At 44.5% G+C, this 90958-nt stretch carries 75 protein-coding genes, 1 rRNA gene and 5 pseudogenes; 52 read left to right on the top strand and 29 right to left on the bottom strand.

Annotation, left to right across the window (positions count from 1 at the left end):
* Positions 1-442 precede the first annotated feature (442 nt).
* Positions 443-1381 (bottom strand): hypothetical protein, encoded by a 939-nt coding sequence (locus F458_RS0117375; protein ID WP_018984716.1) that lies wholly within the window; start codon positions 1379-1381, stop codon positions 443-445.
* A 548-nt stretch (positions 1382-1929) separates the two neighbouring features.
* Positions 1930-2073: pseudogene (locus tag F458_RS21100) on the bottom strand (IS3 family transposase); the annotation flags it as partial.
* 64 nt (positions 2074-2137) lie between these two features.
* Between F458_RS21100 and F458_RS20565 the strand changes: the two are divergent.
* Positions 2138-3287, top strand: a pseudogene (locus tag F458_RS20565) (IS30 family transposase).
* Positions 3288-3296: 9 nt separating this feature from the next.
* Here F458_RS20565 and F458_RS0117360 read toward each other — a convergent pair.
* The 11 genes and pseudogenes from F458_RS0117360 to gorA form a co-directional block, all read right to left on the bottom strand.
* A pseudogene (locus tag F458_RS0117360) lies at positions 3297-3545 on the bottom strand (transposase); the annotation flags it as partial.
* 63 nt (positions 3546-3608) lie between these two features.
* Complete coding sequence (locus F458_RS20260; RefSeq protein ID WP_018984713.1) at positions 3609-4268, bottom strand: response regulator; 660 nt, start codon at positions 4266-4268, stop codon at positions 3609-3611.
* Positions 4265-4723, bottom strand: a complete 459-nt coding sequence (locus F458_RS20255) for a response regulator (RefSeq protein ID WP_018984712.1) — start codon at positions 4721-4723, stop codon at positions 4265-4267. The genes F458_RS20260 and F458_RS20255 overlap by 4 nt, the downstream gene beginning before the upstream one ends.
* Before the next feature lie 2 nt (positions 4724-4725).
* The gene (locus tag F458_RS0117345; RefSeq protein WP_156824291.1) at positions 4726-8169 is read right to left on the bottom strand and encodes a hypothetical protein; all 3444 of its coding nucleotides are present in this window, start codon (positions 8167-8169) and stop codon (positions 4726-4728) included.
* A gap of 1132 nt (positions 8170-9301) precedes the next feature.
* Positions 9302-9481: a hypothetical protein gene (locus F458_RS0117335; protein WP_018984709.1), complete on the bottom strand. Its 180-nt coding sequence runs from the start codon at positions 9479-9481 to the stop codon at positions 9302-9304.
* A 156-nt stretch (positions 9482-9637) separates the two neighbouring features.
* On the bottom strand, positions 9638-9790 hold the full coding sequence (locus F458_RS20560; RefSeq protein ID WP_018984708.1) for a LuxR C-terminal-related transcriptional regulator: 153 nt from the start codon (positions 9788-9790) through the stop codon (positions 9638-9640).
* On the bottom strand, positions 9783-11939 hold the full coding sequence (locus tag F458_RS19825) for a peptidase domain-containing ABC transporter (RefSeq protein ID WP_018984707.1): 2157 nt from the start codon (positions 11937-11939) through the stop codon (positions 9783-9785). The genes F458_RS20560 and F458_RS19825 overlap by 8 nt, the downstream gene beginning before the upstream one ends.
* The gene (locus F458_RS0117320) at positions 11939-13192 is read right to left on the bottom strand and encodes an HlyD family secretion protein (protein WP_018984706.1); all 1254 of its coding nucleotides are present in this window, start codon (positions 13190-13192) and stop codon (positions 11939-11941) included. Before F458_RS0117320 ends, F458_RS19825 begins: the two co-directional genes overlap by 1 nt.
* Positions 13193-13227: 35 nt before the next feature.
* Complete coding sequence (locus F458_RS0117315; protein ID WP_018984705.1) at positions 13228-13518, bottom strand: hypothetical protein; 291 nt, start codon at positions 13516-13518, stop codon at positions 13228-13230.
* A 179-nt stretch (positions 13519-13697) separates the two neighbouring features.
* A complete protein-coding gene (locus F458_RS0117310) occupies positions 13698-17003 on the bottom strand; it encodes an amidohydrolase family protein (protein ID WP_018984704.1) in 3306 nt (1101 codons plus the stop codon).
* Between the two features lie 167 nt (positions 17004-17170).
* Positions 17171-18520 carry a glutathione-disulfide reductase gene (gene gorA, locus F458_RS0117305; RefSeq protein WP_018984703.1) on the bottom strand — a complete coding sequence of 450 codons (1350 nt, stop codon included), beginning with the start codon at positions 18518-18520 and terminating at the stop codon, positions 17171-17173.
* Positions 18521-18920: 400 nt separating this feature from the next.
* Between gorA and prlC the strand changes: the two genes are divergently transcribed.
* From prlC to cspE, 6 genes are all read left to right on the top strand, one after another.
* Entirely contained in the window at positions 18921-20954 is a 2034-nt protein-coding gene (prlC, locus tag F458_RS0117300) for an oligopeptidase A (protein WP_018984702.1), read from the top strand.
* Entirely contained in the window at positions 20954-21640 is a 687-nt protein-coding gene (locus F458_RS0117295; protein WP_018984701.1) for a DNA-3-methyladenine glycosylase I, read from the top strand. The genes prlC and F458_RS0117295 overlap by 1 nt, the downstream gene beginning before the upstream one ends.
* 116 nt (positions 21641-21756) lie before the next feature.
* Positions 21757-22551: a bifunctional demethylmenaquinone methyltransferase/2-methoxy-6-polyprenyl-1,4-benzoquinol methylase UbiE gene (ubiE, locus tag F458_RS0117290; RefSeq protein ID WP_018984700.1), complete on the top strand. Its 795-nt coding sequence runs from the start codon at positions 21757-21759 to the stop codon at positions 22549-22551.
* Positions 22551-23183: a ubiquinone biosynthesis accessory factor UbiJ gene (locus F458_RS0117285; protein WP_018984699.1), complete on the top strand. Its 633-nt coding sequence runs from the start codon at positions 22551-22553 to the stop codon at positions 23181-23183. The genes ubiE and F458_RS0117285 overlap by 1 nt, the downstream gene beginning before the upstream one ends.
* An 11-nt stretch (positions 23184-23194) precedes the next feature.
* Positions 23195-24835, top strand: a complete 1641-nt coding sequence (gene ubiB / locus F458_RS0117280) for a ubiquinone biosynthesis regulatory protein kinase UbiB (RefSeq protein WP_018984698.1) — start codon at positions 23195-23197, stop codon at positions 24833-24835.
* A 285-nt stretch (positions 24836-25120) separates the two neighbouring features.
* Complete coding sequence (cspE, locus tag F458_RS0117275; protein ID WP_018984697.1) at positions 25121-25330, top strand: transcription antiterminator/RNA stability regulator CspE; 210 nt, start codon at positions 25121-25123, stop codon at positions 25328-25330.
* Positions 25331-25349: 19 nt separating this feature from the next.
* Here the strand turns inward: cspE and F458_RS19820 are convergent, their stop codons facing one another.
* The gene (locus F458_RS19820) at positions 25350-25856 is read right to left on the bottom strand and encodes an AAA family ATPase (RefSeq protein ID WP_018984696.1); all 507 of its coding nucleotides are present in this window, start codon (positions 25854-25856) and stop codon (positions 25350-25352) included.
* Positions 25857-25899: 43 nt separating this feature from the next.
* Between F458_RS19820 and F458_RS0117265 the strand changes: the two genes are divergently transcribed.
* Both F458_RS0117265 and F458_RS0117260 read left to right on the top strand, forming a co-directional pair.
* The gene (locus F458_RS0117265) at positions 25900-26637 is read left to right on the top strand and encodes a hypothetical protein (RefSeq protein WP_018984695.1); all 738 of its coding nucleotides are present in this window, start codon (positions 25900-25902) and stop codon (positions 26635-26637) included.
* 131 nt (positions 26638-26768) lie between these two features.
* Complete coding sequence (locus F458_RS0117260) at positions 26769-27950, top strand: acyl-CoA dehydrogenase (RefSeq protein WP_018984694.1); 1182 nt, start codon at positions 26769-26771, stop codon at positions 27948-27950.
* A 38-nt stretch (positions 27951-27988) separates the two neighbouring features.
* Here F458_RS0117260 and F458_RS0117255 read toward each other — a convergent pair whose 3' ends face one another.
* From F458_RS0117255 to F458_RS0117235, 5 genes are all read right to left on the bottom strand, one after another.
* Positions 27989-28999: a cytochrome d ubiquinol oxidase subunit II gene (locus tag F458_RS0117255; RefSeq protein ID WP_018984693.1), complete on the bottom strand. Its 1011-nt coding sequence runs from the start codon at positions 28997-28999 to the stop codon at positions 27989-27991.
* Positions 29000-29008: 9 nt separating this feature from the next.
* Positions 29009-30370: a cytochrome ubiquinol oxidase subunit I gene (locus F458_RS0117250; protein ID WP_018984692.1), complete on the bottom strand. Its 1362-nt coding sequence runs from the start codon at positions 30368-30370 to the stop codon at positions 29009-29011.
* 9 nt (positions 30371-30379) lie between these two features.
* Positions 30380-30934, bottom strand: coding sequence for a GbsR/MarR family transcriptional regulator (locus F458_RS0117245; protein ID WP_018984691.1), 555 nt, complete (start codon positions 30932-30934; stop codon positions 30380-30382).
* Positions 30935-31048: 114 nt separating this feature from the next.
* Positions 31049-31567, bottom strand: a complete 519-nt coding sequence (locus tag F458_RS0117240) for a DUF421 domain-containing protein (protein ID WP_018984690.1) — start codon at positions 31565-31567, stop codon at positions 31049-31051.
* A 76-nt stretch (positions 31568-31643) separates the two neighbouring features.
* Positions 31644-32546, bottom strand: a complete 903-nt coding sequence (locus F458_RS0117235; RefSeq protein WP_018984689.1) for an SDR family oxidoreductase — start codon at positions 32544-32546, stop codon at positions 31644-31646.
* A 392-nt stretch (positions 32547-32938) separates the two neighbouring features.
* Here F458_RS0117235 and F458_RS0117230 point away from each other — a divergent pair, with 392 nt between their 5' ends.
* Entirely contained in the window at positions 32939-33202 is a 264-nt protein-coding gene (locus tag F458_RS0117230) for a DUF7218 family protein (RefSeq protein WP_026294763.1), read from the top strand.
* Between the two features lie 39 nt (positions 33203-33241).
* Here the strand turns inward: F458_RS0117230 and F458_RS0117225 are convergent, their stop codons facing one another.
* From F458_RS0117225 to ubiD, 4 genes are all read right to left on the bottom strand, one after another.
* Positions 33242-34225, bottom strand: a complete 984-nt coding sequence (locus F458_RS0117225) for a substrate-binding periplasmic protein (protein ID WP_169334850.1) — start codon at positions 34223-34225, stop codon at positions 33242-33244.
* Positions 34226-34370: 145 nt separating this feature from the next.
* Entirely contained in the window at positions 34371-35753 is a 1383-nt protein-coding gene (locus F458_RS0117220; RefSeq protein ID WP_018984686.1) for a M28 family metallopeptidase, read from the bottom strand.
* Positions 35754-35812: 59 nt separating this feature from the next.
* The gene (gene fre / locus F458_RS0117215) at positions 35813-36508 is read right to left on the bottom strand and encodes an NAD(P)H-flavin reductase (RefSeq protein ID WP_018984685.1); all 696 of its coding nucleotides are present in this window, start codon (positions 36506-36508) and stop codon (positions 35813-35815) included.
* Positions 36509-36547: 39 nt separating this feature from the next.
* Positions 36548-38017: a 4-hydroxy-3-polyprenylbenzoate decarboxylase gene (gene ubiD / locus F458_RS0117210; RefSeq protein WP_018984684.1), complete on the bottom strand. Its 1470-nt coding sequence runs from the start codon at positions 38015-38017 to the stop codon at positions 36548-36550.
* Positions 38018-38214: 197 nt separating this feature from the next.
* On the opposite strand from ubiD, the gene F458_RS0117205 reads away from it, so the two are divergent.
* From F458_RS0117205 to F458_RS0117070, 28 genes and pseudogenes are all read left to right on the top strand, one after another.
* Entirely contained in the window at positions 38215-38460 is a 246-nt protein-coding gene (locus F458_RS0117205) for a TIGR02647 family protein (protein ID WP_018984683.1), read from the top strand.
* Between the two features lie 78 nt (positions 38461-38538).
* A complete protein-coding gene (locus F458_RS0117200) occupies positions 38539-39159 on the top strand; it encodes a tetratricopeptide repeat protein (protein ID WP_018984682.1) in 621 nt (206 codons plus the stop codon).
* A 185-nt stretch (positions 39160-39344) separates the two neighbouring features.
* Positions 39345-41660, top strand: a complete 2316-nt coding sequence (gene rnr / locus F458_RS19815) for a ribonuclease R (protein WP_018984681.1) — start codon at positions 39345-39347, stop codon at positions 41658-41660.
* Positions 41661-42398: a 23S rRNA (guanosine(2251)-2'-O)-methyltransferase RlmB gene (gene rlmB / locus F458_RS0117190; RefSeq protein WP_018984680.1), complete on the top strand. Its 738-nt coding sequence runs from the start codon at positions 41661-41663 to the stop codon at positions 42396-42398.
* Between the two features lie 550 nt (positions 42399-42948).
* Positions 42949-44607, top strand: coding sequence for a S8 family serine peptidase (locus tag F458_RS0117185; RefSeq protein ID WP_018984679.1), 1659 nt, complete (start codon positions 42949-42951; stop codon positions 44605-44607).
* A gap of 369 nt (positions 44608-44976) precedes the next feature.
* Positions 44977-45345, top strand: a complete 369-nt coding sequence (gene rplN, locus F458_RS0117180) for a 50S ribosomal protein L14 (RefSeq protein WP_018984678.1) — start codon at positions 44977-44979, stop codon at positions 45343-45345.
* A gap of 12 nt (positions 45346-45357) precedes the next feature.
* Positions 45358-45672, top strand: coding sequence for a 50S ribosomal protein L24 (gene rplX, locus F458_RS0117175; RefSeq protein WP_018984677.1), 315 nt, complete (start codon positions 45358-45360; stop codon positions 45670-45672).
* A gap of 16 nt (positions 45673-45688) precedes the next feature.
* Positions 45689-46228 carry a 50S ribosomal protein L5 gene (gene rplE / locus F458_RS0117170; RefSeq protein ID WP_018984676.1) on the top strand — a complete coding sequence of 180 codons (540 nt, stop codon included), beginning with the start codon at positions 45689-45691 and terminating at the stop codon, positions 46226-46228.
* 13 nt (positions 46229-46241) lie between these two features.
* The gene (gene rpsN / locus F458_RS0117165; protein WP_018984675.1) at positions 46242-46547 is read left to right on the top strand and encodes a 30S ribosomal protein S14; all 306 of its coding nucleotides are present in this window, start codon (positions 46242-46244) and stop codon (positions 46545-46547) included.
* A gap of 13 nt (positions 46548-46560) precedes the next feature.
* On the top strand, positions 46561-46953 hold the full coding sequence (gene rpsH / locus F458_RS0117160; RefSeq protein WP_018984674.1) for a 30S ribosomal protein S8: 393 nt from the start codon (positions 46561-46563) through the stop codon (positions 46951-46953).
* Between the two features lie 14 nt (positions 46954-46967).
* Positions 46968-47501 carry a 50S ribosomal protein L6 gene (gene rplF / locus F458_RS0117155; RefSeq protein WP_018984673.1) on the top strand — a complete coding sequence of 178 codons (534 nt, stop codon included), beginning with the start codon at positions 46968-46970 and terminating at the stop codon, positions 47499-47501.
* Positions 47502-47513: 12 nt separating this feature from the next.
* Entirely contained in the window at positions 47514-47867 is a 354-nt protein-coding gene (gene rplR / locus F458_RS0117150; protein WP_026294761.1) for a 50S ribosomal protein L18, read from the top strand.
* Positions 47868-47876: 9 nt separating this feature from the next.
* A complete protein-coding gene (rpsE, locus tag F458_RS0117145; RefSeq protein WP_018984671.1) occupies positions 47877-48377 on the top strand; it encodes a 30S ribosomal protein S5 in 501 nt (166 codons plus the stop codon).
* A 6-nt stretch (positions 48378-48383) separates the two neighbouring features.
* Entirely contained in the window at positions 48384-48563 is a 180-nt protein-coding gene (gene rpmD / locus F458_RS0117140; protein ID WP_018984670.1) for a 50S ribosomal protein L30, read from the top strand.
* A 3-nt stretch (positions 48564-48566) separates the two neighbouring features.
* Positions 48567-49001, top strand: coding sequence for a 50S ribosomal protein L15 (gene rplO, locus F458_RS0117135; protein WP_018984669.1), 435 nt, complete (start codon positions 48567-48569; stop codon positions 48999-49001).
* Between the two features lie 5 nt (positions 49002-49006).
* Positions 49007-50326 (top strand): preprotein translocase subunit SecY, encoded by a 1320-nt coding sequence (gene secY, locus F458_RS0117130; RefSeq protein ID WP_018984668.1) that lies wholly within the window; start codon positions 49007-49009, stop codon positions 50324-50326.
* 25 nt (positions 50327-50351) lie between these two features.
* Positions 50352-50465 carry a 50S ribosomal protein L36 gene (gene rpmJ, locus F458_RS20555; RefSeq protein WP_013786217.1) on the top strand — a complete coding sequence of 38 codons (114 nt, stop codon included), beginning with the start codon at positions 50352-50354 and terminating at the stop codon, positions 50463-50465.
* Between the two features lie 168 nt (positions 50466-50633).
* Positions 50634-50990: a 30S ribosomal protein S13 gene (gene rpsM, locus F458_RS0117125; protein WP_018984667.1), complete on the top strand. Its 357-nt coding sequence runs from the start codon at positions 50634-50636 to the stop codon at positions 50988-50990.
* A gap of 16 nt (positions 50991-51006) precedes the next feature.
* Positions 51007-51399 (top strand): 30S ribosomal protein S11, encoded by a 393-nt coding sequence (gene rpsK, locus F458_RS0117120; protein ID WP_018984666.1) that lies wholly within the window; start codon positions 51007-51009, stop codon positions 51397-51399.
* Between the two features lie 24 nt (positions 51400-51423).
* Positions 51424-52044, top strand: coding sequence for a 30S ribosomal protein S4 (rpsD, locus tag F458_RS0117115; protein WP_018984665.1), 621 nt, complete (start codon positions 51424-51426; stop codon positions 52042-52044).
* Positions 52045-52063: 19 nt separating this feature from the next.
* Entirely contained in the window at positions 52064-53053 is a 990-nt protein-coding gene (locus F458_RS0117110; RefSeq protein WP_026294760.1) for a DNA-directed RNA polymerase subunit alpha, read from the top strand.
* 41 nt (positions 53054-53094) lie between these two features.
* Positions 53095-53493 carry a 50S ribosomal protein L17 gene (gene rplQ / locus F458_RS0117105; protein ID WP_018984663.1) on the top strand — a complete coding sequence of 133 codons (399 nt, stop codon included), beginning with the start codon at positions 53095-53097 and terminating at the stop codon, positions 53491-53493.
* Positions 53494-54082: 589 nt separating this feature from the next.
* Positions 54083-55315: a hypothetical protein gene (locus tag F458_RS0117100; RefSeq protein ID WP_156824290.1), complete on the top strand. Its 1233-nt coding sequence runs from the start codon at positions 54083-54085 to the stop codon at positions 55313-55315.
* Positions 55315-56286, top strand: a complete 972-nt coding sequence (locus tag F458_RS0117095) for a hypothetical protein (RefSeq protein ID WP_018984661.1) — start codon at positions 55315-55317, stop codon at positions 56284-56286. The genes F458_RS0117100 and F458_RS0117095 overlap by 1 nt, the downstream gene beginning before the upstream one ends.
* 1 nt (position 56287) lies before the next feature.
* Positions 56288-57349 (top strand): FkbM family methyltransferase, encoded by a 1062-nt coding sequence (locus F458_RS20250; protein ID WP_018984660.1) that lies wholly within the window; start codon positions 56288-56290, stop codon positions 57347-57349.
* Positions 57350-57360: 11 nt separating this feature from the next.
* Positions 57361-60447: a glycosyltransferase gene (locus F458_RS20245; protein ID WP_018984659.1), complete on the top strand. Its 3087-nt coding sequence runs from the start codon at positions 57361-57363 to the stop codon at positions 60445-60447.
* Between the two features lie 876 nt (positions 60448-61323).
* Positions 61324-62511: a hypothetical protein gene (locus F458_RS0117080; RefSeq protein WP_018984658.1), complete on the top strand. Its 1188-nt coding sequence runs from the start codon at positions 61324-61326 to the stop codon at positions 62509-62511.
* Between the two features lie 169 nt (positions 62512-62680).
* Positions 62681-63758 (top strand): annotated as a pseudogene (locus tag F458_RS0117070) (IS3 family transposase).
* Between the two features lie 15 nt (positions 63759-63773).
* Here F458_RS0117070 and F458_RS21220 read toward each other — a convergent pair.
* Positions 63774-63953 (bottom strand): annotated as a pseudogene (locus F458_RS21220) (helix-turn-helix domain-containing protein); the annotation flags it as partial.
* A gap of 141 nt (positions 63954-64094) precedes the next feature.
* On the opposite strand from F458_RS21220, the gene F458_RS0117060 reads away from it, so the two are divergent.
* Positions 64095-67466, top strand: a complete 3372-nt coding sequence (locus F458_RS0117060; protein ID WP_018984655.1) for a glycosyltransferase family 2 protein — start codon at positions 64095-64097, stop codon at positions 67464-67466.
* A 119-nt stretch (positions 67467-67585) separates the two neighbouring features.
* Here the strand turns inward: F458_RS0117060 and F458_RS0117055 are convergent, their stop codons facing one another.
* The 3 genes from F458_RS0117055 to F458_RS0117045 all read right to left on the bottom strand — a co-directional run bounded on the left by F458_RS0117055 (position 67586) and on the right by F458_RS0117045 (position 71203).
* On the bottom strand, positions 67586-68797 hold the full coding sequence (locus F458_RS0117055; protein WP_026294758.1) for an IS256 family transposase: 1212 nt from the start codon (positions 68795-68797) through the stop codon (positions 67586-67588).
* Between the two features lie 193 nt (positions 68798-68990).
* Positions 68991-70040, bottom strand: a complete 1050-nt coding sequence (locus tag F458_RS0117050) for a hypothetical protein (RefSeq protein WP_156824289.1) — start codon at positions 70038-70040, stop codon at positions 68991-68993.
* 164 nt (positions 70041-70204) lie between these two features.
* Positions 70205-71203: a hypothetical protein gene (locus F458_RS0117045; protein ID WP_018984652.1), complete on the bottom strand. Its 999-nt coding sequence runs from the start codon at positions 71201-71203 to the stop codon at positions 70205-70207.
* A gap of 324 nt (positions 71204-71527) precedes the next feature.
* On the opposite strand from F458_RS0117045, the gene F458_RS0117040 reads away from it, so the two are divergent.
* From F458_RS0117040 to F458_RS0117025, 4 genes are all read left to right on the top strand, one after another.
* Positions 71528-74284, top strand: a complete 2757-nt coding sequence (locus F458_RS0117040) for a glycosyltransferase (protein WP_018984651.1) — start codon at positions 71528-71530, stop codon at positions 74282-74284.
* Between the two features lie 94 nt (positions 74285-74378).
* Entirely contained in the window at positions 74379-75494 is a 1116-nt protein-coding gene (gene gmd / locus F458_RS0117035; protein WP_018984650.1) for a GDP-mannose 4,6-dehydratase, read from the top strand.
* Between the two features lie 3 nt (positions 75495-75497).
* Complete coding sequence (gene fcl, locus F458_RS0117030; RefSeq protein WP_018984649.1) at positions 75498-76457, top strand: GDP-L-fucose synthase; 960 nt, start codon at positions 75498-75500, stop codon at positions 76455-76457.
* Between the two features lie 35 nt (positions 76458-76492).
* Positions 76493-77482: a hypothetical protein gene (locus F458_RS0117025; protein WP_018984648.1), complete on the top strand. Its 990-nt coding sequence runs from the start codon at positions 76493-76495 to the stop codon at positions 77480-77482.
* A gap of 48 nt (positions 77483-77530) precedes the next feature.
* Here the strand turns inward: F458_RS0117025 and F458_RS20240 are convergent, their stop codons facing one another.
* Positions 77531-80320, bottom strand: a complete 2790-nt coding sequence (locus F458_RS20240; protein WP_018984647.1) for a glycosyltransferase — start codon at positions 80318-80320, stop codon at positions 77531-77533.
* Between the two features lie 139 nt (positions 80321-80459).
* Between F458_RS20240 and F458_RS0117015 the strand changes: the two genes are divergently transcribed.
* The 8 genes from F458_RS0117015 to F458_RS0116980 all read left to right on the top strand — a co-directional run bounded on the left by F458_RS0117015 (position 80460) and on the right by F458_RS0116980 (position 89332).
* Positions 80460-81179: a sulfotransferase family 2 domain-containing protein gene (locus F458_RS0117015; protein WP_156824288.1), complete on the top strand. Its 720-nt coding sequence runs from the start codon at positions 80460-80462 to the stop codon at positions 81177-81179.
* A 28-nt stretch (positions 81180-81207) separates the two neighbouring features.
* The gene (locus tag F458_RS0117010) at positions 81208-82518 is read left to right on the top strand and encodes a hypothetical protein (protein WP_018984645.1); all 1311 of its coding nucleotides are present in this window, start codon (positions 81208-81210) and stop codon (positions 82516-82518) included.
* Between the two features lie 205 nt (positions 82519-82723).
* Positions 82724-84418, top strand: coding sequence for a glycosyltransferase family 2 protein (locus F458_RS0117005; RefSeq protein ID WP_018984644.1), 1695 nt, complete (start codon positions 82724-82726; stop codon positions 84416-84418).
* Between the two features lie 181 nt (positions 84419-84599).
* Complete coding sequence (gene rfbA, locus F458_RS0117000) at positions 84600-85478, top strand: glucose-1-phosphate thymidylyltransferase RfbA (protein WP_018984643.1); 879 nt, start codon at positions 84600-84602, stop codon at positions 85476-85478.
* A gap of 39 nt (positions 85479-85517) precedes the next feature.
* Positions 85518-86063, top strand: a complete 546-nt coding sequence (gene rfbC / locus F458_RS0116995) for a dTDP-4-dehydrorhamnose 3,5-epimerase (protein WP_018984642.1) — start codon at positions 85518-85520, stop codon at positions 86061-86063.
* A 9-nt stretch (positions 86064-86072) separates the two neighbouring features.
* On the top strand, positions 86073-86942 hold the full coding sequence (gene rfbD, locus F458_RS0116990; RefSeq protein WP_018984641.1) for a dTDP-4-dehydrorhamnose reductase: 870 nt from the start codon (positions 86073-86075) through the stop codon (positions 86940-86942).
* Positions 86942-88027: a dTDP-glucose 4,6-dehydratase gene (gene rfbB / locus F458_RS0116985; protein ID WP_018984640.1), complete on the top strand. Its 1086-nt coding sequence runs from the start codon at positions 86942-86944 to the stop codon at positions 88025-88027. Before rfbD ends, rfbB begins: the two co-directional genes overlap by 1 nt.
* A 117-nt stretch (positions 88028-88144) precedes the next feature.
* Positions 88145-89332: a nucleotide sugar dehydrogenase gene (locus F458_RS0116980; RefSeq protein ID WP_018984639.1), complete on the top strand. Its 1188-nt coding sequence runs from the start codon at positions 88145-88147 to the stop codon at positions 89330-89332.
* A 181-nt stretch (positions 89333-89513) separates the two neighbouring features.
* On the opposite strand, the gene F458_RS0116975 is transcribed toward F458_RS0116980, so the two are convergent.
* Positions 89514-90278 carry a hypothetical protein gene (locus F458_RS0116975; protein WP_018984638.1) on the bottom strand — a complete coding sequence of 255 codons (765 nt, stop codon included), beginning with the start codon at positions 90276-90278 and terminating at the stop codon, positions 89514-89516.
* A gap of 525 nt (positions 90279-90803) precedes the next feature.
* Here F458_RS0116975 and F458_RS0116970 point away from each other — a divergent pair.
* Positions 90804-90958: ribosomal RNA gene (locus F458_RS0116970) — 16S ribosomal RNA — on the top strand; the annotation flags it as partial.

Genomic DNA, 90958 nt, shown 5'->3' with positions numbered 1-90958 from the left:
AAGCCAATGAGCACTGAGAACTTATCTAACGAGTTAGTCATGACAACCTCCTGAATATGAAGTTTGTTATGTATCCTTTACTCGTCGAAAGTAATATGGATGGCGTTCACTGCATGCCCTGAGTATTCGTTATGAGTAAAGTAACTCATTGCATCGAAGGTAAAGCGGTAATCATCTAATGACTTACGTACAATGTTCGTATGCAATGAGCACATAACCTAAGTTATTTTAATTCAAATAAAGTAGGTTGAATGACCATATTACGTACGGAGCTGACCTACAGCGTGCCTTGACGGGCATTAATAGATAGACAGCAGACGTTCAACACCCCGCTTAGGGGGGCCACTTCCCCTTTAATGACACGTGGGCTAAAATTTGGAGCGAAGCGACTGAGCCCACGTGTTATTGTCCCAGGGAGCTTGCGACCGACTACAGCGGTTTGTTATGCCTTACCTTTCAGATATGAAATTGCCTGTTCTACTTTTTGTAAAATCTCTTTAGCACTGTTTCTTGATATCTCCTCGTCAGACGGGGAGTTAGATTTCAATGAACTAGTGAAAGCATTATCACCATTTATGTTCCAATGCTCAAAAGCATCTTTAACTTCGTTCCACTCAGCAGTTGCACCATAGGATTCTAAGTAGAATTTACCAAAGTTTATAGCGTGTCGTCTGTCAGCGTTTTTTAATGACTCATGCATATAAGAACGGCTGAACATATAAGAATACTTTGAAACAGCGGCAAGTAAGCCTACCGCAACTACGCCTTTAAAAATTAAAAACAACAAGTATTGCCATGAAACATCTTCGCCGAATCCAACTGCTGACTTATAAGTGATAATGACAAAAAATATTACGCCAACTATTAAGGAAGCAGCTCCAACGGCAGCCCAAACTTTTGATAAAAAATGGAAGTTTTCTTCTTTGCTACTTAAAAGGGTAAGAGCGTCTTCAACATATTTATTTGAATTTCGCTGTAGTTTCTGCCTACTCTCTTCTGAAAGTCTTTCTCGCTCTTGTTCTAGCTCAAAGTATGCTTGTTTAAGAGATAATTCTTTTTGCGATATTTCTTTTTGCAAGTGTGACTTTAGCTCAGATATCTCAGCATGTCTGATGTTAGCCTGCTCTTCGAATTCTTGTTGTCTTTTGAGAAGCTTCTTTTCTCGATCAATGAAATACTGCTCTCTTGATTCTAATTCTTTTTGAAATTCTTGTTCTCTCGCATGTATTTCTTCTTTTAATTTAGCACGGTAAGTATTGAGTTCATCTTCCTGATTTTGAATTATATTCCGATACTTTTTAAGTTCAGCTTCTCGTTTAGAATAGTATTTCTCATCGTTCTCGAACCGTAGTCCACTTTGTCCATCTATTCTTTCTTGCATAACAATCCTTTATCAAAAAATGGGCATAACAATTTAGTAGTGCGAAAATCGCGCGTTTTCTCCCGAGCATATGCTCTTTTTTTATCCATAGTGCCATCATTCCGAATTTACTGAAAGTCAAAGAATACAAAGGTTGCGCATAATCGGGTTAATTATGTTTAGGACAAAAACGCGCGATTGGGTCGTTTTCCTGAATATAGGGGAAAGGTCGCTACAACTGTATATCTAGACAGGCACCTAACTCTCAACAATGAAAATATTGTGGTCAGCTATGGCACTCAAGGCAGAACGCTGTTACCAGTCGTGGCAATTTCAGAAATTCGCGCATTGACTCCATCAAGTAATCAATGTGCCAACTTCCGCTTCACGTACATTTGAGACCTTCAGTTTGATACTTTAATACTCGAAAATTGTTTCCCTGCTTGAAATTTGCGTATCTGGTATGAAACTTCATTTTCAATTGCTTGTGAAAACACAGCTTGAACAGAGACACATATAGCAACCTAGTATGAGACTTTATTACTCTCCTACAGCTGATTGGTTTTATCACGCTTCGAATGAGGCTTAGGATTCCAAGCATAATAACCACTAGGGTGCACATCCAGCATCCGACACAACCACCTGACAGGCCAACGGTCGCTTTCGTCCCTGATAAAGGCGTACCTCAGTCGGACTCTTTTGCGAAGTACGCCACTGTAGATTCAATTGATCAATGCAACAAGCATGGTAAAACAAGCGTTAGCGGAGATCTTTTGGATGAAACGAATGTTTACGATACAAGAAAAAGAGTTTGTATTTGATTCCTGGAAAAGCGGAGTTGGCTTTAGTGCCATAGCAAAACTATTAGATACGAAGCCCGGAACCATTTTCACAATGCTGAGGGATACCGGTGGCATAAAGCCTCCAGCGCGTAAAAAGAACAAAGTACATTTAACTCTTGCCGAGCGTGAAGAAATAAGAGTCTCACTGTCAGCCAAGAAAAGTATTCGAGCAATTGCAAAGTCCTTAGACCGATCCCCTTCAACTATACCAGAGAAGTACAGCGTAATCGTGGCAGGAGGTATTACAAAGCCGTAGATGCCAATAACCGCGCAGGAAGAATGCCAAAAAGGCCGAAACAGTGCCTGCTGTCGGCGAATTCGGAGCTTAGAACAGTTGTGTTGGAGAAGCTCGAGCTAAATTGGTCTCCTGAGCAAATATCAGGTTGGCTTAAACGAGTTTTTCCCGTCGTCACTCTATGCGAGTTTCAGCGGAAACCATTTATAAGACGATCTATTTCAGAAGCCGAGCTGCATTGAACCATGTGCTCGTAAAGCATCTGCGACGAGGGCACAGCTTAAGACATAGTAAAAAGCATTCACGGCGCGGAGAGCGCGGAACCATTAATATTGTCGATGGCATTTCTATCCATGAACGAGCCAAAACCATTGATGCCAGAAAGACTTTAGGTCATTGGGAGGGGGACTTAATCACTGGCTCAAAGAATTCTCACGTAGTGACATTAGTCGACCGAAAATCACGTTACACGATACTACTCAAGCTTAAAGGAAAAGATGCCAGCTCAGTAAACGACGCATTAATAAAAAAATTCGAGGAATTACCAAGAAAATTCAAATGCACGCTAACTTGGGATCGGGGAATGGAACTGGCGAAGCATGTTGAGTTCACAGCGATAACCGGTGTTCCGGTCTACTTTTGTGATCCGCAAAGTCCTTGGAAGAGAGGTACCAATGAAAATACTAACTCCCTTATTCGGCAGTACTTCCCTAAAAAAACGTGTTTAGCCCAACACACTCAAGAAGCACTGGGTAAGGTCGCGGCGCAATTGAATAGTCGCCCTCGGAAGACATTGGACTTTAGAACGCCAAAACAGTTAATTGAAAAGAGTGTTGTGTTGACAAGTTAAATTTACAGCGGCTTTTTTTAATATATCCCGCTCTTCAGTGGCCCGTCTCAGTTCTCTTTGCAAGCGTTTAATTTCGGCCTGAGCGTCGGTCAGTTCATTATGTTTGGTGGAATCAGGGCCGTATTTCTTAACCCAAGCACAAAGGCTATGCGTCGTGACATCGAGACGTTTGGCAACATCTGCGACGGAATGACCACGGCCAACACCCTGTTTCACTGCTTCTTGTTTGAATTCTTCGGGGTAGCGTTTTCCGCTCATGAGCACCTCTCTATTTGTAGTTAGTTTATCTAACTAAGAGATGCCTAGGAAATCAGTGGCGATTCACTTATTTATTATTTTTTTAGTCTCGTCAGCATCTTTTAGTTCGCTAACACCGTAAATTTCTTTGATTATCGAAACGCTGCTGAGTTTAACTCCTAAACTAAAACTTGCTCCCAATAAAACAAGACCTGCTACCCAATGTTTCCAATCGACATTATGGTAAAGCCATTTTAAAGTTACTCTTTCTGAGGGAACGTTTACATCAGTTAAAGGCATGTTTACTAATCGCGATCGAGAATTTTCTTTAACAGATTGATAATAATGAATTTTATTAGATATCAAGCGACTGAAATTTTCTGGATCATTAGAAAACAATAGAAAGGGCACACCATAATTTTGCATATGTTCTTTATTAGCCTGATAAGCGTCAACGTGACTCGTAACCGCGATGATGCTGAGTGGTTTTTTGTAGCGTGAATTCGTGAATAGAGCGACTACTAATTCGGTACCTGAGCCTAATGATGGCGGTTCACCAATTGATTGTGGCAAGTTCATATCCACAATTAGCAGGTCATAGTGGGAATCTCTTAGCTTTACTAATGCTTCTCTTGTATTGTTTACAGTTTGTATATCGCAGTCTAAGATTTTGTTAACTACTTTACCGACCAATTCAACTTTTTCATAGTTGTCATCAACAACTAAAATGGAAAACTTACTCATATAAATTTTGACTCCTTAAGTATCTCAGTTAGAGATACTTCCCAGTCCTTGTCAGCAGAACTGTAATAGATAGAGCCAAGGTACTTTTCGCCATATTCTTTATTTAGGTGATTATCTATACTTCCTAGGTCTATCTTGCCTTGCTCAAATGTTCTATACTGAGTGATTACAATAACCGGAAAGAATAGTCCTCTTAACTTTAATTGAGATACAAATTCAAGCCCTGCAAAACTTTCGGGGCTACCGCCAAGAGGATCATCAGGGCTAGGATCAAAATTTGGCATACTCATATCCAAGAAAATAAGATCATAGTCTTTGTTATCAAAGACTTCTTTAAGACCTCCTCTCAGCGAATGTTTAATTTCAATTCTTTCGATAATTTTAAAATTTGAATAGCAGAAAGCTTTTATTTTATTACTTTTCTCTTCCTGATCTTCGACAATCAATATCTTCATCGCTAACCAACCTTTGTTTTTAACGATAAATTTACAAAGAAACTATTGCTATTTGTGTATCCAAAATCTATATGATGTTCAATCCCTAGATCTTTAGCCACTATCTTCCAAATTTTGAAGAAACCTGTTCCACCTTCACTTTGTATTGCATCACGAGTTAATTCCTCATCTCCATACGCTTCCTTATAAAAATTCAAACGGTTATTTTCAATTTCCATATCATCTACATGACTAGTATTATTCGTACATTCTAGAATTAAATTTTCTTCATTTGGCATAGTAACTTTTAGAATTATAAAAACCTCATTTCTATCTAAATTTGATTTTGATATAGCGTTTTCAAATAAAATAAAAAGTACATCAACCCAATACGACACATTTCTTTGAGGTAGTTTGTGATTTAATGTCTCTGTGTATTCTAAATTAATATCTAATGATCTTTTTGCTATTTCGACCGCTGTACTTAACTCAAATTCACCATCGCCATCAGAGTCCACATGTTCAAACCAAGAACCAATAGTATTTATATCGTTACTAATACTCGCTTTTGCGCGACTGACCGCATTTGCTAAGTGTCTTTTTCCAAGTAGTGAAATTGATGAATTTTGGATATCACCAATAAAATTATCAAACTTTTCGTTTAAAGTTGAATGGAAAGTCGTACGTATATAGTCCTTTACTTCGTCTAAAACGTAGTCAGTTTTATGCCATAACCAACTAGTGACAACTTTTACCAAATCTTCATATGATGGAGAGGGCGGAAGTTCAGATTGTATTGCATAAGTTTCCATTGGAGATACTGAATAATTAAACATCCCTTGTGACTTTTCATTTTTGTCCAATGGGCTTTCTAAAGTATAGATTTGGAGTTTTTGGTCGTTAAAAAGAGAGATTTCATCTTCTAGTTGTTTAGTAAATTTCTTTGCTATCGGTAAAAATTCGTCAAACTCTTCATCTTGAAGTTGAATATGAGAATCATTGTTTAATGAGTCTCTATAGCTGGTCACTGATGCAGTCTGAGATACATAAATACATTCTCTCATTGGCGATCTACGAAGTGCTGTTGGTAAAACACCATGTCTGATACGAGTACTCAGATAGTTGTTTATTCCCTTTTCTCCATAAGTAAACTCTTGCCTCATAAGTTTCACAATACTTAAAAACGTAGCATTCTTGGGTGACAACTTTACATCAGGCATAAACACTACTGAAAGCGTTTTCCAGTAATCCTTATCGCTCATATCTTTTCGATTGAAGACTTCAATTAGACTATTAAAATTACTATCGTCATTTGAAACTTCGCTACTTTTAGACGATAGCTCTAAGTATCTATCAAATAACGTTTTGTATGGAGCTGAATTCCGACCTTTAAAAATTGCTGTATCTACATAAATTCTACTATTTTCAACCTGCTGAACAGCTTTCCTAATAATCAGATTTTTACTAATATTTTTAATTTCATATTGCAAATCTTCTGTATTTTCATTTTTGTCAAGAAGATAATTGCAAATTTTTAGCCGGCATTCTTCTATTTCACGAAATGTGTCGAATTCTAAGTAAAGTTTCATTATCTCTGGTGTGCAAACAAATCTTAAAAAATAAGAAATCCTTGCCTGACTAAAAGAAGACTCTTTACCAAAGAGTTCAGTAGGAAACCGAAAACCGTTAGAGGTTATAAAATTTTCGAACGAGAACTTCAGGTTGGAATCAAAATTAGAATTAACGTGCTGGGAATGTAAAGCATATACAATTGGAAGCTCTATTTTTTTTGTTTGGAAATTATTGTCTTCTATAGAACTTAATATCTTTTCGGTATCAAAAATGGAAAAAAGTTTATCAACTTCGATAGAGTGATAAACCACCAAATGTAGTAAACACTCAAACTTACAAAGTTGAATTAATAAATTACTGTAGATCCTTAAGCTTTCTATTTTAGTGATATCATCACTAGACTCTATTAGCGACAACAATATCTCTTCGGCACATTTGAAATTACCTTTCTCAATGTAACTTAGTGCCCTGTATTTACTTAACCGATTGTCATCAATAAGAGCACTTAAATCTTTATTTTGACTTTCGTTATAATCTAGCAAATATAGTGAAGAGGAATCCTGATAACGCTCTCTTAATTTTTCGATATAAGCATCTTTGTCATCAAATACAAAAACTTTCTTGGGAGTATAAGTTCTAGAGAAAAGATACATTCCTACTTCTGAACTTGTAATTACCTCTATTGCACGATTTTTGGATTCCCTTTCTACAAAGTAGCCCAGTTGTTTGAACCATTCAATAGTTCTGAATGAGTTACTCAGACATGCTAGATAGCCTAAAGACACTTCGTATCTGCTGCCTTTAATTAGGACATCTTTCATTGCATAAAGTATCTTGGCGATAAATGATTTACCAATTTCAATATCGACTCTTGCCAGCGACTTAGCTGTCAACTCAGCAAAGGAAAAATCACTTAAAATAATATTGCTTTCTAAACATGCTGATACTACATGGGAATATTTACCTTCAGTATACTTATCAAGTATAAGATACTCTGCCTCATAGGCATCTACCTTATATCTATAACCGAATGAAGCTTTAATGCAGTCTAAGTAGTTATATCCGGTTCGTTCTAACGTATTTATCACTTGCGATAATCGGTAATTAAAAACGTCATCAAAATTCAATCCTTGAACTTTTACATACTCTATACCAAAAATGATAAGTTGATATATATCGATTAAAGATGAGTTTTTCTCTACATCAAATATCCTTTCAAAGTCAATTTTGAAAGTAGTATCCAGTCTAAAAAATCTGTAAAGGAAAAAGTCTCTCAGATCTTCGTTGACCGATCTTTTAATATCGTTCACGTGAGTATTTCGAGAAGTGAAAAATATTTCTGGATCTGTAAAATATGATGTCGAGTAAAAAACAATATATTTTAGAAAGTAGTTTTCTTTAACTGATTCGAAAACATTTCTATTTTGGCTTTTTTGGTCTTCAGCCAAAAAGCTTTCGATAGAACACCTGGTGATGCCAGCCCAAATTGAAACACCACAAGAAGCCTCGATTTCATCTAGAATTTTGAAACAGTCCTCATGTTCACCAAGCAAGATATTGCGATCTAGGTCTTGTCTAAGTAACTGATATTTTCGTATAGCATTTGCATGATGTTCTATTAGCGACAAACACCAAGATAAGTTTTTACTTATCTCAACCATTGAAATTCTTGACAAATACATGTCACTGATGGGCATCTTTTTAGTCAAATTAACTGAATTAGTAAACTGGGGGCTTTTAGCTATAAAAGGGAAGCTTTGGTAAATTTCTTTTGTATTTAAATTTGAAAAAAATCGGTGTAACGCTGTGACTTCGTTTGGCGCGTTTCCTATGACTTTAACAAGTGCAGATTTTATAGGGCTTTGAGGAGCTTTCTTTTTCTTTTTATTTTTCAATTTATATCCCATATCTACATTCAAATCGCTACTAATTCAGTAAACACCTCTTGATTCGATATGATTACTTCGTATGATGTAAATGTCGAATCTACAGTGGCAGAGTCCTTGATTTCTAACGTCCACTTTGGGTGGAAAAAAACGTTAGTCCAGACTATCAAAAAATTTCCAATATGTCTGCTTTTCGCTCATAGTTGAAGCTGAAAAACTAAGTCGTGAAGGTCCGCTTCACGTGCGAAGGAGACCCTCTCCTAAGCGAGGGCGAGGGACTGGTTATAGCACATTCGGCGCTTTCGCTCCTCGCTGCAAAATAACTCGTTCAGTATGAGACTTTATTCCTATCGCTGGATACCGACCCTGCAAGTGGCAAAGTGCGAGTATGAAACTTTATTTTTAACAGTGCCATTTTTGAAATGAATGCTACCGTATATGTGCTGAACCGGGATCAAACTATACTACTCACACACACTCTCTTCGGCCGTCGGACGCCTGCTCCATTTATGAGTGCAGCAAGTGTTCGCTTCTAACAAATGGCAGGAATCCTGGGGTATAAACCTGAACGATCTGACATCATGGGAATATTTAACCAAGCATGAACTGGCCGAAACCTCTAATTGTGGGTGTAACTAATTAGAGGAGGCGCCTTTAAAAAAAGGATACTAATCCCATACTGCGTTATCTCAGAAGATACTGTGTTCGATCAATTGTGCACTGTAAAACATCTAGTGCTAAAGAGTTTTTAGGGCCATTTTTTGTGGATTTGAGAGCTAAAAATTAAAAATCGGACAGGTCATGAAAAATGCTGAGCTTAATAATCCTTTAAAATCAATGGCATAATGAAATCCTCATCACTGGCAATCTTGCTCAATGAGTAATTTTGTGGAAACTCCCACAAATCTAGCCTTTAATTATTATTTTGGATTGTGCTTAATCATCATCTCTCTTTTTAAGGCCGACGTGAGAAACTGCCCACCCTAATACAAAGAAGATGGCCGCAATTCCAGTACCAATACAAAACCCTATGGTCATTCTTGTCTGATCTTTTTTCTTGAATTCAATGCTTGTCGGATTCGAAAGTCCCGTACTCTTCACCTTAAGACTATCATACAATGACAATAAATTCCGGATATTGCTAGTTCTCCAAAAGGAGCGGGGGAGGTATAGCAGCAGAAATAACTCGTACTTGGGAAGGAGCGTAAATTTCTTCACAACCCATAAGAAAATATCCTCTGTCAACTTTTTCGACAATTAGAATTTTATCAGTTTCCGCTGGGCAAACTGCCCAATAGTAATTTCCTTCAGCTTCAATCATTTAAAGTTACTCCTTAATCGTATATTTAGCAGTGAGAGATGGACAAAATTCCATTTTTTTTTCGACTTGATATAGAAATTGATGGACAGAGGTGGACGTCGCCAGAGACGATAATTTATAGGCTATGCATGTTGTCCACTTAGTATCAACTTGTCTTTAACAGCCCGTGCGCTCACTGATAAACAGCTGTGCCGCTATAGTTTTATTCGGCAGTCCTTCCAGAATTTTATGAACGACCTGGAGTTCACGTTTTGAAAGAACATCGAGACTCAGCGCTGGCGTGTTTGCCGTAGAATGTTGATTAAGCATAGGTTCCTCCTTGAGGGTAAAATGCAGGTACAGCTTTTTGCTGCGGTTTTTCAATGGGGCGTAACGATCCGTTTTCCAGCAGATAGACCTCATCGGCCATCGCAATGGTTTCTGGGCGGTGCGCCACAATGATTCGGGTAATAGAAAGTGCTTTAAGGTTTTGGTTAATTCGGGCTTCGTTAACCACATCCAGATGGCTGGAAGCTTCGTCAAGAAACAAAACTTCAGGTTGACGATACAACGCTCTGGCCAGAAGTAATCGCTGTTGCTGGCCGCCACTCAGTGCACTGCCCATGTCACCTATTAATGTCTGATATTGCATTGGCATAGCGGCAATATCCTCAGCCAGACAGGCCATCTGAGCAGCCCACTGCATGCGCTGGTGACACGGGGTATCATCAAATCCTGTGAGGTTATCCATAATCGACCCACTCAGGCAACTATCATCCTGTAACACCGAAGCGGTGTGTTGCCTGAACCACGCGGACTGACATACATTATGATTGTAGTAACTCACGCTACCTTCTGTTGGGGTGAGCATACCCATCAGACATTTAAGCAGCGTACTTTTGCCCACGCCACTGCCTCCCACTATAGCCACAGTGGCACCGGGCCTGATGGTCAGATCAATATTGGCAAAGACCGGTGAACTGGTGCTCGAAAATGTATACGCTAAGTTGCGCACCAGTAATCCGGGCTGCCGACTAGGGTGATTTTCAAGTGCCGGCACACTGTTGTTGAGTTTTTCAGCCGGAGTGGAGACGATATCCGACAAACGGGATAAGTGGACCCGTAGCAGTCGAAGCTGAATTAATTGATTAATAAGGTTGGCAGCGGCGCCGGTAAATTTTGTTTTATAGCTTATAAATGCGTATAGCATGCCCACTGTCATCAGCGTATCCATGACCGCATGGGCGGCAAAATATATAACTAGGATATTTTCGAGGCCAAAAATCAGTTGGTTGATTACCGAAATACTCATTTCACGCTTACCGATACGAATCGACGTATTTAGCGTTGTGGTCAGGTGGTTGCTCCACTGGTTATGACGCTGCGCCTGATAACTAAGCTGTTTGATGGTCTGAATAGAACGCATGGATTCCATAAAATGGGTTTGCTCTTTGGCCTGATTCTGAAGTTGCTCAGTGTTTAGCGCTTTTAATGTATGGTAAGTTGCCACTCTGACCAGGGCGAACAGCCCCACACTGGCAGCGACAATAAGCGTTAACTGCGGCCACATAACCACCATCATTAACACGGCCATTACGCCGTCCAGTAATGCTGTGACTAGGCCGGTGGTCAACTGATCGCGAATGTGGCTCAGCGAACCAAAGCGCGACACAATATCGCCCAGGTGACGCTTGGAGAAGAAATCTGCAGGCAGGCTCAGCAGATGATGAAACAGATGACTGGATATCTGTAACTGAAGCTTAGAAGACAGGCCGAGAATTACCCACTCCCGCAGCAAGCTGGTGGCGCCTTCGATAATCAGCAACAGTAAAAAGCCCAGTGCGAGTACCAGCAGCAAATCTTCAGCTCCGCGTAACAGGACATCATCAATCACGGTTTGCATATAATATGGCGAGGCCAGCGAAAACAGCTGAAGCAAGACAGAAAGTGCCAGTATAAGACCCAGGCTGCGCTTAAGTCCTCTGGCTTTTTCCCAGAAATGGGATAGCTTCAGTGACGAGCCCGGTGGCGTCGTTTTAAACGTCCGGGAGGGGTGTAGCTCAAGCGCTATCCCGGTCACATGTTTACTGGCCTGGGCAATGGTCAGTATTCGCTCCCCCACAGCCGGGTCGTTGACTGTAACTTTATCTGCAGTCACTTTCGTCAGCACCACAAAATGTTGCATATCCCAATGCAGGATTGCCGGTAATTGCAATTGCCCAAGGTCTTCCAGCTCAAGTTTTACAGCACGCGTGCTGAAATGGCATTCATGGGCCATTTTCATTATTTCCTGGAGTGTCAGTCCCCGACTGGAAAGACCGAATTGCTGTCTGAAGACGGTTAAATCCTGCTGATTGCCATAAAACTGACTGATCATGCAAAGACACGCCAGGCCGCATTCTGATAATTCAGCCTGATGGACCACCGGCACCTTTTTTTGACCAAACAGAGACAGAGCGGTTAAGGAGTTTATCAACATCAGACAAGTCTCCCGCTAAGGCTGTAAAGTGGTTCTAACAGCCATTCCATCAACGTGCGCTCACTAAGATTTACGTCTGCCGAAAATGTCATTCCTGATCGAAGCTTTATGGATGCCCCATAAGCAGTCAGCTGTTGTGCTTTTAATCTGGCTCGAGCCAGATATACCGGTTCTTTCACAGCTACGGGCAAATACGCAAATTCGGAAGGGAGCAGGGCGGTATCGGAAATACGGCTGACAATGGCCTGATGCATTCCGAACTTTTGATAAGGAAAAGCATCGTAGCGAATATCCAGCGTCTGCCCGTCCCGAATAAAGCCTGCTGAGCGAACCGGCACCACAAAATGTGCCTCAATTTCTGCATCAGGCGCCAGCAATGTCAGCAATGGCTGCTGAGTACTGACATTCTGACCCTCGCGCGCACTAAGATTTGCGACAATGCCGTCATTACGAGCGGTCACGACAAACCTGGTCTGGCTCTCCAGTTGCGTGATTTTCTGGTTTACCTCACTCATTCTGCTGCGCAAAATGGCGAGGTTCTCATCCCGTTCCACCTGTAAACTGGTATAGGCCAACTCCTTTTGCTTTAGCTCTTGTTGCAACCTGGAAAGTTGACGCTCTTTTTCCTGGCGGGCAGCGATATGCTGAAGTAATTGCGCATAAGCATTATCAACCTCTGCCTGGGGTACATGCACGCCCGCCAGTGGTTGCAGTTTGCGATACCTGGCTCTGGCCAGTTCAGTCTGCTCGGAGGCGGTCTCGGTCATGATAGTAAGCTGATGTATGTCTTCATTATATGCCGCGATAGCCTGGGCATGATTCTGCAGCTGATGCTTATGTAACGACTTGGTATGGTTTACCTGCTGTTCCAGCATCATATACTGAGTGCGGTACTCAGCGGCAATGGTCGCCTGGGCAGAGGCACCGGATGGCAATGCGGTCTGACTATCAATGATCACCAGCGGCTGGCCCTGTTTCACTGACTGACCGTCTTTTATTAACACTTTACTGATGACACCCGATGGCTGATCAGCAAATACGCGCAATACGCCTGAATCGGGTTCCAGCCATCCGGCTACGGTGGCCTGGCGGCTGTAGGTTTGCGTAGACAGAAAGGTAATCACCAATGCTGCCCATGCGGCAATAAAAATACAGCTTATCAGTGCGGTGCCAGAAGGGGTTATCATCACCTCACCGTGCAAACGCTGTCCCTGCGCCGCAATTACTTCTTCTCTGAATAGTCCTTTTCTCATACCTGTGGTCTCGGTAGATAAGCCAAAGTGGATTGTCAGAACACGGGCTCACATCCATGCTGATTTTCGATCTCCGTGGCAGCTTCCATACTACCTTCCTGACCGACCGCGTGTTCTGACTTGCCGAATATGCACTCACTCAATCCGGGGTCCGTTCCAGTGCTTTGCAGCATGACTGAGTAGTGCATCGCCGAAATCATTTCGACGTGACTAACCTTAGCAAAGGGAGGCAGGTTGCCATTATTCAAACCGGTCCAGGTTCTTTGGCAGGTCAGTATTTGCGCGGTTTGTCCGTAAATTAACAGCAGATGTCCGAATTGTGACAATTACACCGAGGAGGCCCCAGGAAGGACGGTCACCGATCGCCGAATCAATTTGCAAAAAACGACTCGCACTATGGTCAAATTTGATGAGCGGCTAACACTGCACAAGGGTAGGAAAATTGAAAAAGGCCACCCTGAGGATGACCTTTTTAAGAGTTAAGTGTTTTTATACAGAGTACTAATTAGTGATGCTGCCAATGATATTTGTGAGACTTCTCACGTATCTGTGTGGCGGTTTCTTCGGGCATGAATGCTTTGTTATCGTCTTCAAAGAAGAATTTCTGGCGCGGTGTTTTATTGCCCAGTTCATTCATTGTCGCTGCTTCGTACACACGTCCGTTAAGGACGGTGTATTCCACAAATTCGCTACGATGGATGTCGTTGAGCACGTTGCCGTCAATCACAACCATATCTGCCAGTTTGCCTTTTTCGATACTGCCGATATCTTTACCCATACCGAGATGAGTGGCACCGTCGATGGTCGCTGCGCGCAGAGCCTCAAACGGTGTGAAACCGCCCTGACTCATTAACCACATTTCCCAGTGCGCCGCCAGACCCTCACGCTGGCCATGGGCGCCAATGTGCACGCTCACACCATTTTCACGCAATGTTTTAGCGTACTCTGCTACCTGCACATGGTTGTACTGGTTATCCGGCGCAGTAGGCCGACGAATAGCGCGGCTATCCAGCAGGAATGAAGGCGTGTAACGAAGCAGTCGAGGATTTTTCCATACCTCTGTGCGGTCGTACATGTACTCCTCACCCATCATGCCGCCGTAAGACACCACAAAAGTAGGCGTATAGCCAAACTCGGAAGCTTTCCATAGCTGAGTCACGTCGCTGTAGCCTTTGGGTATCGGCAGGCTATGCTCCAGACCAGTGTGACCGTCGGTCAGCATACTCAGGTTTTGCTGAAGTTTACCGCCACCTTCAGGCACCACCATCATCTGCTGTTTATTGGCGGCCCAAAGAATTTGCTGGCGCTGTGAACGCGCTGGCTGGTTATAACTTTTTACCGATATTGCGCCGGCATCTTTGAGGCGCTGGACATGAAAGTAGGCATCTTCGTAATCATTTACGATAGCCTTGTAGCCCAGGGCCTCTGCGCCATACAGGATCGCACCGGTGGAGTAGATACGCGGTGCAACAATTTCACCGGCCCGCTGCAGCTCAGAGGCCGCAAACACTTCCGTAGTATCGTTGGACGGATCGTGAATGGTGGTTACCCCAAATGCTACATTGGAAAACTGCCCCCAGTTCTGCTGTGGAATAATTTCGTTGCGGCCCTGCGCTCCGTGAGCGTGAGCATCCACCAGGCCCGGTATAATTGTTTTACCGGTGGTATCAATGCGCATAGCATCATCCGGAATACTAATCTCGCCTTTTCGGCCTACGGCTTTAATGCGGTTACCTTCAATCAGTACCACACCGTCTTTAATTACCTCCTGACGATTATCTGCATCGCGCATGGTAACTATGTCTCCGCCCACAAATGCTTTGATACCCTTGGGCTTATCAGCTTTAACACTGAATGACAGATCGGTACGACTGGCCTTGGCTTGTTCAGCCTCGGCGTTCGCTGCGCCGGGAGTAAAGGCATTATCCAGCTCGTATTCATAATAATGAGGGCCATGAAACCAGCCTACAGCGTTGTTATCCTGCCGCCAGGTGAGGTACTCGCCGGCGCGTGATGAAATTTGCTTAACCGGCAGCGAAGTCATGTCCGGCGCCAGGGTGATTTTCTGGCCATTGGTTACATAAGGGGCAACGTAGGTTTTAAACTGATGTACAAAGGCGATCCACTTTTTGTCATGAGATAAACGATATTCGCTAACTTTATCTGCGCCATACAAATGAACCTGTTTGTCATTTCCCTGCAAATTAACACTGGACAGCTGCGTTTCAGGATAGGGCGTACCGCCTACTGATTCGGTGAAAAATACCCGGGTATTATCACCGGCAAAATGTGGCTGAGTGCCTGTAGAGGAAACGTTAACGGCTGCGCCGCCGTCCAGCGATTTAACATACAAGCCTGGTTCGAGTGAGTATTTGGGATCCAGTAAATAACCACCGGAAAATTTTCGCCAGACCACTTGTTTACCATCGGTGGAAAAGCTCGGTTCGACATAGTGGCCCGGCTCGGTGCTGATGACCTGACTATCGCCACCCGTTGCAGGAATCGTGCGAACATCTCCCAGTTTTTTGTCATGCCAGGTAGTGTAAACCACAGTCTTTCCGTCAGCAGAATAGCGAGGATAGTACTCATCATGCTCATTTTGCTGGGTCAGGCGACGGGTATTGCCGGATTTAAGATCTTTTATATAAAGTTTGCCCAGTGCCTGAAACAACATTGTTTGACCATCCGGTGATTTTTGTGACCACCTGATCATTTTTACATCAAATTCATCAGGTGCCACATCCACATCAAAGCGAAGGGCATCAGCAAACTGTTTAGTAGCGCTCACCGATACGCCAATATCAGCAATTTCTTTGGAATCAATGTCTATCTTGTGGAAGGTGCCGCCTGTCCAGTAAACAATTGACTTAGAATCCGGCATCCAGTCGAAGTAGGCGTAGTAGCCTTCTGAACCAAACCCTTCTTGCATATCGCGCTCGAGAGTCAGTGTCAGAGGCTTTTCTTCGCCGGTTTTCAGGTCTTTGAGAAACAGGCCGGTTTTATTTTTAACCCGCCGGATAAAGGCAACGTATTTGCCATCCGGTGAGGGGGTAGGGACAATCGCGCCGCCGGTACCGCTGATAAAGCGGGTTTCCTCGCCAGTTTCCCGGTCATAGCGGGTGATGGCAAAAATACCTTCCAGGGGATCGCGGTTGTACTCAAACTGTGCACCGGGTAGCGTATTCTGGGTGTAATAAATGTATTTGCCGTCGTGGGAAAACGCCGGATCAGCAATGTTTTGCTGGTCGTTTTTACCGTTCACCCGCGCTTTAATTTGTAAGCCGTCCCCGCCATTTTTGTGATACATCCAGATTTCACCGGCCGGGATACTGCGACTGGACATGATTCCCTTAGTCGCTACCAGATAATTACCATCGGGGCTCCACTTGGGTGAATGAATCAGGTTGTTTTTCTCCTGCGACACCTGGCGCAGATTTTCACCGTTTTTGTCCATCACCCAGATGTTAGAGATACCACCACGGTCTGAAATAAAAGCAATTTCGCTGCCATCAGGGGAGATAGCCGGTTCGATGTTCCAGCCGAAATCGGCCGTAAGGGCGGTCGCCTTGCCCCCATCCATGCCGACTTTGTAAAGATCGCCGAGCATATCAAATACCATGTAGGTGCCATCAGGTGAAATTGACAGACTGGACCAGGTGGTCTGGTCGGTATTGATGGTAACTTCATTTAAAGAAAAAGGTGGATTAAGCACATCCCATTCTTCTTTTTTCTCATCCTGTGCCGTAGCCGAAAAGCTCAGTGTTGCGCCTAAGGCAAGCGCAAGGACCGAACGACGAAAAGTAATTATCATTGTTATAATCCAGACTTTGCGAATGTAATGCCTAAAGGTATCGGGTATTTTTGAGCAATGCAAAAAATGCACAGAAAGAGTGGGACAGACAACACAGAAAAGGCGTTTAAGCCGAGAAAGAAAAAGATACTGCGGGAAGCCGCAGTATCTTTATAGCGCGAATTTCTTTAGGTCATCGTAACAAATTCTTCCGCGCTGGTAGGATGAATTGCCACACAGGCATCAAAATCGGCTTTTGTTGCCCCCATCTTCATTGCCACAGCGAAGCCCTGAAGGATTTCATCCATACCATGGCCGATGCCGTGTAACCCTACCACGACCTGATTATCACCCTGACATACCAGTTTCATCTTGGTAGGCTGGCGATGACGAGTCACAGCGGTATACATTGCCGAAAAGGACGAGGAATAAACAGTAATATCGTCTTCGCCATATTTGTCCTTGGCTTCCTGTTCAGTCAGGCCGATGGTGCCAATAGCCGGGTGGCTGAATACCACTGTGGGAATGAGCGAATAATCCATATACGCGTCTTTTTGCTGGTTAAACAAGCGCTCGCTCAACAGGCGGCCCGCTTTAATCGCCACCGGTGTTAATTCTATCTGGCCGGTAATATCACCCACCGCATACACGCCTTTAGTGGAGGTGTTTTGATATTTATCCACTTTGATAAACCCTTTGTCATCGGTTTTGATACCGGCTTTATCCAGGCCAAGTTTCGCCGAAGAAGGCTCACGTCCGATTGCCCATATCAAACAGTCGGTAGTTAATGCCTCACCGCTGGTTAGATGAACTTTCAACTCGCCACTGTCCAGCTTCTCCACTTTTTCAACGCCAGATTGCTTGTGCAGGGTTGGACCTTCATCTTCAATAATGTCCACCAGCGTTTCATGGATAATTGGATCGAAATGCCGTAACGGAGCATGATGGCGCACCACTAAATCTGTTTTTGTGCCCAGACTGTGCAGTACCCCGGCCAGCTCTACCGCAATGTAGCCCGCCCCTATCACAACCGCCCGTTTAGGCTGCTGATCCAGTTCGAAAAAGCCGTCAGAATCAATGCCATACTCAGCGCCTTCAATATCCGGTAAGCGTGGGTGACCACCAGTGGCGACGGTAATATGCGGCGCGCTATATTGCTCACCATTAACCTCAATAGTGTTCTTGTCCACAAAGGTGGCGTAACCGTTTACTACTGTAATCTCATTTTTGGCCATCATCTTGCCGTAGGAGGCATGGATTCGCTGTATGTAGGCCCGGCGGTTGGCCACCAATACAGACCAATCAAAATGATTCACTGAAACATCAAACCCATAATCTTCTGAATATCGATTGATAGCCTCAGCAACGTTCGCGCCAAACCACATGGCTTTTTTGGGAACGCAACCAACGTTAACACAGGTGCCGCCGATTAGATTCGCTTCAATAATCGCAACTTTTTTGCCGTGTTTTGCAGCCCGGTTGGCAGACGCGATGCCACCGCTGCCGCCGCCTATACAGATGTAATCGAATTTATGCATTGGTATCCTGTTAGGTATTAGTGGAGTCAGGGTATTCTGGCATGTTACCAGCCACTGCTCAAAATTTACTGCTACAGGGTATACCTGTTTCACTTACAACAGGATTAGCCTTACGCAAATGTAATAACGGCAGGGTAGGAGTTATGTGTACTGACAGGCGTGGTGTTGTTTAGAACCATGCGCTACCACTATGCGAAGGGACATAGCGAAGGACATAAGTAGTCCGTGGGAAATTTGCTCGCTGGTAATAAACGCAAGTTACCGCTATGTGGTGTAACCCGAAGGCGGTGTGTGAATCAGTCAGCATCCGGTTAAACTGACTGATATCTGACTGCGGCCTTGTTTTTGCTGGTTCAGGCCCTACATTCTCTCCATACCATTCAAAAAAGGTGAGACATCAATGACGCAACCTGCCATCAAACTGGTCGACGGACTTCCTGTTTTTTCGCAAATAACCCCGGCCCAAATAAAGCCGGCGATCGAAGAAGCTATCGAAACATGTAAAGCGACAATTGAAGAGGTGGTAGCTTCAGGCGACTACAGCTACGACAATGTTGTGGGAAAAGTAGAAGAGGTTGATGACCGCCTGGGCAAGATGTGGTCACCGGTCTCACACATGAATTCTGTAGTAAGTAGCGATGCGCTGCGTGAAGCACACGACAGTTGTTTGCCGCTATTATCGGATTACGGCACCTGGGTGGGCCAGCATGAAGGATTGTATCAGGCTTACACATCACTGCGCCAAAGTGATGAATTTAAGACCCTGGATGAGCAGCGTCAGAAGTATATTGAAGACACAATCCGTGACTTTACCTTATCGGGCGTGGCCTTACCCAAAGATAAAAAGACCCGCTATGCACAGATCAGTGCGCGACTTTCAGAGCTCTCCTCTACATTTAGTAATAATGTTATGGATGCCACCATGGGGTGGACTAAACATGTTACCGACCAGTCTGAGCTTGAAGGGCTTCCCGAGTCGGCGCTGGATGCAGCCCGTCAGGCGGCTACAGACAAAGAGCTGGATGGCTGGTTATTTACGTTGGATATCCCTTCCTACCTGCCGGTAATGTTATACGCACAAAACAGTGCTTTGCGTGAAGAAATGTACCGCGCGTTTGCCACCCGGGCATCAGCTGAAGGGCCAAACGGTGGCAAGTGGGATAACACAGAAATTATTAATGAAATTCTGGCGCTGCGCACCGAAGCCTCAAAAATGCTTGGTTTTGATAACTACGCCGAGCGCTCACTGGCCACTAAAATGGCAAATTCTACCGAGCAGGTCGTCGGGTTTATCCGGGATCTGGCCGATAAGTCATTACCTCAGGCCCGGGAAGACCTGGCGGAAGTGGAAGCATTCGCATCAGAACAGGGTGTAGATACGCTCAATGCCTGGGATATTCCTTATTACAGCGAGCAGCTTAAACAGAAAAAATACACGATCTCAGATGAGATGCTACGTCCGTATTTTCCAGAAGAGACGGTATTGCGAGGCTTGTTTGAAGTAGTTCATCGGCTGTACGGCCTGAAGATTGTTGAACAGCCTGGCGTAGATACCTGGCACAAAGATGTTCGCTATTTCACTATTACTGATGAAGCGGATGCACTGCGTGGTAGCTTTTATTTTGACCTGTACGCCCGCGCCAATAAACGCGGTGGCGCATGGATGGACGAATGTCGGGTACGCCGGGAGCTTCCAAACGGCGAAGTGCAGCTTCCTGTAGCCTATCTGACCTGTAATTTTAATGGGCCGGTAGGCGGCAAACCTGCCCTGTTTACCCATGATGAAGTGCTGACTCTGTTTCATGAATTCGGCCACGGCCTGCATCATATGCTAACCAAAATGTCAGTGGCCGGGGTCTCGGGCATCAATGGTGTACCATGGGATGCGGTGGAACTGCCAAGCCAGTTTCTGGAGAACTGGTGCTGGGAAGAAGAAGCGTTGAGCTTTATTTCTGGTCATTATGAAACAGAAGAACCTCTGCCCAAAGACTTGCTGGATAAAATGCTTAAAGCCCGGGATTTCCAGTCGGCAATGCAAATGGCCAGACAGCTGGAATTCAGTCTGTTTGACTTTTTACTGCATCAGCAAGATGGCAAAGAGGTTGATGTACAGGCGATTCTTGATGAGGTGCGCAAAGAAGTGGCCGTCATCACACCACCGTCTTTCAATCGCTTCCAGCATAGTTTCGGGCACATTTTTGCTGGTGGTTACGCAGCCGGTTACTATAGCTATAAATGGGCAGAAGTCCTTTCCAGTGATGCATTCAGCAAATTTGAAGAAGACGGTATCTTCAACCGGGAAACAGGCAAATCGTTCTTGCACAATATTCTTGAGATGGGAGGCAGTCGCGAGCCCATGGACTTGTTTGTGGCATTCAGAGGTCGCGAACCCCGGGTAGATGCATTATTGCGCCATAGCGGAATCAATCAGTAATGGCGGCAGAATCCTTCGATACTATCTATCGGCGGGCCTGTGAAAGAAAAGGTGGGGAAGCGGGGCTCAAGGCTCTGCTTCGTCAACCATTACCACCTTCTCAGGTTGCTAACATCCCTGATGATCGGTTTCTGGCCGCTATGACCCGACAAGTTTTTAAATCCGGGTTTGTTTGGCGGGTGATCGAGCAAAAGTGGCCGGCATTTGAGGAGGTCTTTTTCGGTTTTGATATCGAGAAAATTCTGTTGATGCCCGATGAAATGCTGGAACGCAAAGCCAGCGACGAGAGGATTGTCAGAAACTATAAAAAGGTGATGACAGTCAGAGACAATGCCATGATGGTTGCCGATATTAGTCGTGAGTATGGCGGTTTCGGGAAATATCTGGCGCAAATTGATAAGGCAGATATCACTGGTCTGTGGCAGACTCTGAAAAAGCGTGGTGCTCGTCTGGGCGGAAATACCGGGCCCTACATGCTGCGAGCAATGGGAGTGGATACTTTCATCATGTCCCAAGACAATGAAGATTATCTGCGCAAACATGAGGTAATCGACGGCACGCTGCAAAGCCAGAAGAGTCTGCGGGCTATGAATGCCCAGTTTTTCCAGTGGCATGAGCAAAGCGGTTTATCACTGTCTGAACTCAGCCAGATTCTGTCTTATAGCTGGGGCAGCAATAACCGGTGAGGCGACCAGCGCGTAAGAAACCGCATATTGCGCTAATTTCACAGTAAATGGCTGTTGCTGCTGCACGATATTGGTTACACTTCATACCCATCAGATAACAGGTTTACAGGAACGGTATGAGCGATACACAAAGCCGGGATGACGCGTCGCAGAACATGGACGAATCGGTTACAGAACAGACTCATTTTGGTTTTAAGCAAGTGGATAAGTCACAAAAAGCATCGCTGGTGGCTAATGTGTTTGATTCTGTGGCGGCGAAATACGATGTGATGAATGACCTGATGTCATTTGGTGTTCACCGTCTCTGGAAACGCTATACCATTGATTGTGCCGGAGTGCGTGCCGGGCATCGAGTGCTGGATATTGCCGGCGGCACCGGCGATTTGACGGCTAAGTTCTCGCGCCTGGTAGGGCCCACCGGCTCTGTGACACTGGCCGATATCAATCTATCGATGTTGAAGGTAGGGCGTGACAAACTTCGGGATCAGGGACTGGTCAGTAATATTGATTATGTTCAGGCCGACGCTGAAGCGCTGCCGTTTCCTGATAATTCCTTTGATGTGGTAACCATGGCGTTCGGCCTGCGCAATGTCACAGAAAAGCAAAACGCACTTAACTCTATTTACCGTGTGCTTAAACCCGGTGGCCGTTTACTGGTACTGGAGTTTTCAAAACCCGCCTCAGAACATCTGTCCAAAATTTATGACATGTATTCATTTCATATCCTGCCGCGCATGGGCCAGATGGTAGCCAGTGACGCTGAAAGTTACCGCTATCTGGCTGAGAGTATTCGCATGCATCCGGACCAGGAAACACTCAAGGGTATGTTTGAACAGGCAGGTTTCGAGCAGTGTGATTACAGCAATCTGACCGGGGGGATTGTAGCATTGCATCGAGGGTATAAATTTTAATGCCAGCAGCCTCCTTATTTACTGCCACTGCCGAGACGCTGCTCAATCGACTGATTGCACTTGATGAAGATAGCGCCCAACGCCTGGTGCCGTTGGCAGGCAAACGACTGAGCGTTTTTATTGAACAGCTTCCCGTTGGGATTACACTGGTTTTTTCCACGCGAATCGATGTTTTAGCAGAGCCACATTCTTTTGAAGATGTATGCGTACATCAGGATGGGGAGAGCTGTTTCATCAAAACCAGTCTAGATGTACTGCCTTCATTGACGCAAACCAGTCAGATAACCCGGCTAATTCGCGCAGATAAGCTACAGTTGCAGGGCGAGCTAAGTATCGCGCAGCAAACCGCGGCGCTATTTCAGCAACTGGATATTGACTGGGAAGAGCAGCTTGCCCGTTATACGGGTGATGTGCCGGCTCATGAAGCATTTGCCAGCGCACAAAAATTCCGCCAGCAGTTTGCTGCATTTGGCCGGCGGCTGCAGGCCGGGCTGGGTAACGCACTGACCGAGGAAAAGGATATCGCCGTTAGCAAACTTGCTGTAATGCATTTTAATGACGAAGTTGACGCATTGCGAGACGATGTTCAGCGCTTTGAAGCCAGACTCAGTTTACTTGAGAAGAATCAGTAGTTTTTCCTCACATGCAAATATTTCGCTTGTATCAAATTAACAAGGTGTTGCTTCAGCATGGTCTGGATGATCTTATTCCTGATCGCTGGATGCCGTGGTACGCAAGGCTGTTGCGTAAGTCCATTTTCTGGATTCGCAATCAACACAAAGATGAGCCACCGGGCGTTCGCATCACGATGGCGTTACAGTCTCTGGGGCCGGTATTTATAAAATTCGGTCAAATGCTCTCTACTCGTCGGGATTTGCTGCACCCGGATATTGCCAATGAATTGGCCAGGTTGCAGGATAAGGTGGCACCTTTTCCTTCCGACGCTGCCCAGAAAATTATCAAACAATCGCTACAGTTACATGATCTCAGCGAACTTTTTAAAGAATTTCATGTAGAGCCGCTGGCTTCGGCATCTATTGCTCAGGTGCACGCTGCCAAATTGCATGATGACCAGGATGTAGTAGTAAAAGTTTTACGCCCTGATATTCGCGCCACCATTGATGCAGACATGGAGTTGCTATTTTCTCTGGCACAGGTAGTACAGCGTTGGCTGCCAGATGGTAAACGCCTGCGCCCCGTTGAGGTTGTGACCGAATACCAGAAAACCCTGGTGGATGAGCTGGATTTATTACGTGAATCTGCCAATGGCATACAACTGCGGCATAATTTTGAAAAGTCAGATGCATTGTATATCCCGCATATATACAGCGATTATTGTCGTCACAATGTGCTTGTTATGGAACGCATCTATGGTATTCCGGTCTCGAACGTCGATGCACTGCTGGCACAGAATACCAATATGAAGAAACTGGCAGAGCGCGGCGTTGAAGTGTTTTTTACGCAGGTTTTCCGTGACAGTTTCTTTCATGCTGATATGCATCCGGGCAATATATTTGTTGGTACCGAAACCCCCTCAGAGCCGCGCTATATCGCCATTGATTTTGGTATTGTGGGAACCCTGAATAAAGAAGATAAACGGTATCTGGCGGAAAATTTTGTCGCCTTTTTCAATCGTGACTATCGCAAAGTTGCTCAGTTACATGCTGATTCGGGATGGGTGCCCAGAGATACCAATATCGACGAATTTGAAATGGCAATACGTACTGTGTGTGAGCCAATATTTCAAAAGCCGCTGGCCGAAATTTCCTTTGGCCATGTTCTGTTGCAGCTGTTTAACACGGCACGTCGTTTCAATATGGTGGTGCAGCCCCAATTGGTTTTGCTGCAAAAAACTCTGTTGTACATCGAAGGGTTGGGCAGACAGCTTTATCCGCAACTGGATTTATGGAAAACCGCTAAGCCTTTTTTAGAAAACTGGATGAAAGAGCAGATTGGTATCAAGGCGATGATGACCAAGGTAAAAGCTAACTTACCTTTCTGGTCGGAAAAACTGCCGGATATGCCAGATCTGTTGCATGACAGTTTGCAACAACTAAAAGAGCTGCCTCTGCAACAGCAAAAAGAGCATCAGCAGTTGATTGCTGTGCAGGTTAATAATACCCGCGCTACCCATTATGCAATTGTTGGCGCGACGCTGATTATTGTGGCTGCGTTATTGCCGATTTACAATTTACACTGGGGCTTTCCAGTTGTCACAGCACTGGGTGGTATGGCCTGCTGGTGGCAATCATGGCGTAAGGTACATCGTAAATTTAAACAGTAAAATCAGGGAGAAATGACATTTTTGTGATAAATGTTGTTTGCATTCTATTTTGCTTTGAATTTCCCAAATACCTGCTATAGTAGTTGTTGCCATTCGGCTAAAGTCTTTAAAAAGACGTGTTTATTTTTGTTTTTTGCGTTGATGTATAAATAACTCGGGTTACGCCTGTAACTTCTGGTTAGTGGTTTGTTCATTCCAAAGTAAGACCCAAATAACTCGTCCCCATTTAAAGGCGATACAAAGTGATACGCGAAAGCGAAGTTTTAAGAGAGATTTGAGGTCTACATGTCTAAAGTTACAGGTACCGTTAAATGGTTTAACGCTGACAAAGGTTATGGTTTTTTGACACAAGATAGCGGCGATAAGGACGTTTTCGTTCATTTCCGTGCAATTGTTTCAGAAGGTTATAAAAGCCTGAATGAAGGTCAGCGCGTAGAATTTGAAGTCGAGCAGGGCCAAAAAGGCTTGCAGGCAGCTAACGTTCAAGCACTGTAAAACGTTGAGACGGCAGCCATTAGCTGCCGTTTTTTTTGCTCATATCCACGTGTATATAATCACATTCTGGCGTTTCTTCGACAAAATAGCGCTGATACGCATCCCAATCTTCTAGTTTTAGCCTGTCTCTGCTACTTCCACGCTTTTCCATTTGTGAACGGATCTGACTTATCGGTGCGCTAAGCCAGTAAATCACCACCTGACATTCAAATTGCTTAATCAGTTTATTGTTCCATTCAGGATCCCTTAACTCTTTTGTGAACGGGGCGCACAGCACTACCGGCACTTGCCTCAGATTGGCCCGGGCACTTTGATACATAGCGTTGTACACAGGCTCCCGGAAAGCATCTTTATAGGTGGCGCTGTCACGATCATGACGATCCAGGCCAGCCAGAGAAAGACCTGCTTCAATAACAGGTTCGAACACTGTATCAATATCAATTAAACACGCTTTTGTTTGCTTTGCTTTTGCCCTTGTCCAGGTAGATTTTCCAACGGCTGGCTGTCCGGTAACGATGTAAAGCATAAATTCCAGTGGATCTTCAGATAAATGAAAAGGCAATGACAGTATGCCGATTTTTCCCTATGCTAACTACTCTTACAATGGATGGTTAGCGATGGGGCGAGGTTTCATGAAGAACGACACGGTCATTATCAGGCTTACACTATGTTTAGCAGGATTCTTGTTTTTTGCAGTCGCGCAGGCGCAGGAAAGAACCCTGGCGATCGTGGATGAAAAGCCGGTGATGCTTTCCGATGTATCACCAACCAAAGCCGAGCTGGCAGAGGCGGCCCAGGCAATGTCGGTCAGCAAGCAGCTGGCACTTTCTCGCTTACGCCATAATAAATTCATGGAACAGGTCCTGAATCGGGTATTAAATGTCTATTCACAGCAGCATGACATCAACGCTGATGAAACGCTGGTCGAAGCATTTAAAGAGAAATTCGGCCAACACTATGAGGCCAGTCAGGACAGTAGCCGCTCCTTTACAGATATCGCCAAAGAGCAGGTAAGGTTCTGGCAGGTGGAAAAAAAGCTCTATGAAGAATTCGGTGGCACCGTAATTTTCACCCAGCAAAACCCGCGGTATCCTGTTGAAGCTTATCACCGGCTGTTGGAGCAGTACCAAGCCGAGAGACGTCTGGTGTTTAAAGATAAAGAATATGAGAACCTGCTTAAACGCGCCTTTGCACCGCCTTACAGCATGCAGATACCATCTGAAAAGGTAGACTATAATTCGCCGTGGTGGATGCATCAGCAGCCTGGCGGCGATACACCGCCCAGCAACGCCGCCGACAAACCATAATGGCGCTGATCGCTGCCCAGCACCCTATATGCAGGTTGGCATATATAGTCGCTCTGGTTGGCGACTCAGTAAGCAGCTAACAGACTGGTTTTATCTACAATTTACTTTTATTTTTTAAAGGAGTCTTGCCCATGGCTGCGCCGCTTTCGCACTGGGATGATTTATTGCTACTTAATGAACAACTTACCGATGATGAGCGAATGAGCAGTGAATCGGCCAGGGCCTTTTGTCAAAAGACACTGCAGCCTGGCATTTTGCAGGCTAACCGGGATGGAACTTTTGATCGGGGTATCATGGCGCAGTTTGGTCAGATGGGGATGTTGGGCGCCACTATTGAAGGGTTTGGGTGTCCCGGTGTCAATTATGTTACCTATGGTCTGATTGCCCGTGAAGTCGAGCGTGTCGATAGCGGGTATCGCAGCGCCATGAGTGTGCAGTCGTCATTGGTTATGCATCCCATAAACGCATTTGGCTCAACTGCGCAAAAAGAAAAATTTTTGCCAAAGCTGGCTTCCGGCGAGTGGATAGGGTGTTTTGGCTTAACTGAGCCGGATGCCGGCTCCGATCCTGCTGCAATGAAAACCCGGGCAACAAAGGTCGATGGCGGATTTAAGCTAAATGGCAGCAAAATGTGGATCACTAATTCACCCATTGCCGATGTCTTTGTGGTGTGGGCAAAGCATACTGAGGAAGATGACACTATTCGGGGATTTCTATTAGAGCGTGGCATGAGCGGCTTAAGCACGCCTGAGATAACCGGAAAATTATCGCTAAAAGCGTCGATTACCGGCGAAATTGTGATGGAAGATGTCTTTGTCCCGGCTGAGAACATGTTACCTGAAGTTAAAGGGTTAAAAGGGCCCTTTAGCTGTCTGAACATGGCCCGCTATGGCATTTCATGGGGCGCTATGGGAGCGGCAGAATTTTGCTGGCATGCCGCGCGACAATACGGTCTTGACCGTCATCAGTTCGGTCGTCCACTCGCCCAGACTCAGCTTTTTCAAACAAAACTGGCAGACATGCAAACCGAAATTACACTGGGCCTTCAGGCGTCATTGCGGGTAGGCCGACTCATCGATAACCGCCAGTTCGACCCGACCATGATTTCTATGGTAAAACGCAACAACTGCGCAAAAGCTCTGGATATTGCGCGAAAATCCAGGGATATGCATGGCGGCAATGGAATTGCCGACGAATATCACATTATGCGGCATATGCTGAATCTTGAGACCGTCAATACCTACGAGGGCACATACGATGTTCACGGGCTGATAATGGGGCGCGCCCAAACAGGTCTTCAGGCATTTTTCTGACAGGCAACACAGGCAGCGGGTGCTGCCTGTGCGACTGATTAGTAGTAGGTGAGTTTTTCTGCCTTGCCCGCAAATATTCTGTACACCATAAAGGTATAGGCCAGAATGCAGGGCACCACGATTACCGCCCCTACCAATAAGAAGCGTAGTGAGTTGGCGTCGCTGATCGCGTCGGCGATGGTCATCTGGCCGGGCACTACAAATGGATAATAACTCAGACCAAAAGCGGTAAAACAAAGAATAAACACGGTCATGGCAATCATGAACGGCAATTTTTCACCTTTGCCATTAGTTGCAGGCATACGCTTTAAGATAACACCGCAAAAGCTCAATAAACAAAAACAGGCAATGGGTATCGCCATCAGCACAAAGCCCCAGTGAGAGGTCAGCCATAACTCACGCACATTCTCGTGAAGTGTCAGATTGGCGATGCTTACCGCAATGATACCAATCGATAACACTACGAGGCCGCGTCGGGCCCAGTAAATAGCTTTTTCCTGCAAGGCCGATTCTGATTTTAAGATCAACCAGCACGACCCTATAAACGCATAGGCTGCGGTCAGACCGAATGCTGCCAGCAGGGCAAACCCCTGCGCCCACCAATCGGTACGCAGACCGGTTACCCAGATACCCAGCATGTAACCCTGGGCCAGGGTGGTGAGTAAAGAGCCGTATTTAAAGCTCAGATCCCAGCGGCGCTTTTTTACTTGCGCCACCTTGGCTCTGAAATCAAACGATACACCGCGCAGAATTAACCCTAACAGCATAAGCGTCGCCGGCAGATATAGCGTCTGTAAGATTACGCTATGCGCATCGGGAAATGCAAACAGCAGGAGTCCGACAGCTAGCACCAACCAGGTTTCGTTAGCATCCCAGTAAGGTCCAATGGACGCTATCATGTCATCACGAAAGGCTTCTTCGCGCGGTGGCAGCAATACCCCGACACCGAGGTCGTAGCCATCCAGAATGGCATAAAGTAATATGGCTAAGGCAAGCAGACCAATATAAATATCACCCAGAGTTTCAATGGACAAACTTTCAAATGGCATAGTCAGCTCCTAAGCGCCAAGCGGCGAAATTTTGGTGGCTTTGGCTTTTTCTCGCTCTTCACTGGTAATTTCTTCAATTTCTACCGAGCGGCGACACATAAGTGTCAGCGTTGCCATATACGCAAACAGCAGTACAGCATACGTTATTGCATAAAGTGCAAATGAGAAAGCAACGTTACCAGCCGGTAAACCGGTGACTGCGTCCTGGGTTTTCATCACGCCATAGACCAAATAAGGTTGGCGGCCGATTTCTGTCACGTACCAGCCTGCCAGAGTGGCAATCCAGCCGCTAAAACTCATGCCCATAAATACTTTATTGAGCCAGCCAGGCAATGTACCGTTTCGATACAGATAAAAACTTCCCAGCCAGGCACAGGCCAGCATTAACAAGCCTATTGCTACCATAACCCGAAAGGCAAAAAAGACCGGTGCTACGGGCGGATGTTCGCCCTCAAACTCGTTTAGCCCTTTTATTTCACCATCCAGTGAATGGGTGAGTATCAGGCTGGCTCCCCGGGGAATGCCGATTTCAAGGTGGTTAGTTTTACTTTCCTCGTCAGGGATTGCGAATAGCAGTAAGGGGGCGCCCTGTTCGGTTTCCCAGATGCCCTCCATCGCAGCCACTTTTTGTGGTTGGTGTTCTAATGTATTCAAGCCATGCAGATCACCGGCATAGATTTGAAGTGGAATAAGCACCGCAGCAGTGTAAGTGGCAGTTTTTAACGCCAGTCTGGGGGCTATTTTATCGTCACCACGGAAGATACGATAGGCCGATAAGCCAGCGATAAGAAAGCTTGCGGTCAATCCTGAGGCTAACAGCATATGGGCAAACCGATAGGAAAAAGATGGATTGAAGATTATCTCGCTCCAGTCTCTGGCGTAAATAACACCATCTACAATCTCATGGCCCTGAGGAGTATGCATCCAGCTATTTAAGGACAAGATCCAAAATGCGGATACCGTAGTACCAAACGCAACAATCAGCGTCGCCAGGGTGTGCAGCCAGTTGGGTACGCGCCGAATACCGAACAGCATAATGCCCAAAAAGGTAGCCTCGAGGAAAAAGGCGGTGAGCACCTCGTAGCCCAGAAGCGGCCCGGCCACATTCCCTGCTTTTTCCATAAAGCCCGGCCAGTTGGTGCCAAACTGGAAAGACATCGTCACACCACTGACTACGCCTAATGCAAACGTCAGGGCAAAAACACGCACCCAGAACCGGTACATGCGCATCCACACCGGATGACCTGATATATTAGAACGTAACTTAAAGTAAAAAAGGTACCATCCTAATGCGATGGTAATGGTAGGAAATAGTATGTGGAAACTGATATTCAGTGCAAATTGTAGCCGGGATAAAATAAAGGCGTCCATAACACCCTCCTAACTTTGTGACTCACCCTTAGTGGGTAAAACTCGGTCTTTTAAATCCAGAATCCGTCCTACGCCAGAGCCCAGCTTCATCAGTGTGTTCAGCTTTTCTGGCCCCAAATGTTGTAACTCCTGCGACCATGCTGTGACAGATTCCAGCAGATCATGAATTTCATTCAGCTTGTGCTGAACCTGCGCATCGTTTTCATGCGCGGGGTCATCGAGCATCAAATCTCTGAGTAATGTCAGCGTGGGATCGATTTCTCGTTTTCGACGCTCCTCAAAAACACGATTGGCAAGCACCCAGATTGAACCGGCAGGGACAAAAAACTCTTTACGTTCGCCGGGCACATGCTGCTGTTTGATAAGCCGCCATGATTGCAGCTCTTTAAGCCCCATGCTGGTATTGCCACGTGAAATATTAAGCGCATCAGCGATTTCCTGGGCAGCCAGCGGCTCATCATTTAATACAATCAGAGCGAGCATCTGGCCAACCGTACGGTTGAAACCCCACCGGCTACCCATTTCTCCAAAATGCAAAACAGCAGATGTGACAATTGGCGTCATGATTATTTTCTTTATAAAGTTTCAGAAGTTTCTGAAAGTTTATATCGTAACTTGACCCAGATCAAATTTTATTCACTCACAAAGCACGAATTAGGGGGTTAACCGAAAGCGGTCTTAGTTTACAGACTGTGTCCCCTGAAGTATTTTTTCGCTGCAATGCTCACCGTGAAGAACAGATATATCGCCTGTCGTTTCCAGTACGACAGCGCGAACACTGGACATTTCTAACACATTGGCTTCCCTGAGTTTGGCAATGAGATCACTTTTGGCTACTCGGGTTTGTTCTAATGCGGCGTCAATAATTTCGCCATCGCGCATTAGAAGAACTGGCTGATTTTGCATCAGTAACTCAAAGCGATCTGATTTTTTGCGGATACGCGCTGTTACATACTGAACAAGAAAAAGTGCCATCATAGCGATTAGAGATTGCACAAATGACCCCCAGTTTTGTGACTGACTGGCCCCGGCCAATAACGAGCCAACCGCAACAGTCATCACAAAATCAAAATTTGTCATTTTTGAAAAGGATCGCAGGCCGTTGATGCGCACAAGGACAACCACCCAACACATACCTAACGCAGTTAAAATAAGACCTTTCAAAATAAGGTCGAGGATTGTGTGGTCAATAAACATTAGCTAGTTTTCCTTTATCAAAAATGAATAAGCAGCCCTGGTGGCTCACCGTTAGTGCTTTTAATCCATCGTTTACTCAGGGAAGATGCTCTCCTCCTGTTACACCCATTATCTCAGCGGTAATGTAGCTGGATTCCTGAGACGCCAGAAACACGTATACCGGAGCCAGCTCTGCTGGCTGACCAGGGCGGCCCATAGGAACATGCTCCCCAAAGCCATCCACTTTACCCGCCGGCTGTCCGCCACTTTGTTGAATAGGCGTCCAGACCGGTCCGGGCGCCACGCCGTTAACCCGAATACCCTGTTCAATAAGCATTTTGGCGCAGCCTTTGGTGAAAGACGTAATCGCACCTTTTGTGGAGGCGTAATCCAGTAATCCCGCTGACGGCTGATAAGCCTGAATCGAGGTAGAATTGATTATACTGCTACCTGCTGGCATATATGCCGCTGCCGCTTTAGTTATCCAAAACATGGCAAATACATTTGTTTCGAAAGTTGCCGTGAATTGCTCGGTAGTGAGATCCTGAAGCTTCTCGACATACTGTTGTTTGCCGGCATTATTTACCAGAATGTCTAATCCGCCCAGAAATTCTGCGGCATCTGTTACCAATGACTGGCAAAACGACTCATCTTTGAGGTCGCCGACGATAGCATCGGCTCTTATGCCAGCATTGCGAAGAATCGCAAGCGTTTCATCGCCATCTTCTTTCTCACTTTCCAGAAAATTAATGACAACATCAGCGCCTTCCCGGGCGTAAGCAATGGCGACTGCACGTCCAATGCCCGAATCACCACCGGTTATCAGCGCCTTTCGTCCCTGCAGGCGTTGGCTGCCTTCATAAGTGTCTTCACCATGATCGGCTTTCGGTGAGAGCTTGCTGTCCAGGGCGGGATCTGGCTGGTCTTCGTTTTTGCGGGTATTGCCCGGAGGATACTGATAGCGCGGGTCTTGCATACGGTGCTGATTTTGCTGACTCATTATAAGCTCCTTGATTTAGCAAAATAACAGTTGTTGCAGATTCCATACCCAGACGATGCTAGCGGTAGGCTGGAAAGATATTTATGCAAATATTTCCTAACCAACTGATGTGTAATCAGATTTAAATTTGTCGCTATATCAATATTAAAAAAATATCGTTAAAAAGTGGTAGCACTTTTCGGGATTAGTACAAAAAACTGGGAAAGACTTTTAATTACATTACACAGATTTCATACATTGGTTCTTTCATAATTAGTGGATGGGCATTAATCAACATTCCGCCATAGTGAGTATGAAGTCAGTAGTACGGATACGTCCAGACATGTTAAACAAGGATGAAGATAGTTCTAGGGATACGACAGACCAATATGACAACGCAAGGGGTAACACTGATGGCAAAAGATCATGGCAGCCAGATAAAAAATGATGAGACGTACGAAGAACTTAGAGATGAAGGGTACAGCAAGGAAAAATCGGCGCGCATTGCCAATGCTCAGGCGAACGACAGCCAAAAACCTTCAGAAAAAGGCGGTAAAGGTGAAAAATACGAAAAGAGAACCAAGCAAGAGTTGTACGATAAAGCGCAAGAGGTGGGAATCGAAGGGCGTTCAAAAATGAGTAAAGATGAATTGATTGATGCCCTGCGAAATCATTAATACCAGGCGGTCCATGCAGCGCTGGCGGTTACTCTGCTTCTACCAGCGCGCCATGATCCGCTGATAAACTTCTTCATCCAGTAAGCTTCGCCTTAACGCGGGTTCAACCCCTTCCAGTAATTCCAGCGCCCCCGGCCAGTCGGCGGCCTGTTCGCCATCTATGTAAAACAGAGATGCCTCAGCAACTTCTGTCGAATCCAATGGGTAGGCAAGTGTCAACGCTCCCTCCATTAATTTAGGATGCGCGACAGCACGTGAACTAATATAATCTGCCGTGCCATCACCATTAATGTCCTTGGTGAGCCAGGCAATGTTAAGTAACTGGTTGTAAGTGCCATCGGCTTGCATGGTCTCAATGGTCTTATTGAACTTTTGAATAAGACGTTGATTGTCGTCAGTGTCTGTCATAGCCAGCCGAAACCCGCCGATAATCAGTGGGTTTTTTGAAAAGTGCACCAGCTGCTCGTTTTCATACCGCAGCAGGCGGTTAAATTCGTCAACCAGTAAGCGCGAGGTCATCAGATAATAAGAGCGATCATCTGCCAGTTGTTTGAAGGCATCAAATGTTGAGGGGTTACGGCCCCATTTCACGCCTTTTATCAGTCGCACCTGATCGGTGTTTGCAAAACGATTATCGATGGCTACACGGCGGTCTTTTAAGTGATCCAATGCCGCAACAGAGTTTATATCTTCCTTTTTGCTAATGGCATGCAGGTACAGGGGCAAATAAACATCTGAGTACAGATGCTGGGGCTTCTCATCATCTAAATCTAAAAAGGCATAAAGCCCGTCAATTTTCCCACTCAACAACCCGCTGCCTAAAAATGCCTTGCGCATGACCTCAAGCTCAATATCAGTATCCATGCGCAAGAATGCTTCTGTCATAATATCGTTGATACGGGCAGACTTGTCTCTGTCATCAATTAATGTGGGTAATTGCGCTGCGCCAAGTTTTATCTGCGCAGAAACAAAAGGACTGACAATGCTCAGCAACATACATATACAAACAGTTATACAACGCACCAGTTCATCCTTTGTCAAAAAGTCGTAAAATTTTTTTACATTACCAGTGTAGCGGTTTTCGTGTACTGATAGCAAAAAAGTGGCAATAAAAGAAGGGAAAGATAATAATTGGGTAGCAAGCCGCTCCGCAGAGCGGCGGTATATTTTATTCGCCGAAGCTGCCGGCCGCACCGGGGAAGACCACCGGACTTTCATAACCGTCTTTGCTTACGCTGGCGACGCCAAAGAAGTAATTGTCGATAACCACGTTTTCCAGGGTGGCTTCGGTAACATCGCCGACAAATTTACTGTATTGCCATTGTGGGGCATCGGTATAACGCCAGTAAATTTTGTAGCCAGCAAGATGCGGGTTCTGCTCAGGGGCTGAGGCTTTCCAGCTTAATGTTGTCGAAGGTTTAACCGCACCTTTAATCTCAACGTGGGCTGGCGGCGCCGGCGCCCATGACATGGATGCCAGGCTAACCGCGTTCAGTGCGGTTAGTTTCGCCGCATAGTCAAAGTTTACGCCCTCTAGGGTGTCACCATATTCGATACCATTTTCGGTGCGTAAATCCTGGTGCTGACGTTCGTAGTTTTCGTTCGTCTCCATAATTCGAATACCGGGGTATCCTAAATCATTAAAGGGACGATGATGGCCGCCGCGCCCGTATCTGTCGAGCCGGTATATCACCATGGTGTCCAGGTTAGGTATAAATCGATCGGCCAGGTCGTCAATATAACGGGCCAGGTTTCGTGAAGGAGAATCTACCTCACCGCCGGTGAAGCGACGGGTGCGTGCTTCATCATCTGTTTCGGTAACACGCGTACCTTCAGCAAACAGGCGGGCAGAGGTGTTATTTACCACCCCGTTGACACCTTCGATGTTGCCAATCATATCGTTGTTCAGTACTGCTTTAAGCCGCCAGCCTTCTTCGCTGGCTTTTTTGGCCAGGATTTTCCCACCGAATAAACCTTGCTCCTCGCCGGACAGGGCTGCATAAACAATACTTCCGTTGAATTTATGTTGGCTAAGAACACGGGCAGCCTCAAGGGTTCCGGCCACGCCGGAGGCATTATCGTTAGCACCGGGCGCGTCGGAGGTGGCATCCATTACATCAGATACCCGCGAATCAATATCACCGGACATCAGTACATAGCGATCAGGGTCGGTAGTGCCGCGCTGTATTGCTACCACGTTAACAACTTCTGTGGCATCAGGGATGCGTTTTTCACCGCTGATTGTGTCGCCAACGAACATAACTTCAAGGCAGCCCCCACATCGCTGTGAGATGGCTTCAAATTCTTGTTTTATCCAGCGCCGCGCCGCGCCGATGCCGCGGGTATCAGACTTGGTTTCTGACAAGGTATGTCGGGTTCCGAAGCTGACCAGTTTTTCAATATCTGTTTCGATACGATCAGCAGAGATATCTTCAACAATGGTATGCAGGGGATCGACTTTTTGTGTGTCATTTTGCTGAGCATGTGCCGCCGTGATGGCGAAAGGAAAAGCGAACAAGGCGGCCGTAACTGGCCTCAGGCGTGGTTTCATTAGTGCTCCTTCAAAGCTTATTGTGCAACCACGCCTTGTTCTTGTTTTACGGCGTGGTCTTAGATAAAGGCGTAGGCATCGCCAAACAGCTGGTTTTCAGGCAGTTTGCGTTCATAGAAATCATCTCTGGCAGCTTTGGCCATTTCAAATCTGCCGGCGATGTACACCTGTTTGTCTGATAAATCGGTATAATCTGCCAATACAGCATGATGAACCCAACCGGTTCTACCGTCCCAGTTTTCATCAGCATATTCAACCACCGGCACAAAAGTAAAATGCTCATGTTGGCTGGCTAACGACGAAAGCTCGTCATGCAGATACAAATCTTCTTTGTTTCGTCCACCCCAGTAAAGGGTAACCGGCGTATGAGGGTGGTCTTTCAGCGCTTGCTGCAATATCGAGTAGGTGTAAGAGAAGCCAGTGCCGCCGGCAATCAGAATCATGGGGTTGCCATCTGATTGTAAATGCGCATCGCCATGGCCGCCACTGATGGTGATCTCACCTTCTTTTTTCATTCGCTCCAGCACTTCTGTGGCATACGCATTGTTTTCATCGGCGCCGATGTGAAGCTCTACTTTCTCATTATTAAAAGCAGCGTTTGCGATGGAGAAGGGGCGTTTATCATCGCTGCTCATATGCACCAACACATACTGCCCGGCATAAAACTCCACCCGGCTGGCCGGGGTTAACACTACCTTGTAAATTGCTTCGGTTAACGGCGTGATGGCATCAACCTGACATAAAATATCTGACATGTACTCTCTTCTTTACTTTATTCGCTAAACACCGGGGAACTACTGCATGATACCAAGCTCATCCCAGATGTCATCCACGCGCTTTTTAACCTGTTCATCCATTACTATGGGCTCACCCCATTCCCGATCAGTTTCACCCTGCATTTTATTGGTAGCATCCAAACCCATTTTCGAGCCCAGACCGGACACCGGGGAAGCAAAATCAAGATAATCAATCGGGGTATTTTCTACCATAACGGTATCCCGGGCCGGATCCATGCGAGTGGTAATCGCCCAGATAACATCATTCCAGTCCCGGGCATTCACGTCATCATCACACACGATAACAAACTTGGTGTACATAAACTGGCGCAAAAAGGACCATACACCCATCATCACACGTTTAGCATGCCCCGGATATTGCTTTTTCATCGTGACCACGGCCATGCGATAACTACATCCCTCCGGGGGCAGATAAAAATCCACAATTTCAGGAAACTGTTTTTGTAAAATAGGTACAAACACCTCGTTGAGCGCTACCCCCAGAATAGCCGGTTCATCCGGCGGACGTCCTGTATAGGTGGAATGATAAATGGGATTTTTGCGATGGGTTATGTGGGTTACCGTGAATACCGGAAACGTATCGACTTCATTGTAATAACCGGTATGGTCGCCGTAGGGGCCCTCAGGCGCCGTTTCATTCTGGTCGATATAACCTTCCAGGACAATTTCAGCACTGGCAGGAACCTGTAGGTCATTACTGATAGATTTGACGACCTCGGTTTTGTCTCCGCGCAGCAAACCAGCAAAGGCATATTCAGATAATGTATCGGGAACCGGCGTGACCGCACCTAAAATGGTTGCCGGATCAGCACCCAGTGCCACTGAAACCGGATAGGGTTCACCCGGATGCTGTTGACACCATTCGCGAAAATCTAATGCTCCGCCACGGTGGGACAACCAACGCATAATCAGTTTGTTTTTACCCAGCAGTTGCTGGCGGTAAATACCCAGATTCTGCCGCTTTTTATGGGGTCCGCGGGTGATAGTCAGACCCCAGGTGATCAACGGCGCGACATCGCCTGGCCAGCAGCGCTGAATGGGCAAGCGGGTTAAATCTACCTCATCGTCACTTAGCACTACCTCCTGACAGGGCGCTTTGCGCACTTCTTTGGCCGGCATGTTGAGTACTTGCTTAAAGACCGGCAGCTTGCTCCATAAGTCTTTAAGCCCTTTAGGTGGATCAGGCTCTTTAAGATACGCCAGTAATTTACCGACTTCGCGCAGGGCAACAACGCTGTCCTGGCCCATACCAAGAGCCACGCGCTCAGGGGTACCAAATAAATTGGCCAACACTGGCATGTCACTGCCTTTCGGATTTTCAAACAATAAGGCCGGCCCGCCGGCGCGCAGGGTGCGATCGGCAATTTCGGTCATTTCCAGATCAGTATCAATCTCACGGGTAATACGTTTTAACTGACCCTGGGCTTCCAGTTTGACAATAAAATCGCGTAGGTCTTTGTATTTCATCGGTATCAATTAGCCTGTATCAGCGTTAGGATTGCACGCAGTATACATCATACCGGCGGCCAGGATCAGTGAACTAGCCGTAATGGAAAGTGTTTTTATACCGCGATTTTTCTGGACACTTTCCGGCAAAGCGTGTGTGATAGCAATTGTTTATTTTATGTGAATACTATTTCACCCCGTCACCATAAGGAAGCACCATGAGTACCTTTGACCAAACCATGACCGAAGAGCTGAATTTGCTGTTAAAATTCCCCAGTGACAGCTTTATGCAGGGGCTGAAAATTCATCATGATGCCAGTAACGCAGTGGTTAATGCTGCCCAGCGGCTCTACTCAAAAGGATTAATCACCCAACCCGATGGTGGTTACTTAACTGATTTGGGTATTGATGTGGCGGACCACGCGCGTAAAGTCTACAGTGCGTTGTTTTCCAAACTGAATTAGTTCAGGCATTTTGGCTTCAGGTTTTTGACCTGCCTGCCGATACGGACATTGCAGGTAATGATTTGACCCGGGCTAATTATGGTAAAGCATCTTATAATCGTTTTGTTCAGCAGTGTAGTGGCATGGTCGGCGCAAGCTAAGGACCAGATGAAAGCGGTTCAGCTGTACACCCAGGACGAACTCGTGACACTTATTAACGCAAATGCTCATTTAGACAGGGTGGTCGCTGATCGCTGTCAGCTGGTTCAGGATATTGAGGCCCATGCCGAGGTTTTGAAAGAACCGACCTATCAGTTTTTGTGGGGCGATATGCTGGCCTGGGGCGTTTGTGTTGACGCTGTACCGGAGCGCGGTGTCCAATTTATGCGTGATGCCGCGCAACAAGGCTTACCGGCAGCGCTGGAGCAACTGGGTCGCTATTACGCAGCCGGCAAGCTGGTGCAGCAGGATCACCGTCAGGCGATTATCTATCTGCGTGAAGCCTCTGCACTGGGTAATCTTAACGCCCAGCTGCAACTGGTGAAGCTGTTTATTGAAGGCCATGGCAGCCCGTATGATTATGAGGATGCCTACCGCTGGCTGTTTAACGCTGTCACTGATGATAAAAATACACACGCAAAGATTGCGGACTACCTGACCCGTCTTGAACAACTCATGCATCCTAAAGCAGTGCGCAATGCCCGCCAAACCGCGCTCTGATAAGTTTCGATCTAACTGGTATGTCCGCGAGTACAATTTCTTATATTCCTTTGCCAGATGAATAGTCAACGCGCGTTGTTTGAACAATGCGCGGTATCGGCAGTGTTTTCATGCTGATAACTGTTATACTGGCGACATACTCTATTAAATTTACATACCTTCAGTAAGGGCGAAAGACGAACTGCATGAGTGACGATCCCCATTATCAGCGTGAAAAAGAAAAATACGACAACCCGGTGGCCAGCCGAGAGTTCCTGTTATCGGTCATTAAAGAACACGGTAAGCCTGTTTCATTTCTTGAAATCTGTGCTGCTGTTGATGCCGAAAGCGAGGAGAATCGCATTGGCGTGCAGCGCCGGCTGCGGGCAATGGAGCGCGAAGGTCAGATTCAGTTCACCAAGAGTAAACGATATATTCTGCAGGACCGGGAAGAACTGATCCGCGGTCGTATTATCGGTCATCGTGATGGGTTTGGTTTCTTACGGCCAGAAGATAACAGTGGTGATCTTTATATCAGCGGCGGTCAGATGCAACTGTTTATGCACGACGATGTTGTTGATGCCCGTGTCAGCGGCACCGATCGTAAAGGCCGCAAAGAAGGTTACATTGTGGGCGTGGTCGAACCGCGACAAGAGCCGATCGTTGGCCGTTACTTTACGGAAGATGGATTTGGTGTGGTGATTCCCGATGACAGCCGCATCAATCATGAAATTGTCATTCCCAAAGAAAATGTCCAGGGCGCACGGATGGGGCAGGTGGTTGTCGTTGAACTGACCCAACGGCCACGTCGCAAAGTAAGCCCGGTGGGTAAAATCACCGAAATCCTTGGCGAACACATGGCACCGGGGATGGAAATCGAGATGGCCCTGCGCACTCATGATATTCCACACCAGTGGCCGCAAAGCGTAGAACGTGCTGTCAGCAGTCTGACCGAGCAGGTGCCGGAAGAGGCGAAAGAAGGCCGTATTGATTTACGTCAGTTGCCGCTGGTTACCATCGACGGCGAAGACGCCAGAGATTTTGATGATGCGGTTTTCTGTGAGCCCCTGGATGATGGCGGGTGGCAGTTGTGGGTCGCTATTGCTGATGTGAGTCATTATGTTAAAGCAGGCTCTGCACTGGATACCGAAGCGCTGAACCGGGGAAATTCAGTGTATTTCCCTGAGCAGGTTATCCCCATGTTGCCCGAAGTGCTGTCAAACGGGTTGTGCTCACTTAACCCCGAAGTAGACCGGTTATGCATGGTTTGCGAGATGACTATCTCGGCCGAGGGCAAGTTACAGGCGTATCAGTTCTATGAAGCAGTAATGAACTCACACGCAAGACTGACTTACACCAAAGTGTGGCAAATACTCCAGGGTAATAAAGACCTGCATAAGCGTTATGAATCTCACGTTGGGCATTTGCGCAACTTGCATGACCTTTACCGGGTGCTTTATAAAGCCAGGCAGCGTCGTGGCGCTATCGAGTTTGAAACCCAGGAAAGCAAATTTGTCTTCAATGCCCAGCGCAAAATTGAAGATATTGTACCTGTTGAACGCAACGATGCGCATAAAATGATTGAAGAGTGCATGATTCTGGCTAACGTCAGTGCGGCGCAAATGCTTGAGTCACACAAAGCGCCGGCTTTGTACCGAGTACACGATAAACCAGATGCTGATCGGTTAACTGCTTTTACCTCTTATTTAGCCGAAATCGGTGTTCCTCATCACATCGGTGAAGATGCATCGCCTTCAGATTTTACGGCGGTGGTGAATAAAACTCGCAACCGCCCTGACCAGGAACTGATTCAGACCATGTTATTACGGTCTATGAAACAGGCTATCTACGACGGTGAAAATGTCGGGCATTTTGGCCTGGCACTGGCGCAGTATGCACATTTCACGTCTCCCATCCGCCGTTATCCGGACTTGGTGGTACACCGGGCGATTAAGGGCATTCTGTCCAAGCAGCCTTACAAGCAGAAAGTGGCCGGTGCTAAATCTTACACTACTGAGGAAATAGAGCAGCTGGGAGAACAATGTTCGACCACAGAACGGCGGGCTGACGATGCCACCCGCGATGTTGCAGACTGGCTCAAATGTGAGTTCATGCAGGATCATGTGGGCAGCAGCTTTGAAGGTGTGGTTAGTTCTGTGACCGCGTTTGGACTGTTTATCCGGCTGGTGGATTACCATATTGATGGCTTAGTTCACATTACGGCACTTAAAGATGATTATTATCATTATGACAATGTGAAACAAAGTCTTGTCGGTGAGTCAGGGGCACGCCAGTTCCGTTTAGGCGACACCGTCACTGTACAGGTTGCGGCGGTCAACCTAGATGAGCGAAAAATTGATTTGGTGCTGGATGATTCGTTGCTTAAAAGTAGCAGTGGAAAGAAAGTGAAAGTGAAATCCGCAGCTAAGAAACCGTCGGAAAAATCGCGGCGGGATAAGCCCGCGAATAAGTCGCGTAAAGGGGCGGGTAAAGACAGACCCAACAAAGGTAAACAGAAGTAGATGGCCCAGCATGAATGGTTATACGGGTTACATGCAATTTCAGCAGTGCTGAGCAAAGAACCCGAACGCGTTATTGAGATATTTGCGCTCAAAGGCAGAAATGACGACAGATTAAGCGATATCGTCAATCAGGCTCGTCGTTTTGGTATCAGTCTCCAGTTCTGTAACCGAAAAGTGCTGGATGACAAAGTCAGTGGTGAGCAACATCAGGGTGTGGTAGCACGCGCTAAACCTGCCCGTACACTGGATGAAAGTGACCTGGATGCACTCATCAGTGAAACTGATAGCCCCCTTTTGCTCATCCTGGATGGTGTTACCGACCCACATAATCTGGGAGCTTGCCTGCGAACGGCAAATGCAGCGGGTGCACATGCGGTGATTGTGCCGAAAGATAAGTCCGCCAGCCTGACCGGTACTGTGCGTAAAGTGGCGTGCGGCGCGGCTGAAACTACGCCGTTTATTCAGGTTACAAACCTTTCCCGTACCCTGAAGGCTATACAGGACAAAGGGGTGTGGGTGATCGGAACCGCCGGAGAAGCCACGCAAAGTCTTTACGATGCTCAGTTGTCAGGCCCTATGGCGCTGGTAATGGGTGCAGAAGGTAAAGGAATGCGCCGTCTTACCCGTGAAACCTGTGATGAATTAGTCAAGCTTCCTATGGCTGGCAGCGTATCCAGCCTGAATGTCTCCGTGGCCACGGGTATCTGTCTGTATGAAATGGTGCGCCAGCGTCGCTAGCTCTCTGCATTTATACGTATCATTCTAAAGGCTGTCGTAAACAAAAAATGACAGCCTTTTTTATTTCACCTTGCCTCATAGTCCTTCCCCCCAGACAAAATCTATTTTACGTTAGCCAGACTGTAAATGTTAATAAAATGTTTACAGCGCTGCTGTGCAAATATTTTCACAGGTTATTTTGGCTTGTTCATCGATTATGTCAAAAGTGACAAAGCGTATTAACCGTGATAAGTATTATGTGAGTCTTATACATACACAAGCTTGCAGTTTTGTATAGTGGCTAAGGCGTGTTGACCTGTTCACTGTGTTTTAAAGATACAGTTGATAGGTCGTCAGGCCAGAAAAAATACCGCTCCAAGCGGCTCAAGAAAAGTGCTGTTACACACAGTGTTGAGTAGCTCAGAAAGCGTCACGGACTGGCGTCTTATTCCGGTTTAAGTGAAAGCGCTGGGTAACAGTCACAATGTTGGAAGAACCTTGTTTTAACGCTCCACAGAAGAGCGAGGGAGAAAAGCAGTAAAATAATAAAATAATAGAAATAGGACAGCAAATGTTGAATAAAAAACACACATTTTATAGCAAAGCAACGGTCGTTGCGTCGTTAACACTGTTAAGCGCGTCTGTGACCGCTGCAGTAAATAAGGGGCCCGTTAAGGTCAAAGAACCGGCTTCGCAAACCCAGGCTGGGCAGCTTCAAAATGTGCTCTCGCAAAAATTAACGCTGGTACAAGATGAGCAGCGTTATATCGTTACGTTCAAACAGACCGGCTCGGCCGTCATGAAGGGCAAAAAGAACAAGCTTAACAAAGGCCCTGATGAGAATGCCGCTGATGCAGCGTTTGACGCCATGGCAGCGAAAAATATTCTGAAAAATGCGGGCGCTAAAACGCATAAAGTTATTGGCAAGCAAAAAATGGTTGCTGCCTCTATGAGCAAGTCAGTATTAAACAAGCTTCGTAAGAACCCTAACATTGAATCTATTGCAGATGATCCCCAGCGCCGTCTAATGGCGCAAACCACACCTTACGGTATCAATATGGTACAGGCCAGCCAGTTCGCGCAAAGCGATACCGGCGCCCGTCGTGTCTGTATCATTGATACGGGTTATAACCTTGGCCATAGTGACTTACCCGATACTAATAATGGCCTGACTGGCAATGCTAACAATTCGCAAGTGGGTAATTGGTATAACGATGGTAACGGGCATGGCACCCATGTGGCCGGTACAATTGCTGCTTATGATAATAATCAGGGCGTGGTCGGTGTTTACCCTGGCGTGAACATGCACATTGTTAAAATCTTTAATGACAATGGTGCCTGGACTTACGCCTCGGACATTATTGATGGTATCCAGCAGTGTCAAAACGCAGGGTCTGACGTGGTGAATATGAGTCTGGGTGGCGGTGGCTCTTCCTCGGCCGAGGCTGCATCAATGCAAAATTTCGTAGATGACGGGATGTTACTCGTAGCAGCAGCAGGTAATGATGGAAATAGTACCAAGTCTTACCCTGCCTCCTACAACGCGGTGATGTCTGTTGCAGCGGTGGACTCAAATGAAAACCATGCAAGCTATTCACAGTATAATTCGGCCGTTGAAATTGCTGCGCCGGGTTCTTCGGTATATTCAACCTATCCTGATAACAGCTATGCAACGTTAAACGGCACCTCAATGGCTACGCCACATGTGGCGGGTGCAGCAGCACTGGTATGGAGTTACTTCCCACAGTGTTCCAATACACAAATCCGAAATGCGTTGAATACCACAGCGAAAGATCGCGGTGCTGCCGGTCGCGATAACTATTATGGTAATGGTATCGTGAAGGTATCCAGCGCCATAGATTATCTGAATACCAATGGCTGTGATGGCACTGGTGGTGGTGATACCGGTGGTGGTACAGGCGGCGTAGAGCCGGTCTCTGGTGAACTTAGCAATCTGTCGGGCTCACGCTCCGCGTGGGATCGCTATACCTGGGATATACCCGCTGGCGTTTCCTCTATGACCATTCAGATAGCCGGGGGCAGCGGTGATGCCGATCTGTATGTAAGAAATGGTGCCCAACCGACCACTACCACCTACGATTGTCGTCCGTATAAAAATGGAAACAACGAGGTGTGCACATTCAGTAATCCCTCATCAGGTACCTGGCACATCGGCATACGGGGTTACTCTGCGTATTCGGGTGTGACCATGAACTATAGCTACGAATAATCATTACGCAGTATCATCAAAAGGCCGCTCTCGCGGCCTTTTTTGTTAAATAAACAGGCTCGAAAGGGATAGCGTAGCGTTAGCATATAACAGCGGGGGTTGCTGTAAGCAGTAACTCGTGTATGATGCGGCTCAACGATTTGTGCTTTTTATTCAAAGTGCACAAGGTCAGACAGGGCCTTTTATTTAACAGGCGGATAATCCTCGTATCGCCTAAAAATAATTCAAATTTATCCTATCGCTTGCCTATCTTTTCTGTTATGATTTCGCGCCCTTTTTATGGGGGTATGTACATAAAAGCAGCAGCAGTTGCTGTTTTTAGCAGCTAAACGACTCGAGAGAGTCTTAATTTATCAGCGGAGCACTAACATGATCCAAATGCAAACTAACCTGGACGTTGCAGATAACAGCGGCGCTCGCAGGGTTCAGTGTATTAAGGTTCTGGGTGGCTCGCATCGCCGTTATGCAGGTATCGGTGACATCATCAAAATTACCGTTAAGGAAGCAATTCCGCGCGGTAAAGTTAAAAAAGGTGACGTACTGAACGCAGTGGTGGTGCGTACTAGAAAAGGCGTTCGTCGTGCAGATGGTTCTACCATCCGTTTCGATAGTAACGCGGCTGTTTTGTTGAATGCCAACGAACAACCAATTGGTACGCGTATCTTTGGACCGGTAACCCGTGAGCTGAGAAGTAAAAACTTCATGAAGATCATCTCATTGGCCCCAGAGGTACTATAAGGAGTCACGATAATGGCTAGAAAAATTCGTCGTGATGATGAAGTAGTCGTATTAGCGGGTAAAGATAAAGGGAAACAAGGCAAAGTCCTTAAAGTACTGGTATCTGTTGACCGCGTAGTTGTAGAAGGCGTTAATCTTTCTAAGAAACACCAAAAGCCTAACCCTCAATTGGGTGAGCCTGGCGGAATCATTGAAAGAGAAGCTTCTATTCACATTTCTAATGTTGCGATTGTTAACCCGGCAACGGGTAAAGCGGATCGTATTGGTTTCCGTACTGAAGATGAGAAGAAAGTTCGTTTCTTCAAGTCGAACGGTGAACTTGTTTAATTAATTGGAGAGTACGATGGCGAAACTGCATGATTTCTATAAAGAAACAGTAGTAGCTGAACTTGCGAAGCAGTTCGGGTACAAAAGCGTCATGCAAGTCCCTCGGATTGAAAAGATCACCCTGAACATGGGTCTGGGTGAAGCAGTTGCTGACAAGAAGGTGCTTGAATCTGCGACCGCCGATATGGCGTCTATTGCAGGTCAGAAACCAGTTGTTACAGTTGCTAGAAAATCAGTAGCGGGCTTCAAAATCCGTGAAGGTTATCCGATTGGCTGTAAAGTAACCCTGCGTGGTGAACGTATGTGGGAATTTCTTGAGCGTTTGATTTCAATCGCTATCCCACGTGTTCGCGACTTCCGTGGATTGAATCCTAAGTCATTCGACGGACGTGGTAACTACAGCATGGGCGTGCGTGAGCAAATCATTTTCCCTGAAATCGATTTCGATAAAGTGGATAAGGTTCGCGGTATGGATATTACTATCACTACCAGTGCCGACAATAATGAAGAAGCACGTGCTCTGCTGGACGCGTTTAACTTCCCATTCAAAAAGTAAGGGGTGTAGGGTTATGGCAAAAGAATCAATGAAGGCTCGTGAAGTAAAGCGTAGAAAGCTTGCTGCTAAATATGCAGAAAAGCGTGCCGCACTTAAAGCGATTATCAGCGATGTTAACGCTTCTGAAGAAGAGCGTTGGGACGCTGTTCTTAAGCTACAACAACTGCCACGTGATTCAGCCAGAGTTCGTCAGCAAAACCGCTGCCGTATTACTGGTCGTCCACATGGTTACCTACGCAAATTCGGTCTTAGCCGTATCAAGCTGCGCGAAGCGGCGATGCGCGGTGAAGTCCCTGGCTTGAAAAAAGCCAGCTGGTAAGGAGTAGCTGATAATGAGCATGCAAGATCCTATCGCGGATATGTTTACCCGCATCCGTAACGGCCAGATGGCACAGAAAGTTACTGTGGCTATGCCATCTTCTAAGCTGCGCACTGCAATTTGCGGTGTACTGAAAGAAGAAGGTTATATCACTGATTTTGCTGTGTCTGGTGACGTTAAGCCTGTTTTGGAAGTAGAACTTAAATACTTCGAAGGCAAGCAAGTAATTGACACAATTGAACGTGTGAGCCGCCCTGGTCTGCGCATCTATAAGAAAAAAGATGAGCTTCCAAAGGTTATGGGTGGTCTAGGCGTAGCTATCGTGTCGACTTCTAAAGGTGTGATGACTGACCGTGCGGCACGTAAAGCTGGCATGGGCGGTGAGATCATCGGTTATGTTGCGTAATCGGAGGAGTTGAAATGTCACGAGTAGCAAAAGCCCCGGTAGACATCGCATCAGGTGTAGAAATTACTATCTCTGGTCAGGATGTTACCGTTAAAGGTAAAAATGGCACTTTGTCACGCACTTTCAACGATGCCGTTGAAGTGGTTCAGGAAGAAAACCAGCTAAAAGCACTACCTCGTAAAGGTTTTGCCGACGCATGGGCACAAGCAGGTACTGTACGTGCACTTCTGAACAGCATGATTCAAGGTGTTACAGAAGGTTTCGAGAAAAAGCTGCAGTTGAATGGTGTTGGTTACCGTGCGCAAGCACAAGGTTCCAAACTTAACCTGACACTGGGTTTCTCTCACCCTGTTGTATACGAAATGCCGCAAGGCATTACGGTTGAAACTCCTAGCCAAACTGAAATCGTCGTCAAAGGCGCCGATAAGCAGGAGGTAGGACAGGTTGCGGCGAACATACGCGCATATCGTGAACCAGAGCCTTACAAAGGCAAAGGTATTCGTTATGCCGATGAATATGTACGTCGTAAAGAAGCTAAGAAAAAGTAGGTGGGTGATACGATGGATAAGAAAGCAGCTCGCTTGCGTCGCGCAACTCGCGCACGCGCAAAAATTCGTGAACTGGCCGCGCATCGCTTGGTTGTAAACCGCACACCTCGCCACATTTACGCTCAGTTAATCGCTGCAAGCGGTTCTGAGGTATTGGCGGCAGCTTCTACCGTTGAAAAAGATCTGGCTAAAGATCTGAAATCAACAGGCAATGCTGAAGCAGCGGCAGTTGTAGGTAAAGTAATCGCAGAGCGTGCGAAAGAAAAAGGCATTGAACAAGTGGCTTTTGATCGCAGCGGTTTCAAATACCACGGTCGTGTTAAAGCATTAGCTGATGCAGCTCGCGAAGCTGGCCTTCAGTTCTAGGAGTTTATAATGGCTAAACAAGAAGTTCAAAATGGTGAACTGTTAGAGAAATTGATCGCTGTTAACCGTGTAGCAAAAGTGGTTAAAGGTGGTCGTATCTTCAGTTTCACTGCATTGACTGTAGTGGGTGACGGCAATGGCCGCGTTGGTTTTGGTTACGGTAAAGCACGTGAAGTGCCAGCCGCAATCCAAAAAGCAATGGAAAAGGCTCGCCGCAACATGGTAACGGTTGATCTTAACGGTCACACGTTACAGCACCCAATCAAAGGTCGTCACTCTGGCTCTAAAGTCTACATGCAGCCTGCATCAGAAGGTACTGGTATTATCGCCGGTGGTGCAATGCGTGCGGTACTTGAAGTAGCCGGTGTACAAAACGTACTTTCAAAATGTTACGGCTCGACTAACCCAATGAACGTTGTTCGCGCAACGATCAATGCACTAACAGAGATGAATTCTCCTGCTGGTGTTGCTGCCAAGCGTGGGTTGTCAGTAGAAGAGATTTTGGGGTAAGCAAACATGGCAACGATTAAAGTAAAGCAAACGAAAAGTGCGATTGGCCGTCTGCCAAAGCACAGAGCAACGCTTAAGGGCCTAGGCCTTCGTAAAATCAACCATGTTCGCGAGTTGGAAGACACCCCAGCTGTTCGTGGCATGATCAACCGTGTTCATTACATGGTTGAAATCGTCGAGGAGTAAGACATGCGTTTGAATGAAATTTCTCCTGCACCAGGAGCAAAAAGTTCTGGTAAGCGTGTTGGCCGTGGTATCGGCTCAGGTCTTGGTAAAACCGGTGGCCGTGGTCACAAAGGTCAGAAAAGCCGTTCAGGTGGATCTGTGAAGCCAGGATTTGAAGGTGGTCAGATGCCAATTCAGCGCCGTCTGCCTAAGTTTGGTTTTACGTCACGTAAGAGCATGGTCTCAGACCAGGTTACACTGACTGAAATCGCGAAGGTTGAAGGTGACATTGCATCTTTAGAAACATTGAAAGCAGCGGGTATTGTGAAAAAGCATATCCTGTTCGTCAAAGTTCTGAAGAGCGGTGAAGCATCACGCGCTGTAACGGTTAGCGGGTTGAAGGTGACAAAAGGCGCTCGCGAAGCGATTGAAGCTGCCGGCGGTAAAGTAGAGGAATAAGCTAGATGGCTAAACCAGGATTGGATTCGGGCGCGAAAAGCGGCCTTAGTGAGCTTAAGGCGAGATTGTTGTTCGTATTCGGTGCGATCGTAGTATTCCGGTTGGGTTCTTATGTGCCTATTCCCGGGATAGATCCTGCGGTTCTGGCCGATTTGTTCGAGCAGCAGAAAGGTACTATCGTAGAAATGTTTAACATGTTCTCCGGTGGAGCTCTTGAGCGTGCATCCGTTCTGGCTTTGGGCATTATGCCATACATTACTGCGTCCATTATTATGCAGTTGCTCACGGTGGTTCATCCACCGATGATGGAGCTTAAAAAAGAAGGTGAGGCGGGTCGTCGCAAAATTAGTCAGTACACACGTTATCTAACGTTGATACTGGCGACTTTCCAGGCAATTGGAATAGCGACAAATCTGCCAAACCTGATTAGTGGATTGGTGATAAGTCCTGGCTTCGGATTCTACTTTACGGCGGTAGTGAGCTTAGTCACAGGAACGATGTTCCTGATGTGGCTGGGTGAGCAAATTACCGAACGAGGTATCGGTAACGGTATTTCAATATTGATATTTGCTGGTATTGTTGCCGGTCTGCCAACAGCGATAGGTCAGACTGCGGAACAGGCAAGACAGGGTGATATTAATTTATTATTCCTGCTATTGATTGGCGCCATTATTATTGGTCTTATTTATCTGGTAGTGTTCGTTGAACGCGCACAACGCCGGATTGTGGTAAACTACGCAAAACGTCAGCAGGGCCGTAAGGTTTATGCGGCGCAAAGCACACATTTGCCACTTAAGGTGAATATGGCTGGGGTTATCCCACCAATCTTTGCTTCCAGTATTATTCTGTTCCCCGGAACTATCGCAGGATGGTTTGGTCAGAATGAATCAACAGCGTGGTTGCAGGATGTAGCATTAATGCTATCGCCTGGTCAGCCGCTGTACGTGATGCTTTATGCAGCAGCGATTATTTTCTTCTGTTTCTTCTATACCGCGTTGGTATTCAATCCTCGCGATACAGCAGATAATCTTAAGAAGTCTGGTGCATTTATCCCTGGTATCCGTCCAGGTGAACAAACATCTCGTTATATCGATAAGGTAATGACTCGCCTGACACTGGCTGGCGCACTTTACATAACCTTTATTTGTTTGGTGCCTGAATTCATGCTAATTGCCTGGAATGTGCCGTTCTACTTCGGTGGTACGTCGCTACTCATTATTGTGGTAGTTATCATGGACTTTATGGCGCAGGTACAGACTCATCTGATGTCTAGTCAGTATGATTCTGTTCTGAAGAAAGCTAATTTGAAAGGCTACGGCCGCTAAGATTAGTGAACTACGGAGTGATGTAATGAAAGTTCGTGCATCAGTAAAGAAGATTTGCCGTAACTGTAAAGTCATTAAGCGCAACGGCGTTGTGCGCGTGATTTGTACAGAGCCAAAGCATAAGCAAAGGCAAGGTTAATCTTACAAACGCGGTAAATTCGTTTGAATAGAATATAAGCTGAGCCAATCTGGTTCAGCTTGTTCTATTGCAATAGAATGAACCTAATGTTGCAATTTAGTCGACGGGTAAGTATCCTATCGGGCTTTTTAGGCTGTCGACCATAATTAATATAGAGGAGTGCTGTTAATGGCCCGTATCGCTGGCATTAACATTCCTGAACACAAGCATACTGTAATCGCGCTTCAGGCGATTTACGGTGTAGGCGCAACGCGTGCAAAAGCGATTTGTGCTAACGCTGGTGTTACAGAATCAACAAAAATCAAAGACCTTGACGAAGCGACTGTAGAGAAGCTGCGTGAAGAAGTCGGTAAATTCATGGTGGAAGGTGATCTTCGCCGTGAAGTCTCCATGAGCATCAAACGTTTGATGGACCTGGGTTGCTTCCGTGGTATACGCCACCGTCGTAGCTTGCCTCTACGTGGTCAGCGCACAAAAACAAATGCGCGTACCCGTAAAGGTCCTCGTAAGCCAATCAAGAGATAAGCGGGGAGTATAAGTTATGGCTAAACAACCAACTCGTACAACGCGGAAGCGCGCTAAACGTCAGGTTGCAGACGGAATGGCTCATATCCATGCGTCTTTCAACAACACAATTGTGACTATTACTGACCGTTCTGGTAACGCTCTGTCGTGGGCAACATCAGGTGGTTCTGGTTTCCGTGGTTCACGTAAATCAACACCTTTTGCTGCACAGGTAGCTGCTGAGCGTGCAGGTGTTGCTGCACAGGAATACGGTCTGAAAAACCTAGAAGTTTTTGTTAAAGGTCCAGGTCCAGGCCGTGAGTCTGCGATCCGTGCACTTAACGCAACTGGTTATAAGATCACAAACATTACCGATGTGACCCCTATTCCTCACAACGGTTGTCGTCCACCGAAAAAACGTCGCGTTTAATCGACGGACAGTTGGAGAAAGAACATGGCAAGATATTTGGGTCCAAAACTCAAACTTAGCCGTCGCGAAGGAACCGACCTGTTCCTGAAAAGCGGCGTTCGCGCAATCGATTCTAAATGTAAAATCGATACAGCGCCTGGTCAGCATGGTGCCCGTCGTGGCCGTTTGTCTGACTACGGTGTACAGCTGCGTGAAAAGCAAAAAGTTCGTCGTATGTACGGCGTTCTGGAAAAACAATTCCGCAACTACTACAAAGATGCCGCGCGTATTAAAGGCAACACAGGTGAAAACCTGCTTCAGCTTTTAGAGCAGCGTCTTGATAACGTAGTTTATCGCATGGGATTCGCCAGCACACGTGCAGAAGCGCGACAGCTGGTTAGCCACAAAGCTATCATGGTAAATGGTCGCTTGGTGAATATTCCATCATACAACGTTACTGCCGAAGACGTGGTTTCTGTTCGTGAAAAAGCTAAAAAGCAAGCGCGTATCGTTGCTGCTTTAGAATTGGCTGACCAACGTGAGAAGCCAACCTGGATAGAAGTAGACAGCAACAAGATGGAAGGTACGTTTAAGCGTATTCCAGAAAGAACTGACCTGTCTGCTGATATTAACGAACAGTTGATCGTCGAACTTTACTCTAAGTAAAGCTAACTAAAGAGGAAGCATTGTGGGTTCTGTGACTGAATTCCTAAAACCGAGATTAGTTGAGATCGAGAACGTTTCTCCTACTCGTGCCAAAGTAACTTTGGAACCGCTGGAGCGCGGCTTCGGCCACACTCTGGGTAACGCCCTGCGTCGTATTTTACTGTCATCCATGCCTGGCTGTGCAGTAACCGAAGTAGAAATTGATGGCGTACTACACGAGTACAGCACCAAAGAAGGTGTGCAAGAAGACGTCATCGAAATCTTGCTAAATCTGAAGGGTTTAGCAGTTCGTCTTGAAGGCAAAGACGAAGCTACGCTAACCATAGTGAAGTCTGGCGCTGGCCCTGTTGTTGCTGGTGATATTCAGCATGATGGTGATGTAGAGATTGTGAATCCTGACCACCTTATTTGTACTTTAACTGGCGAAACTGAAATCAGTATGCGTATTAAAGTAGAAATGGGTCGTGGCTATATTCCAGCTTCTACCCGTCGCTCCTCAGAAGATGATGATCGTCCAATTGGTCGTTTGTTAGTTGATGCTTCATTCAGCCCAGTTGAACGTATTGCATACACTGTTGAGTCTGCCCGTGTTGAACAGCGCACAGACTTAGACAAATTAATCATCGACATGGAAACGAATGGCACTTTGGATCCTGAAGAAGCGATCCGCCGTTCAGCAACAATTCTTGCTGAACAGTTAGATGCCTTTGTTGACCTGCGCGATGTATCAGAGCCAGTACAGAAAGAAGAGAAACCGGAATTTGATCCGATTCTACTTCGCCCTGTTGATGATCTGGAACTGACAGTACGTTCTGCAAACTGTTTGAAAGCGGAAGCTATCCAGTATATTGGTGACCTGGTTCAGCGCACTGAGGTTGAGCTACTTAAAACGCCAAACCTTGGTAAGAAATCGCTAACTGAAATCAAAGATGTGTTAGCCTCTCGTGGTCTATCTCTGGGCATGCGCCTGGAAAACTGGCCGCCAGAGAGCATCGCTGACAAAGATTAATCAGGTTTTTATCAAACTGATTTGTAGAGAAGGATAAAACTATGCGCCATCGTAAGAGTGGTCGTCAGTTGAATCGCAACAGCAGCCATCGTCAAGCTATGTTTAAAAACATGGCCGGCTCTTTGGTCAAGCACGAAGTGATCAAAACGACGTTACCAAAAGCGAAAGAATTACGTCGCGTAATTGAGCCTCTAATCACACTTGCTAAGCAAGACAGTGTAGCAAACCGCCGTCTGGCCTTTGCACGTACTGGTGATAAAGAGGTTGTAGGTAAGCTGTTCAATGACTTAGGTCCTCGTTATGAGGCCCGCCCAGGCGGTTACACACGCATTCTTAAATGCGGTTACCGTACTGGTGACAGTGCCCCAATGGCATTCGTTGAGCTAGTAGACCGCCCTGAAGTTGAAGTTGCTGAAGAAGCTGAAGCTGCAGAAGAGTAACTTATGCTCCATTTGAAAAGGGACCTGAGTGCAAACTCAGGTCCCTTTTTTTGTTTCAATTATAGAGAGCTCAGAATTGTGACTTAGCCTATGTTATTTTTACTCTGAACTTCCCATGCGACTATTATTGCCTTTTTAGTACGACCAGTCACTTTGGCTTGTTATTTAGATAATCTTTAGCATTTGTAGATAAAATATAATCAAGGATTTATGTATTTTTAGCTATGTAACACAACATTCACGCTCTGCTAAAAGTATACTACGTGGTTTGCGCTTTCAAAAAGTAAAGCTAAAGGTTACCATAATCAGAATCTTAGCTAGCAATTTTTCGATGGTGCTGATTGAGTGAATTCATTTACAAGCGCAGGTTTTAATAAAATGTAAAGGCAGTGACGACACAATAATGAAGGCTGTTTGGTGTGCAATCACCTAAGCGTCGGCGTGGAGTGGTTAGAAGGTATGTAATTCATATTCTCGGCTTAGTAAACCGTGAGCGATTTGTTTGTAGATCTATGAATCCAACCAGCTGCGTAAACCCAAAAAGCAATCTGTGCTACAGCACTGAGTGAACAATAAGAGAGACAGAGCAATGCAATTCTTAGTCAGCTTAAAAGATAGTGAATCATGGCAGGAAATAGTTAAACGTTGCCAGCTCGCACCGCTGAAGGAGTTCGATGACCTTAACGACCTTCATACAGAGTCGTCAGATAGCAAAGCCTACTGCATTTGTTCCGTGTTGACCTTAGCCGACATCAGCCAACTCTTAGCTAACAAACAAACTCAGATAGTGCTTAGCCTGGATTCACCAGAAACTTTAGTAGCGCAGTTACTGCACGAAGGCAAATCTCTTAGCGACTCTGTCTCGATCTGGAATCAGCAAACGGAGGCAATCTTAAAGTTGCAGCAGCAACATCGGCGACAGCTTCACCTTGCGCAAGCCGATGGCCTGCTAATATGCCCTGCCCAATTACCAGAATGGCTTGCAAGTAAGTATTCTCCAATTGCCGAGGCACCTCCGCGCCTTAGTCAGGACTTTCATTCCCTCATTGCTTCGCAAGCACTACGACAAAACCATGAAACAGAAAGTACTTGGCTCCGCCTTATCGCCTGCAGCCTGCCATTACTTGATAACCCCTATCTCAGATTTGACCTAGACGCAATATACCAAACGGCGCTCGTTCAAAAAGAGGAGCAGCTAGCAGAAAGCAAAGGCGAAAACGAACTCCTATTGCAACAACTTTTCCACGTTCAAGAAGAGCTAGAAAAAGCTTTTAGTGCAGGCAAACAACAACTGGCTGTAAGCAAGGACGAAAACGAACTTTTACTGCAGCAGCTGTTCTCTGTACAGGAAGAGCTAGACTACAAGCTAAAAATAGCCTCGGCCGAAGTGGTCAAATCAAAACACCAGCTGGCCGCCGTTCAGGCAGAGTTAAAGGTAATATCCGCGTCGAAAGTGTGGAAAAGCGCTACTCCAGTCCGCAAACTGGCAAAAGCCCTCAGCGCGAAAAAACGAGCGAGAGAGCAGCTCTGGAAAGACGCCGCCCTGATTCTGACGTCAGAATACTTTGACGTTAGCTGGTACCTACAAAGCTACCCAGATGTGGCAGAATCCGGTATGGACCCCGCAGAACATTACTTATGTTTCGGGGCAGCAGAAGGTCGTGCTCCAGGTCCTATGTTCGACAGCAACTGGTATTTATCTAGATACCCAGATGTCGCCGAAAGTGGCATCAACCCTTTATTACACTATGTAAAATTTGGATTGCTAGAAGGTCGAACTGTGACTCCTAAACCTCAACAACATCAGATAGAGGCTAAATAATGGCATTTAGCAAACACGCCATCTCCGGCACGTTTATTTGGCTAGGTGTCGGCCACACCGCTGACCTTAGCTGCATTTCTGAGGAGACACAGCTTGTGCTGGTTGATGCCAACCCAAGTGCTTTAAAAAAATTAGAAAAACAATACTCTACAAAAGGTTCCAAAAAAGGGAATCACATCTTCACGTCGGTGTGCCTTGCGCCTCAGGCAGGCGAAGCCGAGTTTTACCACTACAACCTCAGTGAATATTCTGCGTTGTCAGAATTGACCGGCCTACGCCAGTTGTTTCCGGGCATAAAACTCAAAGCAACCCAAACCCTAACCACCATCGCTGTTGCAGACTTTATTCGTAGCCAGCCATTAAGCACCCAAAACAACACACTACGAATAGATATTATCGACCAATGTTTGCCATTCTTGTGTGCCCTGGCACAAGACGGAATGCTCGAGTTATTTAACTACTTGGAACTGCAAACTAGTACCGAGTCCCTGTACCAAAACGCAGCCACCACATCTGACATAGTTCAATTCCTCAGCAAGCAAGGCTACGAATTACGAAGCCAAGACAATAGCGACCCGGACTTACCCACGCTAGGTTTCACTTTAAACCCACTCTGGCAAACTCTGCAAAGTGTCCAGCAGCAGCTTGTGGAGGAAAAGAAAAACTCTGAGCAAACACAAGCTCATCAAGCTAAAGTACTGGCTGAGAAAGAAACAAAACTGATCGAGGTCAATAAGCAACGTGATGAACAAAAAGCCGCTAAAGAAAAGCAAACGGTCAGATTAAAGGAGCTACAAACTCAGTACAAAACCTTGCTAACGCAAAACCGACATCTCCAGACCCAAACAAAAGACAATGCTGCACAGCTTGAACAACTTAAAGCAGAACTATTAAAAGCAGAAGCTCAAATCACCCTCATCCGTGATTTATTTTTCAAAAATGATACATTTCAAGGGTCAGAAGGACAGTGAAATGAGTGACACAAGCAAGCAGCGGCATCATTCGAAACTAGATACATTTCGTCCAATGATAGAATGTTATAATCTATGGCAATTTGGTGACTGGACAAGTCTTGCACAAATTGAAACCATCGAAAATGAAGAACTACTCGCGCTCAAAGCCTGTGCTCTGCTCCAACTTGGCCAAACAGAGCAGGCAAAGCACGCACTAAAAGATCTACCAGAACACCCCAGTGAACAGACAGCCAGATTATTGCTCTCAGGCCTCTTCAACACACTAGGCAAAGTCCATGCAATACTGGATGATAAAGAGAACTCAGAAAAAAACTTTAAGCTAGCAATAGAAAGCGGCATCGATACAACAAATAGCAAACACATCATTCAAGCTCGTAAAAACGAACAGCTAGCTCAACTAAATAAATTTAAACGTTGGATTAGCCTAGACAGTCTCGATCAAAAAGGTGAAATCAAAAAATTGTTCATAGATTGTGGAGGGCATGATGGATGCTCAACCATCAAATTCAAACTGTCCAATCCAACTTATGAGATAATTACCTTTGAAGGTAATCCCGAGCTTTGGCCTTACTATGAAAATTTACCTACTCAGCTGGTTAAAAAATTGGTAAGTGACTATACGGGTGAGGTTGAGTTCACTATTGATCCAGTTGATGCTGACGGCAGCTCAATAATTAAAGAAAAAAACGTTGATTTTCACAAAAAAGTAAAAAATGAAGATTGTGAGGTTTTGGTAATGCCTTGCATAGATTTATCAGATTTTATTGAGCAAAAAGCCCGGTACTATCAAGAGATTGTACTCAAGCTCGATGTAGAAGGCGCCGAATACGCCATCCTCGAAAAAATGCACCAAGATGGCACGCTCAAGTACATTACAAAGCTTTATGCGGAGTTTCACTGGAACAAAATTGACATGCCTAAAGAGCAGCATGATGCTTTTATTGAAAAACTCAATCCTTTTTTTGAAATAGAAGACTGGGACGCGGCTGAGTTTTCCGTGCATAAAAAGGGCAAGAGTGAACAAAAGATCAGGCAACAAATATTAAGCGCAATAAATTAAACGAGTAGTATATGGACGTTTCAAACACATTAAGCCAAGCCAATAACGCTTTTAGAAAGCAAGACTACAAAACTGCCGTAAAGCTTTATCAGCAATACGCTCAGCAAAGCCCAGAACACCAGCAGCGTATAGTTGTTAACTTAAAACTCGCTGAAGCGCGTTTAAACAGACAAAAAGAACGTGCGGAACAAAACACTACATCTGCACATACCACTGAAGACAAAATCATTGTTTACACAGTTAATATCGGAGGTTACGAAAGCGTAAAAGAACCAACGATAATCGATCCAACGGTAGAATATATACTATTCACGGACAATAAAGATCTCGTATCCGAACATTGGAAAATTATCCAGCTAACCGACAAGCTTGATGACCCGCGCCGTACCTCACGCCTTCCCAAAATATTGGCACACAAATACTTGCCAGAACACGACGTCAGCGTCTATATCGACTCCAGTCTCGAAATCAAAACCCCAGATGTTCGTAAAATGATATCCGATTGCATGGAAGGGTATGATATTGCCTTATATAAACATTACAAAAGAAAATGTGTTTATGATGAAATAGAATTTGTCATGAACTCTACAGATCGTATTGTAGCAAATAAAGATTTATGCTTGGCAGCATTAAAAAAATATGAAGATATAAACTATCCAAGAGGCAATGGCTTATTTGAAAATGCCTTTATCTTTAGGCGAAATACAGAAAAAAATAAAAAACTGAATAATCTGTGGTGGAAAGAATATATAGCAGGTACTGAACGCGATCAGTTTACCTTTATGTATGCACTTGAAGTTGAAGGTGCTAAACCTAATCCCATTAAAATTGGCAAGCAGTTCCGCATTAACCCATACGTAAACTTTCATAAACACGTTTATAAATCGCATAGCAAACCAAAAAAGCCACATGTCTTTATTGCTTATGCTCCAAAATCATATGGCATGAACTTAGGTCGTTGTTACAACGAATATATGGAGCGTTTAGGGGATGATGATTATGCACTTTTCATTGACCATGATGCTATGTTTACTAACAATAGCTGGCGCGATGTTGTTGCTAGTGCTTATTCTGAACACGCTGGAGAAACTGCACTTTTTATCAGCCGGACAAATAGAATTAATAACCCTTATCAGCGTTTAAACTTGTTAGAGAATAACCATAACTTATTTGATCATGATGTTTTTGCAACAAACTTAGCTAAAAAATATGGCAAGTCAGTAGTAGAGTGCGCTAAGTTACCTTCATCTTCCGGGGTGATAATAATGCTTAGCAAAAAGACTTGGCTCAAACACAAGTTTACAGATGGTTTCTTGAAAGTTGATAACAACATCCATTTATCTCATCGAAATGCTGGTGATCCTGTTTATATTATGCAGGGTTTGCATGTATATCATTTTTATAGAGCTGATAACGACCTCTCACATGCTGTTAAAGATATTTCAAGCTTACCAAAAGAGTCAACCTCGAAAATAGGTCATGTAGTCAGAAATTTCGTTACAAGTGATCTCAGTGCCGAAACTTTAGCAAAGTATATGAATCTCTTAAATGATGATGAATACGGGGTTTTCTTGCCCGAACAAGCTATGTTCTGTAACAAAGATTGGTACACAAGGGTCTGTGAATTTTTAGAAAAAGATCATTCTGTGGGATTAATGGTATTCAACAATAACTTTATGGATGAAAAGGCCCCTTTAGAGTTTGATGTGGTAAAGCATAAGCAATATGCAGCGTCGCTATTAGAATCAAGCTCATATTGTGCATTAGATTACGAGGAAGAGCTTGCCCAAGGAGGATTAAGTGCCTTTTTGCTCTCCAAGAAGGCTTGGAAAGAATTAGAGGGACAAGCGCAGGTTGACTTTAAGTCGTTAGCCACGGCTGTTTCCAAAGCTAAGCAAAAAGCAAGATTTATTAAAAATGTCTATGTACTTGATAAAAATAAAGATCATAGAGAAAAAGTGGTTTCGCGTTACTTAAATAATCAACTTAACATAGCAGTTTTAACCTTTGGCTTTTGGCCCCAACAAGCCGGTATGGAGATGATGGTGAATAATCTATCTTCTCAGCTGACAAAAGCAGGGAATAACGTTGTTTTGTTCGCACCCAAGCCTAAGAAAGATTACGAAGAGCTTAAATCTAATTATATTATCAGACGTTTTAAATCTACTGCAGATATGAAGCGTATCTTTAAAGAACACCATGCAAGCATGCCATTCGATGTAATTTATGTACAAGGTGCTTACGAACCGGCGTCTTTAGCGCTTGAGCTTAAAAAAGAATTAGGTGTGCCGGTTGTATTACGCACTCATGGTGAAGATATCCAAATTGACAAGGAGTCGAACTACGGTTATCGACTAGACCCTGCTAAAAACGAAGTTATCTTGAGAAACATTCGTGAAGTTGATCACAATGTCGTCATTGGCCCGCATATATATGAGGAAGTACGCCCATTAACCAATGGCTCAATAAGTCTGATTTACAACGGCGTTGATACAGAACACTTTACCCCTGGCCGGGAGTATCTGATACACGATAAATTTAACCTCCCCAGAACAACAAAAATACTTATAACTGTTGGGCGAAATGTACAAAAGAAGAGTCTGCATTTAGCAATTGATGCCTTAGCTGAACTTCGAAAAGAAAGACAGGATGTTGTTCTCGTTCATGCAGGTAAGGAGGGGAATGGCTTAAACTTGGTGGAATATGCAAAGGAAAAGGGTGTCGAAGATTTCTTCTTTCAGTTAGGTGAAATCAGTTATTTTGATATGCCATCTATATATAGAAGTAGCGATATATTCGTATTTCCGGCTAAAACTGAAACTTTTGGAAACGTTACTGTTGAGGCTATGGCGTGTGGTCTGCCAGCAGTGGAGTTTGATTATTCGGTTAATCATCATAAGATTAAGGACAATTATAACGGCTTTATAGTCCCGTATAGAAATGTCGATCTGATGACTGCTAAAATAGAATATTTGTTAAATGAACAAGCAATCTTACTTGATTTTTCTAAGAAAGCCCGTGATTATGCAATAGAGAAGTTTTCTTGGTTAAAAATAAGAAATTCCTATGAATCGATTTTCAAAAAACAAAAAAGTTAATTATGACTGCGATTCTTCTTAATTTTATTGAAAAATGGCTTGTCAATGTGCTTTTAGAACGCATAGTCTCTCATTACTTATAGGTAGCAGTATTAATTTTTAAATTTTTATAGATCTACAAAGCCTTGCTATTGCTCAAAATCATGAGATAGGATTAGACAAGAACTTATTGGTTACATAATTTTATCCATTTAAAAAAATCTATTTTGAGTTAAAGTTGTATATTGAACACAGATAAATAACTATTAGTTATATTTTTAATGAATTAAGAACTTAGCTCTTGGATAACTGCTACTTTATGTCATTTGGCAGTGAAATTTTGTCAAGAGTATAGAAATCAAATAAGTTTGTGCTCAAAAATTATTTAATAAATAATTTTGCCAATGAGTATTCGAAAAAGTTGCTGACATTGGTGAATATTGTAGTTAGGTTTTTATTGGGTTGCGTAATTTATGTACGGAAAAACTTTTTGCTTACTATTATCTATATTTCGTTTCCTAACGTTTCTTCCTGAGGTCGTAACCTGGTTCATGGCCATCAAATGCTAGATTAGTGAGGTTGCATTACGCTGTGTTTAACAGTAGTTATAAATACTTTGTGTACAGAGTTTTAAATCATATTTACTTGCTGATTTTAGTATCCGAAAGCTGGGCGAACGTACAAGATTACTTAGTTAGGTTGAATTTTATATTAAAATTATGAGTTAAATTTTCGATTTTTTAACTATAAAAATATTGCGATGACGGGCTAATTACATATATCTAGTAAGTGACTTTAAAGTTAGGTGTGTCACTGATATGTTAAATCTATACATTTATTAGATATAACTATACTCAATACTAGAGATTAGCTATTCCTAAAGAAATTGGTAACTTCATGCTTAATAAATTATTGTTCTTTACACATACTGATAAAAATTATGAATTTTTTGCAGTACCCTACGCATATTTTGCGCTTAGAAACAACCCATCTTCTCTGGTAGAGATTACAGTTGACGATATTGCTAGTTTTTCAAAATGTTATGAAAATTCTATAGAATTACTTGAAGCGATTTACCCTAATAGATTTCTATTTAGGCAGCGGGATGATATTGATGTTAAGAATCCTGCAACTCTCAGATTCGTTCAAACACCTGCTTTGAAAGCTGAGTACGTATATATAGGTGATATAGACATACTTGTTTTCGAAAATGTTTTTTCGATACATAAAAATTTGATAGAAGATTTTGATTTACCATTTAGCAACGTAATCAGGCCTCAAAGCGTACTTTCTGGAAGGCCGAGGCTAACAGGGCTGCATTTTTGTGAATACAAAAAATATTATCCATTAGCTGGCCTTGATTCATTAGATTACAACAGTGAAAATGATGAGCATATTTTATATCTAATAATGAAAAAAAAGGGGTTGATGGTACCTGGTAATTTTTCAATTCGTCCTGAGTGTGGTGTTCATATTTCTTTGAGTCGCTCGCCACTTGGAAACTGTACTGGCGCGCAACACAAGAAAAAATTCAGTATGGGAAATATTGTTGGATGGAAGTTTAATGGTTATGAAAAAGAATTTAAACTTCAAACTGAAGAAAAAGATTATCAGTCTATCAGACCCTACTTTCATAGAAAGTATAAATTAATTGAATCTTATCTTGACTTTGTTGTAGAGGAAGATTCTTTTAACCTTCATTCTTTTTCTTCTGCATTTGGAGTGGATAGGCGTTTACTATTCATCGGGCAGAAGGGAGAGATTAGTAAATCTCAAATTTTTTCAGATACCAAACGAGCTTTAAAAGAAAAAGATTATCTAGCCGCTGAAAACTACGTTACTACGGCACTAAATTTATGGCCCCAAGCGAGTGATGTTTATAAACTTTATATTCAAGTTAAAATCAGTTCCGCTAGTTTTAATAACGATGTAGAAAAAGCATTTCAGTCTGTTATCGCGATTGCGCACTTAAAAAATCTTTGCGGCGGTATATTAATCAAGGATCTAGGAATTGATGAAAATACGTTTGCGGAGTTATCTAAATTTTCATTCGACAAAAGAATAAAGAAGTACATTTCTGAATAGATTGATGTTAGCTTTATAAGACTTAAACTTTTACATTGGTAGCTGCTTTATCTAATATGCATAGAATCTTTTCATCCACTTTTAAACTGAGGCAGGCGTTATCGGATTTTATCGCAGTGCTTAGTTTAAGGAGATCACGATGAGAAAATAAGGCTTTACTAAGTCCTACATCATCGCTGTGTTGAATGATGTCGGTGCGGATATAAAGGTTGCAGAGGTGTGCAGTCAGCACGGTATCCGCAGTGCAACTTTTTGCGATTGGAAGTACAAGTAAGGTGCATGGAAGCGTCTGGCGTCAAACGATTGAAAAAGCTTGAAGAAGAAAATGCCGAGCTCCAAAAGATGTTTGCAGATGTCAGCTTAGAAGAGAATGCCATTAAGGAGCTTGTCGCAAAAAAGAGTTGGTGACAGCAGATAAACGAGAATGCGTCAGCATCCTAGTTGATGCGGGACTAAGTATCGTAAAGGCTTGCCTGTTTGTTGGTATTGGCCGTGCGACCTTTTATCGTCCAGAGAGGGACTGGCGCAAAGTGGATGCTGCTGTCATTGATGCTATCAATGCAGTCTTGGAGAAGTCGCCACGAGCAGGCTTCTGGAAGTGTTTTGGCCGAATGCGTTTCAAAGGCTTTCCCTTCAACCACAAGCGTGTCTATCGCGTTTACTGCCAGATGGGATTGAACCTGAGACGCAGGACCAAACGGGTGATGCCTAAACGAATAGCCCAGCCATTAGATGTGCTGGAGCAGGCAAACCATCAATGGGCGTTGGACTTTATGCATGACACTTTATATTGCGGTAAACGGTTCAGAACACTGAATGTAGTCGATGAAGGCACGCTAGAGTGCCTTGCTATTGAAGTTGACACGTCTTTGCCCGCTGGCCGAGTCGTATGCGTGTTAGAGCAGTTGAAGGCAGAGCGTGGATTACCAACTCAACTGCGTATGGATAAGGGCCCGGAGCTAATTTCGGCGACGCTGACAGATTGGTGTGAAACCAATAATATTGAACTGGTCTATATCCAGCCTGGTAAGCCACAGCAAAATGGCTTTGTTGAACGCTTTAACGGTTCATTTCGCAGAGAGTTTCTAGATGCTTACTTGTTTGAAAATCTCAATCAGGTAAGAGAAATGGCCTGGTTCTGGCGACTGGATTATAACGAAGAAAGAACACATGAAAGTCTGGGTAACCTGCCTCCGGCAGCTTACCGAGCAAAACTAGAAAACTCTAATTCAGCACTGTCTCATTAAAGGGGAAGTGGACATCTTAGCGTGAGCGACTTCAGGCAGGTAGTGATTGTCCCGAATTCTGTTGCGCCGTACTTCAAGACTAATCGTGCTGTGACTCACCTGCAACCGCTTCCCAATCTCCCGATAACTGAAACCCTCGCGTAAGTAGGCTTCGATCTGGTATCGTTGCCCTTCGATCAACTGCTTGTAACTCATGGTAATTACTGCTGTTTGTTTGGCGACTACAGAGTACCACCAACAGGCAGTTGATCTCTTCTCACCGTTTAACCATGAGTGGTGCACTTATTATCTGAAATCGGGACTATTATAAATGACAAAGTTTGAATAGGTTGGTCAATGTATTTAATTAAGAAATATATGAAATCCATAAGGGATTATGCTCATCATAAATTATTAAGATACGTTCGAGAAAAATTTTTCGCTAGAATTTTTCTTTGTTATAAGGTTGAAATTTTAAATAAATTTCGAATAAACAAAGTTTATGTTGAAAGAGTTGGCAATTTAACGTTGATTTCAATTTCCAACCTAAGTAACAAAGAAATGGTTGAAGCGATACGATTATACAAAAAGTATAAATGCAAGAGAGCAGCAGAAACTGTAGTTTATTCAGCTCTAGACGTTCGTGATACACAGCTACAATTACCGGAATATATTGTTCTTGAATGGGATTATGTTTTATTTAGTGAGCGAAAAATAGAAGGAGTGTCACCTTTTGAGATAAGAAGTCTCAAGTTTGAAGGTGGCGATCCCGCTTTTAAAATGAATTTTTATAAAATAAATCCGCACCTGATATTACAAAGTTACAGATTTTCTTTGTGGATAGATCCTCTGCTGAAGTTAAATAAAAAAGAATTGACGGTTTTAATAAAAAAAATTAGAGAGAATGGTATCAGTTTTATATTAGCTAAAAGCCCATCTCAGAGTTTATCCGAAGAACTAGAAAGATGTCGTTATGATAAAGGTGAGAATTTATATTTTGTCACTAAAAATCTTTTAGAATATAAAGGTTTTGAGTCTTTTGAAATTTTTGATACTAATATAGTATACAGAAATAATCAGAAAGATGAATTAAAGCACTTTAACAATAAATGGTGGGGGAAATATACCGAGGGAATATTGGGTGAGAATTTTAGTTGCTTATATACTTTGAATAAATTAAGTGTTTCGTTTGCAAAAATCGATTTGCCTAAAAATTTTGACGGTCTTAGACAGAGTTCTATCCCGGTTGATGATAAGGCTCACTTATACGTTGAAAAAAAACCTTGCATTAATAATAGGTATATTAGTTTCAATTATAATAAAAAACAAAACGCGTATTCTATGCGCAATGTTCCATACAGAGTTAAACGCGCGTTTATTAATGCAGAAAAGCTAAATTTCTATGATAGCGGAATGTGTGAACTTAAAGTGTTGTTTGAACAAGGAGATACAAAGGAAAGATCTTGGGCTAGTTGGTTTATAGTTCTTTTATATCTCAACGGATTTGATCAAGACTCTGAAAGTACTATTCTCCACTATCTAGATTTTTGTGATTTAAATTCGATAATCGAGGGGGGCGCCGATCTTATAAGTTTTTTAAAAAATGAGCTAGCTATTAGAAATAGCAAGCCCCCTTTGTATGAAAATAATAAAAATGATGATATAACGATCCAATTTTTAAACGCTGCTAATTCTCCTACCCAGAAGATAAATTTTCTAAACGATATATTTGAAAAATACGGACTTTGTAAATTAAAGTTAACGTCGGCAAATGATTCTTTTTTTGAACGCATTCTTCCTGAAGTAACGATTAAGAAAAGTCAATGTGCACTAGATGCTCCTAAAGTTTCTATCATTGTGCCTTGCTATAATTGCAGTGACCAAATTGAAAGTACGCTATACACGTTAATCAACCAAACTTGGCTAAATATTGAGATTCTACTTGTAGACGATTGTAGTGACGATCGAAATCTTACCTTATTGAGACAATTTGAAAGGATAGACTCCAGAATTTCCGTTATAGCAAAAACAGTTAATACCGGGCTCTACGATTCCAGAAATGTTGGGTTAAGCCTAGCTAAAGGTAAGTACATAACAGTTTGCCTGCCTGGCGATTGGTGTCATCCGCAGAAGATCCAGTTTCAAGCTCGCCAACTGGAGGAACAAGATAATCTGGTAGCGAACTGTACTAGTTGGATAAAGTGCGATAGTAATTTTTTCTTCTACAGAAACGTGCAGCCTTATTATTCAGAAGTAAATTTATCCTCTTTAATGTTCTTGAGAGATGAAGTTATCGATAAATTAGGAGAATGGGACAACGTCTTGTTTTCAGCCGATAGGGAATTTTATAAGCGGTTAATTAAAGTTTTCGGTAAACGGCGTGTTTGTGAACTAGCTGCCATTACCACTATTGGACGTATAGAAAGACCGTTAACTTTAGATATAAAGAAAACTCATTGTAAGGATTTTCCTTATGTTGCAAAGTTAGAGTATATTCAAAATTACGAGTATTGGCACAAGTCGATCGGGATTTCTGAATTAAAATACTGTTGCGAACAGACTGATAGAAGATTCCCTGCGCCTCGACCTTTGTTAGAGAAGGATCTACATGAGGTTAAGCATTATGATTATATTTTTGCCGGTGATCTAAGAGAGAAGGTAAGTGCAGATATAATTAAAGAGCTGATTTATAAAGCACAACGCAACGGCTTTAATTGGAGCGTAGTTCAACTTAATCGCCCTGATGTCGATGCACGGAAGGATGTTCAGAATTCATTAAGATCAGTACTTCACGAGTTAGGCCGTTCCCTTACAGTTCAGGGAGAGAAGGTTTCTTGTGTGACACTGCAAATCATTGGTGCTGACTGTTTCTCAATTACACCAACTTACGCACCCTACATCACTACGCGAGAAATAGAGTACATAACTAAAAGCAATGATAAGTCCATTAGTTCTTACGATAAAATTTTTAGTGAACTATTTCGCTATAAAAATTCATCGGTAAAAACTATATATCCGGATGAATCTCTCACTGATCATAAATATTCAAATATTAAATCAACATACCTTTACCCTAGAATTCTTCAGTTGAAGATGAGTGAAATTCAAAACCAAAAGCTGGAAGTGTCTCCATTGGTAACTGTTGTTATGCCATGTATTGACGAAGGTTTAGGCCAACGTGCTGCACATATTCTTTCTAGTAGGGCCGGATGTGATGCAACGATCATTATTGCAATGGATGATACCAAAAGTGGGTTCATTAGTACTTTAAACAAAGTGGCTAGAAGCTCTGACTCTAGATTTATTACATACGTTGCTCAGGATGCTTTTCCTGGTCGAGAGTGGTTAAAGATAGCTATAGAGTCTATTGAAACGAACCGCGCTGGCTTATTAGCTTTTAATGATGGAAAATGGTTTGGGAGAATTGCATCCTTTGGCCTAGTCAGAAAATCTTGGATAGAGAACTTCTATGATAAAGAAATACTATACTCTCACTATAAGTCTCACAAGGCAGATAATGAAATCACAGTTCTGGCAAAGTTGGACAATTCCTTCGTATACAATTCTGATAGTACTCTAATAGAAGTTGATTACAATAAGGATAAAGGTGGCTCTAATCCAACTGATGATGAAAAATTTAAACAACGCTTTAATTCCCAGTTCGGAGGAAAATTCCCCAGAGCGGCGGTCGAAGAACTGCGAAAGGAGTATAGAGTAAAAGTAGATTAGATAGACCTCGACTCGAAAATTAGAAAAAGTTATTTATCAACAATTGAAATTAAGCAAAATCAATTAGAAAGTTATTACTGTGATTAGCGGAGCCTGTAACAGATTCTGTGTAACTGCCATTATTTAATATGCTGTTCGAGGCGTTCCTCGAACTCAATAATAAAACGACTCATCGCTTGACGCCAGTTATGAATCGGCATCGACCACTTTTTACTGGCGTCTTTAATTGCTAAGTACACCATCTTTCTGGCTGAGTCATCACTGGGGAAGATTTTCCGTTTCTTGATTGCTTTGCGGATAACGCTGTTCAGTGACTCGATCGCATTGGTTGTGTAAATCGCCTTTCGGATGTCTTCAGGGTAAGTGAACAGGGTGTTAAGGTTATGCCAGTGCGTACGCCATGATTTAGCAATTTGAGGGTACTGGCCATCCCATGTCTCTGCAAACCGTTCAAGCTCAAGCAGTGCCTCATCTTCTGTTGTTGAGCGGTACAGGCGCTTTAAATCTGCTGTAACGGCTTTGTAGTCTTTCCATGACACGTATTTCAGTGAGTTACGCACCATGTGTACGATGCACAGTTGAATATGCGTTTGTGGGAACACGGCATTAATTGCATCAGGGAAGCCTTTGAGGCCATCGATACAAGCGATGAGGATATCTTCGACACCACGTTGTTGCAGCTCGGTAAGCACATTCAGCCAGAACTTAGCGCCTTCGTTCTCGGCAATCCACATGCCCATTAATTCTTTTTGGCCGTCCAGGTTAATACCCAGCGCTAAAAAGATGGACTTGTTGATGATGCGCTTATCCTGAGGTACTTTCACCACGATACAATCGAGATAAACAATCGGGTAAACGGCATCCAGCGGGCGTGATTGCCATTCAATCACTTGCTCTATTACAGCATTGGTGACACGAGAAACCAGTGTCGGCGATACCTCAGCACCGTGCCATTCATCAAATGCAGCAACGATTTCACGGGTACTCGTGCCTTGTGCGTAAAGCCAGAGAATCTTATCGTCCATGGACGTAAAGCGGGATTGATGCTTTTTGACGAGCTTGGGTTCAAAGGAGCCGTCACGGTCACGAGGTGTGTCGAGTTCAAACTCACCATCTTCGGTTTTAACGCGCTTGCTACTCTTACCGTTGCGACTGTTCGATAACGTGGACTTTCGGTGTTTCTCATAGCCAAGGTGCTCATCCATTTCTGCGTTTAATGCCGCTTCAACAGTGATTTTCTTCAACATCTGACTGAATTCGTTTAAGTCCTCAGGTGTTTTAATTCCCTTGGCCGCTTCCTTTGCGAAAGCTTCAAGTTCTTTCTTATTCATGTTCATCTGCCTATCCTTAACTCTCTATAGAGTAAATTGAGATAGGCAGTTACACAAAATTAGTTACAGTCTCGATTAGCGCGGTACAACCAGTTTCTATGGTAAATACTGGTGAAGGTGGAGTAAAGCTGGTGGAGTTACCTGCTTTACTCAAAGCTTTGTAAGAATAGCACTAGTTCTATTATCGAGGTGTCTATAGGCTATCTTTGGGAGACTGTAAAAGATTTTTCTCTAATATTCTTATCGCTAATTTCAGTGTTTTATGTTCTATATCTTTTGCATTCTTAAACAGTGCCGATACGCTGCTTACGTGCTCGAAGTTTCCGTTAGGCTTTTCCGTAACTGTTTCAAAATTTGTAAAAAAGTGTTCGCCCAACAATTCTCGAAGTTTCTTTACTTCCTCAGTAGTTTTATATCTTATATTCTCTGCTACATCATCTTTTAAGGTCGCTTGAGTGAGTGAGTCACGGCTCGCTAAGACACTGAAATTTCGCATAAGAGCACCGGAAGCTGGCATGAAAACATCTTCATGATCCGAGAATAATGTCTTTCGGAACTGCTGGAGTAAATACATTTCTTCAAGTGAATAAGATTCGTTGGCCGCTTTAGTTCTCTTTATATTCAAAAGCTGAGCGTGATCAAAAAATTGGGACGCAATGTGAAGAAAGTCATCCACAACGTCTTGGTTATGTAACTGTTCCCGATTAAACTCTCTTACTTCAACATCTTTAAAACTATTCATCCATCTTTCTACTACCGAAACAAAACGATACTTCCAAGTGCCTGGCGTGATAGTTTGCGAAGAGGCTTTAAGTTTTTGCTGTAATTGCGACTTATACAGTGATACAGGCTCTCTTAAATACAGTATAACTTTTACGCGATCGACGCCACAAGCTGAAAACTGCTGCTTCAAAAAAGCTATCCGCTCAGGTTTGAGCGTATATAAGTGTTCGGCGGATATAATTGAGTTCGAATTGTTGCCGATATGTTGTATAAATTCCCTTAATAATCGCTGACGATATTCCTCGAAGTTTTCACTGTCGCGCTTGAATCGTTCACGAATAGCCCTTGGCCCTTTATCACCCTTAATTGGTATATTAAGCTCTTCATGATTTGTAGGATGACCATATCTTGGATAGCTAATATTCATTTTGTTTAGAAGGTCACGATTCCTCGACAGCGTTTTTTGTATGGAGCTACTTCCAGTCTTCCCTGTTCCTATATGTAATAAAACCTGTTTCATAAATACCAAATATATAAGTTTAAATTTTTACTAAACTGGAAAGTTGGAGGGTTTGTATAGATAACTCTACTCTCATCTTACTTGTCCTTTTCTCAGTGATGTCCCTAAACGCAGTACCCAAAGGAATACATACCTACTTTCCGATTAATAGATAAATGCACTAATTACTTGCTTAAAAGTAGCGAGCTATTTTTCGGGTCAAGCGTATTTATTAACCTAATTAATATTTCTCTATTTTTACTTTTCAAGAATATTGCTTTTAATGCATTATTACACCTTTGCAGATCAGTATAGCTACTATTCTCTGCACCTTTTTCCAAAATGCGAAGCAGTTCCTTTTTACTGAAATAGTCGACAAATTTAATGACTTCAAGATTTCTGTTAATTTTTTTGGCTAGGCGTGAGACCCCTGTTCCTGCGGCGGAGTACAAGCAGGAGCAGTAACTCATTAAAAAACATTCTTTGATAACGCCATCTCTTTGCTGACCCATAATATCGACCGCAAGCTCTACGTTATTGTATTTGTTTGATAGGTATCTAAGCTCGCCCAGTGTTTCGCCGACCGGTGTGCCAAAAACAATAATGCGACTTTTCTTATTCTGAGCAATAACGGCTTCAACCATTGCCAGTGACGCTGACTTATTGAACAGGGCATGTCTTGTCATTCTATGCCGGCCGTAAATTACATCTCCCCCGCGGTAATGAATCCCAACCGCTCCCTGATATTCTTTAATTAAATGCGCGATATCCGAAGATACTGTTTGGTCGAATAGGTAGTTTACTACTGCGGCATAGTCTGTGTCAGAGTAGGTTTTGACCGTGGGAATCAACACAGTGTCGTTTGTACCCGGCGCATCCTCTGTACTAAAACTCACCCCGGTAACAGAATCGGGCTTGGTATCTTTTGACGAGGAAAAACGGGATCTGAAGTCATCCAGAGGCAGAAAGTGCGCTTTACATTCACGGCTGAAAAAATCGGGAAGATTAGGGTTGATATCTAATAGTTTGTTTTTACTATTATGGTTGTCGTTAACCCAACTGAAGTGAAAGGGAAGATTATGCTTTTGGGCAAAATGTAAACCGTTTAATATCGCATTAACCCTTTCTGTGGTGCCGTCATTACGTGCGGTGGCTATACAAATTCGACTTTTGTTGTCTTTCATTATTCAGTTCTGGCCCGTGAATTTATTGATAATAGAAAAGTATTTTATCATTGAGTTTGGGGTTTCACACGCCCGCTTGAGAAATTTAGTAGTGTATGCCGATGCGCCTTACACCCCCTACAGCATATTGAATAAACAGGCATTGGCTACAGGTATGTCACGCGGTGACTAGGCCGTCCATGAGCTATAGCCAGGTGCAACGGCCATGCTGAGTGGCCCGGATAGTAAATTTACGGTAAAGTATGCGCCCCAAAGATCGCTCTAGAGCAAGTGCGGGATAAGGCCATCTATTCTGCCAACATTATTTAATGGTTGTAAAATTTCATGCTTATTAAAAAGTTAGGTAAAAGACTACGTAACGTCATTTCCAACCCAGAAAATGCCTCGCTTAATGCGGTAGTAAAAACTATTAAAAGCAGTGGGAAATTTGATAAGCAGTGGTACCTCGAGCAATACCCGGATATAGCCGGCCACCCGCTGTGGCGAAAGCACCCCGAAAAACATTACGTGATCCACGGTGCTACAGAAGGCAGAGATCCATCCGCAACCTTTAATACTCGTTGGTATCTTGAAGAGCATGATGATGTGAGTGAGATAGGTATGAATCCACTGCTTCATTATATTTTGCACGGTGAAAGGGAAGGGCGGCTGAGCCAAGGCCGAAATAAGTCGTCTGGGCAGGCCTTCTCACGAGCAAATCCTCTGACAGGGCTTAAATCGGCGCATAAAACCGTCGATCTCATCAGAAGAAACATTCTGAACAATGGGTTTGAAGAGTCTGGTCTTGCAGAGCTAAAAACGCTTTTTAAAGAGGGCACGAAGTTGCGCTCTTTGCTCGCAGCCCAGGAACTGGCACTGTACTTCTTAAATCAGGGGACCGCAGAATCTACCCGTGAAGCACTTGTTTATCTTGATTATTGCGAGGCCTCAGATGTATACGAGTTAAAGTCTGACGATGCCTATTTAATTATGCGGGTCGAAGCGTTGTTGAATCTGAACCAGTCAGATGAAGCGAAGGTACTGCTGGAAAATCACGCAGCGAACTATAATGCCAACCCCGACATAGCATTGGCCTGGGCTAATGTCTCCGGCTCGCTTTCTGACAAACTGACTCATGTAAATCGGATATACACCGCTGCAGGTCTCGCCCCAATTGGTATTGAAAGTAAACAGGGCGAAGAGCCGTACGTTGGGCTTTATACGAAAAACGCGCCTGAAGCCCAAATCCCTGTTGCCCTGCAACCGCTTATCACGGTAATCGTGCCTGCCTATAATGCTCAGGATACTATTGGTGTGGCCCTTAGCTCTTTGCTTGAGCAGAGCTGGCAGAATCTGGAAGTGTTGGTAGCAGACGACTGTAGTACCGACGACACTCGAGCTGTAGTAGCTGAATTTGCCGAGCAGGACTCAAGAATAAAACTGGTAAAGGTGCCACGTAATGGGGGCCCTTATGTAGCCAGAAATTATGCGTTGCGTGAAGCAAAGGGAGAATTTGTTACCTGTAACGATGCAGACGACTGGTCGCATAGCCAAAAATTGGAGGTTCAGGCCCGCCACCTCATCGAGCATGAAGAGGTAATGGGGAATACCAGTCTGCAGGCACGCTCTAACCCGGACATGACATTTTATCGCCGGGGCAATTTCGGGCATTACATTTTCAATAACATGTCCTCATTTATGTTCCGCCGGGAACCTGTGCTGGCGCGTCTTGGCTCATGGGATAGTGTTCGTTTTGGTGCTGACTCGGAATTTATCCGCAGAATCAAAAAATGTTTTGGTGCAGAAAACGTTGTAAATCTCGACACACCACCGTTTTCTTTTCAGCGGCAATCCAGCGATTCGTTAACAGGCAGCTCCGCATTTGGCTATCATGGCTTTTTCATGGGGGCGCGCAAAGACTATTTCGAAACGTATCTTGAGTATCATAAGCAGCCGGACAGTGAAGTATTTTACCCGTTTCCGCAAAAAAAGCGGTTCTTTGCTATACCGGAACCCATGCGCCCAGATAGAGAAACGAAAGACAGCAATGGATATCGTCGCTTCGATGTCATTATCGCCTCCGATTTTCGGTTAGACGGAGGCTCGACGCTTTCCAGCATTGAAGAGATTAAGGCTCACCAGAACGCCGGATTAAGAACAGGGTTGGTTCAGCTATACCGTTATGACTACAACCCCAGGAAGAAAATTAACCCCAGGGTGAGGGAGCTTCTGGATGGCAACTCAGTAGAAATGATTGTTTTTGGTGAGAAAGCAAAGTGCGATCACCTTATTGTGCGTTACCCGCCGGTATTGCAGCATCAACAAACATACATACCAGAAATCATCACGCAAAAAACCTCGGTGATTATCAATCAGCCACCGATGAGTGATTACGGTGAAAATGCGGTGCTTCGCTATGAATTACCCAAAGCCAATCAGCACGTGGAAAGATGGTTTGATAAACCTCCAATCTGGTACACGATTGGTCCGGCAGTCAGAAATGCGCTTGAAACACACCATAGTGCGCAGCTTGCCGAGATAGCGCTAAGCCAACAAGACTGGCCAAATGTGATTGATGTGGCAGATTGGGCGCGCGATGGCCATCGCCCGGCCAGGCAAAATATTGTTATAGGTCGCCACTCCCGAGATAGCCTGCACAAATGGCCGGGCGATAAAGACACTCTGCTAAAAATTTATCCTGAAAGTGATAATGTCACTGTGGCAGTTTTGGGTGGAGCGAGTGCGGTACAAAGCGTAGTAGGTTATATACCTGGGAACTGGCAGGTGCACGAATTTGGCGAGCTTACCCCTCAGGCCTTCTTATCCAAATTGGACGTTTTTGTCTATTATACTCACGCCGATTGGGTTGAGTCGTTTGGCCGTGTGGTACTAGAAGCAATGGCTGTAGGCGTTCCGGTTATCTTACCTGGTTTGTACCGGCCTTTATTTGGTGACGCGGCTATTTACGCTGAGGTGAGTGAAGTCGAAAAGCAAATCAACCGACTCGTCGGCGATACAGAACTTTATCAAAATCATGTCGAAAAAGGGCTACGTTTGGTAAGGGAAAAATTTAGTTATAACGCGCATATCTCAAGATTATAGGTAGGCTAACGAAAGGTTACTTACCCAATCTTCAAATTTGTTTTTGTCAGTTCGGTTTCTGACATTATTTTAGCGACATAGTGGATCGAAGTTAATGAAAAAAGCACTTATCACCGGCGTTACCGGCCAGGATGGCTCCTATCTGGCGGAGTTTTTGTTAGAAAAAGGATACGAGGTCCATGGTATCAAGCGTCGGGCCTCCCTGTTCAATACTGAGCGTATTGACCATATTTACGAGGATCCACACAACGATAATCCCAAATTCTTTTTGCATTATGGCGATCTTACCGATTCGTCCAACCTCACCCGCATTATCTCTGAAGTACAGCCCGATGAAGTCTATAATCTGGGCGCCCAATCTCATGTTGCGGTATCGTTTGAAGCACCAGAGTACACAGCAGACGTAGATGCTATGGGAACATTACGTTTGCTTGAAGCTATTCGCTTCTTAGGGCTGGAAAAGAAAACCAGGTTTTATCAGGCGTCAACCTCGGAGCTTTATGGTTTAGTACAGGAAACGCCACAAAAAGAAACTACACCATTTTATCCACGTTCTCCATATGCGGTAGCGAAGATGTACGCATACTGGATTACGATCAACTACCGTGAGTCTTATGGTATGTACGCCTGCAACGGTATTCTTTTTAACCATGAGTCGCCCCGTCGAGGCGAAACCTTTGTGACACGCAAAATTACCCGTGCCATTGCGAATATCGCTCAGGGGCTGGAGTCCTGTCTGTTTTTAGGCAACCTTGATGCGCTGCGTGATTGGGGACATGCCAAAGACTATGTGCGTATGCAATGGATGATGTTACAACGGGAGAATCCGGAAGATTTTGTAATTGCCACCGGCAAGCAAATATCTGTCCGCGAGTTTGTAACAATGTCAGCAAAAGAAGCCGGCATCACCCTGGAGTTTATTGGTGAAGGGGTAGAGGAACAGGCAAGGGTCACCGCTATAGAGGGAAATGACGCATCCGGTGTTCAGGTGGGTGATGTGATTGTGAAAGTCGATCCCCGCTACTTCAGACCCGCCGAGGTGGAAACATTACTGGGCGACCCGACAAAAGCGAAAGAAAAGCTTGGCTGGGTACCAGAGATAACCGTAGAAGAGATGTGTGCAGAAATGGTGGCTTCAGATCTTGATAAAGCTAAGCGCCACGCATTACTAAAACATCATGGTTATAGCGTTGCGGTCGCCAAGGAGTAAAGCGTGAAACGAGTTTATATAGCCGGTCATAAAGGTATGGTGGGTTCAGCCATTATTCGCGCGCTTTCTGCTCGTGATGACATAGAGTTTGTTACCCGAAGCCGACAGGAGCTGAACCTGCTTTCTCAACAGGAAGTAAATGATTTTTTTGCTCAGGCCAACATCGATGAGGTTTATCTGGCAGCGGCTAAAGTCGGGGGTATTCATGCTAATAATGAATACCCGGCTGATTTCATTTACGAAAACCTGATGATTGAATCAAACATTATTCACGCCGCACATAGTAATGATGTTCAAAAACTGCTTTTTCTGGGGTCATCTTGTATCTATCCCAAACTCGCTGAACAGCCGATGAAAGAAACGGCGTTGTTAACAGGGGAACTTGAGCCCACCAACGAGCCCTATGCAATAGCAAAGATTGCCGGTATTAAGCTTTGTGAAAGTTATAACCGGCAGTTTAAACGCGATTATCGTTCGGTGATGCCAACAAATTTATACGGGCCTAATGACAACTTCCACCCTGAAAACTCACACGTTATTCCTGCTTTGCTCAGACGCTTCCACGAAGCGGCCCAGCGAAAAGATAATGAAGTTGTGGCCTGGGGGAGTGGAACGCCTAAACGCGAGTTTCTCCATGTAGACGATATGGCGGCGGCGTGCGTTCATGTGATGGAGCTGGATAAATTTACCTATGACGCTAATACCGACCCCATGTTAAGCCATATCAACGTAGGCACTGGTAAGGATTGCACTATAAAAGAACTGGTTGAAACCGTTGCGACAGTGACCGGATTTAAAGGTGCGATTGTCTGGGATACCAGTAAGCCCGATGGCACGCCGCGCAAACTTATGGATGTCACACGCTTAAAAAACCTGGGTTGGCAGAACTCTGTTTCCTTAAAGCAGGGCCTTGATCATACTTACCAATGGTTTCTTAACAATCTGGATAGTTTCAGAGGCTAGATGCTGACGTATTCTCACCAGGCATTTTGAAAAATATGAAGAAGATAAAAGTTAAGATACTTGGCACGTCCAACGGTATTATAAATGGTGGATATGCCAATCATTTAGCGAACCATGCCGGTATTGAAGTGCTTCAGAATTTATCTATTGGCTCCAGTCACCCAACCGTGATTGCCCATGCTCTAAGCCGAAATGATCCGGGCAAGAATGAAGACTTTTTAATACTTGATGTCTGTGTCAATGAACAGCGGGCACTTTCTAAGAACAGATATGATCAAAGTATTTCTGAGCATATGTTCCTTTATTACCTTTCTCATTGTGAAAAATACCAGACCAGACCCTTTGTTCTTTTGCTACCCGTTATGGGCAAGAAGAATGCCTTCCTGACGGAGGCTCTCGCGCACTGGAAGGCGCTATGCCATAAGTACTTCGTTGCTTATCTGGATGTAGCCATGCTTGCTGGGCAACATGATAATCTCAAAACACTTTGGAAAGATGCTAACCATCCTTCTATTGATTTTTCTCAGGATATTGCCAGCAGCATTGTTGAATCGCTCACAGAATTAGATTCCGGTTCCTCGTCTTCCACTGGACCTCTGCAAACGCGGTCATTCGACCTTATTGAACTTGCAGGGGGGGCACCAGTAGATAGAAAAACAAAATTGCTACGCGTTGGCTTCCAGGCATACAAGGAAGGCGAGACTTTTATCATTAGAGGGCGAAGCGATTTCAGGCTACTGGGTTTTTCTCTTGATATGGCACACACCCATGCGGCACTTAAGCTGGTGGGTGACAACGAAGTATATCAACGCTTCGATAACAATTTTTACGATGAAACGAAGGCGCTGCGATATGTTTCATGGTCCATTCTAGCGCCTGTTTATTCTAAAAGTTGTCAGGTAGAAGTTACTGTTATCAAACCGGTTAAAAGTCGCCAGTATATGCTTAACGATCACACAGCGGTTGAACCTGCTGACAGGAACGTAATCGCTGAGTTAGAGTCAGCGCTCATACTCTACGTTTAGAAGATTAAACAGTACCGCCAGGTTACGAGTTTAATGTCAGGGACCCCTTTACTTGTTGGCTATCTCAGTAATTGTTTGGTGAAGGGCGTCACCTATTTGCTTATCATTGAATCTGGCGCTAGCAAAGCTTATTGCATACTGTTTTAACTCGGTCAATTGGCCAGTATCTTCGGTCAATTTTTTCAGAGTATTTACTATTTCTTCGTAGTCACCAAATGGAACAAGATATCCAACCGACGAGTCCACAACTTCAGGAAGGGCGCCCCATGCGTAACCAACCGGAATACAACCTGCCATCATGCCTTCTACCACCGTTCGACCAAATGATTCCTGAAAGTGTGAAAGACTGAGTATGACGTCTGCATTTTTTAATGCTTCATAGGGGCTGGCGACATAGCCGCAATAAGTAAGATTATCGTAAGCGAATGAGGCCATGCTGGCTTGAAGCTCTGGCGTGTCGGGCCCATACACATGAAAGCGAACAGCTAAGTTCATCTCGGCCGCTAATTTAGCTACATGAAATAAATCCGCAATGCCTTTTTTTAATGAATTGCTGCTTAGCATTGCAACAGAAAGAGGTAATGATGTTTCGCCGTCTCTTTCTGATTCAATCTTATTACGCTCGACAGAGTTATAAATTACAGTGGCTTTGTTTTGTAAGGCGACATAATCAGCGGTCACCTGCGAGTTAGCTATAACCCAATCTGTATTTCTGTCTATGTGTAACCTAATCTGCTCTGGTGTTGAGTTCAGTCTTTCACACAGATCTTTATCATGCGCAGGGAGCTCTCGGACATGCATTACAGACTTGCATTTACTGGTTCTGGCAGCAATATGAGGCTCCCAAAGCGTGAGTGTATTCACATAAACAACATCTGCGTTGGCTTGTTGGATAATATTCAATATCTGATCTGTAACTTCACAGATTTCAGCCCGTCCGTCCCGCCACCAGGGCAGTGGAGTAAAATAGATCTTTTTGACGTGAGGGAGGAGATCATTGATGTAACTATGATTGACGCCACCTGGAAGGACTACCGAAATATCTGAATTCTTTCTGGCCAGCATTTTTACACAGTCTAAAAAGCTGCGCTCTGCGCCAAATAATGTGTCGCCAGCAAGATGCCCTACCATGAGAATTCCAGTCTTACTATCAGTTTCGATGTGTCCCGAAATTGAGACAAGGCCAGCAGGATCTATCGGTTGAGAGGCCCAGCGCGAGATTGCGTCAAAGTGGCTACTGGATGTCGTGTACGCGAGTCCACTGATACTCAGATAGGGAGTAGGGTCTCTGCCTTCATCTATGCCATGGGTAATAAAGTGGGTGAGTGGATCTACCCCTGCTTTAGCAATATCAGGGTAAGCATTTAAATACCAGTGTTTGTGGAAAAGCCCCTTTTCCTGAAGAATCCGTTTCAAATTATCTTTTCTGGCTTCAACTGTACCCCGACATATAAGAGGTGGCGCGGTGAAAAACCTTAAACCGTGCTGCGGCATATACAAACGGCGCGCGTTAGCGTGCCATTTAGCCGCAGCGTCCTGATAATCTTTTCTAATCCCATTAAACTGTGTACGAAGGTGGGTCGCACCGGTTTGAGTTAATGAACCAGCATCCACCCTGCCAAAGGCAAGAGGGATACCTGGCATTACTTCTTTAATGGCATCGTGGCCGAATTTTTTTTGAATACGATGATAATATTCTGTATCAGCATTGACCGACACAGTATCCCAATATCCTAGTTTGCGAAAAACAGAGCGCCGAAACATCAGGCTTGAGACATTACGATAGATCCAGCCTTCTTCCATCCGCCACCTTTCAAAGTTAAGTGCTTCGTCGGTTCTTACCCAGTGTGACACCGTGGCTTTGATTTTTCTGTTTTTCTGCAAAGCTTCAACTTGCTTCTCAATTTTTTGCGGATGAGACCAGTCATCTGCATCATGGGTGGTAATGAATGCCCCACGACACGACTTTAGCGCTAAGTTTCGAGCGGCATAGGCACCACTGTTTTGCGGAAGCCGCAGATACTGAACACGCTTGTCTCGAGTAACAAATTCCTGCACACGATCAAAGCTGTTATCCGTAGATGCATCGTCGACCACAAGTATTTCGAGCTTTGGGTAGGTCTGGTTTATCAGGCTAGATAGCGCGGTAGCTATGGTCTTTTCTGCGTTAAAACAAGGAATAATCACAGATACTGTGGGGCTTAGAGCATTAGTGCTGACCACCCGTTGTTCAACATTGCTCGTTATGGAATCAAGCGTGGGTGTCTCAGAGTCTGCAAGTCTGAGTAAGCCAGGTTGTTGGAATATCTGATTAATGGAGTCAATTTTATCTTTTCCGTGAGTTAGCATAGAAAACGCTAATGTTTTGTTTGCTGAGGCTGCCCATCGGCTATTATTTAAAACCGCTTTTGCGGATTCGGGACCCAGAGCTTTTAAGCAAACAGTGAAAGCCAATAAAAATGGACCTTCATGGCGAATGAAAAGGGGCAAATATGAATCGTTTAGCATACCCTCTACAAAAGGTTCGGCGGCGCCCCATTCCCCGCGGCTTGCGAACCAGCGGCATAAGAACCAACAAGCAAGCCCTCTGTTTTCGTCATGCGTATTTTGTGCGATTCTTTTCAGTTGCTGACAGTAACTTTCGCTATCGAGATTGCTCCACAGCTTTTCATCAAGCATCACTGCTTCGAGATAGTAAGGCCACCGCCCCTCTTTCCAACCGAATTTTTCAAAGTGGAAAAGCGGATCTATTCCTGCTTTTTCGACATCTGGATAGGTAGCCAAATACCAAGTAGGATCAAAGGCTTTTAGTAGTTTTAGAGGGACAGCGTCAGACATAATTCATCGTTATTCTTAATTATCCGATGTATGGTATTCGCGAAGCGGGGGGCAAGTCCACCTGATTTAGTCCAATATCTCGTTTCAAATACAAACCCGCATATGGTGTAATAGGGCTTGTTGCAGGAAAATTTGACGTATGGCTTATAAAATTCATCCCCTATGGTACTTAGAGAGGCTCGTGTCTCCAGCAAGACACTCGATAACCTTTCCCCACCCCAAGGTCACTTTACTGTCCCATCATATACCGAAAACTGCAGGTAGCTCATTACGTGTAGCATTTGCGCAGGCACTTGGACGAAGACATGTCTACGGTGTGTATGCTAATACGGGAGCTGCCGAAATGTCTTCTGGGCAGGATATTTGGGTTCCTCGCAAGGCTACGATACTTCATGGGCATTTTCGGCCCCATCCTAACCATACAAAAATGTTCCCTAATGCACTGAGAGCAGTATGGGTTAGAGATCCAATTGAAAGAATCTGGTCATTGGTAGGGCATCTGCTTTCTTTAAAGGAAAGGCACCCCCACTATGAATTAATGAAAAATTCTGGGCTTAAAGCAGATTTGAATTCTCAGGAAAGCATTGTGTATGAGATGATAACAACCAATGTGTTAAACGAATTTACCAAAACATACTCTAGCTACTTTTCTGCGGTCCCGATCGAAAACTTTTCTTTTGTAGGTTCAAAACACTCATTTGAACAAGATTTAAACCGCTTATCTGATATGGCGGCAGTAAGCTTAAAAATGCTGAGCATAAATAGACGAAGTGACCAATCGCAGCCAATACCTGCTAAAATCCGGCGTCTTGAGACCTACCTTCGTAACGAATATGAAATAGTAGGCGATTATTTATGATGACGCTGACAAGCAATAAGGATTTTTAGTGGCTGTTTACACTATAACTACTGAAAGTGTCGAGCATTCTTACGATGGGGGGCGCTGGCACCTGGATTTTCCTGCAAAAGATATGTCAGTGGATCTCACTGAACTGCGTCGTGATGGTTTATTATTGCAGGGATGGCTCCTTAGCGAAGCTCATGTAGACCTTACCTTAGTTATATTAAACGGAAAAAATATTTCCTCGCTTCCACTAACTCAGGAACGCCCCGATGTTATTCGTAAAGTACTGGGTGAAGAGCCCGCCTCTCACCCTCAACTCTTATGTGGCTTCTCCAAACGAGTCAAGTTGAGCCGCGCGGCTTTTTCGGTTGGTGTGATAGCTAACGGAAAGTTTACCGAGCTACTAAAAGGCTCAGTGGAGGGAAAGTTTCAAGTCCTCAAAGGTGCGGAAAACTGGCTGTTTTTGGATAATGACTCAAATAAAAGTGTAGACCAATTCACCGGAAAAAGAAGGTTATCCAGGACCGCTCGTTCAGAATGGAAGTCGTATTTCTCTTCAGTAGTGCAGTACTCTTCGCAAACAAGCTTGCCTGTGTGCATGCTTGTGGCACCCTCTAAAGAGATGGTCTTCAGTGAGTATTATCCGCATAAAGAGTCACTTAAGGCCCCGATTTATGATCTGGTTCGGCTTGTCCCGGCTTCTTTAGATTTTGTTTTTCCAGTAAAAGAGCTGCAGTCGCTGCCCCAAAGATCGTTCAGAGTGTGTGATACTCACTGGACATTGCACGGCGCTCGATGTGCCTCTCAGTTGGTGGCCAGTAAACTTTCAGGAAAACAGGTTGCTCACTTTGAGGTGTTCGAAAAAGATCGTTATCAACAGAAAAGGCTGAGTGGAGACCTTGGCTCAAAGCTTTTTCCTCCGCAACGACATGTTGAAGATTCCCTATGCAACTTCAACTACCGAAAAACTGTGGTCTATGACAACAACATCGACAATTTTGGACGAATTATTGTTATGGTCAATACTGAGGCAGTGTTAGACGAAACTCTATTACTTTTTGGCTCGTCTTCGTCTTACACAATGTTTCATTATATTTGCCGGCTATATTCTACAGTGGTTTTTGTGCACACAGCCGGAAACATTGACAACAGTATTATCGAGCAAGTAAAGCCTGACTGCATGTGTTTACAAACCAATGCAAGGTTTGTAGTTAAATCTCCTAAATTTAACGATTCTGTATTGGTATACATAGCTAAGAAACGGGCAAGTGGACAGGGTAATAAGGCGGTGGAATTAGCAGACTCATTGCCGTTCAGATGTAAGCAGTATATCCATTACTTCAATTCTTTATGATGCCTGGGTTAGAAGCGGCTCTGGGTAAGTGACAATCCCAACCTTGTTCGATACTTAGCGATAAAGCATTCGAAAAATCACTGCAGCAATACCTTCTCCAACCGGCACGGGTCGAGATTTATAAAAAAGTGATTCCGACCTGGGTTAAATTGATGGCTGGTATAAAAGCAAAATTAACGCGTAAAAAGCTCTAAGAGATTTTGATATGAAGGATTCCTTATTAAAAGCGGTAAAAGGTGCTTACGGCCTGTTGCCTGAAAAGTCTAAGACAAGGTTACGGCGTTATCACAACCTTCGTGAGTGGTATGGCAATAAGCTTCGGCAATCCAGCATCGCCTATGAAGTTCCGCCGCTAAGAAAAATCCGCCGGCTGCATCAGCTTCATCTGTTGTCTCAAAAAGAGCGGCTTAACACTACAGTCGCAGGTGAGCAGACTATCAATGTATTGATTGTAGGTGACCAGGGATATGCCAAAACGGTGAAGTCACTGACTTGTTTAAAAACCAATATAAACAAAGTATATATCGACCATGCGGTGTGTCGGGAAGGTTTGAATACTGCATTGCCGGTCGAGTCTCGTGCAACAATGAATACCGGGGCCTTCCCCTTGCTGGTTCTGCGCGCCGGGGTAATGATTTACGAAGATGTGCTGGCAGCATCTTTAGATAATACTGAAGCGGCTGATATTACCTATTTCGACGCCTTTACGGTTAATGACCAAAACAAACTGCAGACTTACCAGTTTTTGCCTGACTGGAACCCTGACCTGTTGCTCGCCACAGGGTATATCGCTTCGGCAATTCTGTTAAAACCAGATTCAAAACTCAATACTTTCTTTATTAAAGAAAATCATATTGAGAGTGCGTTGGCGGATGCTTATTTATCCGGCGTGGACTTTACGGTAGACCATAAGTCGCTTTCCTTCACGTATAGTCACAAAGAAAAAACGAATCTTTATAGCCTGAAAAGTGCCATTGACCAACACCGTTTACAGACCGAGAATCTAACCGGTAATGTGTTGTCTGTACAATGGCCTCTACTATCAAAGCCGCTTGTATCGCTGGTTATCCCTACCTACAATGCCAAAGCGTTGGTCAAAGCCTGTATTGATTCTATTTTAGAAAAAACTGTTTACCAGAATTACGAAATACTACTGGTAGACAATAACTCCAATGACCCGGAATGCCTGGCTTACTTTGATGAGCTGGATAAACATCACAAAATTCGCTTATTGAAGTATCCTCATCCATTTAATTATTCAGCTATCAATAATTTTGCCGTAAAGCAGGCTAAAGGCGAGATCATTGGTCTGGTGAATAACGATATTGAAGTTATCTCGCCGCACTGGCTTGAATATATGGCAGCCCATGCCATGCGAGAGGATATTGGTTGTGTAGGTGCGAAGTTGCTGTATTCCGACGACCGCATACAGCATGCAGGCGTTGTGCTAGGTTATGGCAACGGGGCTGGGCATGCGCATAAATACTTTCCTCGCTTTCACCCCGGGTATATGAACCGATTAATTGCAACGCAAAATTATAGTGCAGTGACAGCAGCCTGCCTGTTGGTGAAAAAGTCAAAGTATGAAGAAGTCGGCGGCTTAAATGAAAAGGATCTGCATGTGGCTTTTAATGATGTGGATTTTTGTTTGAAAGTGCGGGAGACAGGCGTTAGAAATGTGTATTGCGCTGAAGCTGAACTTTATCACCATGAGTCAGTGTCTCGGGGGCTGGATATTTCAGAAGCAAAAGCCGCACGGTTTAATCGCGAGTTAACGTACCTACGCACACAATGGAAAAAATATATCGACCATGACCCGGCCTACAATCCTAATCTCACGCGTAAAAGAGAGAACTTTGGGATTAAGGTGAAAGAAGAATATTCAGATAACAACAGCTAAAGGGTCGGTTAAACAATCTTTGATAGGAATGAAAACTGTCGTTGTTTACCCGAAAACGCCCTCGCATAAGTTGTGCGAAACTGAAAATAGACCTCAAGTACTGGGGATTCAACACGTGTTGTGAGAAAATGATTAGATTCATATAACGATGAGTTGAAATTATACAGGAGCGGTCTTTACCATGAGAAAAGGAATAATTCTGGCGGGAGGGTCAGGTACCAGATTGCATCCGCTTACAAAAGTAGTTAGTAAGCAACTGATGCCTGTGTATGATAAGCCGATGATCTTTTATCCATTGACCACACTGATGATGTCAGGGATTCGGGATATTCTTATTATTACCACGCCGGATGAACAATCACGATTTATCGAATTAATTGGTGATGGCAGTGATTTAGGCCTGAATATAGAGTATGCCGTGCAGCCAAGCCCTGATGGTTTAGTGCAGGCCTTCCTCATCGGGGAAACATTCATAGGGAATGATAGTTGCACTCTGGTTTTGGGCGACAATATTTACTATGGCCATGACTTACGACTTTCATTACAAAACGCCTTTCAGCAGGCCCACGGCGCTACAGTTTTTGGCTACCATGTAAATGATCCGGAGCGCTATGGTGTGGTTGACTTCGATGAAAACTGGAATGCTATTTCAATTGAAGAAAAGCCTTCTTCACCGAAATCCAGTTATGCAGTCACCGGTCTTTATTATTACGACAAACGGGTGGTTGATTTTGCTAAAGAGGTGAAGCCTTCTTCACGCGGGGAACTGGAAATCACCGACTTAAATAATCTTTACCTGCAGGATGGCTCCCTAAAAGTGGAATTGATGGGTCGCGGCTCCGCCTGGCTGGATACCGGCACACTCGATAGCTTGTTGGATGCTGCCAATTTTGTTGCCGCCATCGAAAAACGACAGGGCCTGAAAGTGTGTTGCCCAGAAGAAGTTGCCTACCGTATGGGGTATATCAATGCTGAGCAAATTGAAAAGCTGGCGGCTCCGTTGAAGAAGAGTGGTTACGGCGATTATTTACTCAATGTTATTCATGACCGCGTTAAATAGTGCTTTAATTTGTTAGGTCTAGACCGGAAGCTTAAATTTATGCAAGTAGTTAAAACTGACATCCCTGATGTCAAAATCATCGAGCCAAAGGTGTTTGGCGATGAGCGTGGTTTTTTTATGGAAACCTTTCGCACTGACTGGTTCAAACAAAAATGCGCCGATGTCGAATTTGTGCAGGATAATCACTCTAAGTCTCGTCAGGGGATCTTGCGCGGGCTGCATTATCAGCTAGAACACACTCAGGGCAAGCTGGTTCGTGTCACCAGTGGTGAAGTGTTTGATGTGGCAGTTGATATGCGCAAGAACTCTGCAACATTTGGTCAGTGGGTAGGGCTCCTGCTTTCGGCAGAAAATAAACGACAGCTCTGGGTGCCCGCCGGGTTTGCCCATGGTTTTTATGTAACCAGCGAAGCTGCAGAATTTGTTTATAAGTGTACTGACTACTACGATCCTGAATCAGAAGTGGCGATAAAATTTGATGACCCGTCAATTGGTATTAAATGGCCGCTAGTGAATGGTAAAGCACCTTCGCTGTCTGCCAAGGATGCTGAGGGACTGGCGTTTAACGATGCGCCTGCTTTTTAAGGGGGGCCTGTGAAAATTGTAGTAATTGGTAAGTCTGGCCAGTTGGCAGCAGAGCTCAATCAACTTCTCGGTGACGAAGCTGTTTTTCTGGGGCGCAACGACGTTGATATCACCGATCAACAGGCGCTGGCGTCAGTATTGCTTGCACACAACCCGGACGTCATTATTAATAGTGCAGCCTACACAGCCGTCGATAAGGCTGAGAGTGAGCCTGAGGAGGCTTATAAACTCAATGCCTCGGCAGTCATAAATCTGGCTGACATTTGTCGCCTGAACAGGTATTTCTTAGTGCATGTTTCCACAGATTATGTGTTCGATGGCACCAAAGGCAGCCCATATAGAACAGATGACGTTATCGCACCCCAGGGCGTCTACGGTAAAAGCAAGGCCGAAGGCGAAAAAGCCCTGCTGGATAGCTTACCCAACCAAAGTTGCTTGTTGCGTACCGCCTGGGTGTACTCAAAGTACGGCAATAACTTTGTCAAAACCATGCTGCGACTAATGGCAGAAAAGTCAGAGTTAAAAGTAATTGACGATCAGATTGGTTCACCGACCTGGGCAAAAGGGCTTGCTGAAGCTTGTGTTTACGCAGCCAGACATCGTAGTGCCGGAGTTTACCACTGGACCGATGAAGGGGTGGCAAGCTGGTATGATTTTGCCCTTGCTATACAGGAAATCGGACTCGAAAAGAATTTGCTGACTAACAAAGTGCCTATTCACCCAATTCCATCTTCACAGTACCCTACGCCAGCCAAACGTCCCCACTATAGTGTGCTTGATAAGGTCTCGACGCGAAAAGCATTTGCAGATGTCGGACTCCAGCATTGGCGCAAACAACTGGCAGATATGATGTCATCCTTTCAAAGTGAGAAACAATAATGGGTAAAACTATTTTAGTCACCGGGGGCGCTGGTTTTATTGGCTCAGCGGTGGTTCGTCATTTGATTAACGGTACTAATCATACTGTTATCAACCTTGATAAGCTGACCTATGCTGGAAATCTTGAGTCTCTAGCATCTGTTTCAAGTAACGAGCGGTATAATTTTGAAAAAGTAGACATCTGTAATGCTGACGCGGTAAAGCGTGTTTTAACCGCTTACCAGCCGGATATTATTATGCATCTGGCAGCAGAGTCTCACGTTGATCGATCAATTGACGGCCCGGGTGAATTTATCCAGACAAATGTGGTTGGCACTTACACATTACTTGAGCAAGCGCGCGCTTATTATGCTCAGTTAGATGAAGCCAAACGTAAGATATTTAAGTTTCACCATATCTCGACCGATGAGGTATATGGCGACTTACCCCATCCGGATGATGTCGAAAGCGGTACTGATTTGCCGCTTTTTACCGAGGAAACACCCTACGCTCCGAGTTCCCCTTACTCAGCATCAAAAGCGTCATCTGATCAACTGGTGAGATCATGGCACCGAACGTATAAGTTGCCGGTGGTAATCACTAATTGCTCAAACAATTACGGCCCCTACCATTTTCCGGAAAAGCTGATTCCACTGGTGATTTTAAATGCCTTAGCGGGCAAACCTTTACCTGTTTACGGTAAAGGCAACCAGATCCGGGACTGGTTATATGTAGAAGACCACGCCCGGGCACTCGTTCTGGTTGCACTGCAAGGCAAAGTAGGGGAAACCTACAATATTGGCGGGCACAATGAGAAGCAGAATCTGGAAGTTGTGCAAACAATCTGTGCGATTCTGGATGACCTGCGGCCAAAAAAAGAGCAGTACGCTGAACAAATTGCCTTTGTCGAAGACAGACCCGGGCACGATATGCGGTATGCTATTGACGCATCAAAAATTGAGCGCGAACTGGGGTGGACGCCGGAAGAAACGTTCGAGTCGGGTATTCGAAAAACGATACAGTGGTATCTGGATAATGAAAGCTGGTGGCGTGCAGTGCAAAATGGCTCTTATCAGGGCGAGCGACTGGGAGCAGGAAGGACCTGATAGACCATAATAATGCATCAGGCGTTCTACCGACACCGGTTAACCTGCTGGGCTTGTAAAGCAAGGCCTGGTCCGAATTGATGAACAAAACAGAAAAAGTTGGTAAGAGAGAATTTAATGGCGTTAACAAACAAAGCTCTAAAAATAGCCGTCGCTGGCACCGGCTACGTCGGGTTATCAAATGCTGTGCTATTGGCTCAGCACCACACTGTATGTGCAGTGGACTTGGTACCAGAAAAAGTAGATATGCTTAACAATAAGCAGTCGCCTATTGAAGATACAGAAATCTCGGCGTATTTATCAGAAAAAGAACTGCAGTTAAGTGCTACGTTAGATGCGAACGCGGCGTATAAAGATGCTGACTTTGTGATTATTGCCACACCGACAGATTATGACCCCCAGACAAATTATTTTAATACCAGCAGTGTGGATGCGGTTATCCAATCGGTATTAGCCGTTAACCCCAAAGCGGTAATGGTCATCAAATCCACAGTACCGGTAGGCTTTACCGGGGAAGCAAAGCAGCGCCACGGAACTGACAACCTCATATTTTCGCCTGAGTTTTTGCGCGAAGGCAAGGCGCTCTATGACAATCTTCACCCCAGCCGCATTATTGTGGGCGAGCAGAGCGAACGGGCAAAAACATTTGCCCGTTTATTAGAAGAGGGCGCTGTTAAAGATGACATAGAGGTATTGTTCACAAATAGTACCGAAGCCGAGGCAATTAAGCTTTTTGCTAATACCTACCTAGCTATGCGCGTGGCCTACTTTAATGAACTTGACAGTTATGCCGAAAGTCATGGGCTGGATAGTAAGCAAATTATTGAAGGCGTGAGTTTGGATCCTCGCATCGGCGGCCATTATAACAATCCGTCATTCGGTTATGGTGGATATTGTTTGCCTAAGGATACTAAGCAGCTACTCGCCAACTACGAAAATGTTCCGAACAATATGATAAAAGCAATCGTGGATGCTAACCGCACGCGCAAAGATTATATTGCGGATTCCATAGTTCGAAGAAATCCGAAGGTTGTCGGCATCTACCGATTGATAATGAAAACGGGGTCAGATAATTTCCGGGCCAGTGCTATTCAGGGGATCATGAAGCGAATTAAAGCCAAAGGCATTGAGGTCGTAGTCTATGAGCCGGTGCTTGAAGATAATGAATTCTATAATTCGCTGGTGGTCAAAAACCTCAATGAGTTCAAAGCAATGTCTGATGTGATTGTCGCCAACCGTATTACAGACGATATCAGTGATGTGCTTGATAAGGTGTATACAAGAGATTTATTCAACGCTGATTAATGGATGGCTCAGTAACCGAAAAATAAAAGCCGTGTCTACGGCTTTTATTATATGTTGTCCTTTCTGACTAAAATATAAGAGAGATAGCCGCTTCCATGTTTCTCGAAAGATCTGTATCGGCTGCTCGATTTTTATAAACTTTTAAAACACACTGGCTATCCCGGCAACCATATACAGTGTGTTATTTATCGTTCAGCACCCCGGCCAGTTCTGCTTCTGAAAAACCGGCATCAATACCATACTGACGGACCTTGGCATCTTCTACACCAGCATCCTGTGCTGATTCAAGAATACGTAATACATGTTCGCGCTGCGCAGAAGATCCTTTGATTGCGGTGGTTACTACCTCATCGGCCTGTGAAGGAAAGATAGCTAACAATGAGTCAACCACATATTCACCGACATAAGGCACAGCTTCAATGGCAGTGCTCAATATCTGCACTAGCTTGTTGGGGTGCTCACGAGACAGAGTTTGGACAATATAGTCAGCAGAGTTAGGTTCAGTCAGCACGGCGACTCTTACAATTTCATCTAACTCATCTGGCGTGGCATTTGCGGCAGCCTGAACAATATAGTCCACGTAACTGGGTTCTGCCTGAATGGCTAACTTTACAATAGAAGGACAGGAGCCGACTTCTTTATTTAACGCTAGCTCAACAATTTCCTGTGTGGATGATGGTTGTGCGGAAATCGCTGAGTAAATAATCTCACGGTATTTATCTGGATAGGTATCTAAAGCGACGTCAACGATGGAAACAACATCCTGAGGATAATGGCTGGCAATAGAGCGTATGGCCATACCCACCGACATATTTTGCGAGACTTGTCGCTTCAAAAATTTTACCTGATAGGGGTCAGCAACTGATACTTCTGGTTGGTTAAATTCAGAACCTTGCGTCGACCAGCTGATAGTGGCTAGTAAAGCGGTGATGTACATAAAGCGCATAAACCTGAACTCCCCTGGTATTAAACCTGAAATTTTTGTAATAAGGTGATTCACAATTTAGAACGACGTGTATCTAAAAAAGTTCAAATTGGTCAATTTTTACTATGAATGATTATAAACTAACCGGTTGAAACGTTTTTTACAATTTTATTTATAAAGTCTATTGACCAAATATTTTTTATCGCTAGAATGCGCACCACTTCGACGGGACAGGCCAACGGCCAGAACGGAACAAGGGTTTATCAGACCGGCTCAGGCCAGCGTGATAAGCGGTTTTTACAACGCTTCGAAATTAACTTTCAAAAAAGTGTTGACAATAAAAACCAACGGCGTAGAATGCGCCTCCCGCTTCGGGGTAAAGCCTGAAGCCAACGCGAAGTAAGATTGCTTTTAGCAAGTACTGAAAAGCGTGTCAGGCAACAGTGTTGACTGACAAATTGCTCTTTAACAATTTATAACAAGACAATCTGTGTGGGCACTCGTTAAGAGTGTCAACCGACGATTCATAGATAGATTTTCGATTTTTAATTGAAGAGTTTGATCATGGCTCAGATTGAACGCTGGCGGCAGGCCTAACACATGCAAGTCGAGCGGTAGCATTTCTAGCTTGCTAGAAGATGACGAGCGGCGGACGGGTGAGTAATGCTTGGGAACTTGCCTTTGCGAGGGGGATAACCACT

Origin of the sequence: Salinimonas chungwhensis DSM 16280, from assembly GCF_000378185.1 — a bacterium.
Classification (GTDB): Bacteria; Pseudomonadota; Gammaproteobacteria; order Enterobacterales; family Alteromonadaceae; genus Alteromonas; species Alteromonas chungwhensis.
The sequence above is the reverse complement of the archived record's forward strand: the minus strand, read 5'-3'. Positions and strand labels throughout refer to the sequence as shown.

Coding starts and splice junctions, on each gene's coding strand:
- F458_RS0117375 (WP_018984716.1), bottom strand. CDS start 1,381: ATGCAAGAAAGAATAGATGGACAAAGTGGACTACGGTTCGAGAACGAT.
- F458_RS20260 (WP_018984713.1), bottom strand. CDS start 4,268: ATGAGTAAGTTTTCCATTTTAGTTGTTGATGACAACTATGAAAAAGTT.
- F458_RS20255 (WP_018984712.1), bottom strand. CDS start 4,723: ATGAAGATATTGATTGTCGAAGATCAGGAAGAGAAAAGTAATAAAATA.
- F458_RS0117335 (WP_018984709.1), bottom strand. CDS start 9,481: ATGATTGAAGCTGAAGGAAATTACTATTGGGCAGTTTGCCCAGCGGAA.
- F458_RS20560 (WP_018984708.1), bottom strand. CDS start 9,790: ATGCTTAATCAACATTCTACGGCAAACACGCCAGCGCTGAGTCTCGAT.
- F458_RS19825 (WP_018984707.1), bottom strand. CDS start 11,939: ATGTTGATAAACTCCTTAACCGCTCTGTCTCTGTTTGGTCAAAAAAAG.
- F458_RS0117320 (WP_018984706.1), bottom strand. CDS start 13,192: ATGAGAAAAGGACTATTCAGAGAAGAAGTAATTGCGGCGCAGGGACAG.
- F458_RS0117310 (WP_018984704.1), bottom strand. CDS start 17,003: ATGATAATTACTTTTCGTCGTTCGGTCCTTGCGCTTGCCTTAGGCGCA.
- gorA (WP_018984703.1), bottom strand. CDS start 18,520: ATGCATAAATTCGATTACATCTGTATAGGCGGCGGCAGCGGTGGCATC.
- prlC (WP_018984702.1), top strand. CDS start 18,921: ATGACGCAACCTGCCATCAAACTGGTCGACGGACTTCCTGTTTTTTCG.
- F458_RS0117295 (WP_018984701.1), top strand. CDS start 20,954: ATGGCGGCAGAATCCTTCGATACTATCTATCGGCGGGCCTGTGAAAGA.
- ubiE (WP_018984700.1), top strand. CDS start 21,757: ATGAGCGATACACAAAGCCGGGATGACGCGTCGCAGAACATGGACGAA.
- F458_RS0117285 (WP_018984699.1), top strand. CDS start 22,551: ATGCCAGCAGCCTCCTTATTTACTGCCACTGCCGAGACGCTGCTCAAT.
- ubiB (WP_018984698.1), top strand. CDS start 23,195: ATGCAAATATTTCGCTTGTATCAAATTAACAAGGTGTTGCTTCAGCAT.
- cspE (WP_018984697.1), top strand. CDS start 25,121: ATGTCTAAAGTTACAGGTACCGTTAAATGGTTTAACGCTGACAAAGGT.
- F458_RS19820 (WP_018984696.1), bottom strand. CDS start 25,856: ATGCTTTACATCGTTACCGGACAGCCAGCCGTTGGAAAATCTACCTGG.
- F458_RS0117265 (WP_018984695.1), top strand. CDS start 25,900: ATGCCGATTTTTCCCTATGCTAACTACTCTTACAATGGATGGTTAGCG.
- F458_RS0117260 (WP_018984694.1), top strand. CDS start 26,769: ATGGCTGCGCCGCTTTCGCACTGGGATGATTTATTGCTACTTAATGAA.
- F458_RS0117255 (WP_018984693.1), bottom strand. CDS start 28,999: ATGCCATTTGAAAGTTTGTCCATTGAAACTCTGGGTGATATTTATATT.
- F458_RS0117250 (WP_018984692.1), bottom strand. CDS start 30,370: ATGGACGCCTTTATTTTATCCCGGCTACAATTTGCACTGAATATCAGT.
- F458_RS0117245 (WP_018984691.1), bottom strand. CDS start 30,934: ATGACGCCAATTGTCACATCTGCTGTTTTGCATTTTGGAGAAATGGGT.
- F458_RS0117240 (WP_018984690.1), bottom strand. CDS start 31,567: ATGTTTATTGACCACACAATCCTCGACCTTATTTTGAAAGGTCTTATT.
- F458_RS0117235 (WP_018984689.1), bottom strand. CDS start 32,546: ATGAGTCAGCAAAATCAGCACCGTATGCAAGACCCGCGCTATCAGTAT.
- F458_RS0117230 (WP_026294763.1), top strand. CDS start 32,939: ATGGCAAAAGATCATGGCAGCCAGATAAAAAATGATGAGACGTACGAA.
- F458_RS0117220 (WP_018984686.1), bottom strand. CDS start 35,753: ATGAAACCACGCCTGAGGCCAGTTACGGCCGCCTTGTTCGCTTTTCCT.
- fre (WP_018984685.1), bottom strand. CDS start 36,508: ATGTCAGATATTTTATGTCAGGTTGATGCCATCACGCCGTTAACCGAA.
- ubiD (WP_018984684.1), bottom strand. CDS start 38,017: ATGAAATACAAAGACCTACGCGATTTTATTGTCAAACTGGAAGCCCAG.
- F458_RS0117205 (WP_018984683.1), top strand. CDS start 38,215: ATGAGTACCTTTGACCAAACCATGACCGAAGAGCTGAATTTGCTGTTA.
- F458_RS0117200 (WP_018984682.1), top strand. CDS start 38,539: ATGGTAAAGCATCTTATAATCGTTTTGTTCAGCAGTGTAGTGGCATGG.
- rnr (WP_018984681.1), top strand. CDS start 39,345: ATGAGTGACGATCCCCATTATCAGCGTGAAAAAGAAAAATACGACAAC.
- rlmB (WP_018984680.1), top strand. CDS start 41,661: ATGGCCCAGCATGAATGGTTATACGGGTTACATGCAATTTCAGCAGTG.
- F458_RS0117185 (WP_018984679.1), top strand. CDS start 42,949: ATGTTGAATAAAAAACACACATTTTATAGCAAAGCAACGGTCGTTGCG.
- rplN (WP_018984678.1), top strand. CDS start 44,977: ATGATCCAAATGCAAACTAACCTGGACGTTGCAGATAACAGCGGCGCT.
- rplX (WP_018984677.1), top strand. CDS start 45,358: ATGGCTAGAAAAATTCGTCGTGATGATGAAGTAGTCGTATTAGCGGGT.
- rplE (WP_018984676.1), top strand. CDS start 45,689: ATGGCGAAACTGCATGATTTCTATAAAGAAACAGTAGTAGCTGAACTT.
- rpsN (WP_018984675.1), top strand. CDS start 46,242: ATGGCAAAAGAATCAATGAAGGCTCGTGAAGTAAAGCGTAGAAAGCTT.
- rpsH (WP_018984674.1), top strand. CDS start 46,561: ATGAGCATGCAAGATCCTATCGCGGATATGTTTACCCGCATCCGTAAC.
- rplF (WP_018984673.1), top strand. CDS start 46,968: ATGTCACGAGTAGCAAAAGCCCCGGTAGACATCGCATCAGGTGTAGAA.
- rplR (WP_026294761.1), top strand. CDS start 47,514: ATGGATAAGAAAGCAGCTCGCTTGCGTCGCGCAACTCGCGCACGCGCA.
- rpsE (WP_018984671.1), top strand. CDS start 47,877: ATGGCTAAACAAGAAGTTCAAAATGGTGAACTGTTAGAGAAATTGATC.
- rpmD (WP_018984670.1), top strand. CDS start 48,384: ATGGCAACGATTAAAGTAAAGCAAACGAAAAGTGCGATTGGCCGTCTG.
- rplO (WP_018984669.1), top strand. CDS start 48,567: ATGCGTTTGAATGAAATTTCTCCTGCACCAGGAGCAAAAAGTTCTGGT.
- secY (WP_018984668.1), top strand. CDS start 49,007: ATGGCTAAACCAGGATTGGATTCGGGCGCGAAAAGCGGCCTTAGTGAG.
- rpmJ (WP_013786217.1), top strand. CDS start 50,352: ATGAAAGTTCGTGCATCAGTAAAGAAGATTTGCCGTAACTGTAAAGTC.
- rpsM (WP_018984667.1), top strand. CDS start 50,634: ATGGCCCGTATCGCTGGCATTAACATTCCTGAACACAAGCATACTGTA.
- rpsK (WP_018984666.1), top strand. CDS start 51,007: ATGGCTAAACAACCAACTCGTACAACGCGGAAGCGCGCTAAACGTCAG.
- rpsD (WP_018984665.1), top strand. CDS start 51,424: ATGGCAAGATATTTGGGTCCAAAACTCAAACTTAGCCGTCGCGAAGGA.
- rplQ (WP_018984663.1), top strand. CDS start 53,095: ATGCGCCATCGTAAGAGTGGTCGTCAGTTGAATCGCAACAGCAGCCAT.
- F458_RS0117100 (WP_156824290.1), top strand. CDS start 54,083: ATGCAATTCTTAGTCAGCTTAAAAGATAGTGAATCATGGCAGGAAATA.
- F458_RS0117095 (WP_018984661.1), top strand. CDS start 55,315: ATGGCATTTAGCAAACACGCCATCTCCGGCACGTTTATTTGGCTAGGT.
- F458_RS20250 (WP_018984660.1), top strand. CDS start 56,288: ATGAGTGACACAAGCAAGCAGCGGCATCATTCGAAACTAGATACATTT.
- F458_RS20245 (WP_018984659.1), top strand. CDS start 57,361: ATGGACGTTTCAAACACATTAAGCCAAGCCAATAACGCTTTTAGAAAG.
- F458_RS0117080 (WP_018984658.1), top strand. CDS start 61,324: ATGCTTAATAAATTATTGTTCTTTACACATACTGATAAAAATTATGAA.
- F458_RS0117060 (WP_018984655.1), top strand. CDS start 64,095: ATGTATTTAATTAAGAAATATATGAAATCCATAAGGGATTATGCTCAT.
- F458_RS0117055 (WP_026294758.1), bottom strand. CDS start 68,797: ATGAATAAGAAAGAACTTGAAGCTTTCGCAAAGGAAGCGGCCAAGGGA.
- F458_RS0117050 (WP_156824289.1), bottom strand. CDS start 70,040: ATGAAACAGGTTTTATTACATATAGGAACAGGGAAGACTGGAAGTAGC.
- F458_RS0117045 (WP_018984652.1), bottom strand. CDS start 71,203: ATGAAAGACAACAAAAGTCGAATTTGTATAGCCACCGCACGTAATGAC.
- F458_RS0117040 (WP_018984651.1), top strand. CDS start 71,528: ATGCTTATTAAAAAGTTAGGTAAAAGACTACGTAACGTCATTTCCAAC.
- gmd (WP_018984650.1), top strand. CDS start 74,379: ATGAAAAAAGCACTTATCACCGGCGTTACCGGCCAGGATGGCTCCTAT.
- F458_RS0117025 (WP_018984648.1), top strand. CDS start 76,493: ATGAAGAAGATAAAAGTTAAGATACTTGGCACGTCCAACGGTATTATA.
- F458_RS20240 (WP_018984647.1), bottom strand. CDS start 80,320: ATGTCTGACGCTGTCCCTCTAAAACTACTAAAAGCCTTTGATCCTACT.
- F458_RS0117015 (WP_156824288.1), top strand. CDS start 80,460: ATGGCTTATAAAATTCATCCCCTATGGTACTTAGAGAGGCTCGTGTCT.
- F458_RS0117005 (WP_018984644.1), top strand. CDS start 82,724: ATGAAGGATTCCTTATTAAAAGCGGTAAAAGGTGCTTACGGCCTGTTG.
- rfbA (WP_018984643.1), top strand. CDS start 84,600: ATGAGAAAAGGAATAATTCTGGCGGGAGGGTCAGGTACCAGATTGCAT.
- rfbC (WP_018984642.1), top strand. CDS start 85,518: ATGCAAGTAGTTAAAACTGACATCCCTGATGTCAAAATCATCGAGCCA.
- rfbB (WP_018984640.1), top strand. CDS start 86,942: ATGGGTAAAACTATTTTAGTCACCGGGGGCGCTGGTTTTATTGGCTCA.
- F458_RS0116980 (WP_018984639.1), top strand. CDS start 88,145: ATGGCGTTAACAAACAAAGCTCTAAAAATAGCCGTCGCTGGCACCGGC.
- F458_RS0116975 (WP_018984638.1), bottom strand. CDS start 90,278: ATGCGCTTTATGTACATCACCGCTTTACTAGCCACTATCAGCTGGTCG.